This window comes from Lysobacter sp., assembly GCF_035655815.1.
Lineage (GTDB): Bacteria > Pseudomonadota > Gammaproteobacteria > Xanthomonadales > Xanthomonadaceae > Lysobacter_J.
In genome coordinates this window covers 168,426-251,978 of record NZ_DASRTS010000038.1, presented here as the reverse complement: position 1 = coordinate 251,978, position 83,553 = coordinate 168,426, and the positions used below count along the sequence as shown (strand labels likewise).

General features: G+C 67.6%; 84 protein-coding genes and 1 pseudogene (1 of these 85 cut by a window edge). 49 read left to right on the top strand and 36 right to left on the bottom strand.

Annotation, left to right across the window (positions count from 1 at the left end; genetic code table 11):
- From infB to pnp, 5 genes are all read left to right on the top strand, one after another.
- The coding region (gene infB / locus VFE83_RS12050; protein ID WP_324906406.1) for a translation initiation factor IF-2 at nt 1–1,736 on the top strand (1,736 nt) is incomplete at its 5' end.
- A gap of 111 nt (nt 1,737–1,847) precedes the next feature.
- Entirely contained in the window at nt 1,848–2,219 is a 372-nt protein-coding gene (rbfA, locus tag VFE83_RS12045) for a 30S ribosome-binding factor RbfA (RefSeq protein WP_324906404.1), read from the top strand.
- Nucleotides 2,220–2,362: 143 nt separating this feature from the next.
- Nucleotides 2,363–3,316, top strand: coding sequence for a tRNA pseudouridine(55) synthase TruB (gene truB, locus VFE83_RS12040; RefSeq protein ID WP_324906402.1), 954 nt, complete (start codon nt 2,363–2,365; stop codon nt 3,314–3,316).
- 196 nt (nt 3,317–3,512) lie between these two features.
- Nucleotides 3,513–3,773, top strand: coding sequence for a 30S ribosomal protein S15 (gene rpsO / locus VFE83_RS12035; RefSeq protein WP_115840657.1), 261 nt, complete (start codon nt 3,513–3,515; stop codon nt 3,771–3,773).
- Between the two features lie 226 nt (nt 3,774–3,999).
- The gene (pnp, locus tag VFE83_RS12030) at nt 4,000–6,108 is read left to right on the top strand and encodes a polyribonucleotide nucleotidyltransferase (RefSeq protein WP_324906397.1); all 2,109 of its coding nucleotides are present in this window, start codon (nt 4,000–4,002) and stop codon (nt 6,106–6,108) included.
- A 136-nt stretch (nt 6,109–6,244) separates the two neighbouring features.
- Here pnp and VFE83_RS12025 read toward each other — a convergent pair whose 3' ends face one another.
- Nucleotides 6,245–7,519 carry a HAMP domain-containing sensor histidine kinase gene (locus VFE83_RS12025; RefSeq protein WP_324906395.1) on the bottom strand — a complete coding sequence of 425 codons (1,275 nt, stop codon included), beginning with the start codon at nt 7,517–7,519 and terminating at the stop codon, nt 6,245–6,247.
- Nucleotides 7,506–8,222 (bottom strand): response regulator transcription factor, encoded by a 717-nt coding sequence (locus tag VFE83_RS12020; protein ID WP_324906393.1) that lies wholly within the window; start codon nt 8,220–8,222, stop codon nt 7,506–7,508. The genes VFE83_RS12025 and VFE83_RS12020 overlap by 14 nt, the downstream gene beginning before the upstream one ends.
- A 225-nt stretch (nt 8,223–8,447) precedes the next feature.
- On the opposite strand from VFE83_RS12020, the gene VFE83_RS12015 reads away from it, so the two are divergent.
- Together VFE83_RS12015 and VFE83_RS12010 are read left to right on the top strand one after the other, a co-directional pair.
- Nucleotides 8,448–9,260 (top strand): phosphatase PAP2 family protein, encoded by an 813-nt coding sequence (locus tag VFE83_RS12015; protein WP_324906391.1) that lies wholly within the window; start codon nt 8,448–8,450, stop codon nt 9,258–9,260.
- 80 nt (nt 9,261–9,340) lie between these two features.
- Nucleotides 9,341–10,942 (top strand): phosphoethanolamine--lipid A transferase, encoded by a 1,602-nt coding sequence (locus VFE83_RS12010; protein ID WP_324906389.1) that lies wholly within the window; start codon nt 9,341–9,343, stop codon nt 10,940–10,942.
- 7 nt (nt 10,943–10,949) lie between these two features.
- Here the strand turns inward: VFE83_RS12010 and dinB are convergent, their stop codons facing one another.
- On the bottom strand, nt 10,950–12,062 hold the full coding sequence (gene dinB, locus VFE83_RS12005; protein ID WP_324906387.1) for a DNA polymerase IV: 1,113 nt from the start codon (nt 12,060–12,062) through the stop codon (nt 10,950–10,952).
- An 81-nt stretch (nt 12,063–12,143) separates the two neighbouring features.
- Complete coding sequence (locus VFE83_RS12000) at nt 12,144–12,509, bottom strand: HPF/RaiA family ribosome-associated protein (RefSeq protein WP_324906385.1); 366 nt, start codon at nt 12,507–12,509, stop codon at nt 12,144–12,146.
- 123 nt (nt 12,510–12,632) lie between these two features.
- Between VFE83_RS12000 and VFE83_RS11995 the strand changes: the two genes are divergently transcribed.
- Nucleotides 12,633–15,338 (top strand): bifunctional acetate--CoA ligase family protein/GNAT family N-acetyltransferase, encoded by a 2,706-nt coding sequence (locus tag VFE83_RS11995; RefSeq protein WP_324906428.1) that lies wholly within the window; start codon nt 12,633–12,635, stop codon nt 15,336–15,338.
- A 43-nt stretch (nt 15,339–15,381) separates the two neighbouring features.
- Here VFE83_RS11995 and VFE83_RS11990 read toward each other — a convergent pair whose 3' ends face one another.
- From VFE83_RS11990 to VFE83_RS11970, 5 genes are all read right to left on the bottom strand, one after another.
- Nucleotides 15,382–15,903, bottom strand: coding sequence for a hypothetical protein (locus VFE83_RS11990; RefSeq protein WP_324906383.1), 522 nt, complete (start codon nt 15,901–15,903; stop codon nt 15,382–15,384).
- Nucleotides 15,904–15,945: 42 nt separating this feature from the next.
- Nucleotides 15,946–17,919, bottom strand: a complete 1,974-nt coding sequence (locus tag VFE83_RS11985) for an amidohydrolase (protein ID WP_324906381.1) — start codon at nt 17,917–17,919, stop codon at nt 15,946–15,948.
- 13 nt (nt 17,920–17,932) lie between these two features.
- Nucleotides 17,933–18,589 (bottom strand): hydrolase, encoded by a 657-nt coding sequence (locus VFE83_RS11980; protein WP_324906379.1) that lies wholly within the window; start codon nt 18,587–18,589, stop codon nt 17,933–17,935.
- A gap of 59 nt (nt 18,590–18,648) precedes the next feature.
- Entirely contained in the window at nt 18,649–19,248 is a 600-nt protein-coding gene (gene wrbA / locus VFE83_RS11975) for an NAD(P)H:quinone oxidoreductase (protein ID WP_324906377.1), read from the bottom strand.
- A gap of 250 nt (nt 19,249–19,498) precedes the next feature.
- Complete coding sequence (locus VFE83_RS11970; RefSeq protein WP_324906375.1) at nt 19,499–20,200, bottom strand: pirin family protein; 702 nt, start codon at nt 20,198–20,200, stop codon at nt 19,499–19,501.
- Between the two features lie 115 nt (nt 20,201–20,315).
- On the opposite strand from VFE83_RS11970, the gene VFE83_RS11965 reads away from it, so the two are divergent.
- From VFE83_RS11965 to VFE83_RS11945, 5 genes are all read left to right on the top strand, one after another.
- Complete coding sequence (locus VFE83_RS11965) at nt 20,316–21,242, top strand: LysR family transcriptional regulator (RefSeq protein ID WP_324906373.1); 927 nt, start codon at nt 20,316–20,318, stop codon at nt 21,240–21,242.
- Nucleotides 21,243–21,328: 86 nt separating this feature from the next.
- Nucleotides 21,329–21,937 (top strand): GyrI-like domain-containing protein, encoded by a 609-nt coding sequence (locus tag VFE83_RS11960; protein WP_324906371.1) that lies wholly within the window; start codon nt 21,329–21,331, stop codon nt 21,935–21,937.
- Between the two features lie 138 nt (nt 21,938–22,075).
- Complete coding sequence (locus VFE83_RS11955; RefSeq protein ID WP_324906369.1) at nt 22,076–23,728, top strand: MFS transporter; 1,653 nt, start codon at nt 22,076–22,078, stop codon at nt 23,726–23,728.
- A gap of 82 nt (nt 23,729–23,810) precedes the next feature.
- Complete coding sequence (locus VFE83_RS11950; RefSeq protein ID WP_324906367.1) at nt 23,811–24,086, top strand: DUF1427 family protein; 276 nt, start codon at nt 23,811–23,813, stop codon at nt 24,084–24,086.
- 13 nt (nt 24,087–24,099) lie between these two features.
- Nucleotides 24,100–24,555, top strand: a complete 456-nt coding sequence (locus tag VFE83_RS11945; protein WP_324906365.1) for a DoxX family protein — start codon at nt 24,100–24,102, stop codon at nt 24,553–24,555.
- Here the strand turns inward: VFE83_RS11945 and ligD are convergent.
- Nucleotides 24,521–27,085 (bottom strand): DNA ligase D, encoded by a 2,565-nt coding sequence (gene ligD / locus VFE83_RS11940; RefSeq protein WP_324906363.1) that lies wholly within the window; start codon nt 27,083–27,085, stop codon nt 24,521–24,523. The genes VFE83_RS11945 and ligD overlap by 35 nt on opposite strands.
- Before the next feature lie 160 nt (nt 27,086–27,245).
- Here ligD and VFE83_RS11935 point away from each other — a divergent pair, with 160 nt between their 5' ends.
- The 4 genes from VFE83_RS11935 to VFE83_RS11920 all read left to right on the top strand — a co-directional run bounded on the left by VFE83_RS11935 (nt 27,246) and on the right by VFE83_RS11920 (nt 31,090).
- On the top strand, nt 27,246–27,875 hold the full coding sequence (locus tag VFE83_RS11935; RefSeq protein ID WP_324906361.1) for a glutathione S-transferase family protein: 630 nt from the start codon (nt 27,246–27,248) through the stop codon (nt 27,873–27,875).
- Complete coding sequence (locus VFE83_RS11930) at nt 27,872–28,672, top strand: hypothetical protein (RefSeq protein WP_324906360.1); 801 nt, start codon at nt 27,872–27,874, stop codon at nt 28,670–28,672. Before VFE83_RS11935 ends, VFE83_RS11930 begins: the two co-directional genes overlap by 4 nt.
- Nucleotides 28,673–28,869: 197 nt before the next feature.
- The gene (locus tag VFE83_RS11925; RefSeq protein ID WP_324906359.1) at nt 28,870–30,465 is read left to right on the top strand and encodes an oligopeptide:H+ symporter; all 1,596 of its coding nucleotides are present in this window, start codon (nt 28,870–28,872) and stop codon (nt 30,463–30,465) included.
- Nucleotides 30,466–30,484: 19 nt separating this feature from the next.
- Nucleotides 30,485–31,090 carry a rhomboid family intramembrane serine protease gene (locus VFE83_RS11920; RefSeq protein WP_324906358.1) on the top strand — a complete coding sequence of 202 codons (606 nt, stop codon included), beginning with the start codon at nt 30,485–30,487 and terminating at the stop codon, nt 31,088–31,090.
- A gap of 33 nt (nt 31,091–31,123) precedes the next feature.
- On the opposite strand, the gene VFE83_RS11915 is transcribed toward VFE83_RS11920, so the two are convergent.
- Nucleotides 31,124–31,309: a hypothetical protein gene (locus VFE83_RS11915; protein ID WP_324906356.1), complete on the bottom strand. Its 186-nt coding sequence runs from the start codon at nt 31,307–31,309 to the stop codon at nt 31,124–31,126.
- 221 nt (nt 31,310–31,530) lie between these two features.
- Here VFE83_RS11915 and VFE83_RS11910 point away from each other — a divergent pair, with 221 nt between their 5' ends.
- From VFE83_RS11910 to cfa, 5 genes are all read left to right on the top strand, one after another.
- Nucleotides 31,531–32,244 (top strand): hypothetical protein, encoded by a 714-nt coding sequence (locus tag VFE83_RS11910; RefSeq protein ID WP_324906354.1) that lies wholly within the window; start codon nt 31,531–31,533, stop codon nt 32,242–32,244.
- Between the two features lie 14 nt (nt 32,245–32,258).
- Complete coding sequence (locus VFE83_RS11905) at nt 32,259–32,537, top strand: GNAT family N-acetyltransferase (protein WP_324906352.1); 279 nt, start codon at nt 32,259–32,261, stop codon at nt 32,535–32,537.
- Between the two features lie 163 nt (nt 32,538–32,700).
- Nucleotides 32,701–33,420 carry a pseudouridine synthase gene (locus tag VFE83_RS11900; RefSeq protein ID WP_324906350.1) on the top strand — a complete coding sequence of 240 codons (720 nt, stop codon included), beginning with the start codon at nt 32,701–32,703 and terminating at the stop codon, nt 33,418–33,420.
- Nucleotides 33,421–33,514: 94 nt separating this feature from the next.
- Nucleotides 33,515–34,372 (top strand): DUF3298 and DUF4163 domain-containing protein, encoded by an 858-nt coding sequence (locus VFE83_RS11895; protein ID WP_324906348.1) that lies wholly within the window; start codon nt 33,515–33,517, stop codon nt 34,370–34,372.
- A gap of 68 nt (nt 34,373–34,440) precedes the next feature.
- Complete coding sequence (gene cfa, locus VFE83_RS11890) at nt 34,441–35,568, top strand: cyclopropane fatty acyl phospholipid synthase (protein WP_324906346.1); 1,128 nt, start codon at nt 34,441–34,443, stop codon at nt 35,566–35,568.
- Nucleotides 35,569–35,855: 287 nt separating this feature from the next.
- On the opposite strand, the gene VFE83_RS11885 is transcribed toward cfa, so the two are convergent.
- The 6 genes from VFE83_RS11885 to VFE83_RS11860 form a co-directional block, all read right to left on the bottom strand.
- Nucleotides 35,856–36,542: a DUF2461 domain-containing protein gene (locus VFE83_RS11885; RefSeq protein ID WP_324906344.1), complete on the bottom strand. Its 687-nt coding sequence runs from the start codon at nt 36,540–36,542 to the stop codon at nt 35,856–35,858.
- Nucleotides 36,543–36,617: 75 nt separating this feature from the next.
- Complete coding sequence (gene sbcB, locus VFE83_RS11880; protein ID WP_324906342.1) at nt 36,618–38,060, bottom strand: exodeoxyribonuclease I; 1,443 nt, start codon at nt 38,058–38,060, stop codon at nt 36,618–36,620.
- Between the two features lies 1 nt (nt 38,061).
- On the bottom strand, nt 38,062–39,426 hold the full coding sequence (locus VFE83_RS11875; protein WP_324906340.1) for an NAD(P)/FAD-dependent oxidoreductase: 1,365 nt from the start codon (nt 39,424–39,426) through the stop codon (nt 38,062–38,064).
- A gap of 96 nt (nt 39,427–39,522) precedes the next feature.
- Nucleotides 39,523–40,812, bottom strand: a complete 1,290-nt coding sequence (gene kynU, locus VFE83_RS11870; protein WP_324906338.1) for a kynureninase — start codon at nt 40,810–40,812, stop codon at nt 39,523–39,525.
- 115 nt (nt 40,813–40,927) lie between these two features.
- Nucleotides 40,928–41,938 (bottom strand): amidohydrolase family protein, encoded by a 1,011-nt coding sequence (locus tag VFE83_RS11865; protein ID WP_324906336.1) that lies wholly within the window; start codon nt 41,936–41,938, stop codon nt 40,928–40,930.
- 266 nt (nt 41,939–42,204) lie between these two features.
- Nucleotides 42,205–42,981: a response regulator transcription factor gene (locus tag VFE83_RS11860; RefSeq protein WP_324906334.1), complete on the bottom strand. Its 777-nt coding sequence runs from the start codon at nt 42,979–42,981 to the stop codon at nt 42,205–42,207.
- 349 nt (nt 42,982–43,330) lie between these two features.
- On the opposite strand from VFE83_RS11860, the gene VFE83_RS11855 reads away from it, so the two are divergent.
- A complete protein-coding gene (locus tag VFE83_RS11855; protein ID WP_324906332.1) occupies nt 43,331–43,729 on the top strand; it encodes an SRPBCC family protein in 399 nt (132 codons plus the stop codon).
- 24 nt (nt 43,730–43,753) lie between these two features.
- On the opposite strand, the gene VFE83_RS11850 is transcribed toward VFE83_RS11855, so the two are convergent.
- From VFE83_RS11850 to asnS, 9 genes are all read right to left on the bottom strand, one after another.
- The gene (locus VFE83_RS11850; protein WP_324906330.1) at nt 43,754–44,296 is read right to left on the bottom strand and encodes a 3-hydroxyanthranilate 3,4-dioxygenase; all 543 of its coding nucleotides are present in this window, start codon (nt 44,294–44,296) and stop codon (nt 43,754–43,756) included.
- Nucleotides 44,297–44,299: 3 nt separating this feature from the next.
- Nucleotides 44,300–44,737: a RidA family protein gene (locus VFE83_RS11845; protein ID WP_324906328.1), complete on the bottom strand. Its 438-nt coding sequence runs from the start codon at nt 44,735–44,737 to the stop codon at nt 44,300–44,302.
- Nucleotides 44,734–45,405 carry a carbonate dehydratase gene (gene can, locus VFE83_RS11840; protein WP_324906326.1) on the bottom strand — a complete coding sequence of 224 codons (672 nt, stop codon included), beginning with the start codon at nt 45,403–45,405 and terminating at the stop codon, nt 44,734–44,736. The genes VFE83_RS11845 and can overlap by 4 nt, the downstream gene beginning before the upstream one ends.
- Before the next feature lie 3 nt (nt 45,406–45,408).
- Nucleotides 45,409–46,833, bottom strand: a complete 1,425-nt coding sequence (locus VFE83_RS11835; RefSeq protein WP_324906324.1) for an aldehyde dehydrogenase — start codon at nt 46,831–46,833, stop codon at nt 45,409–45,411.
- Between the two features lie 263 nt (nt 46,834–47,096).
- The gene (locus VFE83_RS11830; protein WP_324906322.1) at nt 47,097–47,882 is read right to left on the bottom strand and encodes an SDR family oxidoreductase; all 786 of its coding nucleotides are present in this window, start codon (nt 47,880–47,882) and stop codon (nt 47,097–47,099) included.
- A 1-nt stretch (nt 47,883) separates the two neighbouring features.
- On the bottom strand, nt 47,884–48,519 hold the full coding sequence (locus tag VFE83_RS11825; RefSeq protein WP_324906320.1) for an FMN-binding negative transcriptional regulator: 636 nt from the start codon (nt 48,517–48,519) through the stop codon (nt 47,884–47,886).
- A gap of 12 nt (nt 48,520–48,531) precedes the next feature.
- Nucleotides 48,532–48,843: a hypothetical protein gene (locus tag VFE83_RS11820; RefSeq protein ID WP_324906318.1), complete on the bottom strand. Its 312-nt coding sequence runs from the start codon at nt 48,841–48,843 to the stop codon at nt 48,532–48,534.
- Nucleotides 48,840–49,145 (bottom strand): hypothetical protein, encoded by a 306-nt coding sequence (locus VFE83_RS11815; protein ID WP_324906316.1) that lies wholly within the window; start codon nt 49,143–49,145, stop codon nt 48,840–48,842. Before VFE83_RS11815 ends, VFE83_RS11820 begins: the two co-directional genes overlap by 4 nt.
- A 93-nt stretch (nt 49,146–49,238) precedes the next feature.
- Nucleotides 49,239–50,639: an asparagine--tRNA ligase gene (gene asnS, locus VFE83_RS11810; RefSeq protein ID WP_324906314.1), complete on the bottom strand. Its 1,401-nt coding sequence runs from the start codon at nt 50,637–50,639 to the stop codon at nt 49,239–49,241.
- Between the two features lie 118 nt (nt 50,640–50,757).
- Here asnS and VFE83_RS11805 point away from each other — a divergent pair, with 118 nt between their 5' ends.
- Nucleotides 50,758–51,096 (top strand): iron-sulfur cluster assembly accessory protein, encoded by a 339-nt coding sequence (locus VFE83_RS11805; protein ID WP_324906312.1) that lies wholly within the window; start codon nt 50,758–50,760, stop codon nt 51,094–51,096.
- Between the two features lie 72 nt (nt 51,097–51,168).
- Here the strand turns inward: VFE83_RS11805 and VFE83_RS11800 are convergent, their stop codons facing one another.
- Entirely contained in the window at nt 51,169–51,621 is a 453-nt protein-coding gene (locus tag VFE83_RS11800) for a carboxymuconolactone decarboxylase family protein (protein ID WP_324906310.1), read from the bottom strand.
- A gap of 150 nt (nt 51,622–51,771) precedes the next feature.
- Nucleotides 51,772–52,653 carry an RNA polymerase sigma-70 factor gene (locus VFE83_RS11795; protein WP_324906308.1) on the bottom strand — a complete coding sequence of 294 codons (882 nt, stop codon included), beginning with the start codon at nt 52,651–52,653 and terminating at the stop codon, nt 51,772–51,774.
- A gap of 110 nt (nt 52,654–52,763) precedes the next feature.
- Between VFE83_RS11795 and VFE83_RS11790 the strand changes: the two genes are divergently transcribed.
- Nucleotides 52,764–54,275, top strand: coding sequence for a fumarate hydratase (locus VFE83_RS11790; RefSeq protein ID WP_324906426.1), 1,512 nt, complete (start codon nt 52,764–52,766; stop codon nt 54,273–54,275).
- A 158-nt stretch (nt 54,276–54,433) separates the two neighbouring features.
- On the opposite strand, the gene VFE83_RS11785 is transcribed toward VFE83_RS11790, so the two are convergent.
- The 3 genes from VFE83_RS11785 to VFE83_RS11775 form a co-directional block, all read right to left on the bottom strand.
- Nucleotides 54,434–55,408 (bottom strand): patatin-like phospholipase family protein, encoded by a 975-nt coding sequence (locus tag VFE83_RS11785; protein ID WP_324906306.1) that lies wholly within the window; start codon nt 55,406–55,408, stop codon nt 54,434–54,436.
- 106 nt (nt 55,409–55,514) lie between these two features.
- Nucleotides 55,515–56,696, bottom strand: coding sequence for a phospholipase A (locus tag VFE83_RS11780; protein WP_324906304.1), 1,182 nt, complete (start codon nt 56,694–56,696; stop codon nt 55,515–55,517).
- 76 nt (nt 56,697–56,772) lie between these two features.
- Nucleotides 56,773–57,258 carry a DUF456 domain-containing protein gene (locus VFE83_RS11775; protein ID WP_324906424.1) on the bottom strand — a complete coding sequence of 162 codons (486 nt, stop codon included), beginning with the start codon at nt 57,256–57,258 and terminating at the stop codon, nt 56,773–56,775.
- Nucleotides 57,259–57,477: 219 nt separating this feature from the next.
- On the opposite strand from VFE83_RS11775, the gene VFE83_RS11770 reads away from it, so the two are divergent.
- Nucleotides 57,478–57,687 carry a cold-shock protein gene (locus tag VFE83_RS11770; RefSeq protein WP_283213555.1) on the top strand — a complete coding sequence of 70 codons (210 nt, stop codon included), beginning with the start codon at nt 57,478–57,480 and terminating at the stop codon, nt 57,685–57,687.
- Nucleotides 57,688–58,007: 320 nt separating this feature from the next.
- Here the strand turns inward: VFE83_RS11770 and VFE83_RS11765 are convergent, their stop codons facing one another.
- Together VFE83_RS11765 and VFE83_RS11760 are read right to left on the bottom strand one after the other, a co-directional pair.
- Nucleotides 58,008–58,493, bottom strand: coding sequence for a glycine zipper 2TM domain-containing protein (locus tag VFE83_RS11765; RefSeq protein WP_324906300.1), 486 nt, complete (start codon nt 58,491–58,493; stop codon nt 58,008–58,010).
- 149 nt (nt 58,494–58,642) lie between these two features.
- On the bottom strand, nt 58,643–59,083 hold the full coding sequence (locus tag VFE83_RS11760) for a hypothetical protein (RefSeq protein WP_324906298.1): 441 nt from the start codon (nt 59,081–59,083) through the stop codon (nt 58,643–58,645).
- Between the two features lie 82 nt (nt 59,084–59,165).
- Between VFE83_RS11760 and VFE83_RS11755 the strand changes: the two genes are divergently transcribed.
- On the top strand, nt 59,166–59,981 hold the full coding sequence (locus VFE83_RS11755) for a tRNA threonylcarbamoyladenosine dehydratase (RefSeq protein ID WP_414674732.1): 816 nt from the start codon (nt 59,166–59,168) through the stop codon (nt 59,979–59,981).
- A 4-nt stretch (nt 59,982–59,985) separates the two neighbouring features.
- On the opposite strand, the gene VFE83_RS11750 is transcribed toward VFE83_RS11755, so the two are convergent.
- Both VFE83_RS11750 and VFE83_RS11745 read right to left on the bottom strand, forming a co-directional pair.
- The gene (locus tag VFE83_RS11750) at nt 59,986–60,753 is read right to left on the bottom strand and encodes a TatD family hydrolase (RefSeq protein WP_324906420.1); all 768 of its coding nucleotides are present in this window, start codon (nt 60,751–60,753) and stop codon (nt 59,986–59,988) included.
- Nucleotides 60,750–60,962, bottom strand: a complete 213-nt coding sequence (locus VFE83_RS11745) for a DUF6116 family protein (RefSeq protein WP_324906418.1) — start codon at nt 60,960–60,962, stop codon at nt 60,750–60,752. The genes VFE83_RS11750 and VFE83_RS11745 overlap by 4 nt, the downstream gene beginning before the upstream one ends.
- A gap of 164 nt (nt 60,963–61,126) precedes the next feature.
- Here VFE83_RS11745 and VFE83_RS11740 point away from each other — a divergent pair, with 164 nt between their 5' ends.
- From VFE83_RS11740 to asnB, 6 genes are all read left to right on the top strand, one after another.
- On the top strand, nt 61,127–61,930 hold the full coding sequence (locus tag VFE83_RS11740) for a glycine zipper 2TM domain-containing protein (protein WP_324906296.1): 804 nt from the start codon (nt 61,127–61,129) through the stop codon (nt 61,928–61,930).
- A gap of 149 nt (nt 61,931–62,079) precedes the next feature.
- Nucleotides 62,080–63,243 (top strand): acyl-CoA dehydrogenase family protein, encoded by a 1,164-nt coding sequence (locus tag VFE83_RS11735; protein ID WP_324906294.1) that lies wholly within the window; start codon nt 62,080–62,082, stop codon nt 63,241–63,243.
- Between the two features lie 13 nt (nt 63,244–63,256).
- Entirely contained in the window at nt 63,257–63,811 is a 555-nt protein-coding gene (locus VFE83_RS11730; RefSeq protein WP_324906292.1) for a GNAT family N-acetyltransferase, read from the top strand.
- Nucleotides 63,808–64,449, top strand: a complete 642-nt coding sequence (locus VFE83_RS11725; RefSeq protein ID WP_324906290.1) for a glutathione S-transferase family protein — start codon at nt 63,808–63,810, stop codon at nt 64,447–64,449. Before VFE83_RS11730 ends, VFE83_RS11725 begins: the two co-directional genes overlap by 4 nt.
- 80 nt (nt 64,450–64,529) lie before the next feature.
- Entirely contained in the window at nt 64,530–66,797 is a 2,268-nt protein-coding gene (locus tag VFE83_RS11720) for a thiamine pyrophosphate-dependent enzyme (RefSeq protein WP_324906288.1), read from the top strand.
- A 10-nt stretch (nt 66,798–66,807) separates the two neighbouring features.
- Nucleotides 66,808–68,751, top strand: a complete 1,944-nt coding sequence (gene asnB, locus VFE83_RS11715) for an asparagine synthase (glutamine-hydrolyzing) (protein ID WP_324906285.1) — start codon at nt 66,808–66,810, stop codon at nt 68,749–68,751.
- A gap of 97 nt (nt 68,752–68,848) precedes the next feature.
- Here the strand turns inward: asnB and VFE83_RS11710 are convergent, their stop codons facing one another.
- On the bottom strand, nt 68,849–69,718 hold the full coding sequence (locus VFE83_RS11710) for a folate-binding protein (protein ID WP_324906283.1): 870 nt from the start codon (nt 69,716–69,718) through the stop codon (nt 68,849–68,851).
- Here VFE83_RS11710 and VFE83_RS11705 point away from each other — a divergent pair.
- From VFE83_RS11705 to kdsB, 16 genes and pseudogenes are all read left to right on the top strand, one after another.
- A complete protein-coding gene (locus VFE83_RS11705; RefSeq protein ID WP_324906281.1) occupies nt 69,713–69,913 on the top strand; it encodes a succinate dehydrogenase assembly factor 4 in 201 nt (66 codons plus the stop codon). The genes VFE83_RS11710 and VFE83_RS11705 overlap by 6 nt on opposite strands.
- A gap of 60 nt (nt 69,914–69,973) precedes the next feature.
- Entirely contained in the window at nt 69,974–70,381 is a 408-nt protein-coding gene (sdhC, locus tag VFE83_RS11700; protein ID WP_324906279.1) for a succinate dehydrogenase, cytochrome b556 subunit, read from the top strand.
- A complete protein-coding gene (gene sdhD / locus VFE83_RS11695; protein ID WP_324906277.1) occupies nt 70,378–70,776 on the top strand; it encodes a succinate dehydrogenase, hydrophobic membrane anchor protein in 399 nt (132 codons plus the stop codon). The genes sdhC and sdhD overlap by 4 nt, the downstream gene beginning before the upstream one ends.
- Before the next feature lie 3 nt (nt 70,777–70,779).
- Complete coding sequence (gene sdhA, locus VFE83_RS11690; RefSeq protein ID WP_324906275.1) at nt 70,780–72,570, top strand: succinate dehydrogenase flavoprotein subunit; 1,791 nt, start codon at nt 70,780–70,782, stop codon at nt 72,568–72,570.
- Nucleotides 72,571–72,585: 15 nt separating this feature from the next.
- The gene (locus tag VFE83_RS11685) at nt 72,586–73,368 is read left to right on the top strand and encodes a succinate dehydrogenase iron-sulfur subunit (protein ID WP_324906273.1); all 783 of its coding nucleotides are present in this window, start codon (nt 72,586–72,588) and stop codon (nt 73,366–73,368) included.
- 86 nt (nt 73,369–73,454) lie between these two features.
- The gene (locus tag VFE83_RS11680) at nt 73,455–73,877 is read left to right on the top strand and encodes an MAPEG family protein (RefSeq protein ID WP_324906271.1); all 423 of its coding nucleotides are present in this window, start codon (nt 73,455–73,457) and stop codon (nt 73,875–73,877) included.
- Nucleotides 73,874–74,134, top strand: coding sequence for a succinate dehydrogenase assembly factor 2 (locus VFE83_RS11675; RefSeq protein ID WP_324906269.1), 261 nt, complete (start codon nt 73,874–73,876; stop codon nt 74,132–74,134). The genes VFE83_RS11680 and VFE83_RS11675 overlap by 4 nt, the downstream gene beginning before the upstream one ends.
- Nucleotides 74,127–74,552: a hypothetical protein gene (locus tag VFE83_RS11670; RefSeq protein ID WP_324906267.1), complete on the top strand. Its 426-nt coding sequence runs from the start codon at nt 74,127–74,129 to the stop codon at nt 74,550–74,552. The genes VFE83_RS11675 and VFE83_RS11670 overlap by 8 nt, the downstream gene beginning before the upstream one ends.
- A gap of 23 nt (nt 74,553–74,575) precedes the next feature.
- The gene (locus VFE83_RS11665) at nt 74,576–75,820 is read left to right on the top strand and encodes a lipoprotein-releasing ABC transporter permease subunit (RefSeq protein WP_324906265.1); all 1,245 of its coding nucleotides are present in this window, start codon (nt 74,576–74,578) and stop codon (nt 75,818–75,820) included.
- Nucleotides 75,813–76,538, top strand: a complete 726-nt coding sequence (lolD, locus tag VFE83_RS11660) for a lipoprotein-releasing ABC transporter ATP-binding protein LolD (RefSeq protein WP_324906263.1) — start codon at nt 75,813–75,815, stop codon at nt 76,536–76,538. The genes VFE83_RS11665 and lolD overlap by 8 nt, the downstream gene beginning before the upstream one ends.
- A 3-nt stretch (nt 76,539–76,541) precedes the next feature.
- Nucleotides 76,542–79,044: pseudogene (locus VFE83_RS11655) on the top strand (DNA internalization-related competence protein ComEC/Rec2); the annotation flags it as partial.
- Nucleotides 78,938–79,573 carry a MotA/TolQ/ExbB proton channel family protein gene (locus VFE83_RS11650; protein WP_324906259.1) on the top strand — a complete coding sequence of 212 codons (636 nt, stop codon included), beginning with the start codon at nt 78,938–78,940 and terminating at the stop codon, nt 79,571–79,573. The pseudogene VFE83_RS11655 and the gene VFE83_RS11650, both read left to right, overlap by 107 nt.
- 13 nt (nt 79,574–79,586) lie before the next feature.
- A complete protein-coding gene (locus VFE83_RS11645) occupies nt 79,587–80,030 on the top strand; it encodes a biopolymer transporter ExbD (protein ID WP_324906257.1) in 444 nt (147 codons plus the stop codon).
- On the top strand, nt 80,027–81,775 hold the full coding sequence (gene msbA, locus VFE83_RS11640; RefSeq protein WP_324906255.1) for a lipid A export permease/ATP-binding protein MsbA: 1,749 nt from the start codon (nt 80,027–80,029) through the stop codon (nt 81,773–81,775). Before VFE83_RS11645 ends, msbA begins: the two co-directional genes overlap by 4 nt.
- Complete coding sequence (gene lpxK / locus VFE83_RS11635) at nt 81,772–82,821, top strand: tetraacyldisaccharide 4'-kinase (RefSeq protein WP_324906253.1); 1,050 nt, start codon at nt 81,772–81,774, stop codon at nt 82,819–82,821. Before msbA ends, lpxK begins: the two co-directional genes overlap by 4 nt.
- A protein-coding gene (gene kdsB / locus VFE83_RS11630; protein ID WP_324906251.1) for a 3-deoxy-manno-octulosonate cytidylyltransferase crosses the window boundary here: on the top strand, nt 82,818–83,553 show its 5' portion. The gene runs 47 nt beyond the window's last position; the window shows 736 of its 783 coding nt (coding positions 1–736); it begins with the start codon at nt 82,818–82,820; the stop codon falls past the right edge of the window. The genes lpxK and kdsB overlap by 4 nt, the downstream gene beginning before the upstream one ends.

The following is an 83,553-nucleotide window of genomic DNA, read 5'->3' as shown; positions in this document are numbered from 1 at the left end:
AGTTCATCACGGTCAGCGAGCTCGCGCAGAGCCTCAATGTCTCGCCCACCCAGATCGTCGGCTTCGCGCTGAAGAACCTGGGGCTGATGGTGACGATCAACCAGCGCCTCGACTTCGACCAGATCGAGCTGATCGCGAGCGAGTTCGGTTTCCAGGCTGTGCGCGAGGAGGAGTACCTCGCCGCCGAGGAGTCGGAGGTCGAGGAGGACACGCCGGGCGAGATGACGGGGCGCCCGCCGGTCGTGACCATCATGGGCCACGTCGACCACGGCAAGACCTCGCTGCTCGACTACATCCGCCGCACCAAGGTGGCCTCCGGCGAAGCCGGCGGCATCACGCAGCACATCGGTGCGTATCACGTCGAAACGCCCAAGGGTGTCATCAGCTTCCTCGACACCCCGGGCCATGCGGCGTTCACCTCGATGCGCGCGCGCGGCGCCAAGCTCACCGACATCGTGGTGCTGGTGGTGGCCGCCGACGACGGCGTCATGCCGCAGACCCGCGAGGCCATCCAGCACGCGAAGGCGGCCGGCGTGCCGCTGATCGTGGCGATCAACAAGATCGACAAGTCCGACGCCGATCCGGGCCGCGTCAAGAACGACCTGCTCGCCGAGGACATCGTGGCCGAAGACTTCGGCGGCGATACGCAGATGGTGGAGCTGTCGGCCAAGACCGGCCTCGGCGTCGACGACCTGCTCGACGCGATTTCGCTGCAGGCCGAAGTGCTCGAACTGCGTGCCGTGCCGACCGGCCGTGCCACCGGTACCGTCATCGAATCCGCGCTCGACAAGGGCCGCGGTCCGGTTGCGACCGTGCTGGTGCAGCAGGGCGAACTCAAGAAGGGCGACTATCTGGTGTGCGGCGTGCAGTACGGCCGCGTGCGTGCGCTGTTCGACGAGAACGGCAAGCAGGTCGACAGCGCGGGCCCGTCGATCCCGGTGCAGGTGCTGGGCCTTTCCGGCGTACCCGACGCGGGCGACGACTTCGTGGTGGTCGACGACGAGCGCCTGGCCAAGGACGTCGCGCAGCAGCGTGATGCCAAGCGCCGCGAGTCGCGCCTGGTCGCCGCCGCCGGCAACCGCATGGAAGACATCATGGCCCAGATGGGCAAGGGCGAGGGCCAGCTGAGCCTCAACCTCGTCGTCAAGGCCGACGTGCAGGGTTCGGTGGAGGCGCTGCGCCAGTCGCTGACGTCGCTGTCCAACGACCAGATCCGCATCAATGTGATCAGCTCCGGCGTGGGCGGCATCACCGAATCCGACGCCAACGCCGCGCTGACCGCGAAGGCGACGATCATCGGCTTCAACGTCCGTGCCGACGCGTCGGCGCGCAAGGTGATCGAAGCCAACGGCCTCGACCTGCGTTACTTCTCGATCATCTATGACGTGATCGACCAGGTGAAGCAGGTGGCCTCGGGCATCCTGGGCGTCGAGATCCGCGAAGAGATCATCGGCACCGCCGAGGTCCGCGACGTGTTCCGCAGCTCCAAGTTCGGCGCGGTCGCGGGCTGCATGGTCGTGGAGGGCGTGGTCAAGCGGAACAAGCCGATCCGCGTGCTGCGCGACAACGCCGTGATCTTCGAGGGCGAGCTGGAATCGCTGCGCCGCTTCAAGGAGAACGTCGACGAGGTGCGCAGCGGTACCGAGTGCGGTATCGGCGTGAAGGCCTACAACGACGTGAAGCCGGGCGACCAGATCGAGTGCTTCGAACGCGTCGAGGTCCAGCGCACGCTGTGACGACACCGGGACCCGGGACAGGGGACCCGGGCCCCGTGAGTCGACAGCACCACTGCTGTTCACGGGTCCCCGGCCCCCGGTCCCTGGTCCCGAACGAGAAGGTTCCGGACCATGCCAAGCAAATCGTTCCACCGCACCGATCGCGTCTCCGCCCAGCTCCGCCGCGAGCTGGGCACGCTGGTGCACCAGGCCGTGCGCGAGCACGGCCTGCCGTCCGTCAGCGTCTCCGACGTCGAAGTCACGCGCGATCTCGCGCACGCGAAGGTGTTCGTCACCGCGCTGCTGCCTGAGCGGTCCAAGGAGGCCGTGAAGGCGCTCAAGGAACTTGCGCCCGAGTTGCGTTTCCAGCTCGGCCGCGCGGTGAAGATGCGTCACGTGCCGGAGCTGCATTTCCACTACGACGACTCAGTCGATCGCGGCGAGCGCATCGGCAACCTGCTGCGCGACGCCCCGGCCCCGCGCGACGACGGCTCCGACGAGTAAGCCGGATGTGCCGCATCCCGGCCGTCGCCGCTTTGCGGCGGACCGGGGACGGAGCAACATTCCGCCTGGCGACCGATCCGGTCGCCCCGACGTGCGTGCTTGACGGACGCATGCCAGCCCGGCGGCCCTTCAGCGGACGATCCATGACCAAGCCAAAGACGCGCTTCCGCCCGCTCGACGGCATCCTGCTGCTCGACAAGCCGCACGGGCTCAGCTCGAACCAGGCGCTGCAGCAGGCGCGCCATCTGTTTCGCGCGGAGAAGGGCGGCCACACCGGCAGCCTCGATCCGCTGGCGACCGGACTGCTCCCGGTGTGTTTCGGCGAGGCCACCAAGATCGCCGGCTTGCTGCTGGGTTCGGCCAAGGCCTACGAGACCACCGCGGTGCTGGGCCTGACCACCGACAGCGACGATGCCGACGGCCTGGCCCTGCTGGAGCGTCCGGTTCCCTCGTTGGACGCAGCTACCATCGAAGCGGCGCTGGCGCCCCTGCGCGGGACCATCCGCCAGCGTGCGCCGATCTTCTCGGCCCTGAAGCAGGGCGGTGAACCCCTCTACGCCAAGGCCCGGCGGGGTGAATCCATCGAGGCGCCGGAACGCGATGTCGTCGTGCATCGCTTCGATCTGCTCGATCAGGACGGACCGCGCCTGCGGCTGCACGTCGAGTGCGGCTCGGGTACGTATGTACGCAGTCTGGTCCGGGACCTGGGCGAGGCGCTCGGGTGCGGCGCCCACGTGGCGACGCTGCGCCGCCTGTGGGTCGACCCGTTCCGGGCACCGCGCATGTTCTCGCTGGACGAACTGCGCGAATTGGCAGCTGCGGAAGGCGAGTCCGCGCTGGATGCCTGCCTGCTGCCGATCGAGGAAGGTCTGAGCCCCTTTGGCCGGGTGGAACTGGACTCCGACGCCGCCCGGCGCCTGGGCCAGGGGCAGTCCGTGCACTGCGAACCCGGCGAGGACGGGCTGGTGGCGGTATTCGCGCGATCGGGTCCGTGCCTTGGGCTGGGGCAGCGGCGGGGTTCGCGCCTGGCACCGCAGCGGCTCTTCCGCTGGGCCGCGAATCCCCTGGCTGAACAGGCCGCTCCCCAGGCGGGATGAAGCGTTGGACCGGCCCGCGGGCGCCCGAGCGGGTCGCATTCGCCGGGGCAGGCTGTTACAATTTCGCCGCTTTTCAAGCACTTCAGCATTCCTTCGCAGTACTCCTTTCTGAAAACGGCGGGCCAGGCGGTGCGTCGGCGCGGTGCATTCCGCGATCGATTCGCTTCTGCAGGCCACGCATCTACGAGGCAATACGATGTCCATCGACACCAGCAAGATCATCGAAGACAACAAGCGCGGCGCCAACGACACCGGCTCTCCGGAAGTCCAGGTCGCCCTGCTGACCGCCCGCATCGAGCAGCTCACCGGGCACTTCAAGGTTCACAAGCAGGATCATCACAGCCGTCGTGGCCTGCTGCAGATGGTCAACCGTCGCCGCAGCCTGCTCGACTACCTCAAGCGCAAGGACAACGAGCGCTACAAGGCCCTGATCGAGAAACTCGGTCTGCGTCGTTAAAAGCAATACCGACCGCGGCGCAGCGATGCGCCGCGGTTTTTTTCGGGCGTCATCCCGAGCGAAGCGAGGGACCGGTTTTCCGAAGGCAGCGTCTTCGGCGGTTCCGGGACGAAAAACCCATCCCTCACTCCGTTCGGGATGACAACGCACTCAGATGGCGCCCGCGCCATCGACCGGGCAGGGCAGGGGCCCCGCACGGAACGTATCCAGAACCAGGAATTCCAACGTGGCAAAAATCACCAAGACCTTCCAGTACGGCAACCACACGGTGACGCTGGAAACCGGCGAAATCGCGCGCCAGGCCAGCGGCGCCGTCATCGTCAAGATGGACGACACCGTGGTGCTGGTGTCGGCCGTCGCCGCCAAGAGCGCGCGCGAAGGGCAGGACTTCTTCCCGCTGACGGTCGACTACCAGGAAAAGTTCTACGCCGGTGGCCGCATCCCGGGTGGCTTCTTCAAGCGTGAAGGCCGTCCGACCGAGAAGGAAACGCTGATCTCGCGCCTGATCGACCGCCCGATCCGCCCGCTGTTCCCCGAGGAATACAAGAACGAAGTCCAGATCATCGCGACGGTGATGTCGCTGAATCCGGAAATCGACGGCGACATTCCGGCGCTGATCGGCGCCTCGGCCGCGCTGGCGCTGGCCGGCACGCCGTTCCAGGGTCCGATCGGTGCCGCCAAGGTCGGCTACAAGAACGGCCAGTACATCCTCAACCCGACCGCCACCGAGCTGGCCGATTCCGACCTGGAACTGGTCGTCGCCGGTACCTCCAACGCCGTGCTGATGGTCGAGTCCGAAGCGAAGATGCTGTCGGAAGACGTGATGCTGGGCGCGGTGATGTTCGGCCACCGCGAGATGCAGAAGGTCATCAACGCGATCAACGAGCTGACCGTCGAAGCCGGCACCAAGCCGTCGGCCTGGGTGGCTCCGGCCAAGAACGACGCGCTGATCGCCGCCATCGTCGAGATCGCCGCCGCACCGCTGGCGCAGGCCTACCAGATCCGCAACAAGGCCGAGCGCCGCGAAGCCATCGGTGCCATCCGCAAGGACACCTGGGAGCAACTCGCCGGTCGCGCCGAGGCCGCTGGTTGGCTGCAGGCCGAATACGCCAAGGAATTCGGCGATCTGGAATACCGCACGATGCGCGATTCGGTGCTGAGCACCAAGGTCCGCATCGACGGCCGCGACCTGACCACCGTGCGCCCGATCGAGTGCAAGATCGGCGTGCTGCCGCGTACCCACGGCTCGGCGCTGTTCACCCGCGGCGAGACCCAGGCCATCGTGGTCACCACGCTGGGCACCGCGCGCGACGGCCAGATCATCGATGCCGTGTCGGGCGAGTACAAGGAAAACTTCCTGTTCCATTACAACTTCCCGCCGTACTCGGTGGGCGAGACCGGCCGCTTCGGCGCGCCGAAGCGTCGCGAAATCGGCCACGGCCGCCTCGCCAAGCGCGGCGTGCTCGCCACGATGCCGACGCTGGAAGAGTTCCCGTACACGATCCGCGTGGTGTCGGAGATCACCGAGTCGAACGGTTCCTCGTCGATGGCTTCGGTGTGCGGTTCCTCGCTGGCCCTGATGGACGCCGGCGTGCCGGTCAAGTCGCCGGTCGCGGGCATCGCGATGGGCCTGGTGAAGGAAGGCGACAACTTCGTCGTCCTGTCGGACATCCTGGGTGACGAAGACCACCTGGGCGACATGGACTTCAAGGTGGCCGGCTCGAAGGACGGCATCAGCGCCCTGCAGATGGACATCAAGATCCAGGGCATCACCGAAGAGATCATGAAGGTCGCCCTCGCCCAGGCGAAGGAAGGCCGCCTGCACATCCTCGGCGAGATGGCCAAGGCCATCAACGCGCCGCGCAGCGAGCTGAGCGAATACGCGCCGCGCCTGCTGACGATGAAGATCCATCCGGACAAGATCCGCGAAGTGATCGGCAAGGGCGGTTCGACCATCCAGGCCATCACCAAGGAAACCGGTACGCAGATCGACATCCAAGACGACGGCACCATCGTCATCGCCTCGGTCAATGCCGCTGCCGCACAGGCCGCCAAGTCGCGCATCGAGCAGATCACCTCGGACGTCGAGCCGGGCCGCATCTACGAAGGCAAGGTCGCCAAGATCATGGACTTCGGTGCGTTCGTGACCATCCTGCCGGGCAAGGACGGCCTGGTGCACGTCTCGCAGATCTCCAGCGAACGCGTCGAGAAGGTGTCGGACAAGCTGAAGGAAGGCGACACCGTGAAGGTCAAGGTGCTGGAAGTCGACAAGCAGGGCCGTATCCGCCTGTCGATGAAGGCCGTCGAGGAAGGCGAGGGCGTCGCGGCCGAGTAAGTCGCGCGGGCTCGTCGCTGGACACGAAAAAGCGGGCTTAGGCCCGCTTTTTCTTTGCCTGTCTTCTGGATGGAAGTCGCTGTTGCGAACGCTCCATTGCGCCGCAGTGACGGGTCGAGCAGCCCGACGCCTGACCTTATGTCTTGAAACGCAGCGTCGTCGTCGTGCCGCGTCCCTGGTGCGATGCGATGTCGAGGTGCCAGCCCAGGTGCTCGCACAGGCGCGAGATCAGGTCCAGGCCGATGCCGCCGCCGTCCCGGCCGCCTCCGCCGCGGGCCACCTTCGCATAGATCGCGCTGATTTCTTCCGGCGTCATGCCATGGCCGGGATCGTCGATCACCACCGTCGCCGGCGCCTCCAGCCTGATGCCGATGCGGCCGCGATCGGAGTGCTCGATGGCGTTGCGCAGCAGGTTGCCGATGGCCGCCTGCACGATCGGCAGCGGCGCGACGATCTCGCATGGCGCCATGGACGCCACTTCCAGTTGGAGGTCCTTGTCGCGGGTGAGGTGGCGATGGTCGTCGACGATCTCCGGAATCAGCTGCTCCAGTTCGACCCGATCGCTGGAACGCGCCAGCCGGGCGGGATCCTTGGCCAGCACCAGCAGCAGCGAGATGAGTTGCTCCACCTCGCGCGATGTCCGGTGGATGCGCACCAGTTGCCCACGTGCCGCATCGGGCAACTGCGGCTGCTGCAATGCGATTTCCGCCGCGCCGGCAATCACCGCGACGGGCGTGCGCAGCTCGTGGCTGGCGCTGTCGATGAAGACGCGCTCGCGTTCGACGAAGCGGTCGTTGCGCTGCAGGTAATCGTTGAGTGCATCGGCGATGACTTCGATTTCCGCGCTGGCGCTTTCCGGCACTTCGATGCGCTGGCCGGGATGGTCCGGGCGCAGCCGCCCGATGTCCTGCGCCACGTCGCGCAGTGGCTTCACCAGACGGTTCACGCTCCAGCCGATGGCCACGGCTAGCAGCACGATCATGGTCAATGCCGAGCCGCCGATGGTCAGGCTCATGTCGAATTCGCGCTGTTCCAGGTCGGTGATGTCCAGCGCCAGGATCAGCGGCCGGCCATCGACCTCGCGGACCAGCACCACGCGCTCCACGCCATCCACCACCAGTTCGTCGTGCACTCCGGGGGCAAGTCCACGCAGCGGTCCGGGGATGACGGCGGGATTGCGACCGTCATACAGCGCGATGGAACGCGTGTTGGCCCAGTGGAAATCCGGATCGCGCTCGCGCAGCTCAAGCAGATGGTCCATCTCCGAATCGAGCAACGTCTGCCACACCAGTTGCTCGGCGTGCTCGTTGACGACGTAACCGTGCACCACGACGGCGGCGGTCAGCACCACCACGTAGCCGAGCATGCCCAGCAGGATGCGGCGGCCCAGCCCGGATCTAGTCCTCGCCATCGGCGATCTCCGCGTGCGGCGTGGGCGTGGCGGCAGGATCGGCGATGCGGTAGCCGACGCGCGGCAGCGTCTGGATCAGCTTCACCGGGAACGGGCCGTCGACGCTGCGCCGCAGCTCGTAGATGTGCGAGCGGAGCATGTCTCCGTCGGGCGGGTCGTCGCCCCACAGCGCGTGCTCGAGCCGCTCGCGCGTGACCGCCGCGGGGCTGGCCTGGATCAGCACCTCCAGCAGCTTGCGGCACGCCGGATACAGATGCACCGATTTTCCGCCGCGCGTCGCTTCCAGCGTCGTCATGTCCAGGCGCAGGTCGGCGACCTGCAGCACGCGCGAGCGCCCGCGCCCAGTGGCGCGCGACACCAGCGCTTCGAGGCGGACTTCCAGTTCAGGCAGGTGGAAGGGCTTGGTGAGGTAGTCGTCGGCGCCGGCGCGGAACCCGGCGATCTTGTCGGGCAGTTCGTCGCGTGCGGTGAGCATCAGGACCGGCACGTCACGGCCGGCCTCGCGCAGGCGGCTGAGCACCTCGCGTCCGTCCATGCGCGGCAGCATCCAGTCGAGCACCACGACGTCGTAGACCTGCGTGATCGCCAGGTGCAGGCCCGTGGGGCCGTCGGGCGCCGCATCGAGCACATGCCCGCGCGCCTCGAAGTACTCGAACAGGTTGGCCACCAGGTTGCGGTTGTCTTCCACCACCAGCACGCGCATCGCGATCCATCCTCGCAGAACGGCGCAGCGGCGCCGCCGGCCATTGTCGATGTCCGTACGTGGGAACCATGTCGGAACGTGACGAAGATACGCGCCCCGGAAGCTGTACGGAATCTGTCCGGGACCGGCGATTAACGCTCGGCGAATCTTCCTCCGACCCGCTTCCGACAGCGCGCTGCCGACCATGCGCGCCGTTCCCGTCCGACGCAGTGCACTTCGATCCCGATGCGCAACAGCTTCCAGCTGCAGGCGATGCCTGCCGAGTTCCCCACGCGTGTTCCGCCGCCGTCATCCGCATCGTCGCTGCCGATCGGCGATCCACGGTTTCTCGTCATGCATGCGTGGCTGCCGTTCATCGCCCTGAGCGCGCTGCTGGTGCTCACGATGGGCCTCGGTGGCGACCAGTGGCTGGCAGACAGGATGTACGCGTTCGAAGGAGGCCATTGGGCGTTGCGCGACGCGTTCGTCACCGACCAGCTGATCCACAAGGCCGGCCGGGATATGGACATCGCGCTGTGGTTGTCGGTGCTGGTTGCGTGGATCCTCACGCACCGACCCGGCCGCGAACACTGGCGCGCGCCGCTTGCATACCTGCTCACGGCCACTGCGTTGTCGATGGCGTGCGTGGCCTGGATGAAGTCATGGTCGAACATGGACTGCCCGTGGGACCTGCTGCGCTATGGAGGCGATCGCCCATACGTGGGACTGTGGCAATTGCGTCCGATCGGGCTCGAACGTGGCTCGTGCTTTCCGGCTGGACACGCGAGCGGCGGATACGCGTGGCTGGCGCTGTACTTCTTCCTTGCCGTCGTGCGACCGCAGTGGCGCTGGTGGGGGCTTGCGGCGGGGATCGCGCTAGGCCTTCTTTTCGGCGTCTCGCAGCAACTTCGCGGCGCGCATTTCCTCTCGCATGACCTCATCACTGCGGCCATCTGCTGGGGCGATGCGCTGCTGTGTTTCGGACTGTTCCGTCGCCGACTGGTGCAGTCCCGCTGGCAGGCCGCCGGCTTCGGACGAAGCACCGGAGGTGCGGCATGAACTCGGTCGCGACCGCGTCGGCAACGGCACCGGGCACACAGTGGGATCGGCTTGGGCGATGGGCTGCAGCGCGTCCGCGCATGAGCGTGGAACGGCTGGCGTTGTGCGCTGCCGTGTTCCTCACGCTGTTCTGCAACGGCGCGTTCTTTCACGCCGTCGCGGCCACAGGATCCCTGCATGGACTGCGCGGTGCTGCGACCGCACTGAGCCTGCTGGTGATGATCGTTGCGCTCAACATGCTGCTGCTATGTCTGCTGCTGACCCGGCGAACGGCCAAGCCCGTCCTCACAGTCCTGCTGCTGGTCACCGCGGTGGCGGCTCACTACATGCGCGAGTACACGGTGTATCTGGACGCGGACATGATCCGCAACATCCTGCACACCGACGGCAAGGAATCCGGCGAACTGCTCTCGCTGGGCATGCTGCCAAGCCTGCTGGTGCTGGGCGTGCTGCCATCGATCGCGGTATGGCGCGTGCGCCTGGTCCCGCGACCGCTGGGCCGAGCGCTGATGGTGCGGATCGGATGCATCGCCCTGGCCGTGATCGTGGCGCTGGGCGCGACGCTGGCATCGTTCCAGGACCTGTCCGCGCTGATGCGCAACCACAAGGAACTGCGTCATCTGATCACGCCGGGCAACTACATCGTCTCGCTGGCACGGGTGTGGCACCACGATCGTGCGGCATCGCACAGGCCGCGCGAGCCGATCGGACGCGACGCAGCCGTCGCCGCTCGCATGCCGGGTGCGAAACCGCGCCTACTGGTGTTGGTGGTGGGCGAGACGGCGCGAGCACAGAACTGGGGTCTCAACGGTTACGAACGCCAGACCACGCCGGAGCTACGACGCATCGGGCCGATCAATTTCAGCCACGTCACCTCGTGCGGATCGGCGACGGAAGTATCGGTGCCCTGCATGTTCTCGCCCTACGGCCGCGCGCATTACGACAAGGACCGCATCGAGCATTCCGAATCGCTGCTGCACGTGCTCGATCACGCCGGCATCGCCACGTTGTGGCGCGACAACCAGACCGGCTGCAAGGGCGTGTGTAGCGGCCTGCCGTTCGAGTCGTTCGAGCATGCGCGCGATCCGCAGGCCTGCACCGCGGAGGGCTGCCTGGACGAGGTGATGCTGCATGGCCTCGCCGAAGCGGTCGCGCAGCATCCGGGCGACATGGTGGTCGTGCTGCACCAGCTCGGCAGCCACGGGCCCAGCTACTTCAAGCGCTATCCGGCGCGGTTACGCCGGTTCACGCCGACCTGCGACAGCACCGATCTGGGCGACTGCACGCGCGATCAGATCGTCGACTCGTACGACAACTCGGTGCTTTACACGGATGATTTCCTGGCGCGCACAATCCGCTTCCTCGCCGCGCAACCGGGGCGCGACACCGCGATGATCTACCTCTCGGATCACGGCGAATCGCTGGGCGAGAACGGGCTGTTCCTCCACGGTGTTCCATACGCAATCGCACCGGAGACGCAGACACACGTGCCGATGGTGGCGTGGCTGTCGCCTGGTTTCGCGGCAGATCGCGGCGTGGACCTCGATTGCATGAAGCGCGAAAGCGATGCGCCGGCCAGCCAGGACAACCTGTTCCACTCCGTACTTGGACTGATGCAGGTGCGTACGTCGGCCTACGACGCTGCGCTCGATCTGTTCGCACGATGCACGGCGCCGGGCTGATGAAAGGCTAAGCGTTGTCGACGCCCGCCTCATCGCAGGCGAACAGTTCGGCCTGCGCCAGCGCCTCGCGTTCGATGAATCCGGACAGGCCAACGCCCACGAGCCGATAGCGCGTCTCGAGTGGCAACGGCACGCGTGCGCGCAGGTCGCAGGCAATGCGCGACAGTTGTTCCAGGGAGTTCGGCGGCTGCGGGGTGGTCAGGCTGCGGGTGAGGATGCGGAAGTCCGCCGTCTTGAGCTTCAGCACCACCGTGCGGGCGATGCGATCCGGGTCGCGCACGCGTTCGCGACCGTAGCTTTCCCAGGTCTTGCTGGCGAGACGCTCGATGTGGGGTGCCAGTTCGTCCAGCTGCAGGTCGCGTTCGAACGTGTCCTCGGCGGAAATCTGCAGGGTGGGGCGTTCCGGCTCGACCGGGTTCTCATCGATGCCGAGCGAGAGTTCGTGCAGCCGTCGGCCCCAGCGTCCGAAGCGCAGCTCCAGTTCCGCTGCACCGAGGTTGCGCAGGTCGGCCACGGTGGCGATGCCCAGTTCCTCCAGACGCTTCTCCATGACTTTGCCGACGCCGGGCAGGCGGCCCACTGGCAGCGGCGCGAGGAATGCCTCGACCTGGTGCGGGCGCACGACGAACAGGCCGTCGGGCTTGCGCCAGTCGGAGGCGATCTTGGCGAGGAACTTGTTGGGCGCCACGCCCGCCGAAGCGGTGAGTTGAGTTTCCTCGCGGATCGCCTCGCGGATCGCCTGCGCCGTTGCCGTAGCGGTGGGCAACTCCGATTTGGTGACGGTTACATCGAGGTAGGCCTCATCCAGTGAGAGGGGCTCGATGAGGTCCGTGTGCCGGGCGAAGATCTCGCGCACCTGCCGCGAGACGGCCTTGTAGCGGGTGAAGTCCGGCGGCACGAACACCGCCTGCGGGCACAATCGCTCGGCGCGGATTGCCGGCATCGCGGAGCGGACCCCGAACTTGCGGGCCTCGTAGCTGGCCGCGCACACCACCGAGCGCTGCCCGCGCCAGGCGACCACCACCGGGCGCCCGCGCAACGAGGGATCGTCGCGCTGTTCGACCGACGCGTAGAAGGCGTCCATGTCGACGTGGAGGATCTTGCGGGGGCTGGGCGACAAGGCGGGCGGGCCCGCGCCGGTGCGGGGCGGCGCGTTAGTCAAAATGCTAACGCGCCGGGAGGGGCGAGTCGATGCCGCGGCTTACTCGCTCGCCAGGGTTTCATGCGCGGAGTGCCGCTTCACTTCGCCGCGGCGGATGCGCATGTGATCCTCGAGCTGCCGGCGCAGCGCGTCGAACGCGTCACGCACGGCGATGTAGGCATCCTCATGGCTGCGATCCAGCGACGGACGACCTGCTTCGAAGGTGCCGCCCGGCATCACCGCGTGGATGCGCACCACGTAGCGGTTGCCGTGCGTGTGGCGATGTGCGTCATGGCGCACGGCAACGTCGCACGATTGCAGGCGCGATGCGAACTGCAGCAGCTTGTCGGCGTGGCGCCGGATGTCGTTTGCCAATGCCTCCGAAGGGGCCATGTCTTCGAAGCGGATCGTGACGTCGAGGTTCATGCGTGCTCCTGACTGCGGTTGCGTTGGGCCTATATTGGGTCGGGTGGCCGGGTGCTCCGCCTTGAGGCCGCTCAAGACACGTCGCGGGGAATGCAGCACGATGGCTGGATCGGCAAGACGCACATGAGCACGTACTCGCTCCCATCGCTGTTCGCTCCATCTTCGGTGGCCGTGGTCGGCGGCAGTCCGCGTGAGCGCTCCATCGGACGTGCCGTGCTGCGCAACCTGCTGACGGGAGGCTTCCCGGGCCAGATCGGACTGGTCAACCCGCGCCATCGCGAGATCGAGGGAATCGCATCGGTTGCGCGGCTGCAGGACCTGCCCTTCACGCCGGAACTCGTGGTGATCGCCACGCCTGCCGCGATGGTGCCCAGGCTGGCACGCGCGGCAGCGGAGAAGGGCGCGTCGGCGGTCGTCGTGCTCAGCACCGGGCTGGGACAGGGCGAGGGCTCGCTGGCGGCCGAACTGCAGGCCACCGCGCGGGCACACGGCCTGCGCGTGGTCGGACCGAGCAGCCTGGGCGTGATCGCGCCGCATGCGCGGCTCAATGCCAGCTTCGCCGCACACGGGCCCCTGGCGGGCGACATCGCCCTGGTGTCGCAATCCGCAGCCATCGCTGCCGCGCTGGTCGAGTGGGGTGCGATCCGCTCCATCGGCTTTTCCGCGGTCGCCACGCTGGGGGAGGTGGTGGACGTCGATTTCGGCGACCTGCTCGACTACTTCGCGCGGGATCGCCACAGTCGGGCCATCCTGCTGTATGTCGAATCGATCCGCGATGCGCGCAAGTTCATGTCGGCGGCGCGCGCGGCCGCACGCCTGAAGCCGGTGGTCGTCGTGAAATCCGGTCGCCACGCGCCGCGCCCGCACGCACCGGGCACGCATGCCGCGGCACTGGCGCGCCCCGACGCGGTGTACGCGGCGGCGTTCCAACGCGCCGGCATGCTGCGCGTGCGTGCGCTGGACGAGCTGTTCGCCGCGGCGGAGACACTGGGCCGTACTGATACGTTCCCCGGCCGGCGTCTGGCCATCTTCGCCAACGGGCGTGGCACGGGTACGCTCGCGGCCGATCGGCTGCTGGACATGGGCGGCACGCTGGCGACGCTGTCGGACGCCACGCGCGAGCGCATCCGTCCGATCGCGTCGTCCGCATGGCCCGGTACCAATCCCGTGGACTTCTACGGCGACGTCGACCATGCCGCGTATAGCGATGCATTCCGGGCGTTGATGGAGGACGACCAGAACGACGCGATCCTCGCGCTCAACGTGCCCACCGCGTTGATGGGCGCCGATGCGCGTGCGCAGGCGCTGGCCGATGCGCGCAAGTCGCTGCCGCGCCACATCGCCCGCAAGCCGGTGTTCGCGGTGTGGCTGGGCGCGGACGAAGACGCCGTCGCACGGCTCAACGCCGCGCGCATTCCCAACTACGCCACCGAAGCCGATGCGATACGCGGCTTCATGTATCTGGTACGCCATCGCGAAGCGCAGACCACGCTGATGGAAACGCCGCCGAGCATGCCCGACGACTTCCAGGCGGACACGCAGACGGCGCGCGCCATCGTCGAGGCGGCCGTGGCGGAAGGCCGACGTTGGCTCGACCCGGTCGAGGTCACGCGCGTGCTCGGCGCGTACGACATCCCGATCACGCCGGTGAAGGCCGCGCGCGATGCCGACGGTGCCGCACGCGAGGCGGCTGCGATCCTGGCCGACGGAACGCCGGTGGCGGTGAAGATCCTCTCGCCCGACATCGACCACAAGTCCGACGTCGACGGGGTGCGCCTGAACCTGCTCAGCGAACAGGCCGTGCGCGAGGCGACCGAGGCGATCCTGCAGCGTGCGCGCGACGCGCGGCCGGATGCGCGCATCCAGGGCGTCACCGTGCATCCGATGGTCGTGCGTCCGAAAGCGCGCGAGCTGATCGCCGGCGTGGCCGATGACGAGACGTTCGGGCCGGTCATCGTGTTCGGCCGTGGCGGCACGGCGGTGGAGGTCATCGACGACAAGGTGCTGGCGCTGCCGCCGCTGGACCTGCGCCTGGCGCACGAGATGATCGGTCGGACGCGCGTGTCGCGCATCCTGAAGGCCTACCGCGACGTGCCGGCGGCGGACGAGCGCGCGGTCGCGCTGGTGCTGGTGAAGCTGGCGCAGCTGGTCGCGGACCTGTCGCAGATCCGCGAGGTCGACATCAACCCGCTGCTGGCCGATCGTGACGGGCTGATCGCGGTGGATGCACGCATCGGCGTGTCCACGTCGCGTGCATTGCACAAGGGGCCCGGCCATCCCCGTTTCGCGATCCGTCCGTATCCGAAGGAATGGGAACGGGAAATCGAGCTATCCGACGGCGCCACCGCGTTCGTGCGTCCGGTGCGGCCGGAGGACGAGGAGATGTTCCGCACGTTCTTCCAGAAGGTGTCGGACGAAGACCTGCGCATGCGGTTCTTCCAGACCGTGCGCCATTTCAGCCACGAGTTCATCGCGCAGCTGACGCAACTGGACTACGCGCGCTCGATCGCGCTGGTCGCCATCGATCCCGGCACCGGCGAGATGCTCGGCGCCGTACGCCTGCATGCCGACGCCAATTACGACCGCGGCGAGTACGGCATCCTGGTGCGCTCGGACCTCAAGGGGCACGGGCTGGGCTGGCGCCTGATGCAGATCATGATCGAGTACGCGAGCTGGCTGGGCCTGCATTCGATCGAGGGCGAAGTGCTGCAGGAAAACCGCACCATGATCGCCATGTGCCGCCGGCTTGGGTTCTCGGTGAGCACCAACCCGGACGATCCGAGCCTGGTCAACGTGTCCCTGCGCCTGGACCAGCACGCGGCGGAGTGACGCATCGCGCGGCGTCGTGCCGCGCGCTGTCGGTGGCCGTTCGTCAGGCCAGTCCCGGGCCCGGAGCGAGCATGCGGCCGATCCGGCGCTGGCGCAGGATCTGCCACACCGCTCCAATCAGGTACGCGACGAATGCGGTCCCGATCGGCCCGAACAGTCGCGTGTCTTCCGGCCCGGTCGCAAACGGTGCGCCCAGCGGTACGCGCGTCAGCGTTTCCACGAAGGCCGGGATGAAGTGGAAGAACAGGGCCGTAAGGTTGAACAGCACCGTGGCGTAGCCCGAAAGCCGGCCGAAACCGTTGCGGCGCTCCGCCCACCACGCCAGCGCCAGCACCACCAGCGTGAGCAGGCTCAGCACGTGCGGTGCGCCGAAGCTGCCGCGGCGGAAGATGAAGAGCCCGGTGACCGCCGCGCCGATCGTGAACCAGAAGAACGAGGAGCCCGCCACGGTGTTCAGGCGTATCTGCCGGTAGCGGATCAGGGCAACGAAGCCCGCGACGACGCCGATGATGGCGATGACCGTGTGGAACGCGCCGAAGGCGGTGATGTTCAGCAGCTCGAGCATGACGTCACCTCGCAGGTTGGAAGCGGAAGACCGTTACGACCTCTAGAACGCGAAACACGAGCAACCCAATGCACCCCAGAATCCGCGCAGGTCGCCGGGTGCATCGAAATGGGCGGCGTGGGAGGCGTGGTGCACGTGGCAGGCGGCGCCGTCGCCGTGCGAATGGCCATGGGCCATGGCCGCGGCGGCCTGGCCAAGCGTGCCCGGCTGGTAGCCGCCCCATCGGCGCACGGGCGACCAGTCGGGCATCGGATCGGGCAAGGGCGGCGCGAGGCGGGCGAACTCGTCCTCGCCGTGCACCAAACGCCCGCCGACCACCGTGAGCACGCTGGTGATGCCCTGGATGCGTTCGTCGGGCACCGACAGGAAGTCGTCCGACAGCACCGCGAAATCCGCGAACTGACCCGCCGCCAGCACGCCCTTGCGCGATTCCTCGCCCGAGAACCACGCGCTGCCCTGCGTCCACAGGCGCAATGCTTCTTCGCGCGCGAGCAGGTTGTCCTCGCCGTACATCGGCATGCCGCCGACCGTGCGCCCCGTGCTCAGCCAGTACAGGGCGACCCACGGGTTGTAGCTGGCCACGCGGGTGGCGTCGGTGCCGGCCCCGACCGGTACGCCGGCATCGAGCATGCGTCGCACCGGCGGCGTTCGCTTCAGCGCGTCGTTGCCATAGCGCTGGGCGAAGAACTCGCCCTGGTAGGCCATGCGGTGCTGGACGGCGATACCGCCGCCGAGCGCGCGCACGCGGTCGATGTTGCGGTCGCTGATGGTTTCGGCGTGATCGATGAACCAGTGCAGTCCGTCGAAGGGAACGTCGCGGTTCACCTTCTCGTAGACGTCGAGGATGCGGCCGATGCTCTCGTCGTAGGTGGCGTGGATGCGGAACGGCCAGCGCTTCTGGCTGAGCAGCCGCACCACGCTTTCCAGATCGCCTTCCAGTTCCGGAGGCAGTTCCGGGCGCGGCTCACGGAAATCCTCGAAATCCGCGGCGGAGAACACCAGCATTTCGCCGGCGCCGTTATGGCGCAGCATGTCGTCACCGGCGCGCGGCTGCAGCATGCCGATCCAGCGTTCGAAGTCGGCCAGCTCGCCGCCCTTGTTCTGCGTGAACAGGTTGTAGGCGATGCGGACGGTGAGCTCGTCGTCCGCATGCAGCTGGCGGATGATCTCGTAGTCGTCCGGGTAGTTCTGGAAACCGCCGCCCGCGTCGATGACCGAGGTGATGCCCAGCCGGTTGAGTTCACGCATGAAATGGCGCGTGGAGTTGCGCTGGTACTCCGGCGGAAGCTTCGGGCCCTTCGCCAGCGTTGCGTACAGGATCAGCGCGTTGGGCTTGGCCAGCAGCAGGCCGGTCGGGTTGCCCGCCTTGTCGCGTTCGATGCGGCCGCCCGGCGGATCCTGGCTGTCCTTCGTATAGCCGACCGCACGCAGCGCCGCGCGGTTGAGCAGGGCGCGGTCGTACAGATGCAGGATGAAGACCGGCGTGTCGGGTGCGACGGCGTTGAGTTCGTCCAGGGTCGGCAGGCGCTTTTCGACGAACTGGTGTTCGCTGAAGCCGCCCACCACGCGCACCCACTGCGGTGCCGGCGTGCCCGCGACCTGTTCGCGCAGCATCGCCATCGCATCGGCCAGACTGGACACGCCATCCCAGCGCAGTTCGAGGTTGTAGTTGAGGCCGCCACGGATGAGGTGCGTGTGGCTGTCGTTGAGCCCCGGGATCAGGCGTCGGCCGCGCGCGTCGATCATGCGCGTGCCGTCGTGCGACAGCGCCAGTACCTCGGCGTCGTTGCCGATGGCGATCAGGTTGCCGCCGGCCACCGCGAGCGCGGTTGCAGTCGGGCGTCGCGGATCTAGCGTCGCGATCCGCGCGTTGAAGACGATCAGCTCGGCGTTGGCTTCGACCACGTTTCCTCCCTGTGCCGCCTCGCGCCGGTTCGTGCCACGCGGCGTGCAGCCGAGCAGCGTGCCGGCGAGTGCGGCCTCGATGATCCGGCGACGCGAGGGGTCGATGGGCATCGCCGGACCTGCTTCAGTGACCGCCTTCGGAGGCGCCGAACATCGCCTTGGCGTACTGGATGCCAAGGCCATAACCGCCGGCCATTTCGCGCGCGATGCCGGTGGTGAGGTCGTAGGTGGCCGCGCGCGCCCAGTCGCGCTGCAGCTCCAGCATGTACTGCAGGGCCGTCAGCGGTCGCGCGCCGGCCTGGATCATGCGCTGCATCGCGCGTTCGTGCGCCTCGTCGCTGACGTCGCCGCAGGCATCGGCGATGACGTACGCGTCGAAGCCCTGTTCGAGTGCGGTCAGGACCGGGCCGACGATGCAGACGCTGGTCCACAGGCCGGAGAACACGATCCGGCCCTTGCCGATCGTATTGACGGCATCGGTGACCTGCGCGTCTTCCCAGCAGTTCATGCTGGTGCGGTCGTAGACGGGGGACTGGCCGAAGGCGGCCGCTACTTCCGGGAACAGCGGGCCGGAGAACGACTTCTCCGCCACGGTGGTCACGATCGTGCTGACGCCGAAGCCGACGGCGGCCTTCGATACCAGCGCCACGTTGGTGCGCAGCGTGGCGACGTCGATCGAACGCACCGCGAACGCCATCTGCGACTGGTGATCGATCAGGACCAGGATGTGGTCCTGCGGATTGAGCAACTGCTTGCCGGCGGCAGTGATGGCGGTGGGCATGATCGATCCTGTTCGTGTGGGATGGGATGGGCCGACGCACGGGCGCCGGCCCCGTGCGGTCAGCCGTGCAGGCGGATCGCGGTTTCGGCGACGACGCGGCCCTGGTAGCGCGCGCCGTCCAGTTCGTTCTGGGTGGGCTGACGCGAACCGTCGCCGCCGGCGATGGTCGACGAGCCATAGGGCGAGCCGCCGGTCACTTCGTCCAGGCGCATCTGTCCGGCGTGGCCGTAATCCAGTCCCACCACGACCATGCCGAAGTGCAGCAGGTTGGTGATGATGGAAAACAGCGTGGTTTCCTGACCGCCGTGCTGCGTGGCCGTGGAGGTGAAGGCCGAGCCGACCTTGCCGTGCAGCGCGCCACGCGCCCACAGACCTCCGGCCTGGTCGAGGAAATTGGCCATCTGCGACGACATGCGACCAAAGCGCGTGCCGGTTCCGATGATGATGCCGTCGTAGTCCGCCAGGTCTTCCACCTTGGCGATCGGCGCGGCCTGGTCGAGCTTGAAGTGCGAACGTTCCGCGACGTCCTGCGGCACCAGTTCCGGCACGCGCTTGATGTCTACCTGCGCGCCGGCGCCGCGCGCGCCTTCGGCGATCGCCTGTGCCATCGTCTCGACGTGCCCGTAGGCGGAGTAGTACAGGACCAGGATCTTGGCCATTGCGGTTTTCCTTGGGGTGGAGTGAGCGATGCCGCTCCGACCCGCAGACGATGCGGGGCGGGCGGGGAGAATGGATTGGATGCTGTTGCGGTTGTGGTCGCTTTTTCCTTCTCCCGTCGGGAGAAGGTGCCCGCAGGGCGGATGAGGGGAAGCGAAGCGGGTGCGTCACTGCACTGCGGCTTGCGCGTGATGCTTCGTTGCCCCTCACCCCAACCCTCTCCCGAGGGGAGAGAGGGGCCTGCGCCAACCGTTACGGCGCGGTATCGACCAGCACCACTTCCGCGTCGTCGATCGCCTTGACGGTGATCGTGCCTTCGTTGCGGATCGCCGCACCGTCGCGGGCTTCGATGCGCTCGCCGTTGACTTCGATGGTGCCCTTGGCCGGCACCAGGTATCCGAAGCGGCTGCCGCCGAAGTCGTACTCGGCGGTTTCGCCCGCAACGAGGTTCAGGCCCAGCACGCGCGCATTGGCGCGGATCGGCAGCGCATCGTCATCGCCGGGCATGCCGCTGGCTAGCGTCACGAACCGGCCGGAGCGATCGCCCCTGGGGAAGGGCTTGCTGCCCCAGGTCGGTGCACCGCCGCGCGCGTCCGGGATGATCCAGATCTGGAAGATCCGCGTGGTAACCGGCTCCAGGTTGTATTCGGCGTGCTGGATGCCGGTGCCGGCGCTCATCACCTGCACGTCGCCCGCTTCGGTGCGGCCCTTGTTGCCCAGGTTGTCCTGGTGGGTGATCGCGCCTTCGCGGACGTAGGTGATGATCTCCATGTCCGAATGCGGGTGCGGCGGGAAGCCCGTGTTGGCGGCGATGGTGTCGTCGTTCCACACACGCAGCGCGCCCCAGCCCATGCGGGCGGCGTCGTGGTAGCTGGCGAACGAGAAGTGGTGCTTGGCATCGAGCCAACCGTGGTTGGCACCGCCGAGGGAGTTGAAGGGGCGACGCTCGATCATGACCTTGCTCCGGGTTGTGTGGAGGAGTGGCGCCACGATAGGCCGGTACGGGCTGGTTGAGAATGGAACGGATCGAATATGATCGTTTCCATTATTTGCATGATCGGAGGCGGCCATGAAACTGCCCGACCTGGAAGCCTGGGCGATCTTCGCCAAGGTCGCCGAAACGGGCTCGTTCGCGCGCGCCGCGGCGGAGCTCGACCTTTCGCAGGCCACGATTTCCAAGGCCATCACCCGCCTCGAAACACGGCTGAAGACAGTGCTGTTCCATCGCACGTCGCGGCGCATGTCGCTGACGGAAAGCGGTCGCGGCGCGCTGGAACGCGCCGGCCGCATCCTGGCCGAGGGCGAGGCGGTGGAGGCGGAAATCACCGCGCAGGCCGCCAGCCCGCGCGGGCAGGTGCGCATGGCGGTGCCGATGTCGTTTGGCATCGAGCACCTCTCGCCGGTGCTGCCGGAGTTCATGGCGCGGTATCCCGACGTATCGCTGGAGGTCGACTTCGACGACGGCATCGTGGACCTGGTCGGCGGCGGCTTCGACCTCGCGCTGCGCATTTCGGCGCTTGCCGACTCCAGCCTGCTCGCGCGACGCCTGTGCGGCGTGCGGATCCTGCTGGTCGCCTCGCCGGCGTATCTCGACGCACACGGCCGGCCGAAACACCCGCGCGATCTGGCGCAACATGGCGCGCTGTTCTACACGCTCTCGCGTTTCGGCAACGCGTGGCGCTTCCATCACCGCCGCCACGGCGATTTCTCGATCAGCGTGCCGGCGCAGCTGCGCGTCAACAACGCCGAAGCGCTCAACCCGGCCTTGCTCGCCGGCCTGGGGCTGGCGTTGCAGCCGGAGTTCCTGATCTGGCGCGAGTTGAAGGCGGGCAAGCTGGAAGTGGTGATGCCCGACTGGTCGCCGCCGCCCATCGCATTGCACGTGGTCACGCCGCCCGGTCGCGTGCGTCCGGCGCGCGTGCAGGTGCTCATCGATCATCTGGTGAAGAAGTTCGAAAAGGCGCCGTGGGCGGACCGCGACGCGCGGGACGCCTGAGCATCTCCAAGGGCGACGGAAGCTGCGACTCGGCGCCATGAAGCGGCTATCGTCTCGACTCCGACCGGCCTGACCGTGGAGCCTTCGTGCAGAAGATCGACCTGAAACGCGAACTCGGTCCGCTGTACCGGCCGCCGGTAAGCCGGGTGATACAGGTCGACGTGCCCGCGTTCCGGTTCCTGATGATCGATGGCGAAGGCGACCCGAACACCTCGCCGGCCTATGCGCGTGCGGTGGAAGCCCTGTTTTCGGTGTCGTACACGGCCAAGTTCATGGTGAAGAAGGGCGCGCAGGCCATCGATTACGCCGTGATGCCGCTGGAAGGCCTGTGGTGGTCCGACGACCTCACCGCGTTCGTGAACGACGACCGCGCGAAGTGGCAGTGGACCATGATGATCATGCAGCCCGATTTCGTGGAACCGGCGCTGATCGAAGACGCCATCGCGCAGGTCAGGCGCAGGAAGCGGCTCGCCGCCGTGGAAAAGCTCCGACTTCAAACCTTTACCGAAGGGCGATGCGCCCAGACGCTCCACGTCGGGCCCTTCAGCGAGGAAGGCCCGACCATCCAGCGCGTCCACGACTTCATCCGGGCGCATTCGGCGCTGACTGGCAAGCACCACGAGATCTATCTGACCGACGTCCGGCGTGCCGACCCTGCGCGATGGAAAACCATCATTCGCCAGCCGATGACGTGATGCGTGCGATGGCGCATCCAGTGGTCACGTCGTCGGTCCCCCGATCGGGGGTGGGCCGCCTCGGCGCGTCCGCCTAACCTCGGCGTTCTGGATCGGGACATCGCGTCCGTCGCCTGATGGACGCATCGTGAGGTGAGCATGGCCAAGGCTGACGCCACGGCGACGGATGCGGCGAGCGGCCCCTGGTCGCCGTTGAAGGTGCCGACGTTCCGCGGGCTCTGGCTGGCCATCCTGGCGGGGAACATCGGCACCTGGATCCACGACGTCGCTGCCGCATGGGTGATGGCGGAGACCACCGGATCGCCCTTCATGGTGGCGGCGGTGCAGTCGGCCACGACGTTGCCGGTGGTGCTGCTGGCCATCGTCGCGGGCACCCTGTCCGACATCGTCGACCGCCGCCGTTACCTGATCCTCGCGCAGCTGTGGATGTTCCTGGTCGCGGGCACGCTGGCGCTGCTGGCGCAGTTTGGCCAGATGGGGCCGTGGACGCTGGTGATGCTGACGTTCGCGCTCGGCGTGGGCGCGGCCATGGCGATGCCGGCGCAGCAGGCGAGCACGCCGGAACTGGTGCCGCGCCCGATGCTCGGCGCCGCGGTGGCGCTGGGTTCGCTGAGCATGAACATCGCGCGGGCGATCGGGCCGGCGCTGGGCGGCGTGATCGTTGCGCAACTCGGTGTGGCGTGGGCGTTCGCCATCAATGCGCTGTCGTTCCTTGGCGTGATGGTGGTGTTGGTGCGCTGGCGGCGCGAGCCCGCATCCAGCGCGCTGCCGCCGGAAACCTTCGGCGTCGCATTGCGGGCCGGCTGGCGCTACGCGCGCCAGGCCAGCGTGCTGCAGGCGGTGCTGGTGAAGGCCGGCAGCTTCTTCGTCTTCGCCAGTGCGCTGACGGCGCTGCTGCCCATCGTGGTCAAGCAGGAACTGCGTGCCAGCGCCGGCACGTACGGCCTGCTGCTCGGCTGCGTCGGTGCCGGTGCGATCACTGGTGCGCTGCTGCTGCCGCGCCTGCGCCGTCGCATCGAGCCCGACCGCCTGGTGCTGCTGGCCACGCTGGCGTATGCGGCGTGCATCGCGGTGCTGGCGCTGGTGCGCGACGTGCGCGTGCTCTACCTGATGTCGCTGGTCAACGGCTTCGCATGGATCAGCGTGCTGTCGTCGCTGCAGATCGCCGCGCAGACCTCGGTGCCGGCGTGGGTGAGGGCGCGCGCGTTGTCGCTGTACATCGTGGTGTTCTCGGCGGGGCTGGCCGCCGGCAGCCTGGGCTGGGGCGCATTGGCGCAGGCGCAGGGGGCGACGACCGCGCTGCTGGCCGCATCGTTCGGCACGGTGCTGGCGGCCCTGTTCGGCCTTCGTTTTCCTCTGGGCGCGGCCATGCAACTGGATGTCACGCCGTCCGGTCACTGGCCACAGCCGGTCGTCACCGACGAAGTAGCCGGCGATCGCGGGCCGGTGCTCGTCACCATCGAATACCGCGTGCGGCTGCCGGAGCGCAGCGAGTTCCTGCGCCTGATGCGCGAACTGGGACGCGGCCGTCGCCGCAACGGTGCGGTGTCGTGGGGCGTGGCGGAAGACACGGTCGCGCCCGGCGTGTACATGGAGCACTTCGTCGATTGCTCGTGGCTCGAGCACCTGCGCCAGCACGAACGCGTCACCGAGGACGAGCACCACCTGCAGGAGGCGATTGGCGCGCTGCTGGAGCCGGGCACGATGCCGGTCGTGCGCCATTTCGTCGGTGGAGCCCCCGGCGCGACATTGCCCACGCGAACCGCCGGCAACGTCAATCCGATGGCATGAGCCACACCGCACGGCGGTGCAAGATCGCCGCGCGCCGCAGCTGGTCTGATCGTCGCGTGACGGCACGTGCCGTGGAGGACGAATGAAACTCTATCTGGTGTCCCTCGCCGTCGGCGTGCTGGTCGGCGTGATCTACGGCGTGCTCAACGTGCGCTCGCCGGCACCGCCGGTGGTCGCGTTGGTGGGCCTGCTGGGCATCCTGCTCGGCGAGCAGCTGGTGCCGCTGGCCAAACGCGTGATCGCGCGCGAGCAGGTGACGTCGGCCTGGGTGAAAACGCAATGCGGGCAGCACATGTTCGCGCGACTGCCCAAGGCCGATGCGAAGCACGCTGCGCAGGAGGACGGTCATGGCAGCTGAGCGGGTAGGGCGCATGACCGCCTTGCTGGACGTCGTGGCGCGCGCCGGCCTGTGCCTGGCGTTCGTCTACAGCGGTATTGCCAAGCTGGCCGACTTTTCCTCCGCAGTGGCCGAGCAAGCACACTTCGGGTTGCAGCCGGCGGTGTTCTTCGCGGCGGCAACCATTGTCGTGCAGTTGGGCGGCGCGACGATGGTTCTGTTCTGTCGCGGTCGCTGGCGCGCGTTGGGTGCACTTGTGCTCGCCGGCTTCACCGTGGCGGCGACGTGGATCGGCCACGCGTTCTGGACGATGCAGGGCATGGAACGCTTCCACAATCTCAATGCGTTCCTGGAACATGCGGGGCTGGTCGGTGGCTTCCTGCTGGTCGCGGCTTATGCATGGCGCGACGCCGCGAGCGAGCATGAATCACTGCACCAACAACCAGAGTCGCCGCTCAGCCGGCCCCCCACTGCGCCAGGTTCTGCCTGAGCTTCTCCACACCGGCCCATGGGTCCTTGCGACGACGCTTCAGCCGCGCCGGTACGTCCTCGATGGTGAACGCGTCGCCGCGCTTTAGCTTGGACAGCTCGCTCCACGCCAGCGGCATCGCGACCGGTGCGCGCGGTCGCGCGCGCAGCGAATACGACGCCACCGCCGTCGCACCGCGGCCATTGCGCAGATAGTCGACGAAGATGCGCTTGTTGCGCAGGCGCTTGGTCGACACGGACAGGAAGCGGTCGGGCTCCGCCTGCGACATCACTTCAGCGAAGCTCTGCGCGAACTGCTTTACCAGTGTCCAGTTGTCCGGCGGATCCAGTGGCACGACCACGTGCAGGCCCTTGCCGCCGGTGGTGCGCAGGAACGATTCCAGGCCGATCTCCTCCAGCCGCTTGCGCACGTCCACGGTCGCGCGCTTCACTTCGGCAAAGGGCACGTCCGGTCCTGGGTCCAGGTCGAACACGATGCGGTCCGCGCGATCGGGATCGTCGGCGTGCGAGCCCCATGGGTGGAACTCCAGCGCGTTGAACTGCACCAGTTCCATCAGCGCCGCGGCATCGTTCACGACCAGGTAGTTGGCGTTGTTGCCGGCTTCCTCCTTCAGCCGGACGAACTCCACCAGCTCCAGCCCGGGCGTGTGGTGTTTCTGGAAGAAGCAGGGTTTGTCGGTGCCCGCGGGGCAACGGATGATCGACAGCGGCCGGCCTGCGATTTCCGGCAACAGGTGATCCATCACCGCGGCGTAGTAGTTGGCGACGTCCAGCTTCGTGTAGCCGTCGTCGGGGTAGAGCACCTTGGTCGGGCTGCTCAGCTTGGGCGGCGTGCGTTCGGCGCTTTTCGCGGCTTTTGGGGAGCGCGAGGCACGCGCGGTCTTGGCCGCAGTCTTCTTCGTCGCGGTCTTCCTTGCGGCCGATGTCGACGAGCCACGATCGCTGTCGCCCAGGTCCTCGATCGACTTGTCCTCGCGCACCGATTTCAGCGAGGCCTGACGCAACAGCCCGTGGTTGCCGACGCCGCGGTAATTCACTTCCACGACGAAGCGCGGTTCGAACCACTTGGCGGTGCGCAGGTCGGTGTCGTGCTCCGGCACGAACACCGTCGGCTCCTTGCCGCCGGCGCGACCTATGCGGCGCGCCAGGTCCTTGAGCAGTACGTCCGAAAAGCCGCTGCCGACACGGCCAACGTAGGCCCAACCGTGGCGCTTGTCCGGCGTGGCCAGCAGCAGCGAACCAAAACCGCTGCGGCTGCCCTTCGGCGCGGTCCAGCCGACCACCGCGTACTCGTTGCTGTGCAGGCTCTTGGTCTTGCGCCAGTCGTCGCCTCGCCCCGTGTGGTATGGGCGGTCTACGCGCTTGGAAATGATGCCTTCGAAATCCTGCTGCCCGGCCATCTCGAACGCGCGTTCGCCGTCGCCGATCACGTGCGAGCTGTACGACAGGTGGCGTGTCCCGTCGCCCAGCAGCTTTTCCAGCAAGGCCTTGCGTTCGATCAGCGGCGCGCCGGAAACGTCGATGCCGTTGAGGTGCAGCACGTCGAACAGCACGTACGACAGCGTGCCCTGCTTCTCGCCTGACAGCGTGCCCTGCAGCAGGTTGAAGTCGTCGCGCGTGCCGGAACCGGCGATCAGTTCGCCGTCCAGCGCGGCCGAGTCCAGGCCCAGACCTTCCAGCGCGCCGGTGATCTCCGGAACCTTCTCCGTCCAGTCCAGCGCGTTGCGCGACCACAACCGCACCTTGCCCTTGGCGATGGTGGTGACGATGCGGTAGCCGTCCCACTTGATCTCGTGCAGCCAGTCGTCGCCGGCGGGGGGCGTGTCGCCCAGCCGCGCCAGTTGCGGCGCGAAGAACTCCTCGGGCGCGCGCGCCTTGCGTGCCTTCGGCAGTTTCGACGCCAGCGCGGCCCAGTCGCGACGCTTCGTGCCGGCCTGCACCGGTACTTCGGAGCGGCGCTTGCGCGCGGTCTTGCCGCGGCCGGCGCGGCGCGCGTCCTCTTCCGGCGGCGGGGTGACGTCGGCCAGCAGGTCGTCGGCTTCCAGCGTGCCGGCGTATTCGTCCTTGTCCTTGAACAGCAGCCACTGCGGTTGCCGCGCCGGCTTGCCCGAACGCACCAGGTGCCAGCCGCCCTTGAGCTTGCTGCCGAACAGTTCGAAACGCAGGTGGCCCTTGGCCAGCTGCTCCTCCGGGTCGTACTCGGTGGCCCACACGCCATGGTCGAACTGCGCGACGTGGCCGCCACCGTAGTGACCCTTGGGGATCTCGCCCTCGAACTGCGCGTAATCGACCGGGTGGTCTTCCACCTCGACCGCCATGCGCTTGACCGACGGGTCGTAGCTGGGGCCCTTGGGCACCGCCCAGCTCTTGAGCGCATCGCCGATCTGCAGGCGGAAGTCGTAATGGCGCCGGCTGGCGTGGTGCAGCTGCACGACGAAGATGGCGCGCTTGCCGGGCGGCAGGCGCTTGCCGGGTTCGGGCTCGCGGGTGCGGTTGAACTGCCGCTTGCGGCGGTATTCGGTGAGGCTCATCGCGTCGGCAGGGCGGGGCGGAGCTTCCACCTTCGCCCGGCCATCGTCGACGCGGCGCGAAATGCACAACGGAGACGGCGATAACACTCCGCGGCACGCGTGCCTTCGAAGCGGCACGGGCGCATGCGATCATCGGCACCTCGCAACAGGGGAATGCCGCATGTACAGCCTGTACTACTCGCCGGGGGCGGCGAGCATGGTGGTCCATTGGCTGCTGATCGAACTGGGCGTGCCGCACGAGTTGCGCCTGGTCGACACCGCAGCCCAGCAGCAGAAAAGTCCGGAATACCTGAAGTTGAACCCCAACGGCGTGGTGCCGACGCTGCTCGACGGCGACCAGCCGCTGTACGAGGCCGCCGCGCTCACGCTGCACCTGGCCGACCGCCACGCAGACGCGGCTTTTGCACCCGCGCTGGACGACCCGCAGCGCGGCGCCTACCTGCAGTGGATGCTCAACATCGCCAACACGCTGCAGTCGCCGCTGCGCCTGTGGTGGTACCCGCAGGACATCGATCCCGACCGCACCGATGCGGTGAAGGACGGCGCGCGTCGCCGCATCGAGGCCACGTGGGATCGCATCGACGCGCACCTGGCCGCGCACGGTCCGTACCTGCTGGGCGAGCGCCTCAGCGCCGCCGACCTCTACCTGACCATGCTGATGCGCTGGACCCGCAACATGCCGCGTCCCGGCCACACGTGGCCGCACCTGGGCGCGTTGGCGCAGCGCATGAAGGCGCGGCCGTCGTTCCGCACGCTGTACGAGCGCGAGGGCCTGACCGAATGGGCATGAGCCGGATGAGCGGTTGGCGCGCGGCGCTTGCCGTGCCGTGCGTGGCCGCGCTGCTGCTGGGGGCGGGTTGCAAGGAAGTGCAGGACATCCGCGAGGAGCTGGGCCTGGCGAAGCAGAAGGAAGCCCCGCCGCCAGCCCCGGTGGTGTCGCTGGCGGACCGCTGGATTCCAGCCGACAGCGCCGTGGGCGATCTCTCGCAGGCGCAGTGGACGCAGCGCTGGTGGCAGTGGGTGGGGCGCTTCGCCGACGTCAACGACGTGCCATACCGCGATCCCGACGGCCGCCGCTGCGCATTGCACCAGGAAGACGGCCCGGTGTGGTTCCTTGCCGGCACCGACGGCAACTTCGATGCGGTGCGCAACTGCCGCATCCCCGCCGACAAGCACCTGTTCGTGCCGCTGATCAACTGGGTGGTGGTGCGTGGACTGCAGGAGCAGCCCATGACCTGCGAGGAGAAGCAGGCCGAAGCCGCGCGTCTGGCCCAGAACGTCAACAATGGCCTGGTGCTGCTCGACGGCCGCCCGCTGGGCGAGCTGCAGCGCATGCGCGTCGCGGCCGGTGGCTGCTTCGCGATGGGCGAGGACGCACCGGCGGTGACCACCGACGGTTACTGGCTGATGCTCAAGCCGTTGCCGCCGGGCAAGCACCAGCTGGCCATCAATGCCGCATGGCGCGATGGTCCCCGCCAGCTTCTGCAAAACTTCCGCTACGAGCTGGAAGTGGATGGCCCGGGCGGTGCCGCGGCCGATGACACGCTCGATGAACCGGCCGACGAGGCCGCCGCGACCATTCAGTAAGGTACGTCGGCGCGTGCGTCCTGCCGCGCCGATTCTTCCGAATAATCAAGGGCTTTCGCTCGTCGCCGGGCGCTTGCTACTCTCCGGCGACGGCGGAGCCAGTCTCCGCCGGTTCTTTATCCGCACTCCGGCCACGACCGGTGGCGGTCCCGTCCTGTGAACGGATTCCAGGCGCTCACCAGAACAGGCAGAACCGGATGACGATTTCCGCAAGCGCAGCCCAGGCCGGAACCGGCGCGAAGCTTCCGCGCCAGATCCCCTACATCATCGGCAACGAAGGTTGCGAGCGTTTCAGCTTCTACGGGATGCGCAACATCCTGGTGCAGTTCCTGGCCAGCAGCGCGCTGCTGGGCTACCTGCCCGAGGCCGAGCGCCAGAGCATGGCGGTGGAGGTGTTCCACACCTTCGTCATCGGCGTGTACTTCTTCCCGCTGCTGGGCGGCTGGCTGTCGGACCGCTTCTTCGGCAAGTACAAGACGGTGCTGTGGTTCTCGCTGATCTACTGCGCCGGCCACGCCTGCCTGGCGCTATTCGAGAACCATCGCACCGGCTTCTACACAGGCCTGTTCCTGATCGCCCTGGGCTCGGGCGGCATCAAGCCACTGGTGGTGTCGTTCGTCGGCGACCAGTTCGACCAGAGCAACAAGCACCTGGCCAAGAAGGTATTCGACGCCTTCTACTGGATCATCAACTTCGGCAGCTTCTTCGCCTCGCTGCTGATGCCGATCTTCCTGCGTGAACTGGGTCCGGCGGTGGCGTTCGGCATCCCGGGTGTGCTGATGTTCATCGCCACCTTCATCTTCTGGCTGGGCCGCAGGCAGTACGTCAACGTGCCGCCGACCCAGGCCGATCCGCATTCGTTCCTGCACGTCTCGCGCACGGCGCTGATGGCGCGGGTGCCAGGGCAGGGGCGGCCGGGCTTCGTGGTGGCAGCCATTGGCGGCCTGCTCGCGATCGTTTCGCTGCTGCTGATCCCGCAGCTGGGCTTCGTGAAGGCCGCCTGCCTGGCGCTGGGTTTCGTCATCGCCTTCGGCGGCTGGGGCACCTCGATGCAGCTGGACCGCGCACGCGGCATGCATCCCGATGCCGCCGTGGACGGCGTGCGCGCGGTGCTGCGCATCCTGATCGTGTTCGCGCTGACCACGCCGTTCTGGTCGCTGTTCGACCAGAAGGCGTCGACCTGGGTGCTGCAGGGCAACGCCATGGCGATGCCGCACGACGCCTGGTGGTGGCCCAGCTGGCTGGTGAAGGACGCCGCGCAGATGCAGGCGCTGAACCCGCTGCTGGTGATGATCCTGATCCCGTTCAACAACCTGGTGCTGTACCCGGCCATGCGCCGCATGGGCGTGGAGCCGACGGCGCTGCGCCGCATGGGCACAGGCATCGCGTTCTCCGGCGTGGCCTGGGTGATCGCCGGCCTCCTGCAGCTGTACATCGACGGCGGCGACCCGGTTTCGCTGGCGTGGCAGATCCTGCCGTACGCGCTGCTGACCTTCGGCGAGGTGCTGGTGTCGGCCACGGCGCTGGAGTTCGCCTACAGCCAGGCGCCGCACGCGATGAAGGGCGTGATCATGGCGTTCTGGTACCTGGCCAGCACGTTTGGCAGCCTGTGGGTGCTGCTGACCAACGCGGGCGTGCGCAACGAGGCGGTGACCTCGCACATCGGCGCCACGGGATTGAGCCAGACCGCCTTCCTGATGTTCTTCTTCGCCGGCTTCGCGTTCGTGGCCGCGGCGGCGTTCGCGCTGTACGCGCGGCGCTATCCGATGCAGGACAACTACCGCACCGCCTGATCGCCTGGAGCCCTAGCCGATGCTGACCTTCGTCCTGATCGCCGTGACCGTGCTGGTGTCGTGGCTGGCTTTCGACCGGCCCGCGCTGCTGGAGCGGCTGATCCTGTGGCCGCCGGCGATCGACCGGAAGAAGCAGTACGACCGCCTGCTGACCCACGGCTTCATCCACGCCGACTGGTCGCACCTGCTGTTCAACATGATCACGCTGTACTTCTTCGGCCGGCTGATCGAACGGGTCATGGCCGAGCTGATCGGGCCGGCGGGCTTCGTGCTGTTCTACCTGTCGGCCATAGTCATCGCGATCCTGCCGACCTACCTGCGCCACCGGCACGATCCGCATTACCGCAGCCTGGGCGCATCGGGCGCGGTGTCGGCGGTGCTGTTCGCCTACATCCTGCTGCAGCCGTGGTCGCTGATCATCGTGTTCTTCCTGCCGATGCCGGCCATCCTGTACGCCGTGGCGTACATCGCGTATTCGATCTGGATGGACAAACGCGGCGGCGACAACATCAACCACAGCGCGCATCTGTCGGGCGCGCTCTACGGCGTGTTGTTCATGCTGCTGATGGAACCGCGCGTGGGCGCGGTGTTCCTGCAGCGTCTGATGAGTCCGTCGTTCGGGTGAGGGCGGCCCGCCGGGCGCGCCCTCCCGGCGCGCTCAGGCGGCGCGGCGGTCGCCGTCCGGCGAAGCGTCGCCGTAGGCCTGCATCAGGCGGTTGTACACCTCGGAGTCGATCTGGGCAGTCTCGATCGAGTCCTGCTTGCCGCTGCGCGCCAGTTCGTAGAGGCGGGACATCAGCGCGTCGTCGCTGACATGGTCCAGGGTGAGGTGATGCACGTTCATGGGGTGTCCTCCGGAAGCGTGTTTCCGGTAATCCATCACGCAGATTCCGTGCCAGTCGTCCTGATGCGGCCTCGCGGCGGAGCGGGGTGACGCTGTCGGTCAATCCTTGTCGCGGGGCGTTCCATCAGGACATTGACTGTCGCCGCGATGTGCGGCGCTCACCCGACATGAATGCCGACCGTGTTATGCCGGACATCCCGACACTGCCCAGGAGCCCAGGCATGGCGACGAGGAAGGCCGGCAAGAAGACCGTCCGCAAGAGTCCCGCGAAGAAGGCGGGCGCACGCAAGACCGCCGCGAAGAGCGCGAAGAAGGCTACCCGGAAGGCTGCCACCAAGACCGCCCGCAAGGCCGTCAAGAAGACCACCGGCAGCGCAGCGAAGAAGACCGCGCGCAAGAGCACCGGCACCGGTGCGCGCAAGGTCGCCAAGAAGGCAGCCAGGAAGACGGTACGCAAGACCGCGACCAGTAAGACCGCCAGGAAGACCACGGCCAGGAAAACCACCGGCAGGACCGCCGGCGCGACCCGCAAGGCTCCAGCCAGGAAGGCTGCGAAGTCCGGCGCGAAGACCGCGACGAAGAAGACCACCGCACGCACGGCAGCGAAGAAGACCGGGACGCGTGCCGCGGCCGCTACCGGAACCGCGCGCCGCCGCACGGGCACGCGCCAGCCGCGCAAGACCGGCATCACGCCCGAGCAGGCGCTGGCCAACACACGCGAACTGCTGGCCGCCAAGCAGGAACGCGACCAGCAACCGCCGCCGTGGCAGCAGTTCGAAGGCAACCACGAGCATGGACAGAAGGCCGGCTACCAGTCCAACGAGGCCGAGGCGAAGGCGAACGAACTGCACCAGGCGGAGATCCGGCTGGAGGGCAACCAGGGCCACATCAGTGCCCAGGACCGTCGCAACCAGGGCAAGCGGGACGCGCGCTGAGCGATACTCCCGCCATGACCCAGCACACCATCGAGCACGACCCGGTCACCGCCGTCTTCAGCACCCGCGTGGACGGCGAACTGGCCGTCCTGGAATACCGCCGCGAGGGCGAGACCATGGTCATCGTCCACACTGGCGTGCCGGACGCCATCGGCGGCCGCGGCATCGCCGGCGAACTGGTCCGGGCCGCGTTCGAGCACGCCCGGTCGCTGGGCTGGCACGTGCATCCCAAGTGCTCCTACGCGGCCGCGTGGGCTGAACGGCATCCCGAATACAACCAGCTGCTGGTCTAGGCCGGCAGCCCCTGGTGGGAACAAGCGGCTTCCCGCGGCGGCAGGCGCCGATCCGACAGGCTGCCCGGGAGGCCGCTTTCTTCGTCCGGATGCTGCGCCGGGCGCGCAGGTGTGACAGCATGCGCGCCCCGTCCCCCGACACCCGCGCCGTTTCCCGGCGTCCATGCGCATGCGCCTGAACAAGCACATCAGCGACACCGGCTTCTGCTCGCGCCGCGAGGCCGACCGCCTCATCGCCGAAGGCCGGGTCACGGTCAACGGCATGCGCGCCCGCGTGGGCGCGGAGGTGGGCGAGGGCGACGAGGTACTGGTCGACGGCCAGCCGCTGAAGGTGCGCGCCGCCGCCAAGGGCAAGCGCCAGCACGTGTACATCGCGCTCAACAAGCCGGTGGGTATCACCTGCACCACCGAATCGACCGTGAAGGGCAACATCGTCGACTTCGTCGGCCACGAGCGCCGCATCTTCCCGATCGGCCGCCTGGACAAGGACTCCGAAGGACTGATCCTGCTGACCAGCAACGGCGACATCGTCAACGAGATCCTGCGCGCCGAGAACAAGCTGGAGAAGGAATACCTGGTGGCGGTGAACCACGCCGTCACCGACGAGTTCCTGCGCGGCATGGCGCGCGGCGTGCCCGTGCATGGCGAGACCACGCTGCCGTGCAAGACCGGGCGCCTGAACAAGTTCGGCTTCCGCATCGTGCTGGTGCAGGGCCTGAACCGGCAGATCCGCCTGATGGCGGCGCACTTCGGCTTCCGCGTGAAGCAGCTGCTGCGCGTGCGTATCGGCAACGTCAAGCTGGGCCATCTCAAGCCGGGGCAATGGCGCAACCTGACCGACGCCGAGCTGCATGGCCTGTTGCCTCACCGCGACAACTGGTGATCGAACAGGTTCAGGCGCACGTTAGCGCAGCGTGATACGGGCATCACGCGCAGGCCGCTAACCTGCCGGCATAGACAAGGGATTGCGATTGCCCATGAAACGAGTGTTGTTGCTGTGCGCGCTGGCCGCGGCGCTGGCCGCGTGCAAGCGCGAACCAGAACCCGCTGCCCCGCCCAGTGCCGCGCCCGGCCCCGTGGCGCCCGCCGAACCTGGCGCACCCACCGCGCCGCAGGTGGCGTTGCAGGACGTGGCCGAATCCACGCCGGACTACATCATCGGCATCAGCTACCAGGTGTCGGCCGAGCGCTATCCGGTCCTGGCCGCGGAACTCAAGAAATACGCCGACAACGCCCGCCAGGAACTGATCGAGGCCGCCAAGGCGCGCAACCAGCCCGGTGGCGCCACCAGCGCGCCCTACGACCTGTCGCTGAGCTTCACCGAAGTGATGCAGACGGCCGACGTGGTGGCAGTGGCGGCCGACGGCAGCAGCTACACCGGCGGCGCGCACGGCGCGCCGTTGATCGCGCGTTTCGTGTGGCTGCCGAAGCAGCAGCGGATGCTCACCGCGCGCAACCTGGTACCCGCGGCCGAAGGCTGGACCACCGTTTCCAACTACGTGCGCGAACAGCTGCATTCGGCGCTGTCGCAGCGCGTGGATGCCGACGGGCTGCCGCCGGAGGAGCGCGCCGAGGTGGTCAAGAACGCCTCGCGCATGATCGACGAGGGCACGCAGCCGGATCCGGCGGACTTCGCGCTGTTCGAGCCGATCGCTGCGCCAGACGGGCGCCTGTCCGGGCTGCGCTTCGTGTTCGCCCCGTACCAGGTCGGGCCGTACTCGGACGGCACGCAGACCGTGGACGTGCCAGCCGAGGTCCTGCTGCCCCACGTCGCGGCCGAGTACAGAACGCTGTTTGCCGCACCGCAGGCAAACGCCGCGGCCGCGCCGCGCTAGGATCGTCCGGTCCGCATCGGCCGGGAGCCGCGTGCCGGGCCACGCCGTTCAATGCCGCCGGGGTCGCCATGTCCGCATTGCGCAGTCGGGTCGAGGAGCTGTTGTCGCTGGCCGATGTCCGCGTGGGCGGGGACCGGCCGTGGGATCCGCACGTCGAGGACGAGCGTTTCTACGCGCGCGTGCTGGCGCAGGGCTCGCTCGGGCTGGGCGAGTCGTACATGGACGGCTGGTGGCACGTGCCGTCGCTCGACGGCCTGCTCTATCGCCTGATCAAGGCGGAACTGGACCAGAAGGTCCGCGGCTGGGGCGTGGTGCTGGACGGCCTGCGCGCACGGCTGACCAACCTGCAGAGCCGCCGCCGCAGCTTCGAAGTGGGCGAGCGCCACTACGACCTGGGCAACGACCTGTACTCGGCAATGCTGGGACGGCGGCTGGTGTACAGCTGCGGGTACTGGCGCGGCCGCGATGGCGCGGCGCTGGATGATCTCGACGCGGCGCAGGAAGCCAAGCTCGACCTGGTCTGCCGCAAGCTCGGCCTGCAGGCGGGCATGCGCGTGCTGGACATCGGCTGCGGCTGGGGCGAGGCGCTGAAGTTCGCCGCCGAGCGCTACGGCATCAGCGGCGTGGGCGTGACCGTGTCGCGCGAGCAGGCCGCCTACGCGCGCGAACTGTGCCAGGGCCTGCCCATCGAGATCCGCCTGCAGGACTACCGCGAACTGGACGAGCGCTTCGACCGCTCATTCTCGCTGGGCATGTTCGAGCACGTCGGGGTCAAAAACTACCGCACCTACTTCGAAGTGTCGCGGCGCTGCCTTGGCGACGACGGCCTGTTCCTGCTGCACACCATCGGCACCAACCGCTCGGTGCACCACACCGATCCGTGGATCGGCAAGTACATCTTTCCCAACTCGATGCTGCCGTCGGCCGCGCAGATCACGCAGGCCAGCGAAGGCCTGTTCGTGCTGGAGGACTGGCACAACTTCGGCGCCGACTACGACCGCACGCTGCAGGCCTGGCGCGCGAACGTCGAGCGTGCGTGGCCGGCTCTGGATGCCCGCTACGACGAGCGCTTCCGCCGCATGTGGCGCTTCTATCTGGCCGGCTCGATGGCGACCTTCCGCGCACGCCACTCGCAACTGTGGCAACTGGTGCTGTCGCCGAAGGGTGTGCCGGGCGGGTATGTGGCACCGCGGTGACGGTGGTTTCTACTCTCTTCGAAAAGAGAGAGCGCGAGTCGCCAAAGTAATCCCCCTTGGTCCCCCTTTTTCAAAGGGGGAAACCGCGCGGGAATCTTCAAACCGAAAAGGATGCTGGACGCGCTTTAGCGCTACCCGAATTTTGTCTCCCCTCTTTGGAAAAGAGGGGTTGGGGGAGATTGGTCTCCGTTGCGGGAACTTCTGTCAGGGGATTTCTTCCGATCCCTCATCTTCAAAGGGGAAGCAACACTCATCCGAAGAGCAAGAAGTCCGGCGAATCCCGCCGCCTAGAACTCCAAGTCCAGCGCCGCGCACAGGTAATCGGTAAAACGCGCCAAGCCCTGCAGATCGGTCTCCAGCGTCTTCAGCAGACGCGGGCCGGTCATCGTGGAGTCCTCGATCATGCGATACGCGACGAAGTTCTTGCGCTTGAGGTCGCCGGCGAACTCGAAGTCCTCCGGAAATCCTCGCGGCATGCGCGTAAGCATCTCGCTGTCGTCCAGGTCGAAACGACGGCGGAACTTCGCCTCGTGCGCTGCGGCCTTCCAACTGCCCGGGTTGTCGAGGATGAAGTGGCGCACGCGGCGCAGCGTGTCGGGTTCGGGATGCCACAAGCCGGCGCCGATGAAGCAGTTGCCGGGCTGGATCTGCACGTAGAACGAGGGGGCTTCGACCTGGCGTCCGCGTTCGTGGAACAGGCGCGCGCCCTGCCAGGTCTTGTACGGCGTCTTGTCATTGGCGAAGCGCGTGTCGCGCTGGATGCGGAACAGCGAACCGCCGACCGTCTTGGGCTCCGCGCGGTAATGCAGGCTCACGCCCGCCAGCACCGGTTGCAGGTCCAGCAGCAGCCGCTGGAACGGTTCGCGGATGTGCGCGTCGTAATCGCCCTTGTGCGCCTGGAACCAGGTGCGGTCGTTGTGGCGCGCGATGCCGCGCAGGAACTTGAAACTCGCGTCGCTGAAGTAAGTCGCCATCGTTGCCTGCTTCCATCATCCCGGTCCGCGCCGGGTGTGATCCTCATGGGTCGATTGTGATGCGGTGGTCGCGATTCAGGCCAGGCTGGCGGCGATGTCGCGACCCCAGGCCTCGAGCCGGTCGAGCAGGACCTGCTTGCCTGCATCCTGCGCATGCACGACACGCAGTTCCGCGATCTCGCGCGCGAAGCGCTCGAAGCTGTATTCGGAAGCGCCGGATTCGCCATACAGGCGCCAGCGCCGGTACTCGTTCCAGCGTGCCCATTCCTCGTTGTCGAGCGTCTGCGGCCAGTTGCGGGCGCGATAGCGGAACAGCATTTCCGGCAGCCGCACGTCGCGGAACGGGAATTCCGCCAGGCCGAGCACTTCCGGCGGCGTGGTCCGCACCTGCGGGAACATGCGCTTGTCGCCGTCGCCGATGAAGCCGTCGTACAGCGAGGCATCCACGTCCACCGGCACGCGTTCGCGCTCGACGGAAAACACCTGCCGCACCTTTTCCACCAGCCACGGACCGGCCTCGCGGATGCGTGCCGCGCGCGATTCGGCCATGACGGGATCGATGCGGAGCCGGTCGAAATCCGGGCCTCGCAGATGGTCCCAGGCGACCAGCGCCGGGCAGCGGTTGGTGTGCACTTCCTTCAGTGCGACGCGGGACTCGCCTTCGGGCAGGTCGATGGCGCGCACGTACAGGCGCTCGGCGATTTCCTCCGGTTCCAGGCGCAGCAGGGCGTCCGGATCCTGTTCCAGGTCGAACACGATGACGCGGCTGTCGATGCGCGGATGGCGCGCGATGGGCAGCACCGCGGCCGCACACAGGCGACTGGCGGGGAACTTCTGCGACACGTGCAGTACCGGCTTCATCGCCACCACGTCCAGCAGGCTGGCCGCGTAGCGCTTGTCGCGCAGGCGCAGCGCGTAGTCCCACAGCTTCGGCTGGTTTTCCCTAAGTTTGCGCGCCAGGCCGATCAATGCGCGCACGTCGGACAGCGCCTCGTGCGCATCGCCGATGCGGACACCATTCGCCTCGGCCAGATGCTCCAGCTTGAACGACGTCGCACCGTCCTCGCGGCGCGGCCACACCAGCCCGTCAGGGCGCAGCGCATGCGCCATGCGCAGCACGTCGAGCAGGTCCCAGCGCGAATTGCCACCGCGCCACTCGCGCTCGTACGCATCGAAGAAGTTGCGGAACAGCCCGTAGCGGACGAACTCGTCGTCGAAGCGCAGCGAGTTGTAGCCAAGCGTGCAGGTTTCCGGCCGCGCCATCTCTTCGAAGATCAGCGCAAACGCGGCGGCTTCGCTCATACCTTCGGCCAGCGCCTGCTGCGGAGAGATGCCGGTGACCATGGTCGCGCCGGGCGAGGGCAGCAGATCGTCGGCCGGGCGGATGAAGACGCTGATCGGCTCGTCTATCTGGTTCAGGTCGCAGTCCGTGCGAATGGCGGCGAACTGCGCGATGCGCGAGGTGCGCGGATCGGCGCCGAAGGTTTCCAGGTCGTAGAAAAGAAAGCTTCCCGCCACGTCACGCGTCCATCGGTAGCGATGTCAGGTGCTCGCGAACGGCCGCGTCCACCGTCTCCCAGTCCAGCGTATCGAGCGAATCGTGGCCGCGCGTCAGTTCGACCAGCAGTTCGCGCTGCAGGCGACCGCGCTCGAACGCCGTCGCGTACGGGATGCGATGGAAGGTGACCATGGCATAGCGCGGCATGAATCGATCCGGATGACGCTCGGCCAACGTCCGTTCCAGCGCGCGCTGCAGCAGATAATCGTCGTCGTCGACGCGGTCGCGCATTTCCAGGTAGTTCTCCAGCGCCATCGCCTGGATGGCACGCGCATTGGGCAGGCGCTCGGCCTGGAAAGCGGCGAACGCGGCGGCGCGATCGTCGTGTGCATCCAGATGCTCGGCCAGGGCGACGCAATCCTCGAATGCGCAGTTCATGCCCTGGCCGTGGAACGGCACCATCGCATGTGCGGCATCACCGACCAGCACGGCGCGGCCGTCCAGGTGCCAGCGATCCAGGTACAGCGTGGCCAGCAGGCCGGTTGGGTTGCGCTCGAAGTCCCGCTCCAGGTCCGGGATCAGCGGCAGGGCGTCGGCGAAATCGCGCTGGAACAGCGCGCGCGCATCGGCACCGTCGCGAACGGTGGCGAAACTCGGGTCGCCTTCGTTGGGCAGGAACAGCGTCACCGTGAACGTGCGTTCGTCGTTTGGCAGCGCAATGCACATGTAGCGCCCGCGTGGCCAGATGTGCAGTGCATTCTGCTCGATGCTGAAGCTGCCGTCCGCGGCCGGCGGAATTTCCAGCTCCTTGTACGAGTGCCCCAGGAATTCGGTGCGCTCGCCCAGGTCCATCCGCTGCGCCATCGCGCCTCGCAGCGCCGAACCCGCGCCGTCGGCGCCGACCAGCGACTCGAATGCCGCCTGGTGCACGCTGCCGTCGCGCGGGTCGGTAAAGCGCGCGATGCGCGCATCGAAGTCGACGTCGCTCAGTCCGCGGTCGAAATGCAGCCGCACGCCCGCACGCTCGGCGATGTCGAGCAGGACAATGTTGAGCTCGCCGCGATGAACCGACCAGATCACCTCGCTGTCGTCGCGCCCGTAGCGCTGCAGGTCGGTGCGGCCGTCGAGGAAGTGCACCATGCGCCCGCGCATCATCACCGCGTGCTGCATCACCGCGTCGTCCGCGCCGGCCAGCCGCAGCGCATGACGCCCGCGCTCGGCCAGCGCCAGGTTGATCGAGCGCCCGCCGCCATAACCCTGCACGCGCGGATCGCCGCGCTTCTCGTACACGTCCACGCGCCAGCCGCGCTGCACCAGAAGCGTGGCAAGCACCGCGCCGGCCAGGCCGGCGCCGATGAGGGTGATGTGGCGGTTGTCGGTGGTCATGCAGTCGTCCGGCGATGGTTGACGCGGATGGACGCGGAATACACGGATGAAAGCCTGCTTCGATCCGTGTTCATCTGCGTTGTTCTGTGTCCGTGCTCATGCGTGGTCCCGCCACCTCTCCACCGCCCGCACGAACCGCAGCACATCGGCGTGCGTGTTGTAGAGCGGGGCGGGGGAGATGCGGATGACGTCGGGTTCGCGCCAGTCGCCCAGTACGCCCTGCGTGGCGAGATAGTCGAACAGGTCGCGGCCTGCATCACGCCCGGTCAGGCCACGGCCTGCGATCACGCGCAGCGACAGCTGGCAGCCGCGCTGCGCGGGGTCGGCCGGCGTCACCACCTGCAGCGTCCCGTCCAGGCGCTGGCGGATCAGGGTTTCGAGATAGCCGGTCAATTTCACCGACTTGGCGCGCAGCGCCGGCATGCCGGCTTCGTCGAACAGTTCCAGCGACGCCCGCAGCGGCGCCATGCCGAGGATCGGCGGATTGCTCAGCTGCCAGCCGTCCGCGCCGGGCGTGGGCACGAACTGCGGGCCCATGCGGAAGCGCGTGGACTGGTCGTGGCCCCACCAGCCGGCGAACCGCGGCACCTCGCTGTGTGCGTGGCGCTCGTGCACGAAGCAGCCAGCGACCGCGCCGGGGCCGCTGTTGAGGTACTTGTAGTGGCACCACACGGCGAAGTCGACATCGCTGTCGTGCAGGGCGAGTTCCAGGTTGCCCACGGCATGCGCCAGATCGAATCCGCACATCGCGCCCTGTGCATGCGCGAGCGTGGCGATGCGCTTGGGATCGAACGCCTGTCCGGTGCGGTATTGCACGCCCGGCCACAACACCAGCGCCAGGCGCGACCCGTGCTGCGCGATGGCGCGTTCGATCGCGTCCATCGACGTCGTGCCATCGGCCTGGTCGGGCTGCAGTTCGATCAGGTCGGTGGCCGGATCGAAGCCGTGGAACGACACCTGCGACGCCACCGCGTAACGATCCGACGGAAACGCGCCGGCCTCGATCAGGATGGCCGGGCGTTCGCGCGTGGGGCGGTAGAAGCTGACCATCATCAGGTGCAGGTTCACCGTCAGCGTGTTCATCGCCACCACTTCCAGCGGCTTCGCGCCAACCAGTCGCGCCAGCGGCTCGCGTACCAGCTCGTGGTAGGGCATCCATTGTGCCTGTCCGGTGAAGTGGCCTTCGACCGCTTCATGCGCCCACTTGTCCAGCACTTCCTCCACGTGAGCTCGCGCGCCGCGTGGCTGCAGGCCGAGCGAATTGCCGACGAAGTAGGCCTGGTCGGCGCCGTCGTGCTGCGGGATCAGGAAGCGTTCGCGCAGGTTGCGCAGCGGATCGGCGGCGTCCTGGGCGAGGGCGTAGTGGTCGGAATACAGGTCGGTCACGTTGGTCGTTTGGATGGCTTGGGCTGTCGTTCCGACGGGCGTCGGAACAGGGCAAAGTCAAAATGGATCCCGGCTTGCGCCGGGATGACGGTGAAGGTTTGAATCGCCGGTGCGGTCACTCGAAACGCGCTTTCGATAGCCCCAGCCATTCCAGCGCGGTACCGTGGTACAGGCGCGCACGCTCCGCGTCGGACAGCTCCAGCGCCGCGATGCCCGCGCCGGGTTCCTGTTCGCCGAGCGGGAAGGGGTAATCGGTGCCGAGCATCACGCGGTCCACGCCGCAGGTGTCCAGCAGGTAGCGCAGCGCGCGCGGGTCGGCCACCCACGAGTCGAAGAACAACTGGTTGAGGTATTCGCGCGGATTGCGCGGGTTGTCGGTCGCGACGAGGTCCGGCCGCATGTTGAAGCCGTGTTCGATGCGCCCGATGGTGTACGGGAAGCTGCCGCCGCCGTGCGCCATGCACACCTTCAGGTTCGGCACGCGCTCGAGCACGCCGCCGAAGATCAGGCAGCACGCCGCACGCGATTGTTCGGCGGGCATGCCGACCAGCCAGGGCAGCCAGTATTTCGGCATGGTCGCCGCGCCCATCATGTCCCACGGGTGCACGAGGATCGCCGCGCCCAGTTCGCCCGCGGCCTGGAAGAAGTCGAACAGCTCCGGCGCGTCGAGGTTCCAGTCGTTGATGTGGCTGCCGATCTGCACGCCCTGCAGGCCCAACTGGTCCATGCAGCGTTCCAGTTCCTGGATCGCCAGGCGCGGCGACTGCAGCGGCACGGTGCCGATGCCGGCGTAATGGCGCGGGTACTCGCGGCAGGCCTCGGCCATGTGCTCGTTGAGCGCCTGGTGCAGCTCCAGCGCGTGGTGCGGCTTGGCCCAGTAGCTGAACATCACCGGCACCGTGCTGATCACCTGCACCTGCACGCCGAAGCGCGCATAGTCGTCGATGCGTTCCTGCGGGTCCCACGTCTTGGACCAGATCTCGCGGAAGAACTTTCCGTCCTTGTAGATGCGGTGCCGGCCGTCCTCGGTGTGGTGGATGACGGGGAAGCGATCGTCGCCGTACTTGCGCGCCAGATTGGGCCAGTCGCGGGGCAGGTAATGGGCGTGGGTGTCGATCTTCAGCATGCCGGGCCAGGAGCCTTCAATGTCGGGCGTTCCGGAGGCCGGCAGCGCGGGCGGGGTCGCGGACTGGATCGCGCGACGGTCCACTCGTGCCGGCATCGGAGGTCAGGCCCATACGATACCCGACAAGCCCTCGGCGTATGGCGACACGGTCCCGCAGTACGGATTGCCGATGTTCGGAGCCCGGATACGACACCGCCGACGCGGACGCCGGCGGTGTTGTTCCCCGGATTGTTGCGCATACGGGCCTTGGGGCCCGCGCGCATCGGTCAGGCCGTGGCGCTGGCGCGTTCCTGCGGGGCTGGGCTGTACGCCGAGCGCTGCTGCGGCTGGGTGCCAACCGCCGAAGCGGACGGACGCAGGTCGGCGATCTTGTATCCGGCCGTCTGCATGGTGTGCAGCAGCGGGTGGTCGAACGGACGGTCGATCGTCTTGCGCAGGTTGTACAGATGGCTGCGCAGCGTGTCCGAGTCCGGGGCCTCGCCCTTCCATATTTCACGCTCGATTTCCTGGCGCGACACCACGCGCGGCGATTCGCGCATCAGGATGTGCAGGAGCTGGAAGCCGGTCGGCGACAGATGCAGTTCCTTGCCGGCGCGATGCACCGTCATCGCTTCCGGATCCAGGACCAGGTCGGACACGCGCAGCACGCCACCGCCGATGGACTTGCGATCGCGGCGGATCAGCGCGCCCAGCCGCGCTTCCAGTTCCTGGATCGCGAAGGGCTTGGTGAGGTAGTCGTCGGCGCCGGCTTCCAGGCCGGTCACTTTGTCATCCAGCGTGTCGCGCGCCGTCAGCATCAGGATCGGCGTGGAGCTGCGCTGCTCCTGCCGCAGTCGGCGGCACACGTCCAGGCCATCCAGGCGCGGCAGCGAGCGATCCAGGATGATCGCGTCATAGGACGTTTCGTGGGTGAGGCGCAGCGCATCCGTTCCGTCGCGCGCGAAATCGACTTCGTAGCCGTGGTTTTCGAGGTATTCGCCGACCATTTCGGCGATGGCCATGTGGTCTTCGACGATGAGGATCAAACCGCCTGTGTTCTTCATGCACGCCTCCCGTAAGTGCGTGAAGGCTGCGAAGTTGGGCGTGAAAAACAGGTGAGCGCTTGAATGAATGGGTCCTGTGTGCAGGCGATGTGTAGCGGATTTGCATGGAAAGATCGCTTGCTTCGCTTTGCGGCCGGACTCGGCAAAGCGCATTGCGGCCTTCCGCCGGCCGTGCGCGAGTACAGAGCATGCGCATAGCCGAACTGGAAGCCGTGATGCAGGGCATGGCCACCGCCTGAGGGACGGCGCTGCGCCGTCCTTCCGTCGGATTGCTGCTGCGCGCATCACACGTGACTGCCACGAAGGCGCACGCTGGCTCGGCAAGCCTCGAATGGATGCGGGAGGTCGCATGGCGTCGATCCAGCGTGAAATCCAGGTCGAACTCGACATCGCCAAGGTGTGGGATGCGATGGCTGACATCGGTCGCATCCATGAGCGCCTGGTCCCCGGCTTCGTCACCGACTGCCGGATGGAAGGCCGCGTGCGCGTGGTCACCTTCGGCAACGGCATGATCGTGCACGAGCCCATCATCGACGTAGACCCGCGACGACGACGCGTCGCGTGGGCAGCGGTCGGCGAGCCGTTCGAGCACTACAGCGCGTCGCTGCAAGCCTTCGAGGCAGAAGGCGGTACGCGCCTGGTGTGGATTTCGGACCTGTTGCCGGACCAACTGCGCGATCAGGTCGACGGCATGATCGGGCAGGGACTCGAGGTGATGAAACGCACGCTGGAAAGCACGCGCGACTAGTGAGGGCCGCGCAACTGCGCCGACTCAGGTGTCCGGCATCACGTACTTCGCGGGAGCGGGATTCACGTGCCCGCACTGCGTGCAGGTGCGGTGCTGGCGCGAGGAATAGAAACGGTCGAACACCGGCGGGAAGTCCGTCTCGATGTTCCGTAGCGTGAAGAACTCCTCGTACAGCTTGTGGTTGCAGCGTTCGCAGAACCAGAGCAGTCCGTCGAGTTCGTGCGGCAAGCGCTTGCGTTCGATCACCAGCCCCACCGAATCCGGCATGCGTTGCGGCGAATGCGGCACGCGCGGCGGCAACAGGAAGATCTCGCCGGCCTTGATGGGGATGTCGCGCACCACACGGCCTTCTTCATACGTGTCCTGGACACGCAGGACCATCTCGCCTTCCAGCTGGTAGAACCACTCGGCGCCTTCGTCCCAGTGATAGTCGGTGCGCTGGTTGGGGCCTCCCACCACCATCACTATGAAGTCGCCGACGTAGATCACCTTGTTGCCGACCGGCGGCTTGAGCAGGTGGCGATGCTCCTCGATCCAGGCCTGCAGGTTGATGGGCGAGGGCAGCATGGCTTACTCCGGCTGGGCACCGCGCAACGCGGCGATGCACTTGAGTTCGATCGCGATGGGCGTGGGCAGCGCAGTGATGCCCAGCGTGGTGCGGCACGGCGCGGTGTCGATGTCGGGGAAGAACTCGGCCCAGACGGCGTTGTATGCCTTGAAGTCGTGGTCCATGTCGGTGAGGTACACCGTCACGTCGACCAGGTCCTCCCACCGGGCGCCGCTGGCCTCCAGCACGGTGCGCACGTTGGCGAACACCGCGCGCGTCTGCGCCTCGATGTCGTAGCTGATCAGGCGGCCCTGCGCGTCGTGCACGTTGCCGACGATGGCGTTGCTGCGCGGATCGCGCGGGCCGATGCCGGACAGGAACAGCAGGTTGCCCACGCGCCGGGCATGCGGGTACTGGCCGACGGGCCGGGGCGCCTCGCTGGCACGGATCACGTCGTTCATCGTGGCGAGTCCCCGCCGTAGCCGTTCACGCGCTTCACCGCGGCCCGGTACTGGCCGTCGAGCGCCTCGTACGAGGCCACGTCGATGCCCATGTCGTGCACCAGGCCGTTGCGCAGGCTGTACACCCAGCCATGCACCGACAGTTCTTGCCCGCGCGACCACGCATCGCGCACGATGTTGGTCAGGCAGACGTTCTGCACCTGCTCGATCACGTTGAGCTCGCACAGGCGGTCGTGGCGCTCGCCGGCCTGCGCATGCCCGATGCAGGTGCAGTGCTTGTCGGCGACGTCGGACACGTGGCGCAACCAGTTGTCGGCCAGGCCCACGCGCGTGCCGTGCAGCGCGGCGTGCACGCCGCCGCAACCGTAATGGCCGACGACGAGGATGCGCTTGACCTTGAGTACGTCCACCGCGAACTGGATCACCGACAGGCAGTTGAGGTCGGTATGCACCACCACGTTGGCGATGTTGCGGTGGACGAACACCTCGCCCGGCGCCATGTCGATGATCTGGTTGGCGGGCACGCGCGAATCGGAGCATCCGATCCACAGGTATTCCGGGGCCTGCTGCAGCGAAAGGCGCTTGAAGAAGTCCGGGTCCTCGCGCTGGATGCGCTCGGACCATTCGCGGTTTTTCTCGAGGAGGTCGGTGAGGGGGCTTGTCGTCATGTTTCAGTCCAGTTGCAGTCCGACGTTCTTCGCGTCGGTGAAGAATCGCATCGCCTCGAAGCCTCCTTCGCGGCCGAGGCCCGACGCGCCCGAGCCGCCGAACGGCGTGCGCAGGTCGCGTTGCAGCCAGGTGTTGATCCACACCATGCCGCTGCGCAGTTGCGCGGCGAAGCGGTGCGCGCGGCGCAGGTCGCGCGTCCACACGGACGCGGCCAGGCCGTAGTCGCCGGCGTTCGCCAGCGCCAGGGCTTCGTCGTCGCTGTCGAACGCCTGCAGCGTGACAACGGGGCCGAAGATTTCCTCGCGATTGCTCGCGCAATCCGGACCGAGGCCTTCGATCACCGTGGGCGCGACGAACCAGCCGGGCCGGTCGAGCGCATGGCCGCCGCACAGCACCTTGCCGCCCTCGTCACGCGCGCGCTGCAGCGCCGCCATCACCTTGTCGTAGTGCGGCTTCGACACCAGCGGACCCAGCTGGTTGTCCTCGTCGATCGGATCGCCCACGCGCAACTGCCGGGCACGTTCGACCAGTGCGTCGCGGAACTCCGCGTGGATGCGGCGCTCGACCAGCATGCGCGATCCGCACAGGCAGATCTGGCCGGAATTCTGGAACGCCGAGCGCACCAGCGTGTCGAGATGGTCGCGCCAGTCGCTGTCGGCGAACACCAGGGTCGGGTTCTTGCCGCCCAACTCCAGCGATACCTTCTTCAGCAGCGGACCGGCCAGCCCGGCGATGCGCCGGCCCACCGCCGTGCTGCCGGTGAAGGACACGGCCTTGACGCGCGGATCGGCCACCAGCGGCTCGCCGACGTCCGGCCCCAGTCCGTGCACGATGTTGAGCACGCCCTTTGGGAATCCGATCTGCGCGGCCAGTTCGCCAAGCATCGTCGCGGTCACCGGGGTCACCTCCGACGGCTTGGCCACCACGGTGTTGCCGGCAGCCAGCGCGGGCGCGATCTTCCAGGTGAACAGGTACAGCGGCAGGTTCCAGGGCGAGATCGTCGCCACGACGCCCAGCGGCTGCCGAAGCGTGTAGTTGAGGCCCGCCTGGCCGTGGTGCGACTCGCTGGCGAACTGCGTGGCCGCGTGTGCGAAGAAGCGCAGGTTGCTGATCGCACGCGGGATCTCGGCCTCGCGTGCCAGCTTGATCGGCTTGCCGCCGTCGCGCGATTCGGCATGGGCGAAGTCGTCGAGCTTCGCTTCCAGCGCGTCGGCGAGCTTCTCCAGCCAGCGCGCGCGCTCGCTGTTGGGCAGCGCGGACCACGACGGGAATGCGTCCTGCGCGGCGACGATGGCCGCTTCCACGTCGGCGGCATCGCCCAGTGCGACTTCGGCGAACGGCTTGCCGAGCGCAGGATCGAAAACCTCACCCCACCGGCCCGATGCGGGCTCGCGTGACTCACCGGCTATGAAGTGGCGAAGGCGCATCCGGCTAGCTTAACAGCGCGGGTGTGGCGTGCTGGCGGGTATGGTGTGGCTGCGGACGAATCCCCCTCGATCCCCCTTTTTCAAAGGGGAGGAACAGCAGGGGCGCCTGACTTGGCCGCAGGGCAGGCCTCGCGGCACGTTCATTTCGATGCAGCGCCGCTCCTGCTGTTCTCCCACCCTTGGAAGGCGTTCTCCCTCCTTTGGAAAAGGAGGGCCGGGGAGGATTGGCTTTCGCCGGAACAGGCAGCCGATTCTGGTACGCCCTACAGCGACCGCGTCCGCCCGCCGTCCACGGGCAGGTTCACGCCGGTGATGTACGAGGCCGCCGGCGAGCACAGGAAGGCGATGGCCGCTGCGGTTTCCTGCGGCCGTGCGAAGCGGCGCATCGGGATCTCCGACACCATCTTCTCGAACACCTCTTCGCGGCTGCGGCCGGTCTTGCTGGCGGTGTTGTCGATGATCTGTTCGATGCGCGGCGTCTCGGTGGAGCCGGGCAGCACGTTGTTGACGGTGATGCCCTTGGGCGCCAGTTCGGTGGCCAGGGTCTTGGCCCAGCTGGCCACCGCCCAGCGCGTGGTATTGGACACGCCCAGCCCCTGCAGCGGTTCCTTCACCGAGGTGGAAATGACGTTGACGATGCGCCCGTAACCGTCGCGCTCCATGCCGGGGATCACCGTCTCGGCGAGCACGTGGTTGGCGATGAGGTGCTGCCGGTACGCCGCCTCGAACGCGGCGATGTCCGCGCCATGTACCGTGCCCGGCGGCGGGCCGCCGCTGTTGTTGACCAGGATGTGCACGGGCGTCGCGCTCACCAGCGCCTGTGCCTTCGCGCGCAGCGCCTCGGTGTCGGCGCTGTCGGCGGCGATCCAGCCGTGGGTCTGGCCCTTGTGCGTGGGAAGCGACGCGGCGAGTTCGCGCAGGCGTTCCTCGCGCCGCGCCAGCAACGTGACGTTGGCGCCCAGTTCCGCCAGCGCCTGCGCCGTGGCCAGGCCGATGCCCTGGCTGGCGCCGCACACCAGGGCGTGCTTTCCGGTGAGATCGAGGTCCACGTCAGTCTCCTTTCGGTGTGGCGATCATGCGGTCGCGCATCAGCGCGGCGACCTCGCGGCCTGCTTCGCGCGATTGCGCGCCCAGTTGCGCCGCAACCGCTTCGCGGTTCGGCATCGGGTGGTTCTGGCTGAGCTTGAACTTCAGCGCGATCGATTCGGCCACGAAGCGGAAACCGACGATGCCGCGCAGTTGCCGGCGATGGTCGTCGCGCTCGAATTCGAAACGCCAGTCGCCGCCGACGGTCGCCTCGTGATCGACGCTCAGGCCATCGACCATCTGCGCCAGCGCTGCCTCGTCTTCGAACGTGTGCAGCGTGCCGCGCAGGTGCGCGACGGCGTAGTTCCACGTCGGTACGCGCGCGGCCGCTTCCTTGTCGGGATACCAGCCTGGCGACACGTAGGCATGCGGGCCGTGGAAGATCGCCAGCGCGGGGCCGGCGTGCGTGGCCTGCGGATTGGGGCGTGCCCAGTGGCCGACCAGTTCGACCTGGTCGCCGTCGCGGCGGTACAGCACCGGCAGGTGGCTGACGACGGGCTCACCGTCGCGCACGGTGATCAGGGTGATGAAACGGTCGCGCTGGGCCAGGCGATCGAGCGCGTCCAGGTCCGATTCGGCGAAGGCACGCGGCAGGTACATGGCGGCGCCCCGTCAGTGCCGTGAAGACAACTGCTGCACCATCTGCGGCCGCAGCACGTCGGCATCCTCGCCTTCCGGCGCGGTCAGCTCGTCCAGCGTGAAGCCGCGCTCGCGCGCGTCGTCGTCATCCAGACCGTCGAGGGCGACGAATTCCGCGTCCATCAGCGCGGCGCGCGCGCTGTCCTGGCTGTCGTACGGCTGCATGACGCCGTCGCTGTCCAGCACTTCGGCGGTGCCGGCCTCCAGCACGCGCAGGCGCGCCCAGATCACCGTGCGGCCGATGGTGGCCAGCCACCACTCGTCGTGGGCGTTGTCGTCGTTCATCCGATCACCACTGCTGCAAGCCAGAGGAGGGCGGCGCACACCAGGCCGACGATGATCGTCAGCAGCGAGATGCGTGCCGGGTTGGCCAGGCCGTTGAGATTGCCGTCGTTGGCATTGAGATAACCCCGTCGCAACAGCCAGCCCCAGGCCGACGGCCGCGCGAACGCGCCTTCGCCCAGTTGCGACTGCAACTGCGGATGGCGGTCGCGGATATGCACCAGCGACAGTGGCCAGAAGATCACGAACGCGCAGAAGCCGGCGATGGCGACGGCGACGAACAGCAGGGAGAAGAACAGGATCATGAGGCGAGGGACGAGTTGAGAGAAACGAGAAACGAGAGGCGGGAACGACAAGGGTGAGCTCGCCGAAGCGGCGCTTTCACTCGTTTCTCGCTCTTAGAATTCCGCATGCCCCGGCGCGCGCGGGTAGGGGATGGCGTCGCGGATGTTGCTCAGGCCGCACACGTACACCACCAGGCGCTCGAAGCCCAGGCCGAAGCCCGCGTGCGGCACGGTGCCGTAGCGGCGGAAGTCGCGGTACCAGCCGTAGTGGGCCGGATCCAGGCCGAACTGCGCCATGCGCGCGTCCAGCATGTCCAGACGCTCCTCGCGCTGGCTGCCGCCGATGATCTCGCCGATGCCTGGGGCCAGCACGTCCATCGCGGCAACGGTCTTGCCGTCGTCGTTCAGGCGCATGTAGAAGGCCTTGATGTGCTCGGGGTAGTTGGTGACCACGACCGGGCGGCCGACATGTTCCTCGGTAAGCCAGCGCTCGTGCTCGGTCTGCAGGTCCAGGCCCCATTCGACCGGGAAGTCGAACTTCCTGTCGGCGTTCTGCAGCAGCTTGATCGCATCGGTGTACTCGATGCGCTCGAACGGCGCGTTGACGAACGACTCAAGCCGCGTGATCGCGTCCTTCTGCACGCGCTCGGCGATGAATGCCATGTCGTCGGCGCGCTCGTCCAGCACCGCGCGGAACAGGTACTTGAGGAACTCCTCGGCGACGCGCGCGTCCTCGGCCAGGTCGGCGAACGCGATTTCCGGCTCGACCATCCAGAATTCGGCCAGATGGCGCGTGGTGTTGCTGTTCTCGGCGCGGAAGGTCGGCCCGAACGTGTAGACCTTGCTCAGCGAAAGCGCGTACGCCTCGACGTTGAGCTGGCCCGACACGGTCAGGAAGGTTTCCTTGCCGAAGAAGTCGCGGCTGAAGTCGATCTCGCCCTTCTCGCCGCGTGGCAGGTTGGCCATGTCCAGCGTCGAGACGCGGAACATCTGCCCGGCGCCCTCGGCGTCGGAGGTGGTGATGATCGGCGTGGAGATCCAGTAGTAGCCGTTCTCGTGGAAATAACGGTGCACCGCCTTGGCCAGGCAGTCGCGGATGCGGGTGACCGCGCCGAAGAGGTTGGTGCGCGGGCGCAGGTGCGCGACCTCGCGCAGGAACTCCAGCGAATGCGCCTTGGGCTGGATGGGGTAGGTTTCCGGATCCTCGACCCAGCCCACCACTTCCAGCCGGCTGGCTTGGATCTCGAATGCCTGGCCCTGGCCCTGCGAGGCCACCAGCGTGCCGGTCGCGATGACGGCGCAGCCGGCGGTGAGGCGCTTCACCTCGGATTCGTAATTGGCAAGCTCGGCCGGCGCCACCACCTGGATGGGGGCGAAACAGGAACCGTCGCTGACGTTGACGAAGCTGAGCCCGGCCTTGGAATCGCGCCGCGTGCGCACCCAGCCACGGACCGTGACTTCGCCGCCCGCCGGGATCTTGCCCGCGAGCGCCTGTTCGACGCTGACCACCGTCATGCCTTGAATCCTTGCCCTTCGGGCCAATTAAGGGAAAGGCCGGAGTTTACCGAAGCCCCGGCACAGCGTCGCTATAATTCACCGCGTCCAGTTCGCCGATACAACGCCGGAGTCATTCATGGCCGTCACCCTCGCTCCTGCCGCTCTCGCCCGCGTCCAGCGCTATCTCGTCGAATCCCCCGACGCGATCGGTCTGCGCTTCGGCGTGACCCGCACGGGCTGCTCGGGCTGGCAGTACAAGGCCGACCTGGCGCGTTCGCAGGATGCCGGCGACACGGTGTTCGAGCAGGACGGCGTGCGCATCTACGTCGACGCGCTGAGCCTGCCGCTGGTCGAGGGCACGGTGATCGATCTGGTCAAGCAGCGGCTGGGCGAGCAGTTCCTGTTCCGCAATCCCAACGTGACGGCCGAGTGTGGCTGCGGCGAAAGCTTCACGACCAAGGCCGACGCCGCCTGAGGCGGCGCTCCCGCGACGACACTGCCTGTCGTACGTCCCGGCGCATGGCCGGGACGACGATCGCGTCGTTGCTCAGGGCAGCTTGGCGCGCAGGGCGACGTTGACCCGGTTCCACGAATTGATGACGCCGACCGCGAAGGTCAGCTCGGCGATGCCGCGTTCGTCAAAGTGCGGCAGCAGCGCTTCGTAGACATGATCCGGCACGTCGCCGGATTCCAGTTTCGTCAGCGTTTCGGCCCACTGCAACGCGGCGCGCTCGCGGGCGTCGAACATCGAGCTGTCGCGCCATCCGGCCAGCGTGTCGAGCTTGCGCTGGTCTTCGCCGCCCTTGCGCAGCGCCGTGGCGTGCATGTCCAGGCAATAGGCGCAACCGTTGATCTGCGACACGCGCAGGAAAACGAGTTCGGTCAGTTGCGGCCCCAGGCTGCCATCGTGCAGCAGCATGCTCAGCTTCACCTGGGCCTGGAAGGCGTCCTTGGCGTGGACGGTGTAATCGATGCGCGGGGTGTGTGCGGTGTTGCTCATGTCGTGCTTCCTCTCTGCGGCCACCATGGCCGCGTTATCAGGAAGACGGGGCAGTGTGCTGGTTCGTGACAGCGTCCGCGAACGGAATCTGGCGAATTCGCGCGCACACGTACAACGCAGTGATCCATCCGCGACACCGGAACGCTGCAGTCAGTGCAGGCCGCTCAGCTTGTCCGGATTGCGCAGCGACAGCAGTTCGAGGATGTGTTCGCCGTCGCTCACGGCGACGGTCACGGTGCTCAGCTCGCCGTCGACGTAACCGAGGATGGCCGGCTCGCCATTGACTGTTCCCAGCCGCCAGTCGGTGTAGGTGGCGCGACGGGCCACGGCCCAGTACAGCCGCGCGATGCGGTCGGCGCCGAGCAGCGGCCGGATCACGGCGCGGGCCTTGCCACCACCGTCGCTGACCAACTGCGCGTTGGCATCGAGCAGGCCGACGATGGCGCTGCGGTCGCCCAGGCGCGCGGCATGCATGAAGCGCTCGAGCAGGCGGCGGTGTTTCTCCGGCTCGACCTCGAATCGCGGGCGTCCGGCCTGCAGCCGTTCGCGGGCGCGGTGGACCATCTGCCGGCAGTTCGCCTCGGTGCGCTCCAGCAGTTCGGCGATCTGGTCGTAGTCGTAGTCGAACGCCTCCTTCAGCAGGAACGCCGCGCGCTCCTCCGGGCCCAGGCGTTCCAGCACGGCCAGGAAGGCCAGCGAGACCTGCTCGGCCAGCTCGGTGCGGCGCTCGGGATTGGGCGCCTCGTCCATCGCGAGAGGTTCGGGCAGCCAGGGGCCGGGGTAGGCGGTGCGCTCCTGGCGCGCCGCGCGGAGCCGGTCGATGCCCAGCCGCGTGGTCGCGGTGACCAGCCAGGCCTCCGGGTCGCGGATCGCGGTGCGGTCGGTCTGGTGCCAGCGCAGCCAAGCATCCTGCACCACGTCCTCGGCCTCGCTGCGGCTGCCCAGCAGGCGGTAGGCCAGTCCGAACAGGCGCGGACGGTGGGCTTCGAAGGTCGTTTCGGGCGGCGTTTCGGGCGGAATTGGAGTGTTCATGCGGCCAGGACGGGACAGGCCGTCGCATTGTGACAGCCGGGTGGGCGGGGCCGTTTGGCCTAAAATGGAGGGCTCCATCCGCGACCCCTCCGGCAGCCGTGACCCCAGCAGTGATCAAGCAGGAAGACTTCATCCAGAGCGTCGCCGACGCGCTGCAGTACATCAGCTACTACCACCCGGTCGATTACATCCAGAACCTCGCCAGGGCCTACGAGCGCGAGGAGTCGCCGGCGGCGAAGGACGCCATCGCCCAGATCCTGATCAACTCGCGCATGTGCGCCGAGGGTCATCGCCCGATCTGCCAGGACACCGGCATCGTCACCGTCTTCCTCGAGATCGGCATGGACGTGCGCTGGGGCGACGCCACGATGGGCGTGGAGGACATGGTCAACGAGGGCGTGCGCCGGGCCTACAACCATCCCGACAACAAGCTGCGCGCCAGTGTGCTGGCCGACCCGGCCGGCAAGCGCACCAACACGAAGGACAACACCCCGGCGGTGGTCAACGTGAAGGTGGTGCCGGGCAATACGGTGGACGTGATCGTCGCCGCGAAGGGCGGCGGCTCGGAAGCCAAGTCGAAGTTCGCGATGCTCAACCCGTCCGACTCCATCGTCGACTGGGTGCTCAAGACCGTGCCGACCATGGGCGCCGGCTGGTGCCCGCCCGGCATGCTGGGCATCGGCATCGGCGGCACCGCCGAGAAGGCGATGCTGCTGGCCAAGGAAGCGCTGATGGAGCCCATCGACATCACCGAGCTGCAGCAGCGTGGCGCGTCGAACCGTGCGGAAGAGCTGCGCCTGGAACTGTACGAGAAGGTCAACGCGCTGGGCATCGGTGCGCAGGGCCTGGGCGGCCTGACCACGGTGCTCGACATCAAGGTCAAGGATTACCCGACCCACGCGGCCAACCTGCCGGTGGCGATGATCCCGAACTGCGCCGCCACGCGGCATGCGCACTTCACGCTGGATGGCAGCGGCCCGGTCATGCTCGACCCGCCGTCGCTCGCCGACTGGCCGGAGCTGACCTACGACGCGTCCAAGGGCCGTCGCGTCAACCTCGACACGCTGACGAAGGAAGAGGTCGCTTCGTGGAAGCCCGGCGAGGTGCTGCTGCTCAACGGCAAGCTGCTGACCGGCCGCGACGCCGCGCACAAGCGCATGGTCGACATGCTCAACAAGGGCGAGCCGCTGCCGGTGGACCTGCGCGGCCGCTTCATCTACTACGTCGGCCCGGTGGATCCGGTGCGCGATGAGGTGGTCGGCCCGGCCGGCCCCACCACGGCCACGCGCATGGACAAGTTCACCGAGCAGGTGCTGGCCCAGACCGGCCTGCTGGGCATGGTTGGCAAGGCCGAGCGCGGCCCGGCGGCGATCGAGGCCATCCGCAAGCATCAGTCGGCCTACCTGATGGCGGTCGGCGGCGCGGCGTACCTGGTGTCCAAGGCGATCAAGGCGGCCAAGGTCGTCGGCTTCGCCGACCTGGGCATGGAAGCGATCTACGAATTCGAAGTGCAGGACATGCCCGTCACTGTGGCGGTCGATTCGAGCGGCGAATCCGTGCACAGGACTGGCCCGCGCGAATGGCAGGCACGCATCGGCAAGATTCCAGTGGTGGTGGAGTAAGCGCGTCACGCGTCGTTAAACGCCTGTGCTCAGCCCCTCTCCCGCCGGGAGAGGGGCTGGAGTGAGGGCGGCGAAGCGGGAAGCTGCGGCAGAGGCAAGTGACGCACTCCACGCACGTGGGCTGGCCTGCGCCGGGATGACTGCGAGGCTTATTGCCGCTACAGCCTCGCCACCAGCGCCGCCAGCATCCGCCGCGTGTCCTCACGCAACAGATAGGCCTGCGCCATCGACTCCAGTGCGGCGATGTTGGTGGCGCTGACGTCGTCCAGATCGTCCAGCCCGGTCAGCAGTTCGGCCTGCATGCGGAAGTAGCCGTCGCCCACCAGATGGTGCGCGATGTAATCCACCGCATCGGTGTTGCCGTCGAACAGCACGTCGATGATCGGGATCGCCCATTCCACCGCGCCCCATTCCTGCGCGGACTTGAGGTCGATGGGGCGGCTGCGTTCACCGGTACCCACCGACAGCACCACCAGGTTCTGCGCGCCATCCACGCGCGCGTCCTTGCGAAGCGCTTCGGCGATGGCGCAGGCCGTCGGATTGTTGGCCACCACGCCGCCGTCGATCATCGCGCGCTTGCGGCCTTCCACCGTCATCGGATGCGCCGGGAAATACGTCGGCGCCGCGGACGAGGCCCGGCAGATTTCCCACATCGGCAGATGCGCGTGTTCGGGCTTGAAGCTCTTGAACACGATGGGCTTGCGCGCGATGGTGTCGTAGCTGGTCACCAGCAGCGGCTTCTTCGCGTCGCCCAGCGTGGCCGTGCCAAAGACCTTCTTCAGCACCCTCTCCAATCCCTTCGCGTCATAGCGCGGCGCCGACACGCCCTGGGTGAACAGCCGCCCGGCGCGCGACCACAGGCGCCCGGCCATGCCGGGGAAGATGGTGTGGCGGTGTTCCCGATAGAACTGCGCCAGTTGCGCGGGGGTGAAACCCAGCGATACCCCGCAGGCCACCATGGCGCCTGTCGAGCTGCCTGCCAGCAGGTCGAAATTGTGCAGCAAGCCGGGCTTGCCGCCCTGGGCGAGGGCATCCTCGACCCCGGACAACCACACGCAGCTGACCAGGCCACGGATGCCGCCTCCGTCCAGCGAAAGGATGCGGCGCATCTTCATGGTGGCGTCGGCCTGCATGCGATCTCCAGCGGATGGCGATCGCCATGATCCGCCACGGGCATCGCACAGGCTGCGACCCCGGGCACGGACCGGAGGTCCGGTCCTGCAGAGCGCAGGTGGCCGGTCAGTACCACTCCAGCAGCGAGATGCCCAGGCCGATGTAGGTGGCCCGGTGGTTGTAATCGATCAGGCTTTCGCCGTAGCCGTCGAAGATCTGCAGGTGGCCGCGAAGGCTGTTGTGGATGGGGAAGCCCCAGTCGAACTGCACCGCGCCATGTGAGCGGTCTCCACCACGCAGTGAATGCCGGCCCATCAGCGAGAACTGGTGCCCGCCGCGCACGTACACCAGCGTGGCATCGCCACGGCCGACGTAGTCCTCGATGTCGCGGTTGTTGTCGTCGGCGGCGCTTTCGTTGACGCGCCACCACGGCCGCACCGTCAGCGCCCAGTTCTCACGATCCAGTCCGATCATGCCGACCACGCGGTTCCAACTGCGCGAGAGCGGATCGGCGCGACCGTTGGACTGATGGTTGACGCCGATGCCGAGCAGCCGGCCGTTCCAGCCGCCTAAGTGGTAGTTGTTGCGGAAGGTGAGCATCACCTCCGGCTCGTAATTGGTCTCGCGGAACGGGCGCGAGGTCTCCGGGCTGTAGACCTGCCAGCGCGAGCTCTGCGTGTAGGCCAGCCACAGGTCGCCGTTGTCGCCGAAGATGTTCTCCCACGCCTTGGTCTTGAAGCTGAGCTGGAACTTCGCTTCCAGCGAGTCGACCGGGATCGGCTCGCTGACCGTGTTGTTGGGATTGGGGGACGTCGGCGTTTCGTTCGGGTCGCTGCTCCAGAACGCGGGCAGCAGGTACACCGGCTTGTACGCGCGGAAGTTGAAGATGCCGAGCTTGGAGTCCTTCGCCAGCTCCCAGCGGCTGTCCAGCAGCGAACCCTTGCCGGCGTTGGCGATGGCCGCATCGAGCGGTTCCTCGTGCGGGTACAGCTCGCCACCGGCCCGCGGCGCGGCCGCTTCCGCTGTGGCGGGCACCACTTCTTCGGCAAGCTCCAGGTTCTTCTGGATCGCCTTGGCCTCCCTGGCCGCGATGTCGGCCTGGCGCGTGGCGCCGGGCGCGCGACCCAGCGCCGCGTCGTAGCAGGCCAGCCGCTCGGCGTCGACGTTGATGGAAAGGCAGGCCTCGGGTGTGGCCGGCGTTGCGGGCGCCTGTGCTGCAACGCCGCAGGGCATCGCGGCAAGGGCGATCAATAAGGTGTTGTGGCGCAGGTGCGCGTTCGGAATTGCGAAGGAACAGGCGGACGGCATGTGCGACTCGTGAGGTGGGGATCACAGGGCCGGAGTGTGGCATCCACAGTCCGGCTTGTTCATGAAAGATGTGCGGTCAGAAGAACCAGGCGAAGGCGAACAGTCCCAGCATCGCGAAGGCCAGCCCCAGCTTGAGCACCACGCCGAAGACGATGCCCAGCCACGTGCCGAAGCCCACCTTGGCGGCGCGGCGCAGCTCCCGGGCATGGATCAGTTCCCCGCCGAGCGCGCCGACGAACGGACCGGCAAACAGCCCGATCGGAGCGAAGAACAGGCCGGCGAACGTGCCTACCACGGCACCGATCACGGCGAGGCGGCTGGCGCCGACGCGCTTGGCACCCATGGCCGTGGCGAGCAGGTCCACCGCGAAGGAAACCACGGTCAGAAGACCCAGGATCACGAGCACCACCCAGCCGACCTGCTGGAAGTCGCCGGCCCAGGCGGCAAGCAGCATGCCGACGAAAACCAGGGGCAGTCCGGGCAGGGCGGGGAGGATCACTCCGGCGATGCCGACCAGGATCAGGAGGGCGGCCAAAATGTAGTAAAGAGGCTGTGGATCCATGCCGATTTCTCGTCCGTCGGGCGGCCACTTTGCCCGGATTGCATTTTCACCCAGCGCGGGGTACCGTGCGGGCGCTGTGTTTGCTTGGGTCACCGTGAATCGTGGCCCGATGCGGTTGATCATCGATCGCTACATCGTTGCACCTCGCTTCCTCCTTGCAACCAGCACGTGGCGCAAGTCGCGTTTTCAACCAGCAACGTTCCAAGGAGCAAGTCAACAATGTCGAACCGTGAAACCGGTACCGTCAAGTGGTTCAACGATGCCAAGGGCTTCGGCTTCATCAGCCGCGAGAACGGCGAAGACGTGTTCGTGCATTTCCGCGCGATCCAGACCCAGGGCTTCAAGAGCCTGAAGGAAGGCCAGAAGGTTTCCTTCACCGTCGTGCAGGGCCAGAAGGGTCTGCAGGCGGACGCCGTCCAGCCGCTCTGATCCAAGACCAGCTGATTCGGCTGCGCCTCGTGCGCGGCCACTGAAAAACCCGGCCTTGCGCCGGGTTTTTCTTTTGTGTTCCAGGTTGCGTATCGGCTCGTATCGGTTGATGTCTTTTTTCAAAGCGGCTCGTGACACGGGTGACCGCCCGTCGCATCAACGTGCATGCGACTGCGTTATAGCGCTGTGCGGTTGCGCCGCCTTCCATCATCGCTACGCTGCAGATGACGGCGGATTCGTACGACACGCCGCTGCCGCCATGAAGAAAACGAAACGGCCCGCAGATGCGGGCCGTTTCGAACGTGCAGCACCGAAGTGGATTACTGCGCCCACGCCCGGCCGTTGTAGACGCGCACATACGAACCTTCGCGCAGGCCGCCGAGGTCGTTCTGCGTCACGACCGTGGTGCGTCCGTCGTTCATGCGTACGTACACGTTGTACTGCGCGCCGGTCCGGTTCTTCTGGATCGCGTTGCCGGCCAGGGCACCGCCCACCGCGCCCGCGGCCGCCGCGACATTCTGGTTGCCCTCGCTGCCGCCGGTATGGCGCGAGATCTCGTGACCGGCAACGGCACCGACGATGCCGCCGAGCACCGCGCCGGTCGCGCTGGGCGCACTGCTGCCGGTGGTGACCTGCTCGATGCGCGTCACCGTGCCGCAGTCATAGCACGTGGAGCTGCCGCCATAGCTGCTGCCGCCGTACGACGGTGCCGGAGCGCTGCTGTAGCCGGGCGACGTGGCGCAACCGGCCAGCGCGATCGTGGCAGCCGCGGCGACACCGAGCAGGCGGACATTCTGGATGTTCATGCGTGACTCCTCTGATGGAGATGGCAGGCGGCGGTTCGTGTCCGTCGCCACGCGCTCACGCTAGTCCGGCCCAGGTGAACCGGCCATCAACATTCGGGCCGGCAAAAGCCGGCCCGATGCTTGTGTTCAGCAGTGAGGAGGCGGCGTGATCAGCCGCGGAAATCCTGATGGCATGCCTTGCAGGCTTCACCGATATCGCTGGCCGTGGTGCCGACGCCCGCGCAGTTGAGTGGCGGACTTGCGAGTGCAGCGTCGAGTCGCGCTCGCATCCGACTGGCGTGCTCGGCGAATCGCTTGTCGTCGCGCAGGTCGGGAAAGGCCTGTTCCAGGTCATCGGCCAGCGCGCGCAGCGTGCGCAGGTTCGGAAGGATGTCGGTGGCCGCGCAACGGTTCTGCTCCACCTTCGACTTCAGCTGGCCGAGGTGCCACTGCTGAACGTGCATCACGCTGTCGGGGAAGTGGTCCTTGCGCGCCTGGATGGCGCGCATGGCCATCACGGTGGCGATGACGCCCAGCACGAGGCCGATGAGAAACAGGAAGAGGTACTTCGTCGCGTTGCTGCTGCGCGTATTGCTGGGCTGGGTATTCATGCCTGGCCTCCATCCAAGGTGCGCAGCACGATAGCACGCGCGTGTAGGCAGCCGTCCCCGTGCCGGGCCTTACAATATCGGCATGAGTACTGCAGAAGACCTGGATCCGGCCTGGCTCGAACGCTTTGCTGGTGTCGATCGACTCTATGGCGCCGGCACGGTGGCACAGCTCGCGTCGCGCCGCGTGGCCGTGGTGGGCATGGGCGGTGTCGGCTCGTGGGTGGCCGAAGCGCTGGCCCGCACCGCCGTCGGACATCTCACCCTGATCGATGCGGACGACCTGTGCGTGTCCAACACCAATCGCCAGCTGCCGGCGCTGGCCGGCCAGTACGGTCGCGTCAAGGTCGAGGCGATGGCCGAGCGTTGCCGCGCCATCAATCCGCAGATCACGGTCGAGGCCATCGCGAGTTTCGTCACGCCTACCAACCTGGACGAAATGCTCGATCGCGGTTTCGACCTGGTGATCGATGCCTGCGACAGCTTCCGCAGCAAGGTCACGATGGCGGCGTGGTGCCGGCGCCGAAAACTGCCATTGATAGTGGTCGGTTCTGCCGGCGGTCGCACCGATCCGACGCTGGTGCGTGTTCGCGATCTTTCCCGCACCGAACACGATGCCATGCTCGCGCTGGTGCGCAAGAAACTGCGCGGCGAGTTCAACTTCCCCAAGAATCCCGACCGGTACTTCGGCATCTCCGCGATCTATTCGCTGGAGAACGTGAAGTATCCGCAGCCCGACGGCACGGTCTGTGGAATCCGGCCACAGGTTTCCGGCGATGCCGCGCTCAAGCTCGACTGTGGCGCCGGTCTTGGTGCGGCCACGCACATCACCGGCACGTTCGCTTTCGCCGCGGTCGGCCGCGCACTGGAACTGTTGCTGAAAGGAAAGAAGGCGGGCTGAAGCGTCAGGCCAGGCCGAACAGCCGCTTCGCGTTCGCCGAGGTAACTTCGGCGACGTGCTCTTCGGAGTCGCCCCGCAGCTGGGCGATGGTGCGCAGCACTTGCGTCAGCCGTGCGGGTTCGTTGCGCTGTCCGCGGATGCTGGAATCCGGCTGGTCCGGTGCATCGGTTTCCAGCAGCAGATGCTCCAGCGGCATCGAGGCGACGATCCGTCGCAGCCGCCTGGCGCGTTCGTATGTGACCGGCCCGCCGAGGCCGATCAGGAAACCCGCGCGCCACAATTGGGACGCCTGCTCCTCGCTGCCGGAAAAGCTGTGCACCACACCGCGGAGTCCGTTGACGCGGCGGATCGCGGCGATCACCGCATCCACCGCACGGCGCGCGTGCACGATGACCGGCAGGTCGAATTCGCGCGCATGCTCCAGCTGTCCTTCGAAGAGGAACTGCTGGCGCTGCTTGTCGAGTCCCTCTACGAAGTAATCCAGCCCGCATTCGCCGACTGCGACGGGGCGTTCCTGCTGCAGCCATTCGCGCAGCTGCGCCAGATGTTCGTCCCGGTGCGAGTCCAGGAACATCGGGTGCAGGCCGTAAGCCGGATGCAGGCCTTCGCCTGTGCGACAGATGTCGCGCAGCTTCGGCCACCCCTGCGCATCGATGGCGGGGATGATCTGGTGGGCAACGCCGGCCTCGCGCGCGCGCGCGATCACTTCCTTGCGGTCGGGATCGAACTCGCCCGCGTCCAGGTGGCAATGGCTGTCGACCAGCATGCTCAGCGTTGCTGTGGCGGTGAAAGCGGTTCCTTGCGCTTTTTCCAGCTCGCCAGCAGCAACGTGCCCATGCCGAGCAGCAATTCGTCGGCCAGCGGCACCAGGTCCGGCACGACCAGATCGATCAGGAACAGGGCCGCGGTCACCATGAAGAGGCGGGGGAAGCTCAGCCTCCCGAGGAAGCCGAGCAGCGGGGCGGTGAGTGGGCTGGGCATGGCGGATGCACTTTGACGGCGGTCTCAATGACGCTAACACGGTGCCGCCAACCAGTTCACAGTGGCGACAGCTTGATGTTAAAAAATCGGCGGCCGTTCAGCTTTCCAGTGGTCGAATGGCGCCATCCACCAACCGCCGGCGCGACCCGCCGCAGAGGCTCCGAATGAACAAGAACATGCTCGCCGTTGCTCTGGCTTCGCTGCTCGTCGGCGGTGTCGCCGTCGCCGCGTACAACAGCTTCAGCGGTAACAAGGCCGGTGCCGACGTCGCCGGCGAGGCGGTCCCGGGCCAGGACGGCGACATCGCCGCCGACGGCGCGATCGACGCCGGCAAGGTCGAATACGCCGACGTGCTGAACGTCAAGCCGATCTCCGAGAAGGAAAAGCTGTACGCGACGGTCATCGGCACCGATGCGATCCGCGAGACCAGCACCACCTCCACGCCGCGCGAAGTGTGCGAGGACGTGGTTGTGCAGGAACGCGCTCCGGAACGCGACGGCAACGTCGGCGGTACGGTGGCTGGTGCCGTCATCGGCGGCCTGCTCGGCAACCAGGTCGGCGGCGGCAACGGCAAGAAGGCCGCGACCGTGGGCGGCGCGGTGGCCGGTGGCTTCATCGGCAACCAGATCGACAAGCGCCACGTCGGCGGCAAGGTCACCAGCCGCACCGAGCGTCAGTGCCACACCGTGTCGTCCACTTCGGAGTCCTCGCGCGTGGTCGGCTACAACGTGACCTACCGCAATACGGACGGCACGACCGGCACCATGCGTACCGACAGCAAGCCGGGCAATCGCATCCTGCTGGGCGAGGAAGACAAGGTGACCGGTTACGATGTGACCTATCGCTACGATGGCACCGAGCAGACCATCCGCATGGAGGATCGCCCGGTCGCCAACCGCCTGCCCGTGATCGACGGCCAGGTGGTCACGCAGACCGCATCGGCCGCCACGGACAACACCCGCGGCTGATCCAGGCGCGAAACGCAACCCGAAACGGGGCCGGAGCGATCCGGTCCCGTTTTTCTTTGCGGGCTCGCTGGAGGTGCAAGCGTTTACGCGGCCTTACCCCCGCTGCGCACGCCCCGTACAATGACGCTCTTTCCCCAGTCGAGTGCGCCATGGCCCTGCATCCGTACGACCTCTACGATGTCCGCTCCCTGCTCAGCGAAGAGGAGCGCGCCGTACAGGACACGGTGGCCCGGTTCACCGACGAACGCGTGATCCCGATCATCGGCGACGCGTTCGACCAGGGGCGCTTTCCGAAGGAACTGGTCGGCGAGATCGCCGAACTGGGCCTGCTGGGCTCGTCGCTGCCGGAGAAGTACGGCTGCGCCGGCCTCAACGCCGTCAGCTACGGCCTGATCTGCCAGGAACTGGAGCGTGGCGACAGCGGCATCCGCAGCTTCGTCAGCGTGCAGTCCTCGCTGTGCATGTACCCCATCTACGCTTACGGCAGCGAGGAGCAGCGCCAGCGCTGGCTGCCGGACATGGCCGCGGGCAAGGTCATCGGCTGCTTCGGCTTGACCGAGCCGCATGGCGGTTCTGATCCGGCCAACATGAAGACCAATGCGCGCCGTGACGGTGGCGACTGGATCCTCAACGGCTCCAAGATGTGGATCACCAACGGCAACCTGGCCGACATCGCCATCGTCTGGGCGCAGACCGATGAGGGCATCCAGGGCTTCGTCGTCGAGAAGGGCACGCCCGGCTTCGCGGCGCAGGAAATCAAGCACAAGATGAGCCTGCGCGCCTCGGTGACCAGTTCGTTGTTCTTCGACAACGTGCGCGTGCCCGATGCCAACCGCCTGCCGAATGTGAAGGGCCTGAAGGGGCCGCTGGGCTGCCTGACGCAGGCGCGCTACGGCATTACGTGGGGCCCGATCGGTGCCGCCATCGCGTGCCTGGACGAAGCGCTGAACTATTCGAAGGAGCGCATCCTGTTCGACCGTCCGGTGGCGGCCACGCAGAGCGCGCAGATCAAGATGGCCGAGATGGCGCGCCGCATCACGCTGGCGCAGCTGCTGGTCGTGCAGCTGGGACGCCTGAAGGACGCCGGCACGATGCAGCCGGCGCAGGTGTCGCTGGCCAAGTGGAACAACTGCCGCATGGCCATCGACATCGCGCGCGAATGCCGCGACCTGCTCGGTGGCGCCGGCATCACCACCGAACACGCCGCTATCCGCCACGCGCTGAACCTGGAATCGGTGATCACCTACGAGGGCACCGAGACCGTGCACCAGCTGGTGATCGGTCGCGAGCTCACCGGCATCAACGCGTTCTGAGCGGGGGCCGGCGATGCAGCTCGGTCCTACTCTCGAAACATCGCGCCTGATCCTGCGTCCGCCGCAGGCCGAGGACTTCGAAGCCTGGGCGGCGTTCAAGGCCGACGAGGAAGCCACGCGCCACATCGGCGGCGTCGAGGCCCGCCCGGTCGCGTGGCGCAGCTTCGCTGCGATGATCGGCGTGTGGCACCTGAAGGGCTTCGCCATGTTCTCGGTGATCGAGAAGGCGACCGGCGAATGGGTCGGCCGCGTCGGGCCGTGGCAGCCGGAAGGCTGGCCGGGCACCGAGGTGGGCTGGAGCATCGTCCGTGACCGCTGGGGCCGCGGCTACGCGCCCGAAGCGGCCATCGCCACGATCGACTGGGCGTTCGACCATCTGGGCTGGAGCGAGGTGATCCACACCATCGCTCCCGAAAACGCCAATTCAAGCGTGGTCGCCGCCAAGCTCGGATCCAGCCTGCTGCGCGTGGGCCGGCTGCCTGCGCCGTACGACACCAAGGACGTGGAAATCTGGGGACAGTCGCGCGAGCAGTGGCTCGCCCGACGCCAACGCGAGGAGAGCGCATGATCACCGTGTACGGCTATTCCAGCTCCGGCAACTGCCACAAGTTGAAGCTCCTGCTCACCCAGCTGGAACGCGAGTTCAAGTGGGTCGAGGTGGACAGCACCGCCGGCCAGACGCGCACGCCCGAATACCTGGCCAGGAATCCCAATGGCAAGGTGCCAATGATCGAGCTGGAAGACGGCCGCGTCCTCACCGAGTCCAACGCGATCATGTGCTGGCTGGCCGAAGGGACCCCGTACTGGGCCGGCGACGCATGGCAGCGCGCACAGGTGCTGAGCTGGCTGTTCTTCGAGCAGTACAGCCACGAGCCGTACATCGCCGTCGCACGCTTCATCCGCGGCTGGACGCCGCTGGATTCGCCGCGGCGCGCATCGCTGCCGCAGTTGCGCGAACGCGGCCACCAGGCGCTGGCGGTGATGGAGCAGCACCTGAAGTCCCAGCCCTGGTTCAGCGGCGAGGCCTACGGCATCGCCGATATCGCGCTGTTCGCATACACCGGCGTGGCGGGCGATGGCGGTTTCGACCTCGAGGCGTATCCGGCCATCCGGCAGTGGCTTGAGCGCGTGAAGCAGACGCCGCGATTCATCGAAATGCCCGGACCGTCGGTCGAAGCCGTTTCGCGCCTGGCCGTGCCCGATTGACGCACGCGGGCCATCGCCCGCGGTGAAACATTGCGTGCAGCTCCGCCGTCGGCAGGGCAGCCGCCTGACGAGAGATTTCCATGCTGGCCGTACCCAATCCGATTCCCGCGCGCATGAAGGGCCTCAACCGGGCCGAGATCTGCGACGTCAATTTCAGCGAGTTCGTGAAGGCCTGGAACGGCCGCGCCGACGTACGCCGGGGAGCGGGTGACGCCATCCTCGACGGCAGCGCGCTGGATGCGAAGGGCTTCCGCGAGCTGTTCGAGTCGCAGCTGATCAGCCGCCACCTCGACCTGATGGCGCGCGTGCTGCGCGTGCAGAACAAGGTCTTCTACACCATCGGCTCCAGCGGCCATGAAGGCAACGCGATGGTGGCGCGACTCACGCGCCACACCGATCCGGCCTTCCTGCATTACCGTTCGGGCGGCTTCATGGCCGAGCGCTTCCGCAAGCTGCCGGGCATGGACCCGATCATGGACTCGGCGCTGAGCTTCGCGGCGAGTGCCGAGGATCCGGCGTCCGGCGGCCGCCACAAGGTATGGGGCAGCAAGCCGCTGTGGGTGCTTCCGCAGACCTCGACCATTGCCTCGCACCTGCCCAAGGCGCTGGGCACGGCGGTGGCAATCGAGGCGGCCAAACGACTGAACCATGCGTTGCCGGTACCGGACGACAGCATCGCCATCTGCTCCTTCGGCGACGCATCGGCCAACCATGCCACCGCGCAGACCGCGTTCAACGCCGCGGCCTGGACGGCGTACCAGAAGCTGCCCGCACCGGTGCTGTTCGTGTGCGAGGACAACGGCATCGGCATCTCGGTGAAGACGCCGGGTGGCTGGATCGCCAACCGCTTCCGCAACATGGACGGCCTGGACTACTTCGCCGCGGACGGCTTGGACCTGGCTACCGGTTATGGCGACGTGCAGCGCGCGGTCGAGCATTGCCGCCGCACGCGCCGGCCGACCTTCCTGCACCTGAAGACCACCCGCATCATGGGGCACGCCGGCACCGACTTCGAGATCGAGTGGCGTTCGATCGAGGAACTGTGTGCGGTGGAAGCCACCGATCCGCTGTTGCGCTCGGCGGCTATCGCGCTGGAATCCGGCCTGATGTCGAAGGACGAAGTGCTTGAGCTGTACGAGGCGACGCGCAGGAAGTGCTTTGCCGCGGCCGAAGAAGCCGACCGCCGTCCGAAGCTTGAGAAGCTTGAAGACGTGGTCGCACCGCTGGCGCCGTACACGCCGGCGAAGGTGAAGGCCGAAGCCGAACGCGCCGATTACGGCGACCGGCGCTTGGAGGTCTTCGGCGGCGAGGCGAAGCTGCCGGAGAACCAGCCGCCGCGCCACCTCGCCATCCAGATCAACAACGCGCTGCACGACATCTTTGCGAAGTATCCGGACACGCTGCTGTTCGGCGAGGACGTCGCGCAGAAGGGCGGCGTCTACACAGTGACCAAGGGACTGCAGAAGGCGTTCGGTCCGCGCCGCGTCTTCAACACGCTGCTCGACGAGACGATGATCCTGGGCATGGCCCAGGGCTTCGCCAACATGGGCATGCTGCCCATCCCGGAGATCCAGTACCTGGCGTATTTCCACAACGCCTGCGACCAGATCCGCGGCGAGGCGGCCAGCCTGCAGTTCTTCAGCAACAACCAGTACGCGAACCCGATGGTGGTGCGCATTGCGGGCCTGGGCTACCAGCGCGGCTTCGGCGGGCACTTCCACAACGACAACTCGATCACCGCGCTGCGCGACATCCCGGGCCTGGTGGTGGGCTGTCCGTCGCGTGGCGATGACGCGGCGACGATGCTGCGCACCCTGACCGCGCTGGCGAAGGTCGACGGACGCGTGAGCGTGTTCCTCGAACCGATCGCGCTGTACATGACCAAGGACCTGTACGAGCCCGGCGACGGCCAGTGGCTGACGTCCTACCCGAAACCCGACGAAGCGATGCCGCTGGGCGAGGGCCGCGTCTACGGCGAAGGCAACAACGACCTGGTCATCTTCGCCTACGGCAACGGCGTGCCGATGAGCCTGCGCGCCGCTCGGACCATCGAGAAGAAGCACGGCTGGAAGACACGCGTCGTCGACCTGCGCTGGCTGGTCCCGCTCAACGAGGGCTACATCCGCGAACAGGCGAAGACGGCCAAGCGCATCCTCATCGTCGATGAAGGCCGTCACAGCGCCGGCGTGGGCGAGGGCGTGATCACCGCGATTGCCGAGGGAGGCTTCGGTGCGCGTCCGTTCCAGCGCGTGGTCGGTGTCGACACGTACACGCCGCTTGCCGGTGCGGCGTTCCTGGTGATCCCGTCCGACGACGACATCGTCGCGGCCGCGGACCGGCTGGCCTGAGGCCGAAGCCATGTGCGGCCTGGCCGGACTGCTTCGCGCCCGACCTGACGCCGACGAAGCCCGGCTGACCACGCTCGCCGGTGCGATGGGCGATGCCCTGGTGCATCGCGGCCCGGACGACAGCGGCGTGTGGGCCGATGCAGCATCGGGCGTCGCGCTCGCGCACCGCCGCCTCAGCATTCTCGATCTCTCGCCACTGGGGCATCAGCCGATGTCGTCGGCGGACCATCGCCATGTCGTGGTCTACAACGGCGAGATCTACAACTTCGCCGAACTGCGCGAGGTGCTGGTCGCGCGCGGCCATGCCTTTCGCGGGCATTCCGACACCGAGGTGCTGCTAGCCGCGGTGGTGGAGTGGGGCGTGGAGGAAACGCTCGCGCGCTGCAATGGCATGTTCGCCATCGCGCTGTGGGATCGGCAGGAGCGCTGCCTCTGGCTCGCGCGCGACCGCGTGGGCAAGAAGCCGCTGTACTACGGCTGGGCCGGCGACGATTTCGTCTTCGGTTCCGAGCTGAAATCGCTGTGGCGGCATCCCGCCTTCGACAACGGCGTGGATCGCGATGCCCTGGCGCTGCTGCTGCGGCTCGACTACATCCCTGCGCCGTACGCGATCCACGAACGCACCTTCAAGCTGTTGCCCGGTGCGTGCCTGCGCATCGACGCCGCGACAGTGGCGCGCGGTGCCACCGGGCACGATCCGCACCGCGACCAGCGTCGCTATTGGGACGCCCGCGAACGCATGCGCCACGCGCTGGCGGCGCCATTCGCCGGCGATGTGCTCGAAGCCGAGAACCGCCTGGACGAACTGCTGCGCGATGCGGTCGCGTTGCGCATGGTCGCCGACGTGCCGGTCGGCGTGTTCCTGTCCGGCGGTACCGACTCGTCGGTGGTCACGGCGCTGATGCAGGCGCAGAGCCGGCACGCGGTGCGCACCTTCACCATCGGTTTCGAACGTTCCCACCACGACGAGGCCCACCTCGCGCGGGAAGTGGCCGAGCACCTGCACACCGAACACACCGAGCTGTACGTCAGCGGCGCCGATGCGCTGGCCGTGGTGCCGACGCTGCCGGCGATGTTCGACGAGCCCTTCGCGGATGCGTCGCAGGTGCCGACCGCGCTGGTTGCACGGCTCGCGCGCAGCGCCGTGACCGTGGCGCTGTCCGGCGATGGCGGCGACGAACTGTTCTTCGGCTACAAGCGATACGAACGCGCGCTGCGCAACTGGCGCTGGCTGCGTCGCGTGCCGGCACCGATGAGGCGCGTGCTGGCGCAGGCGGCCCGCGGACATGGCGAGTCGTCGCGCACCGGCGGCTTCGCGGCGCTGGCGGCCGAAATGGGCGCACGGGGCATCGGCGACGTGTACCGCCAGCGCATCGCGCGTTGGCGCGATCCCGCGGCCGTGGTGCCCGGCGCCAACCTGCCGCCGACCTTCTACGACCAGCCCGATCCGCTACAGGGCGCGGGCACGCCGGCCGACGCGATGATGCTGGCCGATTTCAGCGTGTACCTGCCCGAGGACCTGCTGTGCAAGGTCGACCGCACCAGCATGGCGGTCAGCCTGGAGGCGCGCGCGCCGCTGCTGGATTGGCGCGTCGCCGAGTTCGCCTGGTCGCTGCCGCTGGAGTTCAAACGACAGCCTTCCGAGAGCAAGTACCTGCTCAAGCGCGTGCTGCGCCGTTATCTCCCCGACGAGATGGTCGATCGCGGCAAGCGCGGCTTCGGCGCGCCGGTCAGCGCCTGGCTCAAGGGCGACCTGCGCGAGTGGGCGGCGTCACTGCTGGGTCCGTCGCGCCTGCGCACGGAAGGTCACTTCGATGCGGATGCGGTGCACGGCATCTGGCAGGCCTTCGTGGCCGGCGAGCGCAAATGGCATACGCATCTGTGGAACGTGCTGATGTTCCAGGCATGGCACGAGCACTGGCGCGCGCAGCGCCGTGAGCTCGTGCAGCCCTGACGAGGCAGGAGCCAGCTTGCTGGCGACGCGTCCATGGCTTGGGTCGCCAGCAAACTGGCTTCTACGAGAGTGCGGGCTGCAGGCGGAATCGAGAGCCTCAGCGCGCCAGCCCATCGAGCAACGCACGCTCGCGTGCCGGCACCGTCCCGACCAGGAAGGAAGAGGCGTCGCGTTCGAGCGGCAGCACGGCGAGTGCGACACTTCGTGCGCCGTCGTGGCCGCTCGCGACGATCTTGCCCAGCGCGACCGCCCCGGCGCTCACCTCCATCCCGGGGTCCATCGGCGCGTCCGCTTCGAGCAGCGCCAGGCCACGCTTGGCCTGGCCGAGGAAATGCGTCCGCGCGACGATCTCCTGGCCCGGGTAGCAGCCTTTCTTCACGCTGAAGGCGCGCAGGCGGTCCAGGGACAACTGCTGGGGCGTCCAGTGCTCAACCTGGGAGGCGAGCAGGCGCGGCAGACCGTGCTCCAGATCGCAGGCCTGCCACCGCGCGATCGCTTCGGGACGGGCAGGTGGCGCATCGGTGCCGAGCCGGAGCGTGCGCGGTGAGTCTTCGGAACCCATGTCCAGTTCGATGCCGGCCTGCACGTCGCCGCCAATCGCATTGCCCCGCGCCTGTGCGGGTGGCGTGAAGGCGCCGCTGGCTTTCAGGTCGTCGCGCACCAGGATGCCCACCTTGCTGCGGAACACGAAGCGCTGCAGCGCGACGGCGATCGCGTGCGGGTCGGCGTCCGGCAGGACCAGCCAGACCGCCTCATCCGACATCCTGAGCAAAGCGAACAGCGCGATCACGCGTCCTTTTGGCGTCAGCCAGCCGCTCCATTGCCACTGGCGGGACTCCAGCAGGGCCAGGTCGTTCATGAACTGCGCCTGCGCGAACGCTATCGCGTCGCGGCCTTCGAGGGTGATCAGGCGGTGGCCGGGCAGGGCGAACGTGTTGCTCGCCAAGGCCTGCGGGTTGTCATGCATGGGGGGCGGGAATTAACATTCAGCGCCGTGATGATAGGCCAAACCACTCCCGTCGAAGCGCTAGACGCGCCCCAGACCCCGGAGCCGGAGCCGGCCGCGGGAAACGCGAAGGCGAAGGAATTCGGTGGGCGAGACGGCCCAGAGCCGACCCGTTACGGCGATTGGGAAAAGAACGGCCGCTGCATCGATTTCTGACGCTCACCACGCATCCTGCCACGCGGCGTCAGCCGCCCAGCCGAGAGAACGCCATCCCTCATGGCTAACGATCATCGCGTTCGCGAACGCCCCTTGTCGCCGCACATGCAGGTTTACCGCTGGCAGGTGCAGATGGTGACGTCGCTCCTCCATCGCGCCACCGGCATCATCCTGGTCGTCGGCAGCCTCATCGTCGCGTGGGGGCTGGCCGCACTGGCCGCGGGTCCCGAGTCGTGGGGCACCTTCGCCTCGTTCACGCGCTCGGCGTTCGGCTTCCTGATTTTGTTCGGCTGGAGCTGGGCCCTGGCCTACCACCTGATCAACGGCATCCGCCATCTCGTGCAGGACGCCGGCTACGCCTACAGGATCGAATCCTTCGTGCGCAACAGCTGGATCTCGATCTTCGGCAGCCTCGCGCTGACCGTCCTCATCTGGGTCGTGGCGATGATGCAGCGGGGTGCCGCATGATCAAGCCGCACAAGCCGCAGTTGCGCAATCCGCTGAAGAACGCCCGTGGCCTGGGCTCGGCGAAGGATGGCACGGGGCATTTCATCGTCCAGCGCGTCACCGCCATCGCGCTCATTTTCCTGTCGATCTACGCGGTCGGCCTGATCGTCTCGCTGATCGGCGCCGACTACGCCGCCGTGCGCGCGACCGTCGCGCATCCGTGCCACGCGATCCTGCTGACCGCCTTCAGCGTCGCGATGTTCTGGCATGCCAAGCTCGGCATGCAGGTGATCATCGAGGACTACGTGCACACGCCGTTCACCGCGGCCACGCTGCACCTGCTGAACATCTTCGTCTGCGCACTCGCGGCCATCGCCAGCGTGCTCGCCGTCGTCCGCATCGCGCTGGGAGCCTGATCCGTGCCCGCCTACAAGATTCACGAACACACCTTCGACATGGTGGTGGTCGGTGCCGGCGGTGCCGGCCTGCGCGCCACCTTCGGTCTGGCCCAGAAGGGGCTGAAGACCGCCTGCATCACCAAGGTCTTCCCGACCCGTTCGCACACGGTGGCGGCGCAGGGTGGCGTGGCCGCCGCGCTGGCCAACATGGGCGAGGACGACTGGCGTTACCACTTCTTCGACACCGTGAAGGGCTCGGACTGGCTGGGCGACCAGGACGCCATCGAATACATGTGCCGCGAGGCCATTCCGGCCATCATCGAGCTTGAGCACTACGGCGTTCCGTTCTCGCGTACCGAGGACGGCCGCATCTACCAGCGTCCCTTCGGCGGCATGACCACGCGCTACGGCGAAGGTCCGCCGGCGCAGCGCACCTGCGCCGCGGCCGACCGCACCGGCCACGCGATCCTGCACACGCTGTACCAGCAGTCGCTGGCGCACGACGCGCAGTTCTTCATCGAGTACTTCGCGCTCGACCTCATCATGGACGCCGATGGTGCCTGCCGTGGCGTGCTCGCGCTCGACATGGCCGAAGGCACGCTGCACCTGTTCAAGGCGCAGGGCACGGTGCTGGCGACGGGCGGCTACGGCCGCGCCTACTTCTCCGCGACCTCCGCCCATACCTGCACCGGCGACGGCGGCGGCATGGTGCTGCGCGCCGGGCTGGCGATGCAGGACATGGAGTTCGTGCAGTTCCACCCGACCGGCATTTACGGCGCCGGCTGCCTCATCACCGAAGGCGTGCGTGGCGAAGGCGGCATCCTGCGCAACAGCAACGGCGAGCGCTTCATGGAGCGCTACGCGCCGAGCGTGAAGGACCTGGCGCCGCGCGACATGGTCAGCCGCGCGATGACCATGGAAATCCGCGAAGGCCGCGGCGTCGGCGAGCACAAGGACCACATCCTGCTCGACCTGACGCACCTGGGTCCCGAGGTCATCCACGAGAAGCTGCCGGGCATCGCCGAGTCGGCGCGCATCTTCGCCAACGTGGACGTCGAGAAGCAGCCGATTCCGGTGATTCCGACCGTCCACTACAACATGGGCGGCATCCCGACCAACTACCACGGCGAAGTGGTGCAGCTGCGCAACGGCAACCCGGACGAAGTGGTCCCGGGCCTGTACGCCATCGGCGAAGCGGCCTGCGTTTCCGTGCACGGTGCCAACCGCCTGGGTTCCAATTCGCTGCTCGACCTGGTCGTGTTCGGCCGCGCCGTGGCCAACCGTGCTGCCGAGACGGTCAAGGTCGACGGCAAGCAGGCCAAGCTGGCATCCGATGCCTGCGACCAGGCGCTCTCGCGTCTGGACAAGCTGCGCAACGCCAACGGCGGCACGCCGACGGCGGTCATCCGCGACAAGATGCAGCGCACGATGCAGGCCGACGCCGCCGTGTTCCGCACCGGCGAAACGCTGTCTGACGGCGTGCGCAAGATGCGCGACATCCACGCATCCTTCGCCGACGTGAAGGTCTCCGACCGCTCGCTGATCTGGAATTCCGACCTGATCGAGACCTACGAGCTGTCCAACCTCCTCGGCCAGGCGCTGGCGACGATCGTCTCTGCGGAAAACCGCACCGAGTCGCGCGGCGCGCACGCCCGCGAGGACTTCCCTGACCGCGACGACGCCAACTGGCAGAAGCACACGCTGTGCTCGGTCAGCGACAGCGGCGAGACCGTCATCGACTACCGCCCGGTGCACATGTACACGTTGAGCGACGACGTGTCCGTGGTTCCGCCGAAGAAGCGCGTCTACTGACCGGAGCGAGCAACCGTGGCCGAATTCACTCTCCCGAAGAACTCGCAGATCCAGAAGGGCCGGCACTGGCCGGCAGCGGGCGCCAAGCAGCCGCGCACCTTCAAGGTCTACCGCTGGAACCCCGACGACGGCATGAATCCGCGCGTGGACACCTACGAGGTAGACCTGGCGGCGTGCGGTCCAATGGTTCTGGACGCGCTGATCAAGATCAAGAACGAGATCGACCCGACGCTGACCTTCCGCCGGTCGTGCCGCGAAGGCATCTGCGGTTCGTGCGCGATGAACATCGACGGCACCAACACGCTGGCCTGCACCAAGGCCATCGAGGACTGCAGCAACGGCGAGGTGCCGATCTATCCGCTGCCGCACATGCCGGTGGTGAAGGACCTGGTGCCGGACCTTACCCACTTCTACGCGCAGTACGCGTCGATCAAGCCCTGGCTGCGCACGCAGAGCCCGTCTCCGTCCGACCGCGAACGCCTGCAGTCGCCGGAAGACCGCAAGAAGCTCGACGGTCTGTACGAGTGCATCCTGTGCGCGTGCTGCTCGACCAGCTGCCCGAGCTACTGGTGGAACGGCGACCGTTATCTCGGCCCGGCGATCCTGCTGCAGGCCTACCGCTGGATCGTCGACTCGCGCGACGAGGACACCGGTGCGCGCCTGGACGACCTGGAAGACCCGTTCCGCCTGTATCGCTGCCACACGATCATGAACTGCGCCCGCACCTGCCCGAAGGGGCTGAACCCGGCGCAGGCGATCGGCGAGATCAAGAAGCTGATGCTGGCGCGCCGCGCCTGAGCCATGCGCGCAGCGATGTAGATCCGACACAAGGGCGCACGCGAGTGCGCCCTTTCTCTTTCACGACGATCCGTTCGGGAGAGCACATGCAGACCAGACTGATGTTCATGCCTGCACTGGCGATGGCCGCACTCACCTTCGTGGTGTGGTGGCGCATGTACTTCGTGCGGATCGGCCAGATGAAGCGCGAGCGCATCCATCCGCAGGCCGTGGCCACTTCGGCGCAGGCCGCATCGCGCCTCACCGACAGTTGTGCTGCGGATAACTTCCGCAACCTGTTCGAACTGCCGGTGCTGTTCTACGTGGCGCTGGTCGCGGCGGCGATGACGGGGCAGGTGAGCATGGCGACGCTGTCGCTGGCCTGGCTGTTCGTGCTGCTGCGGGTGGCGCACAGCACCATCCAGTGCACGTACAACAAGGTCATGCACCGCTTCTACGCCTACCTCGCCGGCGGCATGGTGCTGTGGGCGCTCTGGGCGGTAATCGGATGGGGCTGGTGGATGTCATGAGCGAAGAACTGGAACGCGAACTGCGCCGCCTGCGATGGCGATGCCGTCGCGGCATGCGCGAGCTGGACCAGTTGTTCGAGCGGTATCTCGACCGCGCGTGGCGGCAGGCCTCCGAGCACGAGCGTGCCGTTTTCCTACGCCTGCTGGAAATCGAGGACGATAAGCTCTGGCACTGGTTCATGGGTCACGAGGTGCCCGCCGATGCCGAACTCGCCGGGCTCGTCGACCGGATCCGCTCCATCCCGCCGAATGCCTGACGCGACCCAGGTGCGCATCGACTGGCGTCCGTCGCGATGGATGGTCGGCGCCCAGATGCTGCTGGGGATGCTGGCCGCGGTTGCGCTCCTGACGTGCGAACTGCCCAATGCGTGGGGAGTGCCCGCGGCGCTCATCGCGTTGGGTTACGGCGCGCTGCTGGCGAAGCGCGAAGCTTCGAGGCCAGCACGGCACCTCGTGATCGCAGGGACTGGAGTTTCGCTCGACGGGCAGACGGTCCATGACCTGGCCGTGCGCTGGCGCGGTCCGTTGGCCTTCTTCGAAGCGCGCGACAGCGCCGGTCGGCGCCTGCGACTGTCCTGGTGGCCCGATACCCTCCCACCGGCGCGACGCCGTGAACTGAGGCTGGCCATGGCGGTCCAAGCGGCTGCCTCGTCCGTGCCCGAGATGGCACCATAGCCGGCCACCAGAGCCCATCCCGTATGTTCAAACCCATCCCAGTCGCCATCGGCCTGCGCTACCTGCGCGCCAAACGCCGCAACGGCTTCATCTCCTTCATCTCGCTGGCTTCGGTGCTCGGCATTGCACTGGGCGTCACCGCGCTGATCACCACCCTCGCGGTGATGAGCGGATTCCAGCGCGAGATCCGTGACCGCATGCTGCAGATGGCGGCCCATGCCACGGTGAGCGCCTACGGCGAGCCGCTGCTGGAGTGGCAGCGCGCGGTCGACATGGCCGGCGCCGACAAACGCGTGGCCGGTGCCGCGCCCTACATCGAGAAGGAAGCGCTGCTGTCGGGCGCGCGCAACCAGCCGGCGATGGTCCGCGGCGTCCTGCCCGACCAGGAAGGCAAGGTCTCGGTGCTCGCCGGCAGGATGGTGCAGGGCAGCCTGACCTCGCTGCAGCCGGGCAGCTTCAACATCGTGCTCGGCAAGGAACTCGCGCTGTGGCTCGGCGTGGGCGTGGGCGACAGCGTGGTGATGACCACCACCGACTTCCGCAGTACGCCGCTGGGCGCCGTGCCGCAGCTCAAACGCTTCACGGTGAGCGGCATCTTCGAGGCCGGCTATAACGATTTCGACAAGGGCATGGCCGTGACCAACATGCGCGACATGCAGCGCGTGCTGCGCATGGGCGACGGCGTGACCGGCGTGCGCCTGCGCCTGCACGACATGGATCAGGCCTGGAACGTCGCGCGCGACCTGGCGCTGGCGCTCGGCGGTCCGTACCGGGTCAGCGACTGGACCAGCGAGAACGCCAACATGTTCCGCGCACTGAAGATGGAAAAGACCATCATGGCGATCCTGCTGTCGCTGATCATCGCGATGGGCGCGTTCAACCTGGTGAGCTCGCAGGTGATGCTGGTGACCGACAAGCAGGCGGACATCGCCATCCTGCGCACGCTCGGCCTCACGCCGCGCGGCGTGATGCAGGTGTTCGTGGTGCAGGGCACGCTGATCGGCGTCATCGGCACCGTGCTGGGCGTGATCGGCGGCATCGTGCTGACTCTCAACCTGGAGCACATCCTGAAGGCCATCGAGGCCGTGCTCGGCGTGCAGTTGCTGCCCGAGGACGTGTACTACATCACCGGCCTGCCGACCGACCTGCAGGGCAGCGACGTGGTGATCATCGCCACCGTCGCGCTGGCGATGGCGTTCCTGGCGACCATCTACCCCGCGTGGCGCGCGGCGCGCACCGCACCGGCGGAGGCGCTGCGCTATGAGTGAGACCGCAATGCAGACGCACAAGCACCAAGGCGAGGCATTGCGCGCCGAAGGCCTGGCCATGACGTATTCCGAAGGCCGGTTGCGCACGCCCGTGTTCGAGGGGATAGACCTGTCGGTGCAGTCGGGCGAGACAGTGGCGATCCTCGGCGCGTCCGGCGCCGGCAAGAGCACGCTGCTGCACCTGCTCGGCGGTCTGGACACGCCCACCGCGGGCGAGGTGTTCGTTGCAGGACAGCGCATGAACTCGCTGTCCGACGCGGCTCGCGGTGCGCTGCGCAACAAGGCGCTGGGCTTCGTCTACCAGTTCCATCACCTGCTGCCCGAGTTCACCGCGCTGGAGAACGTGATGCTGCCCGTGCTGCTGGCTGGACAGCAGGTGCCGGAAGCGCGCAAACGCGCCTCCGCGTTGCTCGAGGCGGTTGGCTTGGGTCATCGCCTGGAGCACAAGCCGGGCGAGCTGTCGGGCGGCGAGCGTCAGCGTGCCGCCGTGGCACGCGCGCTGGTGAATCGCCCGGCCTGCGTGCTGGGCGACGAGCCCACCGGCAACCTGGACGAGAAGACCGCCGCCACCGTGTTCGAACTGATGCTGTCGCTCAATCGCGAGCAGCACACCAGCCTGGTGCTGGTCACGCACGATCGCCGCCTGGCACGACGCCTGGACCGCGTGCTGGAACTGCACGAAGGCAAGCTGCGGCAACTGCACCCCGACGAGGTGTAGAGGATGCAGCACGCGGCAGGGACGCCGCCTTTTGGAATCGCCGCCGCCGCGGCGCTGCTCGCCGGCATCAGTGCCTGCCTGTGGTTGCCGTGGTTGTCGCCCTGGTGGTGTTCCGCGCTTTGGCTGCTGTGCGGCCTTGTGGCACTCGGGTGGGGCTGGAGGCGCTCGCGCCCGGCCGCGCTGGTTGCCGCCGGCTGGCTGCTGGTGGGCTTCGGACTGGCCGGGCTGCATGCATCGTGGGCGCTGGCCCGGCAGTTGCCGCCCTGGCCGCTGCGTTACGACACGACAGTCACCGGACAGGTTCGCGAACTTCCCGAACACGAGCCCCGTCGCACGCGCTTCCTGTTCCGTGTTGACGACGACGTGCGTGATGCGCGGCTGCGCGGCCGCGACTTGCGCCTGGCGTGGTACGACGACGATCCGACCGCTCGCGGCGCACTGCGCCCGGGCCAACGCTGGCGATTCCAGGTGCGCCTGCGGGCGCCGCGGGGACTGCGCAATCCCGGCGCCGCAGATGCGGAGAAGTTCGCCATGGCGCAGCGGATCGCCGCAACCGGCTACCTGCGCGATCCGACATCCGCCGAGCTTCTCGCCTCGGCAAAGGGCATCGATGCATGGCGCGACGAGATGTCCGCCAGGATCGCGGACGCGGTCGAGCGGCCGTCGTCGCGTTTCGTCCAGGCGCTCGCGCTGGGCGACGTGCGCCGGCTGGATGACGCCGACTGGCGGGTGCTGCGCGCCGATGGCCTTACGCATCTGATCGCCATTTCCGGTTTCCATGTCGGGCTCGTCGCCGGATTCTTCGCGTGGATCGCACGCGCGCTCTGGTGGCTGTGGCCCGGACTGGCGAGGCGGACCCCGGCGCAGATCGCCGCCGCGCTCGCAGGCGTGGCCGGTGCGGCGATGTATACCGCCGTCGCTGGATTTGCCCTGCCGACGGTGCGCACGGCGGCGATGATCGCGATCGTCGCGGCGGTACGTATATCGCGACGACGGATGCGGCTGGCCGACGGGCTCGCGCTGGCCGCGCTGGCGATGCTGCTGTGGGATCCGTTGTCGGCGCTCTCCGCCGGCTTCTGGCTGAGCTTTGCCGGCGTCGCGTGGCTGCTGTGGTGCCTGCCGGATGGCGGTGGTCATCCCGTACGCGACTTCCTGTCGGCGCAGGGCGTGGCCACGCTGGGATTGTTGCCGTTGAGCGTGGTGTTGTTCGATCAGGCTTCGTTGGCGGGGCCGATCGCCAACCTGCTCGCGGTGCCGTGGTGGAGCCTGGTCGTGGTGCCGCTTTCGCTGCTCGGGCTGGTACTGGATGCGCTGCGTGCCGGAGCCGGTGTGTGGGCCTGGCAGGCGGCGGCATGGTGTTTCGACCTGAGCTGGCCGCTGTTCCTGCGTCTCGCGGAGAGCCCGTTGTCGTTGTGGTGGCTGCCGGAGGCGCGATGGTTCGCGCTGCCGTTGGCGCTGGCCGGCGCGTTCTGGCTGATGCTGCCGCGCGGCGTGCCGGGCAAGGCGCTGGCAGTGTTGCTGTGGCTGCCGCTGCTCTGGCCCGACCGGCATCTGCCGCGGGAGGGCGAAGTCGAACTCACGGTGATCGACGTGGGGCAGGGGCTCTCGGTGCTGGTCCGCACCGCCCGCCATGCGTTGCTGTTCGACATGGGGCCGGCGGTGCCGGATGGTTTCGACGCCGGCGAACGCGCGGTCATCCCCGCGCTGCATGGCCTGGGCGTCCCGCGACTGGACCGCGCCGTGGTCAGTCATGGCGACAACGATCATGTCGGCGGCTGGGAGGCCGTGCGGACCGTGTTCCCGGCCCCGCGCCTGTACGCGCCCGAGGGGCTTCACCTTCAGGACAGCCGGCCGTGCCACGCGGGCGATGCCTGGACCTGGGACGGCGTGCGCCTCCGTTTCCTGCACCCGCCGGCGGATTTCCCGTACCTGCGCAACGAATCCAGCTGCGTGCTGCGGGTGGAGGCGGGTGGCCGCGCGGCCCTGCTCACCGGCGACATCGGGGAAGTGATCGAGCGGCGCCTGGTGCGGCTGGATCCTGCCGACGTCCGGGCCGACGTCGTGCTGGTGGCGCATCACGGCAGCGGCAGCTCGTCCGATGCCGGGTTCATCGCGGCCACGGGTGCCGGCCAGGCGCTGGTGTCCAGCGGCCACGGCAACCGGTTCGGCCATCCACGGGCGGACGTGGTGCGCCGCTGGGAGGAAGCCGGCGCGCAGGTCCACGACACCGCGCGTGAAGGCGCGCTGCGCATCCGGCTTGCGCCGGATGGCGCGAGGGTCGAAGCGCGACGGGAGGCACAACCGCGGCTCTGGGACGCGGCGCGGCGCGGGGACGCGCGTGCGGCTGGGCTATCCTATCGGCCAGATCGAGACGGCCGAGGGCCGGAGGGGTAGTTCGCGTGCTGGAACTGGTCAAGGCCGGCGGTTGGCCGATGATTCCGCTGTTGTTGCTGTCGGTGCTGGCCCTGACGATCATCGTCGAGCGCGCCTGGACGCTGCGTCGCAATACGGTGCTCCCGCCCAACCTCGGCAAGGAAGTCCGTACCTGGGCTGGCAGCGGAAAGCTGGACCCCTCGCACATCGAATCCCTGCGCCGCACCTCGCCGCTGGGCGAGCTGCTGGCCGCCGCGCTCGACGTCCGCCTGCGTCCGCGCGACCAGATCCGCGAGCGTATCGAGGACGTCGGACGCCACCTCGTCCACAAGATGGAGCGCTACCTCAACACGCTGGGCACCATCGCCGCCGCCGGCCCGCTGCTGGGCCTGTTCGGCACCGTGGTGGGCATGATCCAGATGTTCCTGGGCATCCTCGATCACGGCATCGGGGACGTGAACCAGCTTGCCGGCGGCATCGGCAAGGCGCTGGTGTGCACCGCCACCGGCATGATCGTCGCCATTCCCGCCCTGATGGCACACCGCTGGTTCCGTGGCCGCATCTCCGAGTACATCGTCGCGATGGAGCATGAGGCGATCGCGCTGCTGGACACACTCGACACCCGCCCGGCCACCGCCGTGCGCGCGCCGCAGGCGGCGTGAGGCGAATCGACAGATGCGAATCCGCGACCACCGCGCCGACGACGAGCCGCACATCGATCTCGTGCCGCTCATCGACGTGATCCTGGTGCTGATCATCTTCTTCGTGGTCACCGCCACGTTCGATGCACGTTCGGTGCTGAAGCTGGAGCTGCCGCGCGCCACCGGCGAGCCGGCGAACGATCCGGCCAAGCCGCTGATCGTGCTGGTGAATGCCGACGGACGTTATTTCGTCGATGACCGCGAAGTGCTGCGCAGCGACGTCGAGTCGCTCAAGGACACCATCGCCGAAGTCGCCGGTAGCGATCGCGACCGCCCGGTCATGCTGCGCGCCGATGCGCGCACCCCTTACCAGGCCGTGGTTACTGTGTACGACGCACTGGGCCAGCTCGGCTTTCGCAAGGTGATGAACGCCACCGCGCCGCAGACGCGCGAAGCGGCCGCGGAGGCGGGCAAGTGAGCGACACCGTGTCGCCGTGGACGACCTATCGCCGCCTGCTGCACTTCGTCGCCCCTTACCGCGGCGTGCTGGTGGTGGCGCTGGTCGGCATGCTGATCGAAGCCGCCGCTGCGGGTGCGTTCACCAAGCTGATGAATCCGATCGTCGACGAGACGTTCGTCAGCCGCAATCCGGGCGTGAATGTGATGCTGCCGCTGGCGATCGTCGGCATCTTCATCGCGCGCGGCATCGCCGGTTACCTGACCGACACCTTCATGGCCCGAGCGGGCCGCAGCATCGCCCGAGACCTGCGCGTACAGGTGCTGGGCAAGTATCTGCGCCTGCCGGGACTGCGGTTCGACAACGAGCCTGTGTCGTCCATGCTCACGCGCCTGGGCTCCGACAGCGACCAGGTCGCGCAGGCCGCCATCGACGCCGCCAAGGTGATGCTGCAGCAATCGCTGCAGGTCATCGTGATGCTGGGCGTGATGCTCTACACCAGCTGGCGCGTGACGCTGGCGGTGCTGCTGCTGGGCCCGTTGCTGGCATGGACGATGGATACGGTCGGCCGCCGTTACCGCCGTATCGGCCATCGCATCCAGGAGAGTGGCGCGCAGTTGCTGCAGTCGGCCGACCAGGCGCTGTCCAACCACCAGGAAGTGAAGGTGTACGGCGCGCAGTCGACGGAACTCGCGCGTTATTCCGGGCAGGCCAACCACCACCTGCGCCTGAGCCTGAAGGTCGAGTCCACCCGCAGCATCTCCTCGGCGATGGTGCAGTTGATGGGCGCGATCGGTCTGGCGCTGCTGCTGTTCTTCGCCGGGCGCGAGGCCATGCAGGGCCGCCTGACCGCAGGCGAGTTCGTCAGCCTCATGGTCGCCATGCTGGCGGTGATTCCCGCGCTGAAGCAGCTCACCAACGTGCAGGGCATGCTGCAGCGTGGCGTGGCCTCGGCCGAGCGCCTGTTCGACGTGCTCGATACGCCGGACGAGGTGGACACGGGCTCGCGGCGGCTGGAGCGCGCCCAAGGCTTGCTCGAATTCCGCCACGTCACCGCGCGCTATCCGGGCCAGACCGAACCGGCACTCACCGACATCAGTTTCAAGGCAAGGCCTGGCACGGTCACCGCCATCGTGGGCCGCTCCGGCAGCGGCAAGTCCACGCTGATCAAGCTGATCCCGCGCTTCTACGAGATCGAGGCCGGCCAGATCCTGCTCGATGGGCATGGATTGCAGGAGTATCGGCTCGCCGACCTGCGCCGCCAGATCGCGCTGGTTGGCCAGCAGGTGATGCTGGTGGACGGGACGGTCGCGGCCAACGTCGCCTACGGCGAGCTGCAGCAGGCCGATTCGCAGGCCTTGGAGCAGGCGGTGCGCGGTGCCAACGCGATGGAGTTCGTCGAGCGCATGCCCAACGGCCTGCAGACCGACGTGGGCGCGAAGGGCGGACGGCTGTCCGGAGGCCAGCGCCAACGTCTCGCGATCGCGCGCGCGATGCTGAAGGACGCGCCGATCCTGATCCTGGATGAGGCCACGGCCGCGCTCGACACCGAATCCGAGCGTCTGGTGCAGGAAGCCTTGGACCACCTGATGCCCAACCGGACCACGCTGGTGATCGCGCACCGGCTTTCGACCATCGAACATGCCGATCAGGTGCTGGTGCTGGACCAGGGGCGCATTGTTGAGCGCGGCACGCATTCGGAGCTCCTCGCGCTCGGCGGGCTTTACGCGCACCTGCATCGCATGCAGTTCCGCGAGGGCGAATGAGCAAGGCCTCGATTCAACCGCCGTCGTACTGGTACGGCGACGTGCCGGTTCCGCTTGGCGCACGACTGCTGTCGGCGCTGTACGGCTCCTTGAGCGCGCTGCGACGCGGCGCCTATCTGAAGGGCTGGTTCAAGCGCCGCCATCCCGGCGTGCCGGTGCTGGTGGTGGGCAACATCACCGCCGGTGGCGCCGGCAAGACGCCGCTCACCATCGCGCTGGTCGAACGCCTGCGCGCGGAAGGCTGGAACCCGGGCGTGGCGACCCGCGGTTACGGCCGCGAGGACGCCAGCGCCGCGCTGTGGGCCGACACGCACACCGATGCCTCGCTGGGTGGAGACGAGCCGGTGCTGATCGCGCATCGCACGCACGCGCCGGTGCGCGTGGATCGCGATCGCGCCGCGGCTGCGAAGGCGCTGGCCGAGGCGGGTTGCGACCTCGTCCTCTGCGACGACGGGCTGCAGCACTATCGACTGGAGCGCGACATCGAGATCGAGGTGGTCGACGGTCGCCGCCGCTACGGCAATGGTCAGCTGCTGCCGGCCGGTCCGCTGCGCGAACTGCCGGAGCGCGCTGCGCGCTGCGATTTCCGCGTGGTGAACGTCGGAACGGTGGGTGCCGGCGAGGCCGACACGGGGTTCGGCGAATGGCCGATGCGCCTGCTGGCTGAGCACGCCGAGCCCATGCTCGGCGGTCGGGCGCGCAAGCTCGGTTCGTTCTCCGGCCAGCGAGTGCACGCCGTGGCGGGCATCGGCGATCCGGAGCGCTTCTTCGGCATGCTGCGCGACTTCGGCATCGCGGTGGTGCCGCATGCCTTCGCCGACCACCACCAGTACCAGGCCAGCGATTTCGAATTCGGCAGCCGCGAGCTGCCGGTGCTCATGACCGAAAAGGACGCGGTGAAGTGCGCTGCCTTCGCCGACGAACGCTTTTTTAGTGTTCCGGTGCGGGCGGAGCTGCCTGAGGCGTTCTGGGTTTCACTGATCGACCGCATCGGCGCCAAGGCGAGGCAATACCGCGAGCGCGGCATCGGCAAGGAGGGCGCGTGAGCGCTTCGCAACCACTCGACTTCGTCGTCGCCATTCCGGCCCGCTTCGCTGCCAGCCGCCTGCCCGGCAAGCCGCTGCGGCCGCTGGCCGGCGAACCGCTGGTACTCCACGTCGCCCGTCGCGCGCTGCGTGCGGGGGCGCGTGAGGTGTGGGTGGCCGCCGATGACGAGCGCATCGCCGCCGCGCTGGAAGGGGCCGGCGTCAACGTGGCTATGACCTCGCGCGACCACGCCTCGGGCACGGACCGGCTGGCGGAGTGCGCACGGATCGCCGGCTGGAGCGACGACACCGTCGTGGTGAACCTGCAGGGCGACGAGCCTTTCGCGCCTGCGTCGGGCATCCGCGCCGTCGCCGAACTCATGCATGCCGGCCGCAGCGAGATGGCGACGCTGGCCGCTCCCATTACCGAGGGCGGGACGCTGCTCGACCCCAACGCGGTGAAGCTGGTGCGTGCCGACGACGGCCATGCGCTGTACTTCAGTCGAGCACCGATTCCGTGGCCGCGCGACGCCTTCGCCACCGACCGTTCGCGCATGCCCGAACAAGGCGAGTGGCTGCGCCACATCGGCATCTACGGCTACCGCGCCGGCTTCCTGCAGCGATTCGCCGCACTGCCGCCCGGGCGACTGGAGCAGATCGAGTCGCTGGAACAGTTGCGCGTGCTCGAGGCCGGTTACCGCATCCTGGTCGGCGTCACACCCGAGCCGTTCCCGCCCGGCGTGGACACCCCGG

What these genes read in the sequence shown, in the direction of transcription:
- rbfA (WP_324906404.1), top strand. Translation starts at nt 1,848, where the DNA reads ATGCCAAGCAAATCGTTCCACCGCACCGATCGCGTCTCCGCCCAGCTC.
- truB (WP_324906402.1), top strand. Translation starts at nt 2,363, where the DNA reads ATGACCAAGCCAAAGACGCGCTTCCGCCCGCTCGACGGCATCCTGCTG.
- rpsO (WP_115840657.1), top strand. Translation starts at nt 3,513, where the DNA reads ATGTCCATCGACACCAGCAAGATCATCGAAGACAACAAGCGCGGCGCC.
- VFE83_RS12025 (WP_324906395.1), bottom strand. Translation starts at nt 7,519, where the DNA reads ATGGCGAGGACTAGATCCGGGCTGGGCCGCCGCATCCTGCTGGGCATG.
- VFE83_RS12020 (WP_324906393.1), bottom strand. Translation starts at nt 8,222, where the DNA reads ATGCGCGTGCTGGTGGTGGAAGACAACCGCAACCTGGTGGCCAACCTG.
- VFE83_RS12015 (WP_324906391.1), top strand. Translation starts at nt 8,448, where the DNA reads ATGCGCAACAGCTTCCAGCTGCAGGCGATGCCTGCCGAGTTCCCCACG.
- VFE83_RS12010 (WP_324906389.1), top strand. Translation starts at nt 9,341, where the DNA reads ATGAGCGTGGAACGGCTGGCGTTGTGCGCTGCCGTGTTCCTCACGCTG.
- VFE83_RS12000 (WP_324906385.1), bottom strand. Translation starts at nt 12,509, where the DNA reads ATGAACCTCGACGTCACGATCCGCTTCGAAGACATGGCCCCTTCGGAG.
- VFE83_RS11995 (WP_324906428.1), top strand. Translation starts at nt 12,633, where the DNA reads ATGAGCACGTACTCGCTCCCATCGCTGTTCGCTCCATCTTCGGTGGCC.
- VFE83_RS11990 (WP_324906383.1), bottom strand. Translation starts at nt 15,903, where the DNA reads ATGCTCGAGCTGCTGAACATCACCGCCTTCGGCGCGTTCCACACGGTC.
- VFE83_RS11985 (WP_324906381.1), bottom strand. Translation starts at nt 17,919, where the DNA reads ATGCCCATCGACCCCTCGCGTCGCCGGATCATCGAGGCCGCACTCGCC.
- VFE83_RS11980 (WP_324906379.1), bottom strand. Translation starts at nt 18,589, where the DNA reads ATGCCCACCGCCATCACTGCCGCCGGCAAGCAGTTGCTCAATCCGCAG.
- wrbA (WP_324906377.1), bottom strand. Translation starts at nt 19,248, where the DNA reads ATGGCCAAGATCCTGGTCCTGTACTACTCCGCCTACGGGCACGTCGAG.
- VFE83_RS11970 (WP_324906375.1), bottom strand. Translation starts at nt 20,200, where the DNA reads ATGATCGAGCGTCGCCCCTTCAACTCCCTCGGCGGTGCCAACCACGGT.
- VFE83_RS11965 (WP_324906373.1), top strand. Translation starts at nt 20,316, where the DNA reads ATGAAACTGCCCGACCTGGAAGCCTGGGCGATCTTCGCCAAGGTCGCC.
- VFE83_RS11955 (WP_324906369.1), top strand. Translation starts at nt 22,076, where the DNA reads ATGGCCAAGGCTGACGCCACGGCGACGGATGCGGCGAGCGGCCCCTGG.
- VFE83_RS11950 (WP_324906367.1), top strand. Translation starts at nt 23,811, where the DNA reads ATGAAACTCTATCTGGTGTCCCTCGCCGTCGGCGTGCTGGTCGGCGTG.
- VFE83_RS11945 (WP_324906365.1), top strand. Translation starts at nt 24,100, where the DNA reads ATGACCGCCTTGCTGGACGTCGTGGCGCGCGCCGGCCTGTGCCTGGCG.
- ligD (WP_324906363.1), bottom strand. Translation starts at nt 27,085, where the DNA reads ATGAGCCTCACCGAATACCGCCGCAAGCGGCAGTTCAACCGCACCCGC.
- VFE83_RS11935 (WP_324906361.1), top strand. Translation starts at nt 27,246, where the DNA reads ATGTACAGCCTGTACTACTCGCCGGGGGCGGCGAGCATGGTGGTCCAT.
- VFE83_RS11930 (WP_324906360.1), top strand. Translation starts at nt 27,872, where the DNA reads ATGAGCCGGATGAGCGGTTGGCGCGCGGCGCTTGCCGTGCCGTGCGTG.
- VFE83_RS11925 (WP_324906359.1), top strand. Translation starts at nt 28,870, where the DNA reads ATGACGATTTCCGCAAGCGCAGCCCAGGCCGGAACCGGCGCGAAGCTT.
- VFE83_RS11920 (WP_324906358.1), top strand. Translation starts at nt 30,485, where the DNA reads ATGCTGACCTTCGTCCTGATCGCCGTGACCGTGCTGGTGTCGTGGCTG.
- VFE83_RS11915 (WP_324906356.1), bottom strand. Translation starts at nt 31,309, where the DNA reads ATGAACGTGCATCACCTCACCCTGGACCATGTCAGCGACGACGCGCTG.
- VFE83_RS11910 (WP_324906354.1), top strand. Translation starts at nt 31,531, where the DNA reads ATGGCGACGAGGAAGGCCGGCAAGAAGACCGTCCGCAAGAGTCCCGCG.
- VFE83_RS11905 (WP_324906352.1), top strand. Translation starts at nt 32,259, where the DNA reads ATGACCCAGCACACCATCGAGCACGACCCGGTCACCGCCGTCTTCAGC.
- VFE83_RS11900 (WP_324906350.1), top strand. Translation starts at nt 32,701, where the DNA reads ATGCGCATGCGCCTGAACAAGCACATCAGCGACACCGGCTTCTGCTCG.
- VFE83_RS11895 (WP_324906348.1), top strand. Translation starts at nt 33,515, where the DNA reads ATGAAACGAGTGTTGTTGCTGTGCGCGCTGGCCGCGGCGCTGGCCGCG.
- cfa (WP_324906346.1), top strand. Translation starts at nt 34,441, where the DNA reads ATGTCCGCATTGCGCAGTCGGGTCGAGGAGCTGTTGTCGCTGGCCGAT.
- VFE83_RS11885 (WP_324906344.1), bottom strand. Translation starts at nt 36,542, where the DNA reads ATGGCGACTTACTTCAGCGACGCGAGTTTCAAGTTCCTGCGCGGCATC.
- VFE83_RS11875 (WP_324906340.1), bottom strand. Translation starts at nt 39,426, where the DNA reads ATGACCACCGACAACCGCCACATCACCCTCATCGGCGCCGGCCTGGCC.
- VFE83_RS11865 (WP_324906336.1), bottom strand. Translation starts at nt 41,938, where the DNA reads ATGCTGAAGATCGACACCCACGCCCATTACCTGCCCCGCGACTGGCCC.
- VFE83_RS11860 (WP_324906334.1), bottom strand. Translation starts at nt 42,981, where the DNA reads ATGAAGAACACAGGCGGTTTGATCCTCATCGTCGAAGACCACATGGCC.
- VFE83_RS11855 (WP_324906332.1), top strand. Translation starts at nt 43,331, where the DNA reads ATGGCGTCGATCCAGCGTGAAATCCAGGTCGAACTCGACATCGCCAAG.
- VFE83_RS11850 (WP_324906330.1), bottom strand. Translation starts at nt 44,296, where the DNA reads ATGCTGCCCTCGCCCATCAACCTGCAGGCCTGGATCGAGGAGCATCGC.
- VFE83_RS11845 (WP_324906328.1), bottom strand. Translation starts at nt 44,737, where the DNA reads ATGAACGACGTGATCCGTGCCAGCGAGGCGCCCCGGCCCGTCGGCCAG.
- can (WP_324906326.1), bottom strand. Translation starts at nt 45,405, where the DNA reads ATGACGACAAGCCCCCTCACCGACCTCCTCGAGAAAAACCGCGAATGG.
- VFE83_RS11835 (WP_324906324.1), bottom strand. Translation starts at nt 46,833, where the DNA reads ATGCGCCTTCGCCACTTCATAGCCGGTGAGTCACGCGAGCCCGCATCG.
- VFE83_RS11825 (WP_324906320.1), bottom strand. Translation starts at nt 48,519, where the DNA reads ATGTACCTGCCGCGTGCCTTCGCCGAATCGGACCTGGACGCGCTCGAT.
- VFE83_RS11820 (WP_324906318.1), bottom strand. Translation starts at nt 48,843, where the DNA reads ATGAACGACGACAACGCCCACGACGAGTGGTGGCTGGCCACCATCGGC.
- VFE83_RS11815 (WP_324906316.1), bottom strand. Translation starts at nt 49,145, where the DNA reads ATGATCCTGTTCTTCTCCCTGCTGTTCGTCGCCGTCGCCATCGCCGGC.
- asnS (WP_324906314.1), bottom strand. Translation starts at nt 50,639, where the DNA reads ATGACGGTGGTCAGCGTCGAACAGGCGCTCGCGGGCAAGATCCCGGCG.
- VFE83_RS11805 (WP_324906312.1), top strand. Translation starts at nt 50,758, where the DNA reads ATGGCCGTCACCCTCGCTCCTGCCGCTCTCGCCCGCGTCCAGCGCTAT.
- VFE83_RS11800 (WP_324906310.1), bottom strand. Translation starts at nt 51,621, where the DNA reads ATGAGCAACACCGCACACACCCCGCGCATCGATTACACCGTCCACGCC.
- VFE83_RS11795 (WP_324906308.1), bottom strand. Translation starts at nt 52,653, where the DNA reads ATGAACACTCCAATTCCGCCCGAAACGCCGCCCGAAACGACCTTCGAA.
- VFE83_RS11785 (WP_324906306.1), bottom strand. Translation starts at nt 55,408, where the DNA reads ATGCAGGCCGACGCCACCATGAAGATGCGCCGCATCCTTTCGCTGGAC.
- VFE83_RS11780 (WP_324906304.1), bottom strand. Translation starts at nt 56,696, where the DNA reads ATGCCGTCCGCCTGTTCCTTCGCAATTCCGAACGCGCACCTGCGCCAC.
- VFE83_RS11775 (WP_324906424.1), bottom strand. Translation starts at nt 57,258, where the DNA reads ATGGATCCACAGCCTCTTTACTACATTTTGGCCGCCCTCCTGATCCTG.
- VFE83_RS11770 (WP_283213555.1), top strand. Translation starts at nt 57,478, where the DNA reads ATGTCGAACCGTGAAACCGGTACCGTCAAGTGGTTCAACGATGCCAAG.
- VFE83_RS11765 (WP_324906300.1), bottom strand. Translation starts at nt 58,493, where the DNA reads ATGAACATCCAGAATGTCCGCCTGCTCGGTGTCGCCGCGGCTGCCACG.
- VFE83_RS11760 (WP_324906298.1), bottom strand. Translation starts at nt 59,083, where the DNA reads ATGAATACCCAGCCCAGCAATACGCGCAGCAGCAACGCGACGAAGTAC.
- VFE83_RS11755 (WP_414674732.1), top strand. Translation starts at nt 59,166, where the DNA reads ATGAGTACTGCAGAAGACCTGGATCCGGCCTGGCTCGAACGCTTTGCT.
- VFE83_RS11745 (WP_324906418.1), bottom strand. Translation starts at nt 60,962, where the DNA reads ATGCCCAGCCCACTCACCGCCCCGCTGCTCGGCTTCCTCGGGAGGCTG.
- VFE83_RS11740 (WP_324906296.1), top strand. Translation starts at nt 61,127, where the DNA reads ATGAACAAGAACATGCTCGCCGTTGCTCTGGCTTCGCTGCTCGTCGGC.
- VFE83_RS11735 (WP_324906294.1), top strand. Translation starts at nt 62,080, where the DNA reads ATGGCCCTGCATCCGTACGACCTCTACGATGTCCGCTCCCTGCTCAGC.
- VFE83_RS11730 (WP_324906292.1), top strand. Translation starts at nt 63,257, where the DNA reads ATGCAGCTCGGTCCTACTCTCGAAACATCGCGCCTGATCCTGCGTCCG.
- VFE83_RS11725 (WP_324906290.1), top strand. Translation starts at nt 63,808, where the DNA reads ATGATCACCGTGTACGGCTATTCCAGCTCCGGCAACTGCCACAAGTTG.
- VFE83_RS11720 (WP_324906288.1), top strand. Translation starts at nt 64,530, where the DNA reads ATGCTGGCCGTACCCAATCCGATTCCCGCGCGCATGAAGGGCCTCAAC.
- asnB (WP_324906285.1), top strand. Translation starts at nt 66,808, where the DNA reads ATGTGCGGCCTGGCCGGACTGCTTCGCGCCCGACCTGACGCCGACGAA.
- VFE83_RS11705 (WP_324906281.1), top strand. Translation starts at nt 69,713, where the DNA reads ATGCATGGGGGGCGGGAATTAACATTCAGCGCCGTGATGATAGGCCAA.
- VFE83_RS11710 (WP_324906283.1), bottom strand. Translation starts at nt 69,718, where the DNA reads ATGCATGACAACCCGCAGGCCTTGGCGAGCAACACGTTCGCCCTGCCC.
- sdhC (WP_324906279.1), top strand. Translation starts at nt 69,974, where the DNA reads ATGGCTAACGATCATCGCGTTCGCGAACGCCCCTTGTCGCCGCACATG.
- sdhD (WP_324906277.1), top strand. Translation starts at nt 70,378, where the DNA reads ATGATCAAGCCGCACAAGCCGCAGTTGCGCAATCCGCTGAAGAACGCC.
- VFE83_RS11680 (WP_324906271.1), top strand. Translation starts at nt 73,455, where the DNA reads ATGCAGACCAGACTGATGTTCATGCCTGCACTGGCGATGGCCGCACTC.
- VFE83_RS11675 (WP_324906269.1), top strand. Translation starts at nt 73,874, where the DNA reads ATGAGCGAAGAACTGGAACGCGAACTGCGCCGCCTGCGATGGCGATGC.
- VFE83_RS11670 (WP_324906267.1), top strand. Translation starts at nt 74,127, where the DNA reads ATGCCTGACGCGACCCAGGTGCGCATCGACTGGCGTCCGTCGCGATGG.
- VFE83_RS11665 (WP_324906265.1), top strand. Translation starts at nt 74,576, where the DNA reads ATGTTCAAACCCATCCCAGTCGCCATCGGCCTGCGCTACCTGCGCGCC.
- lolD (WP_324906263.1), top strand. Translation starts at nt 75,813, where the DNA reads ATGAGTGAGACCGCAATGCAGACGCACAAGCACCAAGGCGAGGCATTG.
- VFE83_RS11645 (WP_324906257.1), top strand. Translation starts at nt 79,587, where the DNA reads ATGCGAATCCGCGACCACCGCGCCGACGACGAGCCGCACATCGATCTC.
- lpxK (WP_324906253.1), top strand. Translation starts at nt 81,772, where the DNA reads ATGAGCAAGGCCTCGATTCAACCGCCGTCGTACTGGTACGGCGACGTG.